Below are 115,343 nucleotides of genomic sequence, written 5' to 3'. Positions count from 1 at the left end.
TGGCAGATCGGGCGGTATTACGCCTCTCGTCCCGTTCAGCTGCGAGCGCTATTGGTCGGCCTGCAGATGTTGGAGACCGAGATCGTCTACGGCTTGACGCCGCTGCAGCGCGCCCTCCATAAGGTGGGCAACCGCCTGCCGGAAGAAATCGGCCGCATGTTCCAGACAGCGTCGGACAGTCTGAGAGATGAACGGGCTCCCAGCGTGGAAGAAGCGCTTCGGCTCGCGATCGAAACGCACTGGTCGCAGACCGCGCTGCGGAAGCAAGAACGGGATGTCTTGATCAGTCTGGGACAGGTGCTCGGCTCCTCCGACCGAACGGACCAAGAGAAGCATTTGCGACTGGCTGTCACCCATTTGCGCGGTCTGGAAGAAGAAGCGCGCGCAGAACAAAGCAGGTACGAAAAGATGTACAAAAGCCTCGGTTTCCTGTGCGGTCTGTTGGTCGTCATCCTGATGTTCTAAAGGCGAGGTGTTCACTGTGGATTTTGATTTGACACCTGTTTTTCAGATCGGAGCGGTGGGGTTCATCACAGCCATTCTGCACACGGTTCTGAAGCAGGCTGGCAAGGAGGACATAGCACACTGGGCGACCCTGGTGGGATTTATCATCGTCCTGTACATGGTTTCCCATTTTGTGGCCGACCTGTTTTCTGAGGTAAAACGCGTCTTCCTGTTCAATTAAGGAGGGGGAGACGATTGGAGATCGTACAAATTGTCGGACTGGGACTTGTGGCTACGATTCTCGCGCTGGTCATCAAGGAACAAAAACCGATGTTCGCCTACCTGCTGGCCGTCGCGAGCGGCGTTGTCATCTTCTACTTCCTGATCGGAAAGATCGCCGAAGTGATTCGGATTTTGGAGAGGCTGGCGGTGCAAGCCGACCTCAATCTGGTCTTTTTGGAGACGATCCTGAAAATCATCGGAATCGCCTATATCGCCGAATTTGGGGCGCAGATGACCAGAGACGCCGGACAAGGAGCCATCGCTTCCAAGATTGAACTGGCGGGAAAAGTATTGATCCTGGTCATGGCGGTTCCGATTATTCAAATCATTATCGAAACGGTCATTGACCTGTTGCCGGCTTAGGCGGAGGAGGGGTGTAAATGACTCGGGCGGGCTGGTCGCTTTTCCTCTTTCTTTTCCTTTCATTTCTGCCATTATCGTCGCTGACAGCTGCCGAGGCCACCGCTTCGCCGCCGATGGAGAGCTTGATCAAGCAGCAGGTGGACGATCTGCATGTGGACAGGGTGGAAAAATTCTGGGTGGACCTTCAACGGGAATACAAAGGCTATCTGCCCGACATCCAATCCCAAGGCTTTCTGCAGCTTATCATGCAGCAGGGGGAATTCAGCCTCACCGGATTTCTCAAGGGCATGGGCAAATACGTCTTTCATGAAATCCTGACCAATGGAAAGCTGCTCAGCTCGATTATCATCATCACGGTCTTCGCCATGATCCTGGAGACGATGCAAAACGCCTTCGAGCGAAACACGGTGACCACCGTCGCCTACTCCATTGCCTACCTGGTGCTGATGGTGCTGGCGATCAACAGCTTCCACGTGGCGATCAACTACGCGAGAGACGCGATTGCCGATATGTCCGACTTTATGCTGGCGATGATTCCGCTGGTGATCGCTCTGCTCGCCTCCGTGGGCAATCTGGCGTCCGCGACGATGTTTCACCCCTTGATTATCTTTCTGATCAACACCAGCGGAATCCTGATCTCCTACATCATTTTTCCCCTGCTGTTTCTGTCCGCGATGCTCTCCATCGCGAGCCTGTTCTCGGAGAGATACCAGGTGACGCAGCTGGCTACGCTGCTCAGAAATATCGCCATGGGGGCGCTGGGCTCTTTTCTGACGATTTTCCTCGCGATCATCTCGATTCAGGGGGCGACATCGGCGGTGACGGACGGCGTGACGCTGCGGACGGCCAAGTACATCACGGGCAATTTCATCCCGATTGTCGGCCGGATGTTTTCGGACGCGGCGGACACGGTTCTGAACGCCTCGCTGCTGGTCAAAAACGCGGTGGGACTGGCAGGCGTCCTGATCCTGCTCCTGCTCTGCGCGTTTCCGGCGTTGAAGATCCTCATTCTGGCGATGATCTACAATCTCTCCTCGGCAGCGCTGCAGCCGCTCGGCAACAGTCCGATTATCGCGGCTTTGGGGGCAATCGGGAAAAATCTGCTGTTTGTCTTCGCCGCTCTGGCGACGGTCGGACTGATGTTTTTCCTGGCCATCACCATCATTATTGCGGCGGGCAATATCTCGATGATGGTGCGGTAGGTGACGACATGAGTTGGCTGACACTTTGGCTGAAAAAAATCATTCTCTTGGTGCTTTTGGCCGCATTTCTCGACCTGATTCTGCCCAATACGAGCCTGCAGCGCTACGTCAAGATGGTCATGGGCCTGATTATCCTGATGACGATCATTTCGCCGGTATTTGCCCTGTTCCAGCTCTCCCAGGATGATTTGGCCCTGAAGCTGGACCGCTATCAGCAGGAGATGAATCGGCCCTCCGATACGGAGTGGAGGCGGATGGCGGAAAGACTGGCAGGACAGCAGGACAAACAGATCAGCGCCTACGTGGAAAGTCAGGTGGAGGCAGCGGTGCGAACCCAGCTCAAGCAGGATTTCGGGGTAGAGGCAGCGGACGTAAAAGTGGCTATCGGCGGCCAGGGAGCGGACGAGGCCGTTCTGAAGCGGATCGAAGTGTCCATCCGCTCTCCTGATCAAGCGGATTCGGGCGGGACGATCAGTCCGATCCAGCCGATCGCACCCGTCCACATCGAGGTGGGCGGCGCTGTAGCGGGAGAGCAGCAGGAGGATGTCCCGGCTTCCGCACAGAGCAGTGACGCGGATACAAGAAAGATGGCCAGGGAACTGGCGGCAGAGTGGGGACTGACAGAAGATCAGGTGATCGTGACGAAAGAGAGCGGCGGCTTTGAATAGCGCTGAGCAGGAGCTGTCCAAGCGAGGTGACCGAGGGTGTTGGGAAAGCTGAAACAGTTGCTTGAGAGCAATGGGGATAAAAAGAAGATGAAGCCGATTCACTACTTTATTGTCATCGCGGGGATCGGAATGGCGATCATGATTCTGACCGACTTTTTAAGCGTCGGGCGGGACCAGCCGCAGGGGTTTGGGCTCGGCAGCAATGAGGCGACCGGGCCGCCTGCAGGAGAGCAAACCGTGCCTGCGCTGGGAGGAGCTAGTCCTCCCGACCTGATCCGGGAGTACGAGAACATGTATGAGACCCAGCTAAAAGAGATCCTGACCAGCGTCGTCGGGGTGGGGGATGTGGAGGTGATGGTCAATCTGGATTCGACGCCCGAGCTGGTCGTGGAGAAAAACCGCAACATCCGCTCCTCGACCAACCAGGAGACGGACAAGGATCGTGCCACGCGAAACCAGAATGACCAGTCCCGCGATGAGCAGGTGGTCGTCGTACAGGGCGGCAAGCAGGACCAGCCCGTCGTCCTGAAAACCCTGAAGCCCAAGGTGCGAGGGGTCCTCGTCGTCGCCAAAGGGGCGGAAAACATTCAGGTGAAAGCGTGGATTACCGAAGCCGTCCAGAAAGTGCTGGATGTGCCTGCCTATAAAATTTCGATATTACCCAAAAAAGGTTAGGAGGTCGTGAAACATGATGCTTCGAAAGCAAACAGTGTGGTTGTTGACAATGCTCGCCGTGATGGTGGTCCTCTCCGGTTACTACCTCGTCAAGGGGCCGGAGAACCAAGTTCCCGCTCTGGGACAGGATCAGCTTCAGCTGGAGGACGGCTCGCTTTCTCAGGTGATCGTCGAAAGCAAAGAGACCGATATGCCAGCTCCCGATGCGGCAGCCGTGGAAGGCAAAGGCACCGAATCCGCCGGGCAAGAGCAGGAACCTGCCGCCAAGGAGACCGCGACGCTCACGGATACGCCGAGCGAGATCTTTACGGGATACAAAATGAAGCGGGAAGCCCAGACCCAGCAGCAAAAGGATGAGCAGCTGAGCATTATGGGCAGTCCGGATGCGACGCCGCAGGCTGTCGCGGAAGCAAAAGCGAAGTACGAGGAGCTCTCCAATCTGGAAAGCGCCACGATGGCAGCGGAAGAAATGCTGAAAGCCAGCGGGTACAAGGATGCCGTAATCTTCACGCAAAATGACAAAGTGACGGTCATCGTCCAAAAGGGCGAAGGCAGCTACGAGGAAGCCGTCAACATCATCTCCAATGTAAAACAGCACCTGAATGTGCCTGCAAACAATATCACCGTACAGTTCAAGGCATCTTGATCAGGTACTAAAGGGCACGGATAACGGGCATGCTGGTAAGGGTTTCCCCTCGTTTTTCACTGGAAATGAGGGGAAATCCTTTCTTGACGTTGCGGTGGTGACAAGCTACGATGAGTCTATGACCTCGTTACATACCGGTTATACGCCCTGGTAATCTTTCGACATGAAGGAGTGCTTAGTTGTGTTTAAAATTCATGAAATCCGTGAAATGATTAAGTTGATTGATCAGTCATCCATCGACGAGTTCAAACTGGAGATGGATGGAGCCAAATTAACCATGAAAAAGACGGGTACCGAGACTGTAGCTGTCACGCAGGCGGCAGCGCCGGCAGTCATCGCCGCACCCGTGGTACCGGCGGCCGCACCTGCTGCCGCGGCGCCTGTTGTTGAAGCGCCTGCCGTTCAGGCAGAAGCGCCAAAGGCTGCTCCTGTTGCAGTCGAGACAGACGAAAACCTGCACAAAATCGTGTCCCCGATGGTGGGAACCTTCTATCGCTGCCCAGAGCCGGGCAAGCCTGCCTACGTGCAGCCGGGCGACAAGGTGACCGCAAACAAAGTCGTCTGCATCGTCGAAGCGATGAAGCTGTTCAACGAGATCGAAGCCGAAGTAAACGGCGAGATCGTGAAAGTGCTGGTGGAAGACGGTCAGCTGGTAGAATACGGCCAGCCGCTGTTTTTGGTGAAGCCGGAATAAGGTGGGGGAGAGCGTAATGTTTCAAAAGGTATTGATTGCCAACCGGGGCGAAATCGCTGTGCGAGTCATTCGCGCTTGCCGCGAGCTGGGCATCCGTACAGTAGCTGTGTACTCCGAAGCGGACCGCGAAGCGCTTCATGTCAAAATGGCGGATGAAGCATACTGCATCGGGCCGACCGCCTCGAAGGAGAGCTATCTGAACATAGCCAACATCATGAGCGTGGCGACCAAAGTGGGCGCTGACGCAATCCATCCCGGCTACGGGTTCCTGGCAGAAAACGCAGACTTTGCCGAGATTTGCGCTGCCTGCAATATCACGTTCATCGGACCGGATCCGGAAGCGATCATCAAAATGGGCGACAAATCGACCGCCAAGGAAACGATGAAGGCGGCCGGCGTGCCTACCGTTCCCGGCACAGACGGGCTGGTGGAAGAGATCGCCGATGCGATCAAGACCGCAAATGAAATCGGCTATCCCGTCATGGTCAAAGCGACAGCTGGCGGCGGCGGCCGCGGCATGCGCGTAGCCGTCAATGACGAAGACCTGGAAAAGGCGATTCGCCAGGCGCAGAGCGAAGCCAAGACCGCATTCGGCAATCCCGGCGTCTACCTGGAGAAATTCGTAGAAGGGCCGCGCCATGTGGAGATCCAGATCATGGCTGACAAGCATGGAAATGTCGTCTACCTGGGCGAGCGCGACTGTTCGATTCAGCGCCGCCACCAAAAGCTGATCGAGGAAGCTCCCTCTCCGGCGCTCAGCGAAGAGCTGCGCAAAGAGATGGGTGAAGCCGCTGTCGCCGCAGCCAAGGCTGTGAACTACCACGGTGCAGGCACCGTTGAATTTTTGCTCGACAAGCACGGAAAGTTCTACTTTATGGAGATGAATACCCGGATTCAGGTGGAGCATCCCGTCACAGAGCTGGTGACCGGTTTTGACCTGATCAAGGAGCAGTTGACTGTCGCCGCAGGTTTGCCGCTCTCCTTTACGCAGGAAGAGATTCAGCTCGACGGCTGGGCGATTGAATGCCGGATCAATGCGGAAAACCCGGCTAAAAACTTTATGCCGTCACCGGGCAAAATTTCTACCTACCTGCCTCCGGGCGGATTTGGCGTGAGGGTGGACAGCGCTGCTTACACAGGCTACGTCATCCCGCCGTACTACGATTCGATGATCGCCAAGCTGATCGTCTGGGGCCAAGACCGCGATGAAGCGATTGCGCGCATGAAGCGGGCATTGGGCGAATTCGTCGTGGAAGGCATCAATACGACCATCCCGTTCCATCTGAAAGTCCTGGATCACGAGGTGTTCGTAAGCGGTCATTTTGACACCAAATTCCTGGAGACGTATGACCTGCGTCTGGGTGAATCGGAGGGCTAAGCCCATTTGTAAAAGTGGCAGCCGCTTGTTATAATGGGATACAAATCCATAGGGAGGTGCGAAACGTGGAAGAGTTTACACCGGATCTAGAGAGAACGGAGCTTGGCAAGGTACAGATCGCTCCCGAAGTCCTGGAAGTGATCGCCGGCATGGCTGCCTCTGAGGTTGAGGGCGTAGCCCATATGAGCGGCGGTTTCGTAGGTGAGATTGCAGAACGGCTCGGCCGTAAAAATATCGCTCGCGGCGTACGTGTGGAAGTGGGTTCCCGCGAAGCGGCAGTAGATGTATCGATCATCGTCAAATACGGACACCGAATCCCGGATGTCGCGCGAAATATTCAAGATAGTGTGCGAAATGCCATCGAGAGCATGACCGGCCTGTCGGTGGTGGAAGTGAACGTACATATTGTGGATGTTGAGCTGAAGAGCGAAGAAAAGGCGCCGGCAGTTGTGGAAGATTTCCATCGCGTGCGCTAGTCTGAGCACGACTGGATGCCCCCTATGCCTCAGGGGGCATTTTTCCTCATCATAGAGAAAAACAGCATCCTGGTTAGTCAGCGCCAAAGGAGAGATGCCTGTGAATTTGTTTGACCGCTTTATCCTGACGTTGTACAGCTTTGCCCTCATCGTCCTCTCGCTGGCTGTCATCGGCGCTTCGAGCGGATTGATCCCTTCCGCATACATACGCCCGTACCTGGAGCAGCTCCTCGGGCCTTTCAATCTGGCATACCTGATTACGGCCGTGATCTTCCTGATTGTCAGCTTGCGATTCTTCTTCAGCTCCTTCCGCACCTCCAAAAAAGCCAAGACGGAAAAAGGCATTCGCCAGCGCAGCGATCTGGGCGAAGTCAACATCACACTGCAGACGATCCAGACGATCGCAGAGCGTGCGGCGCGAAGAGTAAAGGGTGTGCGCGACCTGAAAACCGTGGTGCGTGCACTGGAGAGCGGCAATACGATTACGGTTCGCGTCTCGGTGGACGGTGAGACGCCGCTGCCGGAGATGACCCAGAATCTGCAGGCCAATATCAAAGAACAGGTGGAGAGCATTGCCGGCGTGGTGATCTCCGAGGTGGTCGTGGTGGTAACGGAAGTGGCCTCGCAAGAGAATTACACGGCTCGCAAACGAGTGGAATAGTAGGTGAAAGCCATGATATGGGAGTTGTTGTGGGAACACAAGGGGAAACTACTGGGTGTAGCCGCCGGACTTTTTTTCGGCATCATCTACCTCTTCGTCGGTTTTTGGGATACACTGGTGTTTGTCGTCTTTGTCAGCACCGGCTATTACATCGGACGCAAGCTGGATCACAAAGAGGACTTGCGGGAAATTCTCGATCGCATCCTGCCTGGAAAATTTCGTTGAAGGGGAGCAGGACCCCAATTCATTGAGTAGGTGAACGCATGAAACGGAGAACAGCACGAGAAAAAGCAGTGCAATGCCTGTTCCAGATCGACATGTCTAAAGTAGAGATGGAAGATGCATTGGCGCTGGTCATGGAAGACAGCGATGAGGACGCGGGGTTTCTCCGCCATCTGGTGCAGGGGACCTTGGAGCGTCTTTCGGAAATTGACGCCGAGATCGAAAAATATTTGCGCGGCTGGAAATTGGAGCGGATTGCCAATGTAGACCGGGCCATCCTCCGCCTGGCGTTTTTTGAGATCATGTTTGAAGAGGAGATTCCCGATAAAGTGGTGTTGAACGAGGCGATTGAGATCGCCAAGCTGTTTAGCGACGAACAATCGTACCGGTACATAAACGGCGTATTGTCCAGCTATTTGAAAGCGCGCGCGACCGCAAACGCGTAAAAGATGGGTGAATACAACATGAAGGTAATGTTGGGAATCGATACGAGCAATTACCGGACATCGTTGTGCCTGGCAACGGAAGACGGCCGGATTGTGGCAGAAGCGAAGCGCCTTCTTCGGGTAAAAGAAGGCAAGCGGGGCCTGCAGCAATCAGAAGCCGTCTTTCAGCATGTGATGAACCTGCCGGAGCTCAGCGACCAGATGGGGTGGACCGAGTACGACATCGCCGGTGTCTGTGCGAGCGAGAAGCCGCGTCCGGTGGAGGGGTCGTACATGCCGGTCTTCAAGGTCGGCGAAGGTTTGGCCAAATCGCTCTCCGCCTACATGAAGGTTCCCTGCTTTTTGACGACTCATCAGGAGGGACATATCGCGGCCGGGGAATACACGGCGGACAGACGGCCGGAAGCGGCTCGGTTTCTCGCCGTTCACCTGTCGGGCGGGACGAGTGAACTGCTCCTCTGTGAGCGGACCGAAGACGGCTACCGGATCGAAAAAGCCGGGGGCACCCTGGACCTCCACGCCGGGCAGCTGGTCGACCGGATCGGCGTGGCATTGGGCATGTCTTTTCCGGCGGGGCCGCAGCTGGAGGAGCTGGCCAGAGAATCTGGGGGAGAGTTTCGCGTCGCTTCATCGGTAAAGGGGCTTCAATTCAGTTTTTCGGGACCGGAGGCTGCCCTGCTGCGGGCAATTGAAACAAAAGAAGCTTCAGCAGCCGAGATTGCCCGCGCGACGGAGCAATGCATCGCCAGCACCCTGGAAAAGGTGCTGCGCCGGGCCGTGGAGGAGGGCCTGCCTCGCGAGATCCTGATCGTCGGCGGAGTAGCCGCCAATCAGTACATACGGGAGCGGCTCATCAAACGGCTGGAGCATCCGGCTGTCAAGGCCAGCTTATATTTTTGCGATCCTGTTTACTCAGGGGACAACGCTTACGGCGTGGCTATGCTCGGGTGGAAAAAGCTAAAGACGAACATTAAATGATTTCTCCCTCTTAAAAATTCGCCTTTACACATTCTCTTTGAATCGGTACACTTAGAGAAGGGATTCAAAAGAAGGAGGGCTTTCCGCCATGGCAGCTACGATTTTATACGGTACAGAAATCGCGAAGGACATCCGCGAACAACTGGCCAGTGAAGTGGAAGAACTGAAGCGCAAGGGAATTGTGCCTGGTTTGACGGTTATTTTGGTGGGAGAAGATCCCGCGTCGCACTCCTATGTGAGAGGAAAAGCGCGCGGTTGTGAAGAGGTGGGCATTCGTTCGGAAATTTTGCTTCGGGATGCCTCGATCAGCGAGGAAGAACTGCTGCAAATGATCGAAGAGCTTAATGAAAATCCGAACGTTCACGGCATTTTGGTTCAATTGCCGCTCCCCTCCCACATCTCGGAAAAGGCCGTGATCGGGGCGATTCGTTCGGAAAAAGACGTAGACGGTTTTCATCCTGTCAATGTCGGCAATATGATGATCGGCTATGATGCTCTGCTGCCTTGCACGGCACATGGCGTCGTGGAGATGATCAGGAAGACGGGGACGCCGATGGAAGGGAAGCATGCCGTCGTGATCGGCCGCAGCAATATCGTCGGCAAACCGGTCTCCTATCTTTTGCAGCGGGAAAATGCCACGGTGACCATGTGCCATTCCCGCACGGTCAATCTGCGCCACTACACCCGGCAGGCGGATATTCTGATCGTAGCGGCTGGCCGGGCCCATATGATCGGCAGCGAGGATGTCAAGCCGGGCGCGGTCGTCATCGACGTCGGTGTCAACCGCATCGAGTCCGGCAAGCTGGTGGGGGATGTTCGTTTCGATGAGGTCAAAGAGGTAGCCAGCTATCTCACCCCTGTACCGGGCGGAGTCGGTCCGATGACCATCACGATGCTGCTGAAGAATACGATCGAAGCGGCAAAAAATCTCGCGGCCCGCTAGAATCGTTTCACGGTCTCAACCATTACGAAACACTACGGGAGGTACGCATGACGAATCGGCAGATTTTTTCAGTCAGCGACCTGAACCGATGCATCAAACAGGTGCTGGAACAGGAACCGCGCATGCAAGATCTCTGGGTGCGCGGAGAAATATCCAACTATACGCACCATTCCAGCGGCCACATGTACTTCACCCTGAAGGACAGCCAGTCCCGGATCAAGGTGGTCATGTTCGCAGGATACAACCGTTTTCTTCGCTTTCTCCCCAAGGATGGAACCAAGGTGATCGTGCGCGGTTCCATTTCCGCGTATGAGCGGGACGGCGCCTACCAGCTCTATGCGCGGGAAATGCAGCCGGATGGGATCGGCTCGCTCTATTTGGCGTTTGAGCAGCTGAAAGCAAAGCTGGCGGCGGAAGGCCTGTTTGCGCCCGAGCGAAAGCGGCCGCTGCCGCAGTTCCCGAAGCGGGTGGGGGTCGTGACCTCCCCGACGGGGGCTGCCATCCGGGATATCTGCACCACCATTCGGCGCAGATATCCCCAAGCGGAAATCGTCCTGTCCCCGGCTGTCGTCCAGGGGACGGAAGCGCCTGCCTCGATTGTATCGGCGATCCGCATTCTGAACAGTCAGCCGGACATCGACGTGATGATCGTCGGCCGGGGCGGCGGCTCCATCGAGGAGCTGTGGGCATTTAATGAGGAGCAGGTAGCCCGTGCGATCGCTGCCTCGCCGATTCCGGTCATCTCCGCCGTCGGGCATGAGACGGATGTGACGATTGCCGACTTTGTCGCTGATGTTCGGGCGGCGACCCCGACCGCCGCGGCCGAATTGGCCGTCCCCCATTACCTGGAATGGGTGGAGCGGGTGAGAGTGCTGGAGACGCGGATGACCCGGGCGCTTGTCGGCCGGGTCCAAGCGGAGCGCAAACGGCTAACCGGATTTGTCCAATCCTACGCCATGCGCAGACCGAGACGGCGGCTCGAGGAAGCCGAGCAGCGGCTGGACGAGCTGTCCCTTCGCATGAAGCAAGCGATATGGCAGGTCATGAGAAGACGCACGGAACAGTATCAGCATCTCGCAGGCAGGATCAGGCGGTATCGGCTCACGGACCAGCTGGAGCGCCGCAGGCAGGCAGTCCAGGTGAGCCGCAAACGTCTGGACGAGAGGATGAGGGAGCGGCTGTACAAGAGCAAAATGGCGTTCGCCTCCTCCGTCGCCCAATTGGATGCGCTGAGTCCGCTCAAAGTGATGCAGCGCGGCTTTTCCCTCGTCTACGATGCTTCCGGTCAATTGGCCAAATCCGTGGAGCAAATTGCCCCAGGTGAGGAAGTCGTGATACGATTAACAGATGGCAGCGCCAGCGCGCACGTGGAACAGATATACCGGGAGGAGAAGCGAGATGGCACGAAAAAAGACTGAGCAGGAAGCGGACATCCAATTTGAAGAAGCGATGAAGCGGTTGGAAGAGGTCGTGCATCGCCTGGAGGAGGGGGAGGTTTCGCTGGAGGAATCTATCCAGCTCTACCAGGAGGGCGTCACTCTTTCCCGCATCTGCGGCCAAAAGCTGGACGCGATCGAAGCCAAGATCACCCAATTGATCGAAGAGGACGGGCAGTTCAAGCAGAAGCCGTTTCGCGTGGAGGGAGAAGCTTAAGATGTCGCCAACCCTTCATTCCTACTTGGAAGAAAAAACGCTCTACATAGAAAAACACCTGCAGGGCCTCTTGGAGCGGGAGGGCGTGCCCGGCTCCCTGTATGAGTCGATGGCGTACTCGCTGATGGCAGGGGGCAAGCGCTTGCGGCCGATGCTGGTCCTCGCCGTTCTGGAAGCGCTGGACAAGCCGCTTGAGAGAGGCATACCCTACGCAGCCGCCCTGGAAATGATCCATACCTATTCGCTGATTCACGATGATCTGCCGGCCATGGACGATGATGACCTGCGGCGCGGAAAGCCGACGAACCACAAGGTGTACGGCGAGGCGACCGCGATATTGGCTGGCGATGCTTTGCTGACGCGCGCATTCGGGCTGATCGCGGAGGCGTATTCCAATCATCCGGAGGTAAAGCCGGAAACCGTCGTCAGCCTGATTGCCGAGCTCGCCAAGCGGGCTGGTGCGAGAGGCATGGTAGGCGGACAGATGGCCGACATCGAAGGGGAGGGCAAACAGCTCTCGCTGGAGGAGCTGGAGTACATCCATCGGCATAAGACTGGAGATCTTTTGATTGCAGCATTGATCGGAGGCGGCTATTTGGCGGAAGCGACCGAGAGCCAGATGGCGGCGCTCGCCCGGTACGGCCGGATGATCGGACTTGCCTTTCAGATCCAGGATGACATCCTCAACGTAGAAGGAGACGCGGTCCAACTGGGAAAAGCAGTAGGGAGCGACGCCGATCGGAAAAAGGCAACGTATCCTTCCCTGCTCGGCATGGACGAGTCAAAGCAGCGGCTGCTTCAGCTCGTCTCCGACGCCAAAGGGGTCTTGCGGGACGTCGGTTTGGGGAATTCGGCCCTGATACCGCTGGCCGATTACGTCATCGAACGCAAAAAATAAAAGCTGCGGTAAAACAATACCGTGACGGGAGCCCAATGTTCGATTGGGCTCTCTATTTGTTTCGCGGAGAATGATGTGTATGATAAGGTTCGCATGATCTGGAAAGGGAAGGTGCCAGATGTCCAGTTTGTGGGAGATCAAAGAGACAGCGCAGGATATAGCCGAAGCCATCACGGCAGCGATCGGGATCGAAGTTTGAGATCATCGATGACCAACTGATCATCGTCGCAGGGTGGTCTTTAATTACAGCTATCACGGCACCGTGGATGAAGCTTTCATCACGTTAAAAGACGGCATCGCGGGGAGCCGCAGCGGAAACATCGGCCCCCAGGTGGATTGATCATGGTCGCGATGACGTATGGCGGGATATTGGAGACAACCAAAATTCTGGAGAGCATTGTGCGCGCAATCCTAAAGCTGGTGAAGACGACCGGCCACTTGATATCGACGACGGTGGGCACCAGTGTCGTGACAAATCTCCTGGCCTGCGGCGCTTTCATGTTCGCCACTCTAGGGGTTCACTCGCTGAGCTACGCACCTTTTGCCTTTTTCTGCTTTGCCAGCCCAATCATCGCCATCATTTACGGCCATTTTGGATGGAAAATCACGTATGTGGAGAAAACAGAAAGAACGCTGGGTGAGTCTGCCCATCAGGAGATGAAGCTAGAATCCGTTTGATTCTTAGCATGGTGCTTTTTGCAGACAAAATCATACGGTTTTCCATAAGGAGAAAGGAGCTGTCCCACACGTCTGAGATGACTGCGGGGCAGCTTCTTTTTATGTCAACCTGCACCTTTTTGCCAGGGAGTCACCTCCCCCGCAGATCGCTGGGGAGCTGATCCCGAATCAGATGAAAGTGGAGTTTTTACCAAGAAACCGTTATAATGAAGCAAGCTACAAGAAGCAGGTATCCGTATCAATTGGATTGCAGCATATTCAACAGACGGAGTACGAGTGGAAAGTGAGGAATCACAATGCTGCTTACGAGCATCAATCATCCTCAAGACCTGAAGAAATGCTCAATGCCGGAACTGTATGCGCTGGCAGAGGAGATCCGACAGTTCCTTGTGGAAAACTTGTCCAAAACGGGCGGTCATCTGGCACCGAATCTGGGTGTCGTGGAATTGACCCTCGCTTTGCATTATGTGTTTAACAGCCCTGAAGACAAGCTGATTTGGGACGTAGGACATCAAGCCTATGTACATAAAATTCTGACGGGCCGCCGCCATATGTTCCCGACCTTGCGCCAGTACAAAGGCTTGTGCGGTTTCCCGAAAATGTCTGAAAGCGAGCATGACGTATGGGAGACAGGCCATAGCAGCACCTCCTTGTCGGCCGCGATGGGGATGGCCGCCGCCCGCGACCTGAAAAAGGGGAAAAACCATGTCGTGGCCATCATTGGCGACGGGGCGTTGACAGGCGGCATGGCTTTGGAAGCGTTGAACCACATCGGTCACGAGGACAAGGACGTGATCGTGGTGCTCAATGACAATGAGATGTCGATCGCACCGAACGTAGGGGCGCTGCATAATTACCTCGGCAAGCTGCGCTCGACGACCAACTACCGCCGCGCCAAGGAAGAGCTGGAGCATCTGCTGAAGTCCATCCCTGCAGTGGGAGGCAAGCTGGCTCATCTGGCGGAGCGCTTTAAGGACAGCATGAAGTATTTGCTGGTTTCCGGCATCCTGTTTGAAGAGCTCGGCTTTACGTACATCGGTCCGATCGACGGGCACAACCTGGAGCTGATGCTGGACACGCTGAAGACAGCCAAGCAGACAAAGGGCCCAGTCCTGATCCACGCGATCACCAAAAAGGGAAAAGGCTATGCGCCGGCCGAGGCAGACTCGGTCAAATGGCACGGCATCGGCACGTACAAAATCGAGTCAGGAGACACGCCAAAATCCTCGCCGACGTACACCTCTGTTTTTGCCGACACGATGATCAAGCTGGCAGAAGAGGACGAGCGCATCGTAGCGATTACCCCGGCCATGCCGGCTGGATCGGGCCTCCTAAAATTTGGAGAGCGCTTTCCGGACCGCCTGTTCGACGTCGGGATCGCCGAGCAGCATGCCTGTACCTTTGCCGCCGGTTTGGCCACGCAAGGTCTGAAACCAGTCTATGCGGTGTACTCCACGTTTTTGCAGCGGGCATACGATCAGCTGATCCACGATGTTGCCCGGCAAAAGCTGAATGTCATCTTTGCGGTTGACCGCGCGGGACTCGTGGGCGCTGATGGCGAGACGCACCAAGGCGTCTACGATATCGCCTATATGCGTGCCATCCCAAACATGGTCATCATGGCGCCCAAGGATGAAAACGAACTACGCCACATGATGAAAACGGCAGTCGATTACGAGGATGGCCCCATTTCCTTCCGCTATCCGCGCCTAAGCGTCCGCGGCGTAAAGCTGGACGACGAGCTGGCGCCGCTTGCGATCGGCAAATCGGAAATCGTCAGGGAAGGCAGAGACGTGGCGATCCTCTCTTTTGGCCATGTCTTCGAAATCGCTGAGCAGGCTGTCGAGCTGCTGGCCCGCGAAGGGATTCACCCGATGCTGGTCAATGCGCGGTTCTGCAAGCCGCTGGACGTCGAGCTCTTGTCCCGCTTGGCACAGGAAGGCTACGATCTGGTCACCGTCGAGGAAGGTTCGGTGACAGGCGGCTTTGGCAGCGCGGTGATGGAGTTTTTGGCCGAAGCAGGCTATTACGATATCCGCGTGCAGTCTGTAGGCATCCCGGATTACTTCGTGGAGCACGGCAGCGTGAAAGAACAACGGCAGGAAGTCGGGCTTACGGCTGAGCAAATCGCTGTGCGTGTACGTTCGTTTTTGCCAGTGACGAAGGGCGTTGTGGAGGCATGAAAAAAGAACGGCTGGACGTTCTCCTCGTAGAGCGGGGATTGTATGAAACCAGAGAAAAAGCGAAAGCGGCCGTCATGGCGGGCCTGGTGCAGGTCGCAGGGGAACGCTGCGACAAACCGGGTACCAAATTCGGCGAAGACGTGGCCATCACGGTCAAAGGCGAGCTTCACCCTTACGTCAGCCGAGGCGGCCTCAAGCTGGAAAAGGCGTTGCGCGTCTTTTCCCTCGATCTGGACGGCAAGGTGATGATGGACATCGGTTCCTCGACAGGCGGCTTTACCGACTGCGCCCTGCAAAACGGGGCGCGCAAGGTGTACGCCATCGATGTCGGCTACAATCAGCTGGCCTGGTCGCTGCGCAAAGATGAACGCGTGGTCGTGATGGAGCGGACCAACTTCCGTCACATGGACCCGGACAGCTTTACAGACGAGCGGCCGGATGCGGCTACGATCGACGTCTCGTTTATTTCCCTGAAGCTGATTCTCCCGGTCTTGTACCGCTTCCTGCAGCCGGATGGCGACGTGATTGCGCTGGTGAAGCCGCAATTCGAGGCCGGCAAGGAAAACGTCGGGAAAAACGGGATTGTCCGCGATCCGCGCATTCACGAATCAGTCCTGATCGACATAGGACTCTTTGCCAAAGAGCTCGGCTTTTCCCTGGAAGGGCTGTCCTACTCGCCGATCACGGGAGGGGAAGGAAACATCGAGTTCCTGCTTCACGCAAAAAAGGCAGATGGAGGCTTCACTTCGGAGCAATGGCCAGAGCAGGTGAGCGAGATTGTCAGTCAGGCTCACGAGGAATTGAAGTGAAAACTGGGACAAAAAGCCTCGAATCTACGTGTCGAGGCTTTTTTTCTCATGCGATCAGGCTTTCTTCATGCATAAAAAGATGTATACTTGAATAATAAAGGATTTCCAACCAACGAGTTTGGGGGGGGCCATGTGAAAACGATAGGAATCGTAGGAAATAAAGGAAAACCGGAAGCGCGAATCGTCGCCAGAGAACTGGTCTATCTGTTGGAAGACAGAGGGGCCAGAGTTCTTCTGGACGAACAGATGGCCTCCTATGTAGACCGGGGAGATATCGGCACCAGCCTGGAGGAGATCGGCTCGGCAGCACAGCTTTTATGCGTATTGGGCGGTGACGGGACGCTGCTGGGCATTGCGCGCCGCCTGGCGGGGTGCTCCGTGCCGATCCTGGGGATCAATCTCGGCACCTTGGGCTTTCTTTCAGAAGCAGACCCGGATGATTTGCCGCACGCTGTAGACAAGCTGCTTTCCGGCCAATACTATCTGGAAGAGCGCACCATGCTGGATGCCGAACTGGTGCGCAACCAGAAGACACTCGCCCGCTACACGGCGATGAATGACATCGGGATTGCCAAAGGCTCGTTTTGCCGCATCATTCAATGCGCGGTCTATCTCGATGATAACTATGTGGCGACCTTCAGCGGTGACGGCGTCATCGTGTCCAGTCCGACCGGCTCGACCGCCTATTCGCTGTCGGCGGGCGGACCGATCGTAGCACCCAATGTAGAGATGCTGCTCTTGACCCCGGTAGCGCCTCATTCGTTGACGGCGCGGCCGATGGTGCTGTCCCCCCATCAAACGATCCGCATCGAGGTGGATGCGGTCCACCACGAGATGGGGCTGTCGATTGACGGCCAGTTTGGGTGCAGGCTGGAGGGCGGCGACCAGATTTTCATCCGCAAATCGCCGTTTGTGACACCGCTGATCAAATGGAAAAAAGGCGCCTTTTTTGAGACGATACGAACCAAATTACAAGGGGAATGGGAGTAATCGCATGAGCAAAGGACAACGACATATCCGGATTCGTGAAATTATCGGCAGTCATGAAGTGGAGACACAGGATGAACTGGTCGAGCGTCTGCGGGCAGCAGGCTTTAACGTGACGCAGGCGACCGTTTCCCGTGATATCAAGGAACTCCATTTGGTGAAAGTTCCGCTTCCCGACGGCCGGTACAAGTATTCAGTTCCTGTCGAACAAAAATTCAATCCAATTCAAAAGCTCCGGCGCATGCTGGTTGACTCGTTTGTAAGCATGGACCACGCCGACCATTTTATCCTGCTGAAGACCCTCTCCGGACATGCCAATGCGGTTGCGGAGCTGATCGACAATCTTCCCTGGGAAGAGATCATGGGTACGATCAGCGGCGATAATACGATCCTGATTATCTGCCGCTCCAAGGAAAACTCCGAAGAAGTAACCAAACGCCTCAGGGAAATGCTGTAAAGAGTGGGGGGATTGTATGCTACTGGAGCTTTCCATCCGCAATTTTGCGATTATCAAATCCGTCACGATCTCCTTTCAAAAAGGATTGAACATCTTGACGGGAGAAACGGGAGCAGGGAAATCGATCATCATCGATGCGCTGGGGCTCCTCCTGGGAGGCCGGGCTTCCTCGGACCTGGTCCGCTATGGGGAGTCGCGGGCCGAAGTGGAGGGGCTGTTTGAGCTGCCGCCCGGCCATCCGGCTTTTTCCGTCTGTGAGAGCTTCGGCGTACAGGCGGAGCAGGACGGGACGCTGCTCGTTCGGCGCGACATATCCAGTCAGGGAAAAAGCATCATCCGCATCAACGGCCAGCTGGTCACTCTGGCCATCCTGAGGGAATTGGGGCCGTGGCTGGTCACGGTGCACGGGCAGCATGACACGCATATGCTGATGCAAACCGACAAGCATATCCACTGGCTCGACTCGTACGGAGAGAGCCGCTTGGGTTCGGCCAAGCAAGAGTACGCCCAGTTGTACGCCAGCTACTCCAAGACCCGGCAGGATTTGGAGCGGATGTCTCGCAATGAGCGCGAGTTGGTCCAGCGGATCGATCTCTTGCAATATCAGCTGAATGAGATCGAAGCGGCTTCCCTGACGCCGGGCGAGGACGAAAAGCTCAGCCTGCAGCGCAAAAAGTGGATCAACATCGAGAAAATTTTCAGCGGCATCCAGGACGCCTACCGCTCGCTTCACGGGGACCAGCGCGGCCTGGATTGGCTGGGACATGCCATGAGCGAGCTGGAGCGGATCTCTTCTTATGAGGAGCAACTGCTGCCGGTGCTGGAGAATGTACAGAGCGCCTACTACCAGATCGAGGATGCCGTGCATCAGCTGCGGCAGCTGTCCGAGCGGCTGGATTTTGAGCCGGAACAATTGCAGGAAGTGGAGCGCAGGCTGGATCTGATTCAGAGCTTAAAACGGAAATACGGCAAAAATGTGGACGAGATCCTCGAATATGCGGCGACCATCCAGGATGAGCTGGATGAGATGCACCATTATGACGATCGTTTGCAGCAGCTGGAAAAAAGGCTGGCAGAACTGGCTGCAGATCTGGCGGTGGAAGCCGCCGAGCTGTCGATGATTCGCAAGAGCTGTGCGGAACAGCTGGCGGCGGAGATCGAGCAGCAGCTGCGGGAGCTTCATATGGAAAGAGCCCGCTTTGCCATCGACGTGCGGCAAGTGCCGGATGAGAACGGGGTCGACATCGAAGGAACCACCTGGCGAGTGGACGCCAACGGCATCGATACCGTCGAGTTCCTGATCTCGCCGAATCCGGGCGAGCCGCTGAGACCGCTGGCCAAGATTGCCTCGGGCGGCGAACTGTCCCGCGTCATGCTGGCGATCAAAACGATCCTGGCAGGTACGGACCAGGTCCAGACGATGATCTTCGATGAAGTGGACACCGGAGTGAGCGGCCGAGCCGCCCAGGCCATCGCGGAGAAGCTGGCCAGAGTGGCCCAGCAGCGCCAGGTCCTGTGCATCACCCACTTGCCGCAAGTGGCTTCCCTGGCTGATGCCCACTACCTCATCCAAAAAGAGATGAGCGAGCATGAGACGATGACCGTGGTCCACCGCTTGACGGACGAAGAGAGGGTCATCGAGCTGGCCCGCATGCTGGGCGGGGCACAGGTCACCGCCAAAACCGAAGAGCACGCGCGGGAAATGATCCTGCTGGGACGGCAGCGAAAAGCCGTTCCCTAGAGAAGCTGAGCGGCGTCACGCAAAGAGCTGTCACTTGATGTGGCAGCTTTTTTTCCTGCACCCGTGATACATTTTCCTAACATAATCCGAAACAGCGGAGGCAATAGTATAACTACACAAGGTGGAGGTGTTTCCGTAGGTGTAGGTAGGGAACGGTAGGAGTGATTGCTGGTGAACCGTCACAACAGAAGAAAATGGATGGGAAGTCTCCTTCTCCTGATCACGGCTTTTGTCGTGAGTTCCACCCCGTTCCACGACTTGTCTTCTTTTCCCCACGAATTACGCCTGATGGAAGGCTCCCTGAAGCAACTGCGTGTATCGATGCCTCTCATGGGAACGCTCGTCAACAGCAACCCGGATATCCTGAATGTCAATGGGACAGAGGCAAGGGAGGTTTCTGTTGATCTCAGCAAGCCTGTGTCGGTCGAACCGAAAAAGGCGGGAGAGGCCAATCTGCAGGTGAAATGGCGCAATATCCCGCTGAAAGCGGTCAAGGTAAACGTGCTGCCTGATTTGCGCGTGATCCCGGGCGGACAGTCCATCGGGGTCAAATTGCAGACGGCGGGTGTGCTTGTCGTTGGTCACCATCTGGTTGACACAGGAAAAGAAAAAGTCTCCCCCGGGGAACAAGCGGGTGTCCATGTCGGTGATAGTATTGTCAAAATGAACGACATGTACATCAATGACATGAACGATGTAAAAAAGATGGTGCGCGAAGCCAGTGAAAAACAGACAGCATTGCAGCTCCTGGTGGTCCGAGGCAAAGAAAAGCTGAATCTGACCCTGCGACCCGCCAAAGACAAAAAGGACGAGGAGTATCGGATGGGCCTGTACATTCGGGATTCGGCAGCAGGTGTAGGCACGCTCACCTTTTATGAACCGAATTCCAAGGCCTACGGAGCGCTGGGCCATGTCATTTCCGATGTGGATACAGGACAAGCGATCGTTGTCGGCGACGGGCAAATCGTACGGGCAAGTGTAACATCGATCGAAAAAGGACAAAGCGGAAATCCGGGAGAGAAATTTGCTCGTTTTTACAATGAAAGCGAAGTCTTGGGGAATATCACCAAAAACTCCCCGTTTGGCATCTTTGGCAAAATGAAGGAAGAGCCAAAGCGCAGCTTGTACACGGAGCCCATTCCGATCGCGCTGGCCGAACAGGTCAAAGAGGGACCGGCCAAAATCCTTACCGTGGTGGAAGGACAGAAGGTAGAAGAGTACTCCATTGAGATTGTGAATGTCGTCAAGCAGCATTTTCCCGCTACAAAGGGCATGATCATCAAGGTTACGGACAAGCGGCTCTTGGAGAAGACAGGCGGGATCGTGCAGGGAATGAGCGGCAGTCCGATTATCCAGGATGGAAAAATGGTTGGGGCGGTTACCCACGTGTTCGTCAATGATCCGACATCCGGCTACGGTTGCTATATCGAATGGATGCTGCAGGACGCTGGACTGGGAGTACGTCCGGGACAGACGTCCACACCGACTGCCGGACACGCAGCGTAAATGGACCGTCTCGCTCGTCAGGCGAGGCGGTTTTTCTCGTGCGCCACGCATGGCGACTAACTAGGCGGTGAAAGTCCGCTGTGGGGGCTGGTAGTGGCCAACCACTAGCCAAGAGCAAGGGTGTCCACCGTGAGGTGGAATCTGAAGGAAGCTGGAGGCAAAATCCCGGCCCGAGGAACACGAACATCATCAGGCATATGGAATGGGACAAGCTTGCGAGACAAAGCAAAGTCCAATACACTACACGGACATTCCGGTGTAAATGATGCGGGTATATGGGAGGAAAGTGAGTCGTCTTACCGTGGGAGGTCTCATGGACGTGAGAAGATGACATTCGAATCACGGTTGAAACAAGATTTATCATGAGAAGTCAGCAGACGCCATAGTACCTCGAGCAGTCGACGGCTTGAGGGAAGGGCTGAACCTTAGGAGGTGGTCGTCAATGAATGTTACCGAAACAGGAGATAAGGGCAGCCAACTTCCAACGGAAGGCTCACCGCAAAAGAATAGTGCGGAACACGAAGGATATGCGGGAGTGCACGTTCCTGAGAGGATAGCTGAAACCGACGACACCAACGCAAACGAGTCGAAGGAAAGGTTACTTGAGAAAATCATAAGCAGAGACAATTTGAACGAAGCGTTCAAAAGAGTCAAAGCGAATAAAGGTTCACACGGAATCGACGGGATGGGCGTAGATGAACTTCTACAATATCTCAAAGAAAACGGTGAAACCATCAAGGAACAAATCCTGGCGGGCAGATATCGCCCAAATCCCGTTCGAAGGGTAGAAATCCCAAAAGAGAACGGAAAGAAAAGAAACCTGGGCATCCCAACGGTGGTTGATCGAGTAATCCAGCAGGCAATTGCACAAATGCTCACGCCGATCTATGAGCAACAGTTCTCGGACAACAGCTTCGGGTTCCGACCCAAACGAAGTGCCCACCAAGCCATAAGGCGCAGCCAGCAATATATTCAGGAAGGCTACCGCTATGTTGTGGATATGGATCTAGAGAAATACTTTGACACCGTCAACCAAAGCAAGCTCATTGAAGTACTCTCAAGAACGATTAAGGACGGACGAGTCATTTCACTAATTCATAAATATCTTCGGGCAGGAGTTGTCGTGAAGCACAAGTTTGAGGAAACAGAAGTCGGCGTACCGCAGGGCGGGAATCTGAGTCCAATTCTCAGTAATATCATGCTGAATGAGTTGGACAAGGAGCTGGAGAAGAGAGGACACAAGTTTGTGCGATACGCAGATGATTTACTCATCTTCTGCAAGAGCAGACGAAGTGCCGAACGGACACTAACCAACATTCTCCCCTACATTGAAAAGAAGCTGTTCCTAAAAGTAAATCGGGAGAAAACCGTGGTGGACCTAGCCATTCGAGTGAAGTTTCTGGGATTCTCATTCTACAACCAACGAGGGCAAGTGAAAGTCCGCATCCATCCCAAATCCATCGCCAAAATGAAAACAAGAGTGAAGGAACTAACCGCAAGAAGCAATGGCATGGGAAATGAAGAGAGAGCCGAAAGGCTCAGACGCTATATCATGGGATGGGTCAACTACTTCAAGATTGCGGATATGAAGAACCTGCTCCAAACAACGGATGAATGGATGAGAAGAAGGATTCGAATGATCTACTGGAAACAATGGAAACGAATAAGGACAAAATTCGAAAAGCTGATCTCGTTTGGAATCCCAAAGTTCAAGGCATGGGAATACGCAAATACAAGAAAGAGCTACTGGAGAATCTCCAATAGCCCCATCCTCGCGAAAGCCCTCGATAACAACACCATTAAAGGCCTCGGATTTCTTTTCTTCTCAGATTATTATCGACAAGTGACTGCGTGAACTAAGGAACCGCCGTATACCGAACGGTACGTACGGTGGTGTGGGAGGTCGGCTACTCAACTAATGGGTAGCCCCCTACCCGATTTTTTGTGATGAAGGATGGGAATGCTTGTCGAAATATCGGAAAAATCATTCAATCTTTCGCCATTGGCAGGAATGACCTTCGGTTTGTCGAATAATTTTTGGAGTGAAAAGATGGTATGGGCATAAAAAGAGAGATGTTCGCTTCTTAGAATACTTCCACCTTTTTCCCAATCAGACCGTTGATCGTAAGGAGGAACGACTTTTGAGCAAGATCGAAGTGTTGTTGGCAGATGATAACCGAGAATTTGTGAGCCTGTTAGAAGAGTACATTAGCAGCCAGCACGATATGAATGTCATCGGTGTTGCGTATAACGGTAATGATGTCATTCGCTTACTCCAGGAACGCGTTCCCGATGTTTTGATTTTGGACATTATCATGCCTCATTTAGACGGTTTGGCCGTTTTGGAACAAATTCAATCCATGAGACTGTCTCCGCAACCCAAGATTATTATGCTGACAGCGTTTGGGCAGGAGGAGATCACCAAGAAAGCAGTGGAGCTGGGGGCGGCATACTACATTCTGAAGCCCTTTGACATGGAAGTTCTCGCCCAGCGCATCCGCCAAATGACGAGCAGCAAGCCGGCCAGCACCTACGTGTCTGCGGTCAAGCCGCAAAACCCCATGCAAATCCGCGGCCGCAATCTCGATGCGAGCATCACCAGCATTATTCATGAGATCGGCGTGCCGGCCCATATCAAGGGATATCTCTACCTGCGCGAAGCGATCACGATGGTGTACAACGATGTAGAGCTGCTCGGCTCCATCACCAAAGTACTGTATCCGGACATCGCGAAAAAATTCAACACCACGGCGAGCCGGGTAGAACGAGCCATTCGCCACGCCATCGAAGTGGCCTGGTCGCGCGGCAATCTCGATTCGATCTCCAGTCTGTTCGGCTACACGATTTCCAATACGAAAGCCAAGCCGACCAATTCGGAGTTTATTGCCATGGTGGCGGACAAGCTGCGGATCGAAGCCAAAATAAGTTGAAAGAACCGGGAATAGAGGATTTCATAGGGGAAGGCGTTTCGCGCTACGGGCGAAACGCCTTTTATTAATTTTCAGGAAACGGGGGCAGCTATCCCTTTCAAGCACGTTGAGGAGGACATATGCTAGCAGAGGGTCTAACCGCGACTATCCGGAAAGGAGGGGCATCATATCAAAATTTTATTGTCATCCTATTTTGAATTGCCAAGTATCAGCGGTGTGTGGAACTATATCGATCAACTGCAAAAAGGATTGAGAAGGAAGGGGCATGAAGTCGATTTTTTCGCCCGTCAACCCCAGTCCAGACATTATTATTTGTATGAACGCGACGCTGCGCTTCAATTGAAGCCGCTCAAGGGAATGGTTGCAAATCATGTGGAAAAAAGCTATGCGGAGAAAAAAATGGAGCTGGGTTCGTGGATAATTGAACGGGAGGCGGAGCGCTATACGTTTGAACTTGCCGCCAGTTACTTTAACCTTTCATCCTACGATATCCTTCACTGCAATGACATTATCTCCTCCATCGCCATGTCCCGAGTCAAACCTCCTGATACCCCCCTGATCACGACAATACATGGAAGTTTGCATCTTTCTTACAAGCAAGTTGGCTGGATTGACCATCCCCTGTCCCGCGCGTACAGCATCATGCAGGAACAATACGGGGCAACGGTCAGCGACAGGACCATCGTGCCATCGAAGTGGTTCAAAAACTATCTGCATCGAAAGTTCCGTATTCCCCTCGAACAATTGGTCGTCATCCATAACGGTTTTGATGTGGAATGCTTCCAAAGGCGGTTAGACTCCTGTCTGGTCAAAAATAGCGACCGGTTTTATCTCGGGTGCGTCGCGCGATTGTCCAGGGAAAAAGGACATCGCTATCTGCTGGAGGCCCTTGGCAAGTTAAAGCAGGAGCGGAGCGACTGGGAGTTGTGGCTGATTGGAGACGGGCCGATGAGATCGGAACTGGAGAGTCAAGCCGAGCAGCTCGGCATCCGAGACCATATCGTCTTTTGGGGGGATGTGCACGACGTCTCCGCGCTTCTTCAGCAACTCGATATTTTTGTCCTCGCCAGCCTCTACGAAACGCAGAGCTATGCCACGATGGAGGCGCAAATCGCAGGCAAAGCGGTGGTGGTAACCAATGCAGGAGGGATCGCGGAAGTCGTCAAGGATAAGATCACTGGTCTCGTCTCACCTGTCGCCAACAGCCATATGCTTTACGAAAACATCAGGGCCGTAATGGAGGACCCCTGGCTTCGCCGCAAATTAGGGGAGAACGCCAAAAGAGAAGGACGAGAGAGATGGAGTCTGGATCTGATGACCGACAAGATCCTGGAGGTTTACGAAGAGTGTTTCCGGCTTCGGGAGGCGGGAAGGGGAGGAATTCGATGAAAATTCTCCTGGCCACCTATTGGACTCTGCCGCATGTAGGGGGGCTGTCCGCCTATGTGTTTCAGCTCAAGCATGAACTGGAAAAAGCAAACCACCAAGTCGATTTGTTCGGCCACCATCCCTGCTTCCATTCATACTACGCTCCCGGAGGTACGTACAGGATCGAAAAGCAGCCTCTCCGCCATTCTGTAGAGCCGCTAGTGGCTTCGCTGCACGAGTGGTCCGGACTTGCAGGAGAACATTGGGTCAGGGAAACGGAGCTGGAGCGGTATAGCTATGAATTGGCTGCGGCCAGCTTGCCGCTTGCCAGCTATGATTTGATACACGCGCAGGACGTCCTGTCTGCGTATGCTTTCTCCAGAGTAAGACCTGCGCATGTCGGCCTCCTCTCAACCGTTCACGGCTGCTTTACCAAGGAAATGCATTTCTATGGACATATCGGCAACAGCGCCTCTCTCTCCTGGCAGTACTCTGAGCAGTTGGAGCGACTGGGAGCGGCAGCCGGTGACTTGATCATCGCCCCGACTGAGTGGCTGAAACAATATTTGATTCAGGAGTGCGGCGCCTGCGAAACCCGGGCGGTGCGCATACCTTATGGCATCGATCTGGCTGGCTTTTTCGGTGAGATGAACCGAGCGAGCGAGATGCCGAAGCCTGCTGGCAAAAAAGTAATCGCTTGTGTGGCACGCCTGCCCCGATTCAAGGGACATCTCGACTTGCTCCACACGCTGGCGGCCCTCAAAGAAGAGCGGAGCGATTGGCTCTGCTGGATCATCGGTGACGGGCCAATGGAGGAGGAGTTGCGAGCTACTGCGCGGCAGCTTGATCTCAAGGACCATGTGCTGTTTTTGGGGCCGCGCGGCGATGTGCCTTCATTGCTTAACCTTGCCGACATCTTCGTGCTTCCCAGTTGGCAGGATAATTTGCCGTTTGCGGTCATGGAGGCGCAATTGGCCGGAAAGCCCGTCGTGGTCTCTGATGTTGGCGGCATTCCGGAGATGGTGGAGAACGGTGAGAACGGTATCCTTATCCGGAAGGGTGACAGGCAGGAGTTGCTCGCCGCACTGAAGGGTCTGCTGGAGAAGCCCGATTGGGGAGAGCAACTGGGCCAAAAGGCGAAGAAATGGGGGATGGCGCAGTGGAGCATGGAGGGGATGATTCGGGAAACTCTGCAGATGTACCGGGCTGTCATCGGGAAAAAAACAAAGGAGGGATCCCCAATGTCAGAAAGCTCGTCCGTAAAAAGCTCAAAAAGAATGAATTCGCTCTTCCCCAGTTGGCGGAAAGAGAGGGATGACAATCGGCTTGATCCCCAAGTCTGGCGCCAAATCATGAACGCGCTGCCACCGGGTTACACCATTCCTGATCCCTACATCATGAAGCGCCTGCATGAATTTGCAGCCAAAAAAGGCTCTTTGTAAGGAGAGAGCAACATGCGGGTGCTGTTAACCACATTCTGGAACTTTCCGCATGTGGGGGGTGTCTGCCAGCACATCAGGACCCTCAAGCGGGAGTTGGAGCGGGTCGGACACCAGGTTCATATTTTTGCTCGCAACGAAGATGAGAGCGGATATCATCTGCTTCCACAAGGTCGGATTATCCATCGCGGACCGATCGACCGGTTAGCAAGAGAAAAGCTGACTCCGCTTCTTCGTGAACGCATGATCGGGATCGATCCGTACGTCATGGAACAAGAAGTGAACCGCTGCGCTTTTGAACTGGCCGCCTTGTCGATCGGCGTGGACCACTACGATGTGATCCACGCTCACGACATCATCTCGGCCAGAGCGATTGAGCGCATAAAGCCTCCGCATATCCCTCTGGTCGTATCCGTACACGGCTGCATTGCTACCGAGCATTTGACCTTGACCGGCTCCACACTTGCTCCCGGATCTGACATCTGGGAGTATATCCAGGCGCGCGAACAGATTGGGGTCAACGCCGGAGACCTGACGATCGTTCCCTCAAAATGGCTGCGGGACCTCCACCTGCGGGAATATCAGGTTCCGTCCGCCCGCCTGGAAGTGATCCCATATGGCTTGGATTGTTCGGTGTTTTACCGGCAGATGAAAAACAAGGCAGAGGTCACCCGTGAGCCAGGGAAACATGTGCTCATCTGCCCGGCTCGCCTGGATGTCGTCAAAGGCCATCAGGACCTGCTCGATGCCTTGTCTTTGTTGCAGCAGGAACGAAGCGACTGGGTCTGCTGGATCGTAGGCGATGGGTATTTACGCGAGTATCTGGAGGCGCAGCTTAAGAAGTTGAAACTGAGCGAGCATGTCCAGTTGTTGGGGAGCCGCGAGGATGTTCCTGCACTGTTGGCACAAGCCGATATTTTCGTATTGAGCAGCCGTCAGGACACACTCCCGATTGCGGTGATGGAAGCGCAGTTGGCCGGCTTGCCTGTCGTGGCGACAGACGCGGGCGGCATCCCGGAGATGGTGACGGATCAGGAGGACGGTCTTCTCTCGCCAGCAGGAGACAGCCGGTCTTTGTTCAAGAATTTACATGCGCTTCTCGCGGACCGGGAGCTGCGCAACCGAATGAGGAAGAATGCAAAACGGTGGGCAAGCGTCAAATGGTCAGCGGAAAAAATGGTCCAAAGTGTCGTCGCAGCTTACCGTTCCGCTATCCGTGCAAAAAAGGAACAACCTCACGCCACACTTGTTGCAGATGAGGGGACGATGATCCCGATTCCCGCCCATTACTCGCCAGTTGACCTTTATACGATCCAGCCGTTTCCACGAAAGAACCACCTCTTTTTGAAAAGGGGGAGGAAAATGTCCAGCGTCAAAATTGGAATACTGGGAAGCTGTGTCACGCGTGATATTTTCGAATATCTGCCCGCTCATTACTTTCAGATCGATCCCGTCTTTTCGCGCACATCCCTGATCAGTCTCATGACCCCGCCGATTCCGCTCTCTTATCAAGACATCAATCTGGCATCAGAGTGGCAAAAACGTATGGTGCTGTTTGATTTCCAAAAAAAGCTTTGGGAGGTACTGGCTACGCAGTCAGTCGATTTGTTGATCGTCGACTTTATCGACGAACGCTTTGACCTGTTGTTTCAGGATGGGAGCTACGTGACTCGTTCACATGAGCTGGCCGAATCGGGGATCGAATCGAGTGGGAAGTATCAGTTTCAATTAATCCCGCGCTTTGACCCCGTGACCAGACAGACCTGGAAATGGTTCTGCGAGATGTTTATCTACAAGCTGGAGCATTATCTCCCGCCGGAAAAGATCATCCTGCACATGGCGCCATGGATGACGCACTACCGAAGCGGGAGTGAAGTATTGCCTTTTGAATACCCTGAATGGATTGCCTCCAATAATACTGAGCTGGAAGAGTATTATCAGCATTTTACGCGGATCTGGAAGGGAGTCCATACCCTTGACTTGCGGGGGAAAGGTTTCGTATCTGATGCCAATCACCGTTGGGGGTTGCAACCGTATCATTATGAAGATGCGTACTATCGAGCGGCAGGCGAACAGATCATGCGGATTGCGGGTCTGTTATGAAACGAGTGAGGGGGGATGCGAATGCGATTAAACGAGCTGAAAAGGAGTTACCATACGATCATTTCCTTGGGAAGTAACTGCTTGCCTGCCTATCATCTTAGGCGTTGCGAATTGAGATCCTTTTCCGGACCGCTCGATTGGATGATCTCGGATTCTCTCGATACGGTTGCGACCCTCCTGGAAAACCGATTCAGCGGATTTATGGAACTCGAGAACTTGCGCGTGGAAGGAATTGATGCGGACCAAAAGAATTTTCTCGTTCGGGACATCAGATACAATATTGTGGCTGCCCATCATTTCCCAACCCAAGCCAATCAATGGCATCAACTTACTACCTATCCGTTTTTCGCAGAACAGCTAAAACGCAGAATCGACCGTCTGTACCAGATATTTGCAGAGCGGATTCCGTATTATTTATCCGGGTTAACGGGTCGGCGGCAGAAGCAGCCAGGCTCTCAGGCGTTTTGGAGCGTATAGTCCGGGGGGATCATCGCATCCTGCTCATTGGTTTTCATGAAGGTTCTGACATCGTCGAGTGCGAGTGTGGACTAGAAAAAGTTTGTATGGTTTCCGTGCCGCCGCTGAACGGTCCGTGGCATCTGAGCAACCCCGTATGGGATGGCTTGTTATCAGGCATTACGATAAGCGCATAATTGGCTGAGTGAAGAGCAGGCAAAAGGCTGTCTTTTTCGGAAAACGTGCGAAAAAAAGGCAGCCAATTTTTCATTCCGCCCACTCCTCTGTTGAACCTCGGGAAAATACATGTAAAATAAAAACAGGACTTTTACAAAGGCAGGTGTTGACCCTGAACATCATCGATGAAATTTTGGAGCATAATCGGAACTTTGTCGCCAATAAGGAATATGAAAAGTTTCAGACAACCAAATTCCCAGACAAGCGTTTGGTGGTGCTGTCCTGCATGGATACCCGTCTGGAAGAACTGCTGCCAAAATCAATGAACTTGCGCAACGGCGATTTCAAGCATGTCAAAAGTGCGGGGGCCGTCGTTTCTCACCCGTTCGGCAGTATCATGCGGAGTATTTTGGTGGCTATTTATGAGTTGAACGCAGAGGAAGTCGTCGTGGTGGGGCACTATGATTGCGGCATGAGTGCGATCAATGCGGATAGCATCATGTCCAAAATGAAGCAAAAAGGAATCCCCGAAGAGACCTTTCATATCATCAAAAATTCCGGGATTCGACTAGACTCCTGGCTCCGCGGCTTCGATTGCGTCCAGGACAGCGTGAAAGCCAGTGTGGAAGTGATTAAAAATCACCCGTTGCTGCCTGCTCATGTCCCTGTTCACGGCCTGTTGATTGATCCGGTTACAGGCAAGCTGGATCGCGTGGTAAACGGATATGAGCTGGCAGACGCGGTTGAATAGCTCGCGGCCAGCGGTTTCACGCCGAGCGTTTCTCCGCAAAGGAATTCGCTTATTATTCGGCACGCTGGGTCTCGGAGCGCTGACGGCGGGGTATGCTTACGGCCTGGAGAGACATTGGCTTCAGGTCGCAAGCCGCACCGTTGGAATACCCGGGCTGCCCCCAGAGTGGCAGGGCGTGCGGATTGTTCATTTTAGCGATCTGCATCTGGGCCACTATTTCGGGATCAACGAATTGGAACAGGTCGCACACAGCATCGATCAGGAGCGTCCCGATCTGATCTGCTTTACCGGCGACCTGGTCGACGAAGGCACCTCCTTGCTGCCAGAGGCGGTTCCCGTGCTTCGGCAGATGCAGGCGCCGCTTGGCAAATTCGCTGTGCTGGGCAACCACGACTGGCGCTATGGCAAAGACGTGATCATTCGCCAGGCGTGGCTGGATGCCGGATTCCAGGTGCTGATGAATGAGAATGCCGCGATTGCGAAGCAGGGCAGCACGCTTTATATCGCGGGCCTGGATGATGTTTTGTACGGGGTGCCGGACCCGGCAGCTGCCCTCCGTGGCGTGCCGGAAGAGGGCAAGGTGATTTTGCTCGTGCATGAGCCGGACTTCGCGGACGAAGCGGCCAAGCATCCCTTTGTCCTGCAGCTCTCCGGCCACAGTCACGGCGGCCAGGTCCGGCTGCCGGTACTGGGTCATCTGGTTGTGCCGCCGATGGGACGAAAATACGTGCATGGCCTCCACCATGTCGGCGACCGCGGCATGCCCGTCTATACCAGTCGGGGAATTGGAACGACGATACTGCCGGTTCGATTCTTCTGCAGGCCGGAGATTACGGTGCTGACTCTCGAAGCGCTCACCGAACATTAATAACTTTTGATAATCCACTGGACGAAGGCCATGAAAGCCTCGTCCTCTTTTTTTCCGTGCAAATAGGCGATTAGGGTCGGGCGGGTAAACTGCCCGTCCGCTACGTCCCGGGCAGCCAGTCTGCCAGCGGCGACTTCCCCCTGGATGATGCGCTCGGGAAGCATGGTGACCCCCAGTCTCTGCTGAACCATTTTGATTACCGCGCCAAAGCTGTCCAGTTCCATAATCACATGGGGGAATACGCCCTGTCTGGCGAGAAAACGGTCGACGCGCTGGCGAAAGGGGGCGGCATGGTTGCCAAAGGCGATGACGGGTTCGCTGCCCCACTGCCCGAAGCCGGGAAAGTTTGTCGCCCAGGGGTGGTCGGGGGAGGTGACGAGAAGGACCCGATCACTGGGCAAAAACTCTTGATGAATATGGGGATGGTATACCTCATGCCCGAGAAAAGCAAGATCGGCCGCACCCGTCAGGACAGATGAGATCGATTCCTCGTACAGCGTGGAACGGACATAGCAGGTAAAATGCGGGTGTTCTTTTCGATACTCGCCGAGCAAGCGGGGAAGTTCATAGGCGGCAAACGCTTTGCCTGCCACAATATTGAGTGCTTGCCGCTCCTGCCGTCGAGAGGAAAAGTCGCGCATCTGCTCGACGATGGCAGCGGCAACTGGCAATAGCCTTCTCCCTTCGCCGGTCAGACTGACGCCCGTACTCGTACGGATGAACAGGGGGGAGCCTACCTGTCTCTCCAACTGTTTGAGACGGTGCGTAACCGTGGACTGGGCCAGGAAGAGTGCGGACGCGGCCCGGTTGAGCGAGCCATGCTGGGCGATTGCCAGGAAGACTTCAAGACTGCTTAGATCCATGGCCCTTCTCCTTTCACGAATGGTTATCGATTTCCTCAATAACAGGTTATCAGTATTCTATAACAAAGAGGATAGATTTGGGAATATGATAGAAACAGGAGGTGGACGTGACATGAATGGAAAGGACGAGATCAAACAGAAGGTGCAGGAGCAGTTTGGCAAGCACGCCAACGCGTATGTGAACAGCGAGACCCATGCCAAAGGAGAGGATCTGCCGCTCCTGATCGAGTGGCTGCAGCCCCGGCCGGATTGGGTGGTGCTGGATATTGCGACGGGCGGTGGCCATGTGGCCAAGACGCTGGCCCCGCACTGCCGGCAGGTAGTGGCGACCGATTTGACCATACCGATGCTGGAAGCGGCGAGGGAGGCGCATCTCGCGGAGGGCATCCACCAGATTATGTACGTCGCGGCCGACGCCGAGAAGCTGCCTTTCCTGGGTGGATCATTTGACGCCGTCTGTTGCCGGATCGCGGCCCATCATTTCCCGGATCCGGCGGCATTTGTCCAAGAGGTGGCGCGGGTGCTCCGTCCGGGGGGACTGTTTCTCCTCATCGATAATGTCGTGCCCGACGCCGATGCAAATCCACAGGCAGAGGAGATCGGCCAGTTTCTCAACCGTTTCGAGGCACTGCGCGACCCCAGCCATGTCCGCTGTCTTTCGCCGTCCGCGTGGAAGGAACTGCTGGAAGCGGCTGCTCTCCAGGTAAAACAGGAGAGGCTGCGAAAAAAGCGGTTCGCCTTTTCCCCGTGGGTGAAGCGAATGGCGGAGAGCCGGGAGCAGGAGGAGGCGGTGGAGCGCATGCTTCTGCAGGCTGCGGAGCCGATTCGCGCCTACATGAATGTGACCACGGAGGACGGACGAGTGGTGGCCCACCAGATCGATGAATGGATGGTTGTAAGCCAAAAGCAAGCCATAAAGGATATGGAGATAGGATGAGAAAAGCATGATGCATGCATGGATGGGACTTGACCACGTACAATTGGCCGCGCCAGTAGGCTGCGAGGAGGAAGCCCGCCGCTTTTTCAGCGGAATATTGGGCATGACGGAAGTGCCCAAGCCGGAAGCGCTGCGAAAGCGCGGCGGTGTGTGGTTCCAATGCGGACCGCAAACGATTCACATCGGCGTGGAAGAGCCGTTTGCGCCCGCGAGAAAGGCGCATCCGGCCTTTCTCGTACGAGGAATCGGCGCGTTGAAGAAGCGTTTGGCCGATGCGGGCGTGACTGTGAAAGAAGGGGAGGAGATACCGGGCGTGGTTCGCTTCTTTACCGAGGACCCCTTTGGCAATCGGCTGGAGTTCATGGAGGTGCTCTGATGGGTATCGACTTTCATTCCTATGACAATCGGCGTTCCTACGCCTCCCGCAAGGCGGATGCCGACTGGCTGTCCGCGATCCGGGAACTGGTAAATCCGGCGGGATTGACCGTCGTCGACGCCGGCTGCGGCGGAGGTATCTACACAGAGGCGTGGGCAGAGCTGGGCGCAAGGCGTGTCATCGGCGTCGATTTTTCCGAGGCGATGCTGGCGATGGCGCGGGAAAACACGTCCCATCGCGAGGAGATCGTCTATGTCTGTGCAGATGCCACGCAGACAGGACTGCCCGCGGAGAGCGCCGACCTCGTATTTGCCCGTGCGCTGGTTCATCATTTGCAAAGCCCGCAGGACTTTCTGGCGGAGGCGTATCGTCTGCTCGTCCCCGGAGGCATCTGCCTCGTGCAAAACAGAACGATGGAGGATGTGTCGCTGCCCGGCTCTCCAGATCACCTGCGCGGGTATTTCTTCGAAGCGTTCCCGCGCCTCTTGCACGTCGAGGAAAATAGACGGCCGCGAGAAAAAGAGCTGCGGACACAGATGGAACAAACGGGCTTTGGCCAGGTCCGGACGGTGCGGCTGTGGGAGGTCCGAAAAACCTATGCCGCCTGGGAGGAACTGGAGGCCGATTTGCTCAGCCGCACGGGACGGTCGCTGCTCCATGAGCTGAGCGATGCCGAACTTAGGGAGCTCACCGCTTACGTGAAAGAGAGTGGACGGCGGGCAGCCGATCCGCGAGCAGGACCGCTGGACTCTTTGGATGGGCGTAAAAGGGAACGTGGCAGAATTGTGAAATCGTCTGTCACAATTCCTGATTCGACTTGTATCCCTCTGGGGTATTCTATATAATGAAGGTGCTATCTTCATGTACGCTGTATTTTTCCAAAGGAGTTGTGTTTGTTCATGAAAATGAATCTGTTTGATTTTCTCATGTTCGTCTTCACTTTTCTGATCGCACTCGGCGTTATCCGTTCCATTCGCGTCAAAAACAAATTCGCCATTGCATTTGGCTTGGTGTCTTTGGCTGTATTCCTGTTTGCAGATGGCTTGATCATCTACTACGCAACCAAAGGTGTATAATTCCGTCGGTACATAGGCAAAGAGACTGTGCGCAAGCGTACGGTCTCTTTTTCATTTTCCGCCCCTTTTTGCATGGGAACGGGTAATTTTTAGCATACTAGGGATGGAGGTGGGATAGGTGGGCAAAGAGGCTTGGCCTTGCAGTTTATCGTACATCGCAAAAATCGCGGCAGACCGGAAGACAAAAAATCTGTGCGCGCGTCTTCAACCGTTTCAGGTCGCGGTCTTGGATCATGCGGACATGGATGAAATGGCTGCCCTGTCGCTCTTGCAGGCAAGTGTGAGAGCGGTGATAAACTTATCCCCCTTTATGACCGGCACCTATCCCGCCGAAGGAGCCAAACGGCTTCTGGAGGCGGGAATCCCTCTGTACGAGTGCACCGAAAGAGATGCGGGCCTGATTGATGAGGTGGACGGCAAGCTGGGCATCGTCCGAAAAAATGAGCTCTGGATCCAATCGGAGCAAGGATGGAAGCGGCGGGCCGGCTTGCTTCGGGTGAGCGCCAAGGAGATCGGCAGGCGCTGGCAAGAGGCGACCGAGCGGCTTGACGAGGTGCTGTCCGCTTTCATCGACAATACACTGACCTACGCCAGTGCTGAGAAGGAGTGGTTCCTGCGCCCCCTGGAAAAGCCGCAGCTGCTCACGCGGATGGCGGACCGCCATGTCGTGGTGGTCGTCAGAGGGAAGCATTATCGCGAGGATTTGCGCATGCTCTCCACGTACATACGTGATTATCGGCCCGTCCTGATCGCTGTGGACGGCGGGGCGGACGCCCTCTTGGAAAACGGCTACCTGCCTGATCTGATCGTAGGCGATATGGACAGCATCTCCGATCAGGCCCTATGCAGCGGGGCCGAAGTGATTGTGCATGCTTTTCCCGATGGCCGCGCGCCCGGGCGCGAACGCGTCGAAAAGCTGGGAGTCCGTTATCAGCTGTTGGCCGCGCCCGGCACTAGCGAGGATATCGCCATGCTGCTCGCTTACGAGGAAAAGGCAAAACTGATCGTGACGATCGGGACGCACTCCACGATGATTGATTTTCTCGAAAAAGGTAGGAAAGGGATGGCCAGCACGCTGCTGGTCAGGACCAAGATCGGCTCCAGACTGATTGATGCCAAAGGCGTGAGCCAGCTGTACAAGCCGCGCTGGTCCTGGAATTGGACGGGCTGGTTGCTCGCTGCCACGCTGGTCCCGATTCTCGCCGCCCTCTCCGTTCATCCGGTGGCTCGCCATGCGATGCAGCTGTGGTGGATGCAATGGAGCAACTGGGCCTATTAGGAGGGTAGTCATGATTCCATTTCGTCACCATCTGATTTCGCTGGCAGCAGTTTTTCTCAGTCTGGGTATCGGGATCCTGCTCGGCGGCATGACAGGACAATCGTGGTTTTCTTTTAATGAACAAGAATGGCTCAGCCAGATGGAGAAAAGGTATCACCAGGCGCTTAAAAGCAATCAGGAGCTCAAGCAGCAAATCAACCGCCTGCTTGCGGAGATGGAGAAAAACAACACCGAAGCGGCCCATCTGATGGCCGTACGCTATGCCGATGCGATGCAGGGCAAGAGAATATACGTCTGGCACGAGGCGGAGGCGCCCGTCGCTCCGCTGCGCAAGCTGCTGGAGCGGACAGGCCTGGAGCTTGTCCCCTACAAGGGGGGCGGCACGGCAATCGACGGTCCGCTTCTCGCTTTTGGCGGGGCCAGACCGGCCTGGTTGGATGAGCTGCCGGAGGAGGTGCGCTGGCTGCATCTGGACCAGCTGCCGCAAACCTTTTCACAGCAATGGGAGCTCTTGGATCGGTTGCAAAAAATGCTGACGGAGATGAAAACAGAGCGTGAAAAAAGTTAGTGTCATCATCCCCGCTTACAATGAGGCTGACTGGATCGTGCCGACGCTACAGGCTGTGCGGGAGAGGCTCGTCTGCGATGAGTTGATCGTCGTGGATGACGGCAGCAGTGACCAGACGGCAGCACTGGCCGCGAAGTACGCAGACCAGGTCCTGCAGCATCCGGTGAACCGCGGGAAGGGAGAGGCCTTGCAGACCGGCTGGCGCCATTCCAGCGGCGAAGTGCTTCTGTTCCTCGACGGGGATCTCCGGGAGAGCGCGGGCCTGGCAGACGCCCTGCTGTCTCCCGTGCTGAATGAAGCGTATGACATGGCGATCGCCGTCTTGCCGCCGCCGCCGCGCAAGGTGGGCCTCGGTTTGGCAAAAGGGCTGGCAAAGCAAGGGATTCGCGCATTGACCGGCTTTGCCCCTGAGGCTCCCTTATCCGGCCAGAGGGCGCTGACCCGGAAACTGTTGGAGCGGATCGGCCGCCTGGAGCCGGACTTCGGCATCGAGGTGGGCCTCACCATCGAAGCGCTGCGGGCAGGCGGCCGCCTGATCGAAGTCCCGGTCCCCTTTACGCATCGGCATACGGGAAATGACCTGTCCGGCTACAGGCACCGCGGCAAAGAACTCTTGGCGATCGGCCGGGCGCTGGGCAGAAAATGGTGGGAGGGAGCACAGTGGAACCGAAATTGATGGGCGTTTGGGTCCTGGGAGTGGCAGGGCCTTTTCTGTTTCATCGCTGCTTTTTTCACCGATTTTTGGAAAAAATGTATAATGCGCAGATCGTTCGCGCCAATTACCGGGGAGAGCAGGTGGTGACGGCTGGAGGCTTGCTGCTGGCCGCCTCTGCAGCGCTTGTCCAGTGCGTGCTGCTGGGCTTCGGATATGCGTCCCGGTGGAGCGGCGAGGTGCTGGGGCTTGGGCTGCTTTTGCTGACGGGCTCGCTTTCCCTGGCTGTCTTCGGCTGGGTGGACGATCGCTCTTCGGACAAGCAGCCCAAAGGCTTTCGCGGACATGTAGGAACGCTCCTCAGCGAGCGCAGACTGACGAGCGGCATGTGGAAAGTGCTCGGGGGCGGGGGAACTGCGCTGATCATCAGCAGCCAGCTTCAGCCGGATGTGCCGGGCATGATCGTCGGGGCGGGCCTCCTGGCGCTCTCGTCCAATCTGCTGAACCTCTTTGACGTCAGGCCGGGTCGGGCGCTGAAAGTATTCTGGATGCTGGTTGCCGTCCCGGCGGTGAGCCTGATCGTCGGGGCGGCTCCTGCCGGCCTCTGGCACTGGCTGCTGCCCGTCATCACGGCCACGCTGCTTCTCTTTCCCCATGACGCCAAGGCCCGCCTGATGCTGGGGGATACCGGCGCCAATTACCTCGGGTTCGTCGCCGGCTTTGCCCTCGTCGTCTCGCTGTCGTTTTCTTGGCAGATTGTCGTGCTGCTGCTCTTTGCAGGTCTTCACCTCTTGTCCGAGTTCGTCTCCTTCTCGCGGCTGATCGCGCGCGTGGGCTGGCTGAACCGCTTGGACGAGTGGGGCAGGCCGATGGAGGGCAAATAAAAAAACCGGGAATCCTCCCGGTTTTGTGACGCTTGTGCTCCTGTATGCAGAGAGCGCATGCGAATGCTATTCCTCTTCAGGCTCGCGCTTCATAAAACGGGGCTGGACACGGTTTCTTTTGCGGTCGTGATGCAGGATGAACCCGGCGATAAAGAGTACCGGCACGATAAACAGCAAAATGCCGAAGAGCAGTTTCCCCCAGAGAAATGGAGTCTCAGGCCCGATGGAATAGAAAAAGGCGTCTCGGATCAGCTTGATTCCATACATCGCGATCAGCGCCGGAATCACCATGATCATCAGGGCAACCAGTTTCTGACCGATCAAGGGTGTTTCTCCCCTTTCCATCATGCTACTTCCCCATCATAAAGGATGGGCCGCTCCTTGTCCAATGGAACATCTGCCTGTCCATTAGGTCCCGCTTGCGTTACAATGGTATCAGTTTGATCATACGAAAGAGGGATACCAGGCATGCACAAGCTGCTCATCGTCGGAGCGGGCAAGGGAGGGACGACGCTCCTGCAAATGCTCAGCCATATGGAGCGAATGAACATCGTCGCCGTCATCGATGCGCGCGAGGACGCGCCCGGTATACGCTTGGCCCGTTCCCTCGGCATTGAAGTGGGGACCGATTTTCGCCCGTATCTGTCGTCCGATATTGACGTGATTCTGGAGGCCACCGGAGATCCAGCCGCCTATGAAGAAATTCTCCGCTTGAAACAGGAGAAAACGGTGCTGATCCCGGGTACGTTTACAGCGATTATCATGAAGCTGATTCGCGAGCGGGATGAGCTGATCGCCGCGTTGACGCAAAACCACCGCGAGCGGGAAATCATGCTCAATTCCACGCATGACGCGATTATCGCGGTGAACAGGCAGGGCATAATTACCCTGTTCAACAAAGCCGCCGAGCGGCTGATGGGCATCGGGGCAGAAGAAGTGTTGGGCACGCCCGTCGCGGAGCGAATACCCAATACACGTTTACATATTGTATTAGAGACAGGACAGCCAGAGCTGAACCAGGAGCAAATCCTGCCGAACCAGACGCGCATCATCACCAACCGGGTGCCGGTGAGGGACGAGCACGGGGAAGTGGCAGGCGTCGTGGCGATTTTCCGCGATATTACCGACATCATGGCGCTGGCAGAGGAAGTGACGGATCTCAAGGAACTGAAAAGCATGCTGCAGGCGATCATCGACTCCTCCGATGAAGCGATCTCCGTCGTCGATGCCAAGGGAAACGGACTTTTGATCAACCCGGCCTATACGAGGATCACCGGCCTGACCCGCGAAGACGTCATTGGAAAGCCGGCGACGGTGGACATCTCGGAGGGGGACAGCATGCACATGCAGGTCCTGCAGACCAAAAAGCCGGTGCGCGGCGTACATATGAAGCTAGGCTCCAAAAGAAAAGACGTCGTTGTCAATGTGGCTCCTGTCATGGTAGACGGGGAGTTGAAGGGCAGCGTCGGAGTGATCCACGACGTGACCGAGATCAAGCGGCTGACCGAAGAACTGGAAAAAGCCCATCGCATCATCCGCAAGCTGGAGGCGAAATACAGCTTCGCGGACATTATCGGCTTCAGCGATCCGATGAAGGCTGCCCTCGAACAAGCACAGAGCGCGGCCCAGACGCCGGCGACCGTCCTCTTGCGCGGGGAGTCGGGGACGGGCAAGGAGCTGTTTGCCCACGCGATCCACAATGCCAGCAGCCGCCGCTACAAGCAGTTCGTCCGCGTCAATTGCGCCGCCATCTCCGAAAGCCTGCTGGAGAGCGAACTGTTCGGCTACGAGGAAGGAGCGTTTACCGGAGCCAAGCGCGGCGGAAAGCGCGGCTTGTTTGAGGAAGCCAGCGGCGGGACGATTTTTCTCGACGAGATCGGCGAGCTGTCGATGAGCATGCAGGTAAAGCTCCTGCGGGTGCTGCAGGAGCGGGAAGTCGTGCGCGTCGGCGGAACGAAGCCGGTGGAGATCGACGTCCGGGTGATCGCCGCCACACATGTCAATCTGGAATCGGCGATCCAGTCCGGGCGGTTTCGCGAAGACCTCTACTACCGGCTTCACGTCGTGCCGATCTATATCCCGCCGCTCCGCCAGCGCCTGGAAGACATTCACCCGCTGGCGCTGCACCTGATACGCAAATACAACCAGGAGTACGGCAGAAATGTGGAAGGCATCGCGGAGGGTACGCTCCAGCTGCTCTACGCCTACGATTGGCCGGGCAATGTGCGCGAGCTGGAGAATGTGCTGGGACGGGCGATGATCCTGAAGCGCTTGTCGGAGCGGGTGATCCAGCCGGAGGATTTGCCCCCGCTGGAACGAAAAAGCAGCCGGATGGCTTCGCTGCCCTCAGAGACGCCGTCGGCAGGCGCCGGGAAGACGCTGAAAGAAGCGATGGACGAAGCAGAGAGGGTTCATATTTTGCGCGAACTGGCGGCCGTCAAGGGAAATCGGACATTGGCGGCGAAGCGCTTGGGAATCTCGATTCGCAGCTTGTACTACAAGCTGGACAAGTACGGCCTTTCGGACGAGCAATCCTAAACTGCAATTTTTTGCATGCAAATCATTGCTCGATCATGCAAAAATATGCACAATAGGAAGAGGCAAAAAAAGGAACGTGCAGAAAAATAAAGCGCTTTCATAGATTCGTTTTTCTGGCACGGTAATTGCAAGAATATGGGGATGGCTGGGATCATCTCCGATTGTGGAGCCTCAGGTTAACAGCACGACATTGCGCAAACGAACAATTTAGGGAGGTTTCTTCATGAACATCTTTGAGTACATGCAAAATTACGATTACGAGCAGCTTGTATTTTGCCAGGACGAGAATTCGGGACTAAAAGCGATCATCTGCATACATGACACGACATTGGGACCTGCTTTGGGCGGGACCCGCATGTGGCCGTACAAAACCGAGGAAGAAGCCATCGTGGACGTGCTTCGTCTGGCTCGCGGCATGACCTATAAAAACGCCGGCGCCGGGCTGAACATCGGCGGAGGCAAAGCCGTCATTATCGGTGATCCGCGCAAAGACAAGAGCGAGGAGCTGTTCCGCGCATTTGGCCGCTACATTCAAGGGCTGAACGGACGCTACATCACGGCAGAGGACGTTGGCACTACCGTGGCTGACATGGATATGATTCATCTGGAAACCGACTATGTGACCGGTGTCTCCCCGGCGTTTGGCTCCAGCGGCAATCCCTCGCCGGTAACCGCCTACGGCGTGTACAGAGGGATGAAGGCAGCGGCGAAGCTGGCTTACGGCAGCGATGACCTGTCCGGCCGCGTGGTCGCCGTCCAGGGTGTGGGCAATGTGGCTTACAATCTCTGCCGCCATCTGCATGAAGAGGGAGCGCATCTGATCGTCACCGATATCAATGAAGAAAACGTCAATCGCGCCGTCAATGATTTCGGTGCCAAAGCCGTAAGCGTCGATGAGATCTTCGGCGTGGAATGCGACATTTTCTCGCCTTGCGCGCTGGGCGCCATCATCAACGACGACACCATCCCGCTGCTGAAGGCAAAAGTGATCGCCGGTGCGGCCAACAATCAATTGAAAGAAGAAAGACATGGCGATAAAATTCATGAGATGGGCCTCATCTACGCGCCCGATTACATCATCAACGCAGGCGGCGTCATCAACGTAGCGGATGAGCTGCAAGGCTACAATCGCGAGCGCGCGCTGAAAAAGGTAGAGACGATTTACGACAACATTCTGAAGGTGTTTGAAATCGCCGAACGCGATGGCGTTCCTTCCTATAAAGCGGCAGACCGCATGGCGGAAGAGCGGATCGCCAGCGTGGCCCGCTCCCGCAGCACCTTTTTGCAAAACGGCAAGTCGGTATTGAACCGCTAGGAAACAAGAGGCTCGGAAGGACTGCTCCATCCCCGCACCGCCTCACGCGAGCGGGCGGGGATGGGCAGCTGCCTTCGGCTTGCACCATCAGACAGGCATTCACACAGGCATCATACATAGAAGCTGCGGCATTGATCGCATACGTGCCACAGATTTGTTCCATACATAATCGTAAGTCCGTGAAGCATACACGCTACTTTTGCACGCATCACACACGCTTGCAGCTCGCCACCAGGTCAGCAGAGGGGGAAGAAATATGTCGCAGGAATTTGATCTCGTCGTATTGGGAGGAGGGACAGGCGGCTATGTCGCCGCAATCCGTGCTTCGCAACTGGGAATGAAGGTAGCCGTCGTCGAAAAAGCAAAGATGGGCGGCACCTGCCTGCATCGGGGATGCATTCCTTCCAAGGCGCTTCTCCGCAGCGCGGAGGTGTTTGCCACGCTCAAAGAGGGGGACAAGTACGGCGTAACCGCCGAAAACATCGGCCTTGACTTCTCCAAAGTGCAGTCGCGAAAAGATGGCATCGTGGATCAGTTGCATAAAGGGATCCACTACCTGATGAAAAAAGGCAATATTACCGTAATCGAAGGGTTTGGCCGGGTGATGGGGCCCTCCATTTTCTCTCCGCAGGCGGGAGCCGTGCGCGTCGAGACGCCGAGCGGCGAACAGGAGATGCTGGTGCCTCGCTTCCTTCTCCTCGCTACCGGATCGAGACCGCGCACCCTGCCGGGCCTTGCGATCGATGGCGAGTACGTCATGACGAGCGATGAGGCGCTCCAGCTGGAGCAGCTGCCCGCTTCGGTGATCATCGTCGGCGGTGGGGTCATCGGCATCGAGTGGGCATCGATGCTCAGCGACTTCGGTGTTTCGGTTACCGTCGTGGAGTACGCGGACCGAATTCTGCCGACTGAGGATGAAGAGATCAGCAAGGAGATGGCTCGTTTACTGAAAAAACGGAAGATATCCATCGTGACCGGAGCCAAGGTACTGCCCGAAACATGGGAAAAGGCTGACGGAAAAGTGACCATTCAGGCCGAGACCTCCAGCGGCGTGCAAAGCTACACAGCCGAAAAGCTGCTCGTCTCCGTCGGCCGTCAGGCGAACGTGGAAAACCTCGGTCTGGAAGCGACAGAGATTCGCGTGGAGCAGGGCGTCATCCGCGTCAATCAATACTATCAGACTGCCGAATCCCACATCTACGCGATCGGGGATGTGATCGGCGGCCTCCAGCTCGCCCACGTCGCCTCCCACGAAGGAATTCTCGCTGTCGAGCACATGGCCGGTCTGCCGGTAGAGCCGCTGGACTACAACAAGGTGCCGAAGTGCATATACGGCCGCCCCGAGATCGCCGGTGTCGGGCTGACGGAGGCGGAGGCACGCAGGCAAGGCTTTGACGTAAAAGTGGGCAAATTCAGTTTCAAGCCGCTCGGCAAAGCGCTGGTTTACGGCGAAAACGACGGCTTTGTCAAAATCGTGGCCGACGCGAAGACAAACGATCTTTTGGGCGTCCACATGATCGGTCCGCATGTGACAGACATGATCTCGGAAGCGGGTCTGGCAAAAGTCCTGGACGCGACGCCGTGGGAGATCGGCCAGACGATCCACCCCCATCCGACTTTGTCGGAGGCGATCATGGAAGCGGCTTTGGCTGTAGACGGAAAAGCGATACACAGCTAGCAAAAATGACAAGGAGGGTATCCGATAATGACAAGCAAACGGCATGAAGAAGTAGGCTTGACGGACGCACAGGTACTCGACATGTATTATTACATGCTGCTGGCGCGCAAAATTGACGAGCGCCAATGGCTGTTGAATCGGGCGGGCAAAGTGCCGTTCGTCATCTCCTGCCAGGGACAGGAGGCGGCACAAGTAGGCGCAGCCTTTGCTCTGGAAGTAGGGAAAGATTATCTCTGTCCCTATTACCGCGACCTCGGCCTGGTGCTGGTGTTTGGCCAGACCGCTCGCGACTGCATGCTCTCTGCATTTGCGAAGGCAGAGGACCCGAACAGCGGCGGCAGGCAGATGCCCGGTCATTTCGGCGGGAAAAAGTGGAACATCCTGACTGGTTCCAGTCCCGTTACCACCCAGGTGCCCCATGCTGTAGGCATTGCGCTGGCTGGCAAGATGCAGAACAAGGACCACGTCGTGTACGCATCCTTCGGGGAAGGGTCCAGCAATCAGGGCGACTTCCACGAGGGCGCCAACTTTGCCGGCGTGCATAAGCTGCCCGTCATCTTTTTCTGTGAAAACAACAAATACGCCATCTCTGTGCCGCTGAAAAAGCAGCTGGCCTGCGAAAGCGTCGCAGACCGTGCAATCGGTTACGGATTTCCCGGGATCAGCGTGGATGGCAATGATCCGATCGAGGTGTACCGCGTGATGAAGGAAGCGGTGGAGCGGGCCCGCTCCGGTCAAGGTCCTACGCTGATCGAGGCGGTGATGTACCGGTTGGTTCCCCACTCCAGCGACGACGATGACCGCACGTACCGTTCCCGCGAAGAAGTAGAGGAAGCCAAGAAAAAGGATCCGATTCTGTTATTTGGCAACTATCTGAAAGAGGTCGGTCTCCTCGATGACGCCAAGGAACAGGAGTACCTGGCCCGCGTCCAAAACGAGGTGGATGAGGCGACGGAGTACGCCGAGCAGGCGCCTTATCCGACACCAGAATCTACGCTGACCCACGTTTACGGGGAATAGGGGGGAATCCAAATGGCAGTCATCTCGTATATTGATGCGATCACCATGGCGATGCGCGAAGAAATGCGCCGCGATTCCAATGTGTTTGTACTGGGAGAAGACGTCGGCGTGCGGGGCGGCGTTTTCCGGGCCACGCTCGGCCTGATTGAAGAGTTCGGCGAAGAACGGGTGATCGATACGCCGCTTGCCGAATCCGCCATCGTCGGCGTAGGGATTGGTGCGGCGGCATACGGCATGCGTCCCATCGCTGAGATTCAATTTGCCGATTTTATCATGCCGGCCGTCAATCAGATCGTAAGTGAAGCGGCGAAAATGCGGTATCGCTCCAACGGCGACTGGACCTGCCCGATCACCATTCGCGCACCTTATGGCGGAGGGGTCCACGGCGCGCTCTACCACTCGCAATCGGTGGAAGCGATGTTTACCAATGTGCCTGGACTCAAAGTGGTGGCGCCGTCTACGCCCTACGATGCGAAAGGCTTGCTCAAGGCAGCCATCCGCGATAACGACCCGGTCCTGTTTTTCGAGCACAAGCGCTGCTACCGCCTGATTAAAGGCGAAGTGCCCGAGGAAGACTACGTGCTGCCGATCGGCAAAGCGGACGTGAAGCGGGAAGGTACCGACATCACCGTCATCTCCTACGGATTGACGCTGCATTTTGCCCTGCAGGCAGCCGAAAAGCTGGCGCAGGAAGGCATCAGCGCCCATATCCTCGACCTGCGGACGCTCTATCCGCTCGACAAGGAAGCGATCGTGGAGGCGGCATCCAAAACCGGCAAGGTCCTGATCGTACACGAGGACAACAAAGAGGGCGGCGTCGGCGGCGAGGTCGCTGCCATCATCGCCGAACATTGCCTGTTTGACCTGGATGCGCCGATCAGACGTCTGTGCGGACCGGACGTACCTGCCATGCCGTACAGTCCGCCGATGGAAAAGTTCTTTATGCTGAATCCGGACAAGGTGCTGGAAGCGATGCGGGACCTGGCCCACTTTTAATACCGAGGAGGACCATCGAACATGGCGACAAAAGTGCTAATGCCCCAATTGGGAGAAAGCGTGACAGAAGGCACCATTACCAAATGGCTGGTGAAAGTGGGCGATGTGGTGGCCAAGTACGACCCGCTCGCCGAAGTGTCTACGGACAAAGTAAATGCGGAAGTGCCCTCCACAGTAGCCGGACGGGTGACGGAGATCGTCGTGCCTGAGGGAGAGACGGTTGCGGTCGGCACCTTGATTCTTTATATCGAAGAGAGCGGCGAGCAAGCTGGCGGCGCAGTCTCGGGAGCCGCTCCGGGCGAAGGGACAGCGGCAGCCGAGGCGAAGCCCGCGCAGACGGCGGCAGCCCAGGCTGATGCGACTCCGACAGCAGCGGGTGCCCAAACGGGTCACACCGCCGCAAGCGACACGGCGTCGGCCCCTGAACTGGCGCAGCCTCAGGGTCAAAAGCAGCGCTATTCGCCCGCGGTGATGCGGCTGGCGCAAGAGCATGGAATCGATCTCTCCCGTGTACGGGGAACCGGCATGGAGGGACGGGTGACGCGCAAGGATATTCAGGCGATCATCGACGCGGGCGCCCAGGAAGCGGCTCCGGCTCCAGCTGCCGTGCCGGCTGAGAGCACGCGTACTGAAGATTCGGCTGCCGGCGCACCTGCTAGGCAGCCTGCCGCAGCAGCCGCGACAGCCAGTGTCAAGGCCGACATACCGGTCGGCGCGGGCGACCAGATCATTCCGGTCACCCCGATTCGCCGCACGATCGCCAATCGCATGGTGCAGAGCAAGCACGAAGCGCCGCACGCTTGGACGATGGTAGAGGTAGACGTCACCCGGCTGGTAGATTTCCGCAATCAGGTGAAAGACTCGTTCAAGCAAAAAGAAGGCGTCAACTTGACCTTCCTGCCTTTCTTTATCAAGGCCGTCGTGGAAGCGCTGAAAGAGTACCCGATCCTCAATTCCACCTGGGCGGGGGATCAGATTATCGTCAAGAAAAACATCAATATCTCCATCGCGGTAGCGACAGAGGATGCCCTGTACGTGCCGGTGATCAAGGATGCCGACCAGAAATCGATTTTCGGCATTGCCAAATCCATTGAAGAGCTGGCCGCCAAGACGCGGGCAGGCAAGCTGACGGTGGACGACATGACCGGCGGCACCTTTACCGTGAACAACACCGGTTCCTTTGGCTCGGTCCTCTCCATGCCGATTATCAATTCGCCGCAGGCCGCGATTCTGAGTGTCGAATCGATTGTCAAACGACCCGTGGTGATCGACGATATGATCGCCATCCGGTCAATGGTAAACCTCTGCCTCTCGCTGGACCATCGCGTGCTGGACGGCCTCGTCTGCGGCCGTTTTCTCCAAAGCGTCAAACAAAAACTGGAAGCGATCGGACCCGACACCAAGCTATACTGACAGCTGTTCAAGCCAGATGATCCCGTTATTTCGGGGCGTCTGGCTTTTTTAACGGCGGATCAGGCCTGACGCAGCCAAGTATTTTTAAGAAAAGGATATCTCCCTTGTAACCTTTTGCTGACCTATGTCGTCATAGTAGATGGAGCGGATGGTTTTTCCATATTTATTTCGATAGATTCCCTCTAATTCGTAAATATGGTAAACTAATAGCATTCTACAAAAAATTCTTTGATCGATTTAAAGAGAAGTATGGGAGGAAGAACATGGAGAAGAGCAAAAAGGTACTTCCGATAATGTTGGCGACAGCGTTGGCAGCGACTCCTTTTGTCGTCGCACCCCAATCTGCAAGCGCGATCAGTTCGATCTCGATTGATGCGGATAATGATGAAACGGATGAAGACAGCGAATACACCATTGAGTTTGATCTGGATGCGGATCTAAAACGGGGAGACAAAATTTATGTAAAATTCCCCAAAGACTTTGATATCGATACGGACATCGGCAAAAGCGACATCGAAGCGGATTTTAAAGTCAAAAGCGTCAGTGCAAAGGGCAATGAAATCAGCATCACGATCGACGAAAACCTGTATGATGGCGACCAGGTTTCTTTTGATATCCTCGACGGCATCACCAACCCGTCTAAAAAAGGTACATATTCGATCGAGATCAGCACGACGGAAGAATCCAAGAAGTCAGCTTCGGTCAAAATTTACGATGGCAGCAGCAGCGGCAGCGGCAAAGCCAGCTCCGATGATTACTCCGTCGACATCACCGACACCACGGAAAAGAAAGAGACGCAGTACGAGATCGGCCCGATCAAGCTGGATGACAAGCTGACCAAAGGCGACTGGATCACGGTCACTTTCCCGAGCTCCAGCATGCTGCCCTCGAAAATCTCTACCAACGATGTCGATCTGAATAAATACTCTCCCGATCAGGTGCGCATCTCCGGCAAAACCGTCGAGCTGAAAGTACCGTCCAAAGCGGACGGAGACAAAGAGCTGACGCTGAAGTTTTACAAGAGCGCGGGGATTACCAACCCTTCTGCGGGAAATGATTACACCATCGAAGTAGAGTGGGAAAATGAAACCTACGAATCCGAGGAATTTGACATCAAGAAGTCCGGTTCTTCTTCCAGCTCTTCGACGGGCAGTGATTTCACGGTCAGCCTGTCCGACAGTTCGGCCGGAGCGCGTTCCAGCTACAGCTTTGAAGCCGACTTTGGCAAAACGGAGCTGGAAGCGGACAGCACGGTGATTATCGAATTCCCGTCTGCTGAAATGATTCCGGGCTATCTGGATCCGCAGGACTTCACAATCAATGGAAAAGCGGCGAAGCGAGTCGGCTTCTCCGGCAGCAAGGTATCGCTGACGACACCGTCCAACTTCTCTTCAAGCAAGACGGTGAAGATCGATGTGGCCCATACTGCCTGGATCACCAATCCAAAGACGCCGGGAGACTACACGATCAAGCTGACGGTAGACGGCAAAACAGCGACATCCAAATCCTTCCGCATCGGCGGGACGGGAACAGTCGTACCGGCGCCGACCGCTCCGACACCGAGCACCAATCCGGGCACAACGGTACCGGTCAATAACAGCACGGCGACGATTGGCCTCACCAATACGGCTGTCAACGGACAAACAGGCGTCAACATCGCGATCAGGGCAGTAGGCGCTCCGCTGGTGAAGCAGCGTGACTTCATCGAAGTGGTATTCCCGGTCGGATACAAAGTACCGGCGTACATCGCTCCGGCGAATGTATCGGTAAACGGCGCGGCTGCCAGCTTTGTCGCTGTGCGCGGACAAAACGTGCTGGTCTATCCGAATCAGGACATCCCGGCAGGCGCAGGGGCGAATATCGTGATCACTCCTGCCGCCAACATCGTCAACCCGGCTGCGAAAAACACGTACAGCATCAGCGTCTTCAGCTCGGAGGAAAAAGGCTTGCTGTTTGCTCGCGCAGTGGGCGTAGGGGTACCGCAACCGGTCCAAACTCCTGCTCCGGCACCTGCACCTGCGCCGGCACCAGCTCCGCAGAAGCCCCAGGTAGCCGTACCGACAAACGCGGCTCTGTTTAAACTGAATACCAACCAGTTCACGCTGCACGGCAAAACCTACCCGATGCAGGAAGCGCCATTCCTGGCAAACGGAAACACAACCATGGTTCCTGCGCAATTCTTTAAAGAAGCGCTGGCGATCACCACGTTCTGGAACAATGACGTCGTCACGATCTCCAGCGGCGGCAAAGTGATCCGTCTGACGGTAGGATCCAACAAGGCGAGAGTCGGCTCTCAGGAAGTGACGCTCCCGTCCGCAGTCGTCCTCAAAAACGGCATGCCGATGATTCCGGTTCGCTTTGTGACCGACAATCTGGGCTACTCGGTTGGTTGGGACGCGAGCACATCCAGCGTCTACGTCTACAAATAAACAAAAAGACAACCCCCTTCCTGTTCGGGAGGGGGTTGATTTATTCCGTTCGCGAGCGGACTTGGCAGACCTCTCGCACATCTACCATTGAAAGAAGAACATCGGGACGACCAGAGATACGACCAGAATCAGGATCAATATTTTGGCAAAAGTTGACTGGTGACGCATGAATACCCTCCTACATCAAACAATTTAAAAATTTTCGGCAGGAAAAGTCGAAATTGTGACGATATTGTGTTACTCCCTGTGCTAGAATTATTCGAAGGGAGAATCATAACCTCCCCTTCGTTATTACCATCGAAAACGAGGTGTCCACAGGTGACTACTAAAGATTGTACCGAACTGTACCGGAAGTGGCAACAGGAGCTAAACGAGCGACTGGCCAAGTCGCCCGAAAGAAAAAAGCAGTTTGCCACCTCGTCTGATATCGTGGTGGATCCATTGTATACGCCGGACAACATCGATCAGCACTACATGGATAACATCGGGTTTCCCGGTCAGTACCCGTATACGCGAGGCGTCCAGCCCAATATGTACCGCGGCAGACTGTGGACCATGCGGCAATACGCCGGCTTCGGTTCCGCCGAAGAGACGAACAAGCGCTTTCGCTATTTATTGGAGCAGGGGCAGACGGGATTAAGCGTTGCCTTTGACCTCCCCACACAGATCGGCTACGATTCCGACGATCCGATGGCTGCGGGAGAAGTGGGCAAGGTGGGCGTGGCGATTGATTCGCTGGAGGATATGGAGGTTCTCCTGGAAGGCATCCCGCTTGACAAGGTCAGCACTTCCATGACGATCAACGCACCGGCTTCGGTGCTGCTCGCCATGTACATCGCGGTGGGCGAAAAACAGGGCGTGCCAGCAGCAAAGCTATCGGGCACCATCCAGAATGACATTTTGAAAGAATACATCGCACGGGGCACCTATATTTTTCCGCCGAAGCCCTCGATGCGCTTGATAACAGATATCTTCGCCTACTGCGCGGAGCATGTGCCGAAGTGGAATACCATTTCCATCAGCGGCTACCACATTCGTGAAGCCGGCTCGACGGCTGTGCAGGAAGTGGCGTTTACGATTGCCGACGGCATTGCCTACGTGGAAGCCGCGCTCAAAGCGGGACTGGACATCGATCAGTTTGCACCGCAATTATCCTTTTTCTTCAATGGGCATAATCACTTTTTCGAAGAGATCGCCAAGTTCCGGGCGGCCAGACGGATGTGGGCGCGCTTGATGAAGGAGAGATACGGGGCGAAAAATCCGAAGTCCTGGCAGTTCCGCGTGCATACGCAGACCGGCGGTTCGACCCTGACGGCACAGCAGCCCGACAATAACATCGTACGGGTGACTCTGCAGGCGTTGGCTGCAGTCTTGGGCGGCACACAAAGCCTGCACACCAATTCGCGCGACGAAGCGCTTGCCCTGCCGACCGAGGAATCGGCCCGGATCGCGCTGCGCACCCAACAGATCATCGCCTTTGAAAGCGGGGTTACCGACACGGTAGATCCGCTGGCCGGCTCTTATTTCGTAGAGTACCTGACGGATCAGGTAGAGGCCAAGGCGTTGGAATACCTGGAGAAAATCGAACAGCTGGGCGGAGCGGTCGCCGCAGTCGAAGCAGGCTACATGCAGCGGGAAATTCATAAGCAAGCCTATGAGACACAGCGCAAAATCGAATCCGGCGAGGAAAAAGTGGTCGGGATGAACTGCTTCCAGCTGGAACATGAGCCCCAGCCGGAGCTGCTTCGCGTCGATCCGACGCTCGGACGCAAACAGAAGGAACGGCTCGACGCGCTCAGAGCCAAGCGCAATAATCAGGCGGTTGAACAAACGCTCGCTCAGTTGCGAGCGGCGGCGGAAGGAACAGAAAACTTGATGCCCTCGATTCTGGAATGTGTGCGCAATTATGCGACCATCGGTGAAATTTGCGGCGTATTGCGCGACGTTTTCGGAGAGTATCGGGCTGTCTAATCGGAAAAGCAGGAAGGTTCAAGTGACAAGGGGGAGCTAACGATGGAACAAAGGATACGCGTACTGGTGGCAAAACCCGGCCTCGACGGACATGATCGCGGCGCGCTGGTCGTGGCACAGGCGCTGCGTGACGAAGGGATGGAAGTGGTCTACACCGGCCTGCGCCAGACGCCGGCCCAGATCGCAGCGGCCGCGATTCAGGAGGATGTAGACTGTATCGGTCTTTCTTGTCTCTCCGGCGCGCATAACGAGCTTTTTCCGGAAGTCGTCCGCCTGCTGCGGGAGCAGGGGGCAGATGACATCCTGATCGTAGGGGGGGGCGTGATTCCTCAGGAGGACATTCCTTTCCTGAAAGAACAGGGGATAGCGGAGGTGTTCACGCCAGGCACGCCGACGCGCGTGACCGCCGATTACATTCGGGCGCATGTGAAGCGGAAGCGGATGACGCTGCAGACGGCTCCCAGCAAAATCGCCCACATCGGGATCGCTGTCAAAAGTCTCGAGGCGGCCCTGCCCTTTTACACACAGCAGCTCGGTCTGCCGCTGATCGGCACGGAAGAGGTGGAGAGCGAGCAGGTGCGGATTGCTTTCCTGCAAATCGGCGAGAGCCGCATCGAGCTGCTGGAGCCTGCCAGTGCGGACAGTCCGATCGCCAAATTTATCGAGAAGCGCGGCGAGGGCATTCATCATATCGCTTTCGATGTAGACCATATCGAAGACCGCCTGCAGCAATTAAAGGAGAACGGCATTCCGCTCATCCATGAGACACCCAAGCCAGGTGCGCACGGGGCCAGCATCGCCTTCCTGCACCCGAAGGCAGCGGGCGGGGTCTTGTTTGAGCTGTGCCAGTATCCCCAGGCAGAAGGAAGCAAGGAGGAGTCCGGGCATGAGTGAGGCCATGTACGAAAAAATCGACCAGCTGTACGAGCGCAAACGGGTCGTGGAAATGGGCGGAGGAGACGAACGGATCGCCGCTCAGCACAATCGGGGAAAGCTGACCGCGCGTGAACGCATTTCTCTCTTGCTCGACCCCGACAGTTTTGTCGAGCTGCAGCCTTTCGTCAAACACCGGGCCACCCATTTTGGGATGGACAAACTGGAGGCGCCAGGCGAGGGTGTCGTCACCGGCTACGGCAAGATCAATGGGCGTCTCGTCTACATCTTCGCCCAGGACTTCACCGTTTTTGGCGGCGCTCTGGGTGAAATGCACGCCAAAAAAATCGCCAACATCATGGACCTGGCAGCCAAAAATGGCGCACCTGTCATCGGCCTGAACGATTCCGGCGGCGCCCGCATCCAGGAGGGTGTGGTCTCGCTGGACGGCTACGGGCATATTTTCTACCGCAACTCCATCTATTCCGGAGTCATTCCGCAAATTTCCGTCATCCTGGGACCGTGTGCCGGAGGGGCTGTCTATTCGCCTGCGATTACCGACTTTGTGTTCATGGTGGAGAAGACGTCGCAGATGTTTATCACCGGTCCGAAGGTGATCGAAACGGTGACAGGCGAGAAAATCTCCAGCGAGGACCTCGGCGGCGCTTCCGTACACTCGGCGATCAGCGGCAATGCCCATTTTACGGCGGCGACCGAGGAAGAGGTGCTGGAGCAAGTGCGCCATCTGCTGAGCTTTCTCCCGCAGAACAACCGGGAAGAGCCGCCGCGGAAAGAGTATCGCGGCGAAGACGGCGATTGGCTGGAAGAATTGATCGAGCTGGTCCCGGTTGCGGGCACCAAGGTGTACGACGTCAAAAAAGTACTGGAAAAGATCGTCGATGACGGCGAATTCCTGGAGATCCAGCCGGATTTCGCCCGCAATATTGTGGTCGGCTACGGCCGGATCAACGGACAGAGCGTAGGGCTGATCGCCAACCAGCCAAAGGTGATGGCCGGGGGCTTGGATATCGATTCCTCCGACAAGCTGGCCCGCTTTATCCGCACCTGCGACTGCTACAATATTCCACTGGTCACCTTTGTCGACGTGACCGGCTTCTTCCCGGGCATCAATCAGGAGCATGGCGGAATTATCCGTCACGGCGCCAAGATTTTGTATGCCTACTCGGAAGCGACTGTACCGAAAATCACCGTCATCACGCGCAAGGCGTACGGAGGGGCTTATGTGGCGCTGAACTCCAAGGCGATCGGGGCAGACGTGGTGTACGCTTGGCCCAATGCCGAAATCGCCGTAATGGGACCGGAGGGGGCAGCCAATGTGATTTTCGCCCGCGACATCGAACAAAGCGAGGACCCCGTCGCCACCCGTCAGGCCAAAATTGCCGAATACCGCGAGCGCTTCGCCAATCCCTATGTGGCAGCGGAAAACGGCATGGTCGATGATGTCATCGATCCGCGGGAGACCCGCAAATATTTGAAGCTGTCTCTGGAGATGCTGAAAAATAAAGTGGAGCAGCGCCCCTACAAAAAGCACGGAAACATCCCGCTCTGATTCGAAGCGAAAAAAGAGAGCAGTGGACATGGTGGAAAAAATTTTTTTGCTGTATACTGAACCATGTAGTCACTTGCAGGAAAAATGCCCCGCAGTCATGCAGCAGACTACGGGGTTTTCTGTAGCCGTGCGCGGTTGGTTGTTTTTTCCATACATACGGGTGCGAAGCATCGCGCAAGTCCGGCTGCAGCCAACATGCTTGGCAAACAGCCAAGATTACTGAGGAGGAGTCGTCGTGATCAATCAGGAGCGTTTGTTGAACGAGTTTTTGGAGCTCGTCCAGATCGACAGCGAAACCAAAAACGAAGCACAGATTAACAAGGTACTGAAAGACAAACTGATCGAAATGGGCTTTACGGTGGAAGAAGACGATGCCGCAGCCAAGACCGGACATGGCGGCAATAATCTGGTCGCTACGCTCGAAGGGAATGCCAAGGGACCGGCGATCCTTTTCAGCAGCCATATGGACACGGTCGTGCCCGGCAATGGCGTGAAACCACAGGTGCGCGACGGATACGTCTATTCCGACGGCACCACGATTCTCGGTGCAGACGATAAAGCAGGGATCGCTGCTATCTTTGAAGCCATTCGCACCGTAAAAGAGCAAAATCTGCCGCATTCGACGATCCAGGTCGTGCTGACGGTGGGCGAGGAGTCGGGTCTGGTCGGATCGCGCGCCATGGACGCCAGCCTGCTGAAGGCAGAAATGGGATTCATCCTCGATTCCGACGGTCCCGTCGGCCAGATTACGACGGCGGGTGCCGGACAGTATCGGATTGTTACGCGCATCCACGGAAAAGCGGCTCACGCCGGCGTGAATCCGGAGGACGGCATCAGTGCTATCACGATCGCGAGCAAAGCCATCTCCCGCATGAAGCTGGGACGGATCGACGAGGATACGACCGCCAATATCGGCCGCTTCGAGGGCGGCAAGGCCTACAATATCGTAACGGACTACGTGGAAGTCTGGTCCGAAGCGCGGAGCCTGGTCATGGACAAACTGGAAGCGCAGGTCAAGAGCATGACGACTGCCTTTGAAGAAGCTGCTGCCGAAATGGGCGGACGCTGCGAGAATGACGTCATCTTTATGTATCACGGCTATAAATACAATGAAGAAACGCCTGTCGTGAAAAAGGCGATTGGTGCCGTGAAGCGCATCGGCCGCAACCCCGAGCTGGTTTCGAGCGGCGGAGGAAGCGACGGAAACGTATTCAACGGCTACGGCGTGCCCAGCGTAAACTTCGCGATCGGGTATGAAGAAATCCACACCAAAAATGAGCGGATGCCGATCGAAGAGTTGAACAAGGCCGCTGAGCTGGTGCTCGCGGTGATCGCTGAAGTTCTGGAATAACGAAAACCGAAGGAAAAACGTGAGGAAAAACGGGCAGAACCGGTCTCCGCTAGGGGGAGCCGGTTCTTTTTTGGCATTCATGCCCATAATTTAACTATGTTCGGACTTCCAGCCAAACAGGAGGGCCGATTATCTGAAAGGATGACAGGCAAGGTCGAAGACACGGTCCAGGTTCATGTTCCCGCCGAAGCGCGAGCATAGCCTGACAGCAAAGGAGGGGGATGCAGTGCTTCGCCTGGAATCAGGAATTGTCCAAAGAGTGATCAAACAAAAGCCGGGGATGCAGCTGGTGGAAGTGCTGCTGACCAGCAGCGGTCATCTCGGGCAGGCCATCTCCTACTCCGCGGAGAAGTATGCGGCAGGGGATGAACTTTTGCTGAACACAACCGCCGTCCGGCTTTCGCTGGGGACGGGCGGGTATCATATCGTCGTGGGAAAAATACTGGCGGACGGCGCGGCGGATCTGTATCCGAGCAGTTGGGGACATATCATGAAAATGCGCTATTCGCCGTGGCAGATGGCGGTCGACGCGGTCGAGGAGCAGAACAGTCCCTATCACTCCCTGTTCACGGACGAGCAGGCTTCCCTGGAAGGCACACCGGTTCTGATCGGTGAGCTGCACAGCTTGCTGCCGACAGTGGCAGGCGCCATCCGTGAGGCTGCTCCGTCGTGGCGCATCGTCTATGTCATGCCGGATGGGGCTTCCCTGCCGATCGGGCTCAGCCAGCAGGTGGCCCATCTCAAATCGCAGGGGCTCGTCAGCAGTACGGTTACGACCGGACATGCATGGGGGGGAGACTGGGAAAGCGTCAATATATACAACGGACTTTTAGCCGCGCGCCTGACAGCAAAAGCGGATATCATCGTCTGCCTGCTTGGTCCCGGCGTAGCGGGTACCGGCACACCTCTGGGCTTTTCGGGCATGCAATTGGCAGAAGTTATCCATGCAGTCAGCCTGCTTGGCGGCATCCCTTTTTTTATTCCCCGGGTCAGTTTTTCCGACACGCGAGAGCGCCATCGGGGGGTTAGCCACCACACCCTGACGCTGCTGCGCAAATTTACGCTTCGCCCTGTGCTCATGCCCGTACCGATATGGGGAGATGAGCGCGACGATCGCATCGCCTCGCAGTTGACAGAGATTCACAAGCAGGCGGGCCATATTCTCTTGCGCCGAGCAGCCCCTTCGCAGGCACAGCTGGAGAAGCTGGAAGGCTTGTACGATTTGCAGCTGTCCACGATGGGCAGGAGCTGGCGCGAAGACCCTGCGCCCTTCCAAGCGGCGATTCTGGCTGCAGAGCTCGCAGTGAAGAGTGCGGGAGCGGCGGTCAGCGGCGGCCGGAGCGGGTTCGCCGAGCCAGATACTCTTGCAGCGTTAGCTCTTTTTTTGACCAGGAACGGAGAGTAGCACGTATTTCCCATACTTTTCCGACCATGCGCAGCTGCTTTTCGTCGACATAGGTTTTCATCCGCAATCTCCTCCGATACAATATGGGTGGACAAGTCATTTGCTCCCAGCATATGGCGGGGCGGTCTTCTTTAGAACCAGCCACTACAGGAAAAAGGGTGATCATGATGAAACATACAGAGCACCTCTACGAAAAAACCATCTCCAGCCAAACGATCTACGAAGGGAAAGTCGTCAAGCTGAAAGTGGATGAAGTCCTTTTGCCCAACGGCAAAACAGCCAAGCGGGAAATCGTCAATCACCAGGGAGCGGTCGCTGTCATGGCTTTGACGGACGAGGGCAAGCTCATCGCTGTGCGCCAGTTTCGCAAGCCGCTGGAGCGGGAGATCGTCGAACTGCCGGCAGGCAAGCTGGAGCCGGGGGAAGAGCCGCTTGCTTGCGCCATCCGCGAGCTGAAGGAAGAGACGGGTTACGAGGCGGAGAGCTTTACCCACCTCAGCTCCTTTTACACGTCGCCGGGATTTGCGGATGAGTTGCTGCATCTCTATCTCGCGACCGGACTCAGAAAAGGGGAGGCGCAGTTGGATGAGGATGAATTCGTGGACGTGGTGGAATTGACGCTCGAAGAGGCACAAGAGCTGCACCGCCTCGGGGAGATTCGCGATGCCAAGACAGTCGTGGCGCTGTATGCCTGGGAAAGCCGGAAGCTGCATGGACAAAAATAACGGCAGCATGGCGGAATACTTCTGTGATATGCATATCCACGTGGGCGGCACGCTGAGCGGGAAGCCCGTAAAAATCACCGCTTCCCGCTCCATGACCCTGACCCGCATTCTGGAGGAGGCTTCCGAGCGAAAAGGGATGGATATGATCGGGATTATCGATGCCCATTCGCCAGAGGTGCAGGAGGAGCTGCGGGGATTGATTCAGCGGGGCGAAGCCGAGGAGCATCCGATGGGCGGCGTGATGTACAAACAGACGATGCTGATTCTCGGATGCGAAGTGGAGATTAAGGAGGAGGGCAGAGGGGAAGCCCATTTTCTCTGCTATCTGCCCGATTTGGAGAAAATGAGCATGCTGACGGGCTGGCTGGCGCAGCGCTGCAAAAATGTGACGCTCAGCTCCCAGCGAATCCGCACCCATCTCAGGGAGCTGCAGAATGTCATGGCAGAGTGGGACGGCGTCATCGTCCCGGCCCATATTTTTACCCCGCATAAAGGCTTGTACGGGAGCTGCACTGATTCGCTGGCAGAGGTGGCCGACCCGGCCCTGATCCCCGCCGTCGAGCTGGGGCTGAGCGCCAATACCGAGATGGCGGATCGGCTGCAAGAGTTGCATGACAAAACGTTTTTGACCAATTCGGACGCCCACTCGCTGGCCAATATCGGGAGAGAGTACCAGCGGATGGCGATGAAGGACCGGTCGTTTGCGGAGTGGCGGCTGGCGCTTGAGCGCAAGGAAGGCAGAGGGGTGCGGATCAACTACGGCCTGCACCCGCAATTGGGCAAGTACCACCAGACAGCTTGCCAGTCCTGCCAGTCGCTTCTGCCCGCGGATCCGGAGGGGCGCTGCCCGCAGTGCGGATTTAAAAGAGTCGTGCGCGGCGTGTCCAGCCGGATCGAGCAGCTCGCCGACGCGCCGCCGGGCATTCATCCACCGTTTCGGCCGCCCTATGTCGAGCAGGTCCCGCTTGAATTCATCCCGGGAGTAGGACCCAAGCTGAAGGAGAAACTGTATCAGCATTTCGGCACGGAGATGTCCATCCTGCATCGGACCTCATTCGATGAGCTGGCCCATGTCACGGGGGAGCGTGTCGCGGAGCTGATCGTCCAAGCCAGAGAGGGACGTCTCGCGATGAAGGCCGGAGGGGCCGGAACGTACGGAAAGATTATCGCTTCGCCGCGGGACAAGGCATAGTCGTCCTGCCGACCGCATAGGCTGTAGAGTAATCGGGATTGCGGGAGGCGAGCTGTCGTGCGGACGCGAATTGGACAAACAATCCAGGTATATGCGAAAGAACATCAGTCCCTGTACTGGTTTACGATTGTGCTCTTTACCATGGGCATTATTTTCGGCGCAGTGATCGTCAATTCACTGCCGCTCTCGCAAAGAGAAGATTTGTTTGGCTTCCTCCAGTTTTTCTTTAGCAGCCTGGGGGAAAAGGGCATACCCGAGCCGTCTTCTCACTTCCAGCAGTCCTTTGGCCATTATGCCAAAACGGTCGGCATCATGTGGGTATTGGGCTTGTCGATTATCGGCCTGCCGATGATTCTGCTTTTGCTCTTTTTAAAAGGAGTGGTGGTCGGTTTCACCGTCGGCTTTCTGGTGACCCAGCTGCAGTGGAAGGGCGTGACCTTTGCGATGATGGGCGTGCTGCCGCAAAATTTGCTGGTCGTCCCCGCGCTGATCATCGTAGGCGTGAGCGGCATCTCCTTTTCCCTGCGGCTGATCAAAACCAGGCTGCTCAGCAAACGGGACGTCATCCTGCCTCATTTCGTCGGCTATTCCGTGCTGGTGATCTCGATGCTGGCGGTACTGACCATCGCTGCTCTGTTTGAGAGCTTCGTATCGCCAAAGCTGATGCAGATGGTTCTTAATCGATAATAATTCTCAGATAAGAACATATGTATTTGACTTATGCGATGCCCCTCTACTATAATAGGAGCAGGTTTCATGTGAGCGGGAGGGGCAATCATGTTGGATGAAAAGTTAGAGAAAATCAAGCAGCAACTTCATTCCCAAAACTACAAACTGACGCCACAGCGTGAAGCCACTGTTCGCGTTTTGCTGGAGCATGAAGAAGACCATCTCAGCGCGGAGGATGTCTATCTGTTGGTGAAGGACAAAGCGCCCGAGATTGGCCTCGCTACCGTTTACCGTACACTCGAGCTGCTCAGCGAGCTCAAGATCATACACAAAATGAACTTTGGAGACGGCGTAGCCCGCTACGACCTTCGTGACGATAATTCGGAATACCACCATCACCACTTGATTTGTAACAACTGCGGCACAGTGGATGAGATTTTTGAAGATCTCCTGGTGACAGCCGAAGAAAAGGTAAAGAATGTTTACAACTTTTACATTACCGACCATCGTCTCGTCTTTTACGGCATCTGCAGCCGCTGTATCGACAAGGTAAACGTAGATGATTTCAAGTAAAAAACTTCTCTTTCATCAGGGGAAGTTTTTTTGTTTGCCCGTTATTACCATGGGCGGCACAGACATTCCCGGCGGCGCGGTCTTTTCGCTCATGAATCCCCCGCTTGGAGGCATCCTATAAGCAGCAGCCATGATCTCTCTGGACAAGTACGGGTTTGAATGCTGCCGCGGACAGGCGCATATATATAGAAGGAATGCTAGCGGGAAGGATGTAGAGCGATGCGGATACCGTTACGTCGCCTGATGGAGATATTGCGTTTTTTCCTTCTGTTCGTTACCTGCACCCTCATCTCTTATGGAATCATCACTCTCCTGACCGCCAAGCTGTGGTCGGGCAATCCGTACAAAGAGCCAAACGGCAATGCCGTCAAAGTCGTCAAGCTGATCAACAGCCCTGCCCCGCAGGATTTGGACGGGTACATGGCCCGGCTCCAGCTCTTTTATTTGACAGGAGAATAATGGTTTTCTCCCACCCAAAAAAGAGGACTTTTCCTCTTGGTGTGGAAAGCAATATGTGATACTTTTCACCTGAAGGGGACAACTTCATGGACATGTTGATCGATCAGTTTATCCATTTTCTTTCTGTCGAGAAGGGGCTGTCACCCAATACCCTGGAATCCTATCAGCGCGATATGATTGCCTACACCTCCTATCTTCAGGAGCAGGGCGTGACGCGGATCGAGGATTCGACGCGCACCCAAATTATCGGGTATTTGATGAGCTTGCAGGAAAAGGGCAGGGCTACCGCCACTCTCTCCCGCAATATGGCCTCCATTCGGGCCTTTTATCAATTTCTCGTGCGTGACAAATACATAGAGAAAGATCCGTCGATTCATCTGGAAACGCCCAAAATCGAAAAAAGGCTGCCAAAGGTTTTATCGGTGGAAGAAGTGGAGCGACTGCTCGACAGTCCGCCCGTGAATCATCCCGCAGGTTTGCGCGACAAGGCGATGCTGGAGTTGTTGTATGCAACGGGTATCCGCGTGTCCGAACTGGTGAATCTGAATGTCATGGATGTCAATCTCGATATGGGATTCGTCAAATGCATGGGCAAAGGGTCCAAGGAGCGGATCATCCCGCTCGGGTCAGTCGCGATCCAGATGGTGCGCCACTACCTGCAGGCCGGCCGCCCGCGCCTGGTAAAAGAACCGGGGGAGACCGCGCTGTTCCTGAACCATCTGGGCAAGAGAATCACGCGGCAGGGGTTCTGGAAAATCATCAAGCGGTACGGCTTGAAAGCCAATGTTAAGACGGAGATTACCCCGCATACGCTGCGCCATTCTTTTGCCACGCACCTGTTGGAAAACGGGGCCGATCTTCGCTCCGTCCAGGAAATGCTGGGCCATGCAGACATCTCCACGACGCAGATTTACACGCATGTCACCCGGACGCGCATTAAGGATATTTATGCAAAAACACACCCGAGAGCCTAGTCTCTCTTTTTTTCCTCGTCAGACGTCTGACGACTTGACCATGAAAGGCCGCAAACGCAGCACTCAATACCTTTATTTTTTGTAGGAGGCGGTTTTTTTGCCACGTTTTCAAAGAGTTTTTCTAATCGTGATGGACAGTGTCGGGATCGGTGAATTGCCGGATGCAGCCCGTTTTCAGGATGAAGGCGCACATACGCTCGGCCATATCGCGGAGCGGGTGAAAGGCTTTCAACTGCCCCATATGCAAGCGCTGGGACTGGGGAATATCGCTCCGCTTGCAAATGTACCGCCTGCAGCCGAACCGCAGGCTCACTATGGCAAGATGAAAGAAATATCGATCGGCAAGGATACCACGACCGGACACTGGGAGATCATGGGTCTGCACGTCTCAACGCCGTTTCGCACTTATCCGGACGGGTTTCCGGCTGCATTGATCCAGGAGTTTGAACAGCGGATCGGGCGCAAGGTTCTGGGGAACAAGGTCGCATCCGGCACCGGCATCCTGGATGAGCTGGGCGAAGAGCATATGCGGACAGGCGATGTCATCGTCTACACATCGGCAGACAGCGTCTTTCAAGTCGCCGCCCATGAGGAAGTCGTTCCGCTGGAGGAGTTGTACCGCATCTGCGAGATCGCCCGGGAGCTGACACTCCGCGATGAGTTCGCCGTCACCCGCGTGATCGCACGCCCGTTTATCGGAGAGCCCGGCCATTTCGTACGCACAGCCAATCGCCATGATTACTCCGTCAAGCCCTTTGCGCCGACGGTGATGAACCGCCTGCAGGATGCAGGCCTGGCCTCGATCGCGATCGGGAAAATCAGCGATATCTATGCGGATGAAGGCGTAACCAGAGCGATCCGGACGCAGGACAACATGGACGGCGTGGACCAGCTGTTGGGCACGATGAAGGAATCCTTTACGGGGCTCAGCTTTGTCAATCTGGTCGATTTCGATGCCAAATTTGGCCATCGCCGCGATCCGGAAGGGTACGGCCAGGCCTTGATGGAATTCGATGCCCGCATACCGGAGCTGCTCGCAGCCCTGCGTGAGGATGACCTGCTGATCATTACGGCAGACCACGGAAATGACCCCGTCCATCACGGCACCGATCACACGCGAGAGTACGTGCCGCTGCTTGCGTATCACAAGCGGATCAGGAGCGGAGCGGATTTGGGCGTTCGCGGCACATTTGCCGATCTGGGCGCGACGATTGCCGACAACTTTGGCGTGCCGCTGCCGGAGATCGGCGAGAGCTTTTTGTCCAGCCTGTAAGAAAGACGGAAGGAAAGAAGAGTACGATATTGAGAGGAGCAAAAAACATGTCTACATTTCAAGAAGCAGTACGTTATATTGAGCCAAAATTAACGGAAAAACCAACGATCGGCCTGGTCTTGGGCTCGGGTCTGGGGGTGCTCGCGGACGAGATTGAAAATCCGGTGATCATTCCTTACCACGAAATACCGGGCTTCACCGTATCCACCGTCGTTGGGCATAAAGGGCAGCTGGTCATCGGAGGGCTGCAGGGCAAACAAGTCGTCGCGATGCAGGGGCGCTTCCATTACTACGAAGGCCATGGCCTCGATGCGGTTGTCTTTCCGATCCGCGTCATGAAGCAGCTGGGCGTAGAGACGATCATCGTCACCAATGCGGCTGGAGGCATCAATGAGAGCTATGAGCCTGGCGATCTGATGCTCATCGCCGATCATCTCAATATGACATTCCGCAATCCGCTCATCGGGCCGAATGACGACGAGCTGGGAGCGCGTTTCCCTGACATGTCGGAAGCCTATTCCAAGGCGCTGCGCGCGGTGGCAAAAGAGGTAGCGGCGGAGCAGGGCATTCGTCTGCGCGAAGGGATCTACGTCGGCCTCCTGGGTCCGTCTTATGAGACGCCTGCGGAAATCCGCATGCTCCGCATGCTGGGCGGAGATGCCGTCGGGATGTCTACCGTGCCGGAAGTGATCGCAGCCAAACATATGCGGATGAATGTACTCGGCATCTCCTGCATCAGCAACATGGCCGCAGGGATTCTGGAGCAGCCGTTGTCGCATGAAGAAGTCATGGAGACGACGGAAAAGGTAAAGACGCAGTTCCTGGCTTTGGTAAACGGAATCGTCGCAAAGCTCTAAAGCTGGTTGGGAAGGGTATGTTGTTTGATGCGCATGCCCTTCTTGTTTCCACACGAAAGCGTTTTGACGCGGTGAGACGTGCGGCCAGATACGATGAGACTTCAGTCTCACGCGATGAAATGCGGTTCCGCGAGATAAAGATAGCCGATGAGGTGAACGATCATGCGCATGGTGGATATCATCGCAAAAAAAAGAGACGGTCATGACCTGACCACAGAAGAGATTCAATTTCTCGTCACGGGATATACGGACGGGAGCATCCCGGATTATCAGATGTCGGCCTGGGCGATGGCGGTTCTGCTGCGCGGCATGACTCCGCGCGAGACAGGGGATTTGACGCTGGCGATGGCCGCCTCGGGGGAGCAGCTGGACCTGTCTTCCCTGCCGGGGATCAAGGTAGATAAGCACAGCACGGGGGGAGTGGGCGACAAAACCACGCTGGTAGTGGCGCCGCTGGTGGCTGCCGCCGGAATCCCTGTGGCCAAAATGTCCGGCAGAGGATTGGGCTATTCGGGAGGAACGATTGACAAGCTGGAGTCTTTTTCCGGCTTTCAGGTAGAACGCAGCCGGGAGCAGTTTCTAAGGCAAGTACAGGAGATCGGCGTATCGGTCATCGGCCAGTCGGGCAACCTGACGCCGGCGGATAAAAAACTGTACGCCCTCCGGGACGTAACCGCTACGGTGGAAGCCGTTCCGCTGATCGCCAGCTCGATCATGTCCAAGAAAATTGCAGCCGGCGCGGATGCGATCCTGCTGGACGTAAAAGTTGGCAGCGGCGCTTTCATGAAGACCTTGGAACAGGCGGAGACGCTCGCGACCGCCATGGTCCAGATCGGCAAACAGGTAGGCAGGAAAACGGTTGCCGTCATCAGCGACATGGACCAACCGCTCGGGTACGCTGTGGGCAATGCGCTGGAAGTGCAAGAGGCGATCGAGACCCTGGCAGGCAGGGGACCTCGCGATCTGACCGAGCTGGCGCTGTCGATCGGAGCCCATATGCTCGTACTGGGCGAGCTGGTCACCGATGTGGAGGAGGGCCGCGCGCGTCTGGAGGAGATCATCCGGACAGGGCAGGCGGTGGAGAAACTGGCGCAGATGGTCGAAGCGCAGGGAGGCAGCAGGGAGGACGTCTACGATCCGTCTCGCCTGCCGTCCGCTTCTTTGTCGCTGGAGATCAAAGCAGCACAGGACGGCTATATTGCCGCCATTGACGCAGAGACGGTGGGGCATGCCTCTGTCCTGCTGGGAGCGGGCAGATTGACCAAGGAGATGCCGATCGATTTGGCTGTTGGCATCGTTCTCGCGAAAAAGCGGGGGGAAAAGGTGCGGGCCGGGGAGGTTCTGGCTACGATCTACGCCAATGACGATCATCTGCTGCAGCAGGCTGCAAGGGAGCTGGCAGGAGCGTATACATACAGCGCCGAAGCTGCAATGGACCAGCCATTAATTTACAAAACGATAGTAGAGTAGAATAGGTTTTTTGTAAAATGACAACGTCGGGCGTACTGTCCGGCGTTAGCCGGGTATAAAATTTAGAATAGTCGGTTACTGAATATTGTGAACGAAAAAGACGGACAGGATTTGCAAAATCAAAACGAGGGAAGGTTTGCAAAACGCAGGCCAGACGGGGCAGAAAGGGCAGAAAATCGGACAAAATTTGACTTTCTCGATAAATTTTTATTGATTAATCAACTGATTTACGGTTCAATAGTAGGATAGAACCCTAATGTAATTGTTAAAATTAAATTTATTGTTCGGATTCACTTTATAATATTTTATAATTCTACAAGTCAAATTTCGTTGACACCGCTACCAATTCAGATTATGTTTATTGTGACAGGCAATATGTTTAAGATTTTTGCGAATATCGTAAAAAACTGATGGAGGTTCTTTAAAAATCGTATTTATGAAAAAGCTGGACCATGTTGATATGCAGATCTTGCAAATCCTCCAAGAGGATGGAAGAAGGGCTTACACAGAAATTGCCCATCAACTTGGCTTGAGCGAAGGGACCATCCGATCGCGCATTACCCGCCTGTTACAAGATGGAGTGTTTCAATTTGTCATTCACCCCGACCCGGAGAAATTGGGCCTTCACGTACAGGCGATCATCGGATTGACGACCAAGCTCGGGCTGCAAAACAGCGTGGCCGAGGAATTGAGCAAGTTTCCTGAGGTCCGATTTGTGGGTGCATTTAGCGGTAAGCACGACTTGATCATTCAGGCGTGTTTCCATAATAACGATGAATTGATCACTTTCGTCAACGAACGACTCTCACAATGTGAAGGGATTCTGGCGGCCGATGTGTCGCTGGAGCTAAAGCAGTACAAAGACTCCTTCTCATTCGTTCGTGATGAAGATGTGGCCATATGATGAAAGGAGCTGGTAATCCGAGGAAAAAGAGCCCCGGTTTTTTCGTTGCATCACGTTTTAAATTTTCAGAAAACATACAAAAGAGAGACAGAAAAGAAGACAATGACATTGGGGGTTATTGCGTTGAAAAAGAACGTGTTTGCTCTTGTCAGTTCTGTAGCAGTTTTAGGTGCAGCCTTGGCTGGTTGCGCAGGCGGCCAACAGGCTACCACCGATCCGAAGCCTGCTGAAGGCACCACGGGTCAACAACCTGCAGCGCCTGCGGAGAAAAAGCCGCAAGTATTGAAGCTCAATCTTCACTCCGAGCCACCGACTGCAGACCCGGGAATCTCTGAGGATACGACATCGGCTGCGATTATCCGCGCTACCTTCGACGGTCTCACCCGCGTAGATGCGAGCCAGCAGCCAGTCATGTCAGTAGCTGAAAGCTATGAGCTTTCCGAAGATATGCTCACCTATACGTTTAAACTGAAGGACACCAAATGGGCAAATGGAGAGCCTGTAACGGCACACGACTTTGAATACGCCTGGAAGCGCGCACTCGATCCAAACACAGCTTCCAACTATGCGTACCAACTGTACTATGTAAAAAATGGGGAAGCCTTCAACAAAGGCACCGCCAGCCGCGATGACGTCGGTGTTAAGGCACTCGACGACAAGACACTGGAAGTAAAGCTGGAAAACCCGACGCCCTTCTTCCTGGAGCTGACCGCCTTCCCGACCTATTTCCCGGTCAACAAAAAGCTGGTTGAGTCCAATCCGAAATGGGCGGCAGAAGCTAGCACCCACATGGGTAACGGTCCGTTCAAGATGGAAACGTGGGAACATAAGAGCAAGCTCGTGCTCGTTAAAAACGAAAATTACTGGGACAAAGATACGGTTAAATTGGATCGCATCGAGTTTGCTATGGTAGAAGACGAGAACACCGAGCTGTCCATGTTTGAAAACGGCGAGATTGACTGGGCAGGATCGCCGACAAGCTCTCTGCCTACGGACGCCATTCCGGCTCTGAAAGAGCAGAAGAAGATCACGACCCAAGCCATCGCGGGTACCTACTGGTACAAGTTCAACACCGAAAAGCCGCCGTTTAACAACGTGAAGATCCGCAAAGCGTTCGCGTACTCTATCGACAGACAGTCCCTGATTGACAATATCCTGCAAACTGGCCAACTTCCTGCTATGGGTGCCGTACCGCCATCCATGGCGCTGAAACCTGACGGCTTCTTCAAGGACAATGACGTAGAGACAGCAAAGAAACTGCTTGACGAGGGAATGAAGGAGCTGGGCATTACCAAGCTGCCTCCGATCACCCTGTCCTACAATACTTCTGAGGCCCACCAAAAGATCGCGGCTGCGATCCAGGACCAGTGGAAGAAAAACCTTGGCGTTGAAGTAAAGCTGGAAAACAAGGAATGGAAAGTCTACCTCGAAGACATGCACCAGGGGAACTACCAGATAGGACGTTTGGGTTGGCTGGGTGACTTTAACGACCCGATCAACTTCCTTGAAATGTACAAGGACAAGGATGGCGGAAACAACGATACGCGTTGGGAGCATCCGAAGTTCAAGGAACTGTTGAACCAATCCGCCACCGAGCCGGATCCGGCGAAACGGAAGCAAATCCTGCTGGAAGCAGAAACCATCCTCATGGACGAAATGCCTGTCGCTCCCATCTACTTCTACACCAACTCTTGGGTACAGAAGGAAAATGTCAAAGGCGTCGTAATCGGCGGCTTGGGCGATGTGGACTGGAAGTGGGCTTCGGTAGAGTAATCTGCTGTTCCAAAGAGGCGTAAAGGAAATCGGTTTGCAGAGATAAGGTATATGGACGAACCATATACCTTATCTTATGCCGACCGTTCCGATATACGGCATCATATCATGCCGAACACAAACACAGATAGAGAAAAGAAACTGCAAGAGATTCGAATATTGGGGAATTTACACTGTCGATTTTTGCACTGTTCCAGCCGCAGAAGCAGTGTAAAAATGGGACGTGAAGCAAAAAAACACAGGGGGGTAAGTTTGTTGATCCGTTATCTAGGTAAGCGTATCATTTTTATGATTCTCTCGCTTTTCTTGATCGTAACGGCCACCTTCTTCATTATGAAAGCGGTGCCGGGCGGTCCTTTTACTTCGGAAAAGAACGTTCCAGATGAAATCCGAGCTGCACTGGAAGCCAAATACAAATTGAATCTGCCGCTGCATGAACAGTACCTCGACTATTTGATCGGCGTGATCAAATGGGATTTGGGACCTTCGTTCGCGGAAAAATCTTCAACTGTTAACGACATGATCAATCGCGGTTTCCCTGTATCTGCCCACTTGGGATTGCAAGCCCTGCTGCTGGCGGTCTTCGGCGGAATTATTCTGGGGGTCATTGCCGCATTGAGGCATAATAAATGGCAGGACTACTTGGCCATGTTGATTGCGGTTCTTGGCCTGTCTGTCCCCGGATTTATTTTGGCATCATTTTATCAATATTTCTTTGCGATCAAATGGGGGCTCTTTCCCATTGCAAAGTGGGAAGGTTTTGAATATACCGTATTGCCTTCCTTAGCACTAGCCGCAATGCCTATCGCCTTCATTGCCCGGCTGACGCGCTCCAATATGCTGGAGGTCATGGGGCAGGATTACATCAAGACGGCGAAAGCCAAGGGATTAAATACATTTACGATTACTGTGAAACACGCCATCCGCAACGCGCTTCTGCCTGTCATTACTTATCTGGGGCCGCTTCTGGCGAACATTCTGACGGGGGCTTTCGTAATCGAAAGAATCTTCGGTATCCCTGGTCTTGGACGCGAATTCGTCATCTCCATTACGAACCGCGACTACACCGTTATCATGGGAACCACGGTATTCTACTCGATTATCCTGGTCGTGAGCGTTCTGCTTGTAGACATCGCCTATACACTGGTTGACCCGCGGATCAAGTTAAGTGATACAGGAAAGGAGTAATGTGAGATGCAACTGACGAAAGAGCATTTTGAGCCCATTGCGGTAGACCTCAAACAAGCCGAAAGCATCAAGCGTCCAAGCCTCTCCTTCTGGGCAGATGTATGGCGCCGCTTGAAGATGAATAAAGTAGCGATGGCTTCCCTGGTGTTTATTTTGATCTTGGTCGCTTGTGCGATTTTTATTCCGATCTTCAGTTCCAATGACTATTATACGACGGACCTGGCTGGGAAGAACAAGAAACCGTCCGCCGAACATTGGTTTGGGACCGATGATTTGGGGCGCGACGTATTCGTCCGCGTATGGTACGGTGCCCGCATTTCTTTGGAAGTCGGATTTGCCGCAGCCTTTATCGACCTGATCATTGGCGTGATTTGGGGCGGTCTGGCAGGATTCTACGGTGGCAGAATCGATGAGATCATGATGCGTATCGCTGACATTTTGTACGCGATTCCGTACTTGCTCGTGGTAATTTTGCTCATGGTTGTCTTAGAGCCCGGTGTCGGGACGATCATTATCGCGCTGACGATTACCGGCTGGATCGGGATGGCGCGGATTGTCCGGGGACAGATTCTTCAGCTGAAAGCGCAGGAATTCGTCCTGGCGGCTCGCTCGCTCGGCGCCGACAACAACCGCCTGATCTTCAAGCACCTGATTCCGAACTCGCTGGGTCCGATTATCGTTACATTGAGCTTGACCGTTCCGACTGCGATTTTTGCCGAGTCCTTCCTCTCCTTTATCGGTCTTGGGGTATCCGCTCCGGTAGCATCGTGGGGGACGATGTCCAACGAAGGCTTGTCGGCCATGAAGTATTATCCGTGGCGATTGATGTTCCCGGCTCTGTTCATCTCGATTACGATGTTGGCATTTAACTTGCTCGGTGACGGTCTGCGTGACGCCGTAGACCCGCGCCTGCGGAAATAGGAGGGATCACAGACATGGATGAACGCATTCTCGAAGTCAATGACCTGCACGTCTCCTTCCACACGTACGCGGGAGAAGTCAAAGCCGTGCGAGGCGTCAACTTTTACGTAAAACGGGGAGAGGCCGTCGCGATTGTGGGAGAGTCCGGGTGCGGCAAATCTGTGACCGCGCAGTCGCTGATGAAGCTGATCCCGATGCCTCCGGGCGAAATCAAACAAGGGGAGATTCTCTTTAACGGCGAGAATCTTGTCAATAAAAGCAATAAGGAAATGGAAGCGATTCGGGGGAAAGAGATCGGCATGATCTTCCAGGACCCGATGACCTCTCTCAACCCGACCCTGACGATCGGGAACCAGATTATCGAAGGTTTGGTCAAGCACCAAAAAATGACCCGTGCCCAGGCACGCAATCGCGCCATCGAACTGTTGACCATGGTCGGCATTCCGCAGCCGGAAAAACGCGTGGATCAGTATCCGCACGAGTTCTCCGGCGGGATGCGCCAGCGGGCCATGATTGCGATCGCGCTGGCTTGCAATCCGCAGCTTTTGATCGCGGACGAACCGACGACGGCTTTGGACGTGACAATTCAGGCGCAAATCCTGGACCTGATGAAAGAACTGCAGAAAAAAACCGGCACGTCGATCATCCTGATTACGCATGACCTGGGTGTCGTCGCCGAGATGTGCGACCGCGTCATCGTCATGTACGCAGGGAAAGTGATCGAGACCGGTACGGTTGACGACATCTTCTACAATCCACAGCATCCATACACCAAAGGCTTGCTGCGTTCTGTTCCTCGTCTCGACTTGAACCGTGACGAACCGCTTACACCGATCTTTGGCACACCTCCGGACTTGCTGCGTCCGCCGGCCGGCTGCGGCTTTACGGCTCGCTGTGAATCCGCGATGCGTGTATGCCAGGAGTACGATCCGGAATTGAGCGAGATCAGCTCTACCCAACGTGCGGCTTGCTGGCTGCAACATCCCCTGGCTCAGAATCGGGCAAGATCGTAAGGAGGAGGGAAACTAGTGGATAATCGTGATACTTTGTTAGAAGTTCGCAACCTGAAAAAGTTCTTCAAGATTGGCGACAATACCTTGAAGGCTGTCAACGATATTTCCTTTGAAATCAAACGCGGCGAAACACTGGGTGTCGTAGGTGAGTCCGGTTGTGGCAAATCCACAGCCGGCCGTACCCTGCTCCGTCTTTACGAACCGACAGCGGGAGACGTCCTGTTTGAAGGCAAAAGCATCATGAAGCTGAACAATCAGGAAATGAAAGCCATGCGCCGCAACATGCAGATGATCTTCCAGGACCCGTATGCGTCCCTGAACCCGCGGATGACCGTCGGCGATATCATCGGCGAAGCGCTGGATATTCACGGCCTCGCGACAGGTCAGAAGCGAAAAGAGCGGATCCAAGAGCTGCTCTCTCTTGTCAGCCTGAATCCGGAGCATATGAACCGCTTCCCGCACGAGTTTTCCGGCGGACAGCGCCAGCGGATCGGGATTGCCCGCGCATTGGCCGTCGAACCGAAATTCATCGTGTGTGACGAGCCGATTTCCGCTCTGGACGTATCCGTACAGGCGCAGGTCGTAAACCTGCTGGAGCAGCTCCAGGAGAAAATGGGTCTGACTTACATGTTCATCGCCCATGACCTGTCCATGGTGAAATACATCTCGGACCGTGTCGCCGTGATGTATCTCGGAAAAATGGTAGAACTCGCAGACAGTGACAAGCTGTACGAAAAACCGCTTCATCCCTATACACAGGCTCTTCTCTCGGCGATTCCGATTCCGGACCCGGAAGTGGAGCGCAAGCGTGAGCGTATCGTTTTACAAGGGGACGTCCCAAGCCCGATGAATCCACCGAGCGGTTGCCATTTCCGGACGCGCTGCCCGAAAGCGATGCCGGAGTGCGCTGCTGCCGAACCAGTTTGGAAAGAAGTGGAGCCTGGCCATTTCGCTGCCTGCCATTTATACAACTAGATGTTCAGACGGGATTCCCTGGATTAAGGGGAACCCTGTTCTTTCCAGACGTGAGATTTATTGGCCTCCGCGAATGGATGGGGTTCATTCATTGTTCCCTGTATATTTACGGAGGCTTTTTCATGAGGAAGATATCAGACATAGGGGGTATTTTCATGCGGAGAATCCGATTGCCTCGGTTTGGCCAAAAGGATCAATCAGCACCGCGTACGCTCTCACGGGCAGCAGATTTCATTACCCGGAATCTGCAGGGGTCCCTGGCAAAAAAGATGATTGCCTTTGGTATTATTCTCGTCATTATCATTATTGGTGCCCTGCAATACATAGCACTCTCGTTTTCGAAGAATACCCTCATCGGGATTACCTCCAGTCAGGCAAAAATGCTGGCCGAACAATATGCAGGCAGCATGGAAGACTGGATTGAAGATGTGAAGGCCAGTTCGCTGGAAACCGCCTCGAAAAGAGTGATGACCACGGAACTGGAGCCGTTGATCATGGAACAATTCAGGCTCCTGCGGCAATCCCATAAGGAAGTGTCCAAGGTTTATCTGGTTGATTCAAATACAGGGAATTCGATCTTCTCCCTGACGGGGAAAAATGAAATTGATTTTAAACAAAAACAATACATGCAGCAAGCGCTCTCTGCCAAGGGGCCTGTTTTCTCGGACGAAGAGGTAGAGCTGGGCACGGAGCGGAGCTTTATCTATCTGGCGACCCCGATCGGGGAGAAGAATGAGGATACCTCCCGCATCTTGATCGTCGGTTTTCAAATCGACCCGCTCCTGAACAAGACGGCTGAAATTCCCTTTATGCAAAATGGACATGCCTTTATCGTGCGCCCGGATGGATTGGTCGTCGCCCATAAAGATCCGGCGCAGAATAACCAGCTGTCTCTGGCAGAAAATCGGGATTACGCCGATCTGTTGGAACTGGTCAACACGCACCAAAGTCAGAGCCTAGAGTATGAAGCCGACGGGGTCAACTCGTTTGCGGCGCTTGCCCCCATCCCCTCCCTCGGCTGGAGCCTCGTGCTGACGACCGCTTCGTCGGAGGTTTACGGCGCACTGAGTGGCATGGGATATACGTTTGCACTGATCAGCATACCGATCATCGTGCTCGCCGCCTGGTCGATCTGGTGGTTTGCCATGCGGATTCGCAAATCCCTGCTCGCGATTGCACGGGACATGGAGAAAATCGGTTCCGGCCACTTTGATGTCCGTGTTGAGGTGAAAGGAAGGGACGAGCTGGCCCTGGTCGGCCAAAAGATGAACGAAATGGCGACGGAGCTGCGCAAGCTGGTCGCTCACGTCCAGGGACAGGCGAACCGGCTCCATACGGCGGCGGAGGAACTGAATCTGTCCGCCCAGCAAAACACCGGGGCGATCCACTCGATCACCGAGAATATCTCGATGATTTCCGAGCGGGTGTCGCAACAAACGCGCGAGGTCCTCGCTGCTGCGACGACGGTCTCCGAAATATCGCAGGGGGTCGAGCAGGTAGCAGTCGCCGCCGAAGCGACGACTCGCGCAACTTCCAGCACCTTTGAGCGGGCGCAGGACGGCATGAAACTGGTGAAAAATGTGATTACCACGGTTCGGCAGGCGACAGGAGAAGTGGAGCGGACAGCCGAACAGATGCACGGTCTGCGGGAGCGGGCCAGACAGATCACAAGCATCGTGGAGATGATCAGCAGCATTGCCTCCCAGACGAATCTGCTGGCTCTGAATGCCGCCATCGAAGCAGCCAGAGCGGGAGATGCCGGACGCGGATTTTCCGTCGTCGCCAGCGAGGTGCGAAAGTTGGCAGAGGAGAGCAGCTCCTTCTCTGAGCGGATCGCCTCGATTGCCCACTCGATTAATGACGAGGCGATGGACATGAGCAAGCATATGGACGATATCGTCGCGATGGTCAGTTCGGGACTCCAGTCCGTGGAAACCGTCGGGACCGCGTTCCAGCACATCGTCGCCGATATTCAGTCAGCCGCGGAGCAGAGCGAGTCCATGTCCGCCGCGTCAGAGGAGATGGCCGCGGGCAACCAGGTCGTCACTTCCTCGATGCAACGCCTGTCGGCAGTATCGGATGAGATCAACCAATCGCTGGGCGGGGTCGTCACGACGGTGGATGAGCAGCTTCACGCCATCGCCCGCATCAGCGACAACGTAGAAGAGCTGAAGCAGCTGGCCGACGAGCTGGCTGAAAATGTCAGGAAATTTGTCATTTAAGCTATGCACGCATGACTCCCTTCTGAAAAGAGGGGAGTTTTTTCGTTGTGAATATTTTCCTTTGCAGATGGTCAGAATAGAGACATGAATGGAGGGAAGAGTTTGCTATGAAAAGGAGTCTGCATCTGAGCCTATGCTTCATCTTATGTGTTGCGTTCTTTTCTCCGATCGGAGTCGCGGCGAAGGAGAAAGCGCCAGCCAAGGATGGGCTGATGAACTTCGCGCCGCACGCCACTTCCGCCATCCTGATGGAAGCGGATACGGGGACAGTCTTGTTTGAAAAAAACGCGTACGAGAAGCTGCCTCCTGCTAGTATTACCAAAGTCATGACGCTTTTGCTCATCATGGAGGCGCTGGATCGCGGAGAGATCAAGCTGACGGACAAAGTTCGCACCAGCGAACGGGCTGCCTCGATGGGCGGCTCTCAGATTTTTCTCCAGCCCGGTGAAGAGATGACCGTCGAGGACATGGTGAAGGGGATCGCGATCGCCTCAGGCAATGATGCCTCCGTCGCGATGGCCGAGCATCTCGCAGGCACTGAAGAAGCGTTTGTCGCCAAAATGAATGAGCGCGCCAAACAGCTCGGGATGAAGCAGACGCATTTCGTCAACTCAAATGGATTGCCCGCACCTGGACATGTCACCTCTGCTATGGATATCGCCATCATGTCGCGAGAACTTTTGAAGCATGAACAGATCACCAAGTATACAGGAATTTATCAGGATTATTTGCGCAAGGAAACCGCCAATCCCTTTTGGCTGGTCAACACCAATCGGCTGGTCCGCTTTTACGAGGGCGTCGACGGATTGAAGACCGGCTATACCGGTGAAGCCAAATACTGTCTGACCGCGACAGCCAAACGAAACAACATGCGGGTCATCGCCGTGGTGATGGGTGAACCGGATACCAAGACGAGAAATGCAGAAATCTCCACTCTGTTTAATTACGCCTTTGCTCATTATCAAGTAGCCCCCCTGTACAAAAAAGGGGAAACCGTACAGGCATTGACAGTCGACAAAGGAATGCAGCCGCAGGTAAACGCCATTACGCCGCATTCGGTCAGCCTCTTGATGAAGCGGGGCGAGTCGGCGGAGCAGTATGAGCGCGAAGTCGTGTTGAAGCCGAGCGTGGACGCGCCTTTGGACAAAAACGAGGTCATCGGACATATCTTTATCCGGACGAAAGACGGCAAGGAAGTGAACCGCGTCGATCTCTATCCGGAACAAACGGTGGAAAAGGCAGGCATGTGGCAGATTCTCAAGCGAACAACGAGAAGTGTTTTGATCCCTTATTGACAGACAGCGAGAACGCGAAAAGAATCGAGTCGCCTCGAATTGTATCATGTGGCCGCTCGATTTTTTTGTTCTTTTGTCGCCTGGCAGGAAATGGATAGAAGGAGAAAGAAGAGAGAGGGTACTACGGGATGAAGGAGTGTATCAGCCATGAGTTTACGCATCAGCATGGAGACCAAGCAAGATGTCCTGGTCGTCCGTTTGCAAGGCGAACTTGACCATCATACAGCAGAGGAATTGCGCGCAAAAGTCGATCAATTGCTGCGCCAATCATCCATACGACACATCGTGCTCAGCCTGGCCGATCTGGCTTTTATGGACAGTTCTGGGATCGGTGTCATCCTCGGACGCTACAAGCAGATTTCGGCGCGTTCCGGTGAAATGGTCGTTTGTTCGATCAATCCGACCATCTACCGGATCTTCGAAATGTCAGGCTTGTTCAAAGTGATCAAGTTTCGTGAGAACGAAGCGGAAGCACTTCATATTCTGGGGGTGGCGTAGTGATGGCACAGCGCAATTACATGAGTGTATCGTTTGCTGCGCTCAGTCAAAATGAAGCATTTGCCCGTGTGGCAGTAGCTTCGTTCATCTCTCAGCTGGATGTCTCCGTGGAGGAGATGGAGGAGATCAAGACGGTCGTATCGGAGGCCGTCACCAATTCGATCATTCATGGCTACGATGAAAATCCGGAGGGGATCGTCCGCATCACCGTCAAGATTGAGGACAATGTCGTGGAACTGATCGTGGAAGACGAGGGCAAAGGGATCGAAGACGTCGATCAGGCAATGCAGCCGCTCTATACGAGTAAGCCGGAGTTGGAGCGATCGGGCATGGGCTTTACCATCATGGAAAATTTCATGGACTCGCTTGAAGTGGCAACTGCTGTCGGGAAAGGGACGACCGTCCGCCTGACAAAAAGCCTTTCTTTTGCCAAAGCATTACAAAATTAGGAGCAGTGCCTATGGGTGCCGATATCAAAAACGCCAGTCAGCCGTTTCTTACCAATGAGCAAGTGAAAGAACTGATCTCCCTGAGCCAGAGCGGGGACGCGCAAGCGCGCGAGACGCTCGTGAACAGCAATATTCGGCTGGTGTGGTCAGTGGTTCAGCGTTTTATTAACCGGGGCTACGAAGCCGACGACCTGTTTCAGATCGGGTGCATCGGGCTTTTGAAAGCCGTGGACAAATTTGACCTGAATTATGATGTAAAGTTCTCCACCTATGCTGTGCCGATGATCATCGGGGAGATCCAGCGATTTTTGCGCGATGATGGTACAGTTAAGGTAAGTCGCTCCCTGAAGGAAACGGCCAACCGGGTGAGACGGACAAAGGACGAGCTGTACAAGCAGTTCGGACGGGCTCCTACGATTTCAGAAGTAGCCGAAGCCGTAGGCATATCTCCCGAGGAAGTTGTGTTTGCCCAAGAGGCGAGCCGCACGCCATCGTCCATTCATGAGACCGTGTTTGAAAATGACGGCGATCCGATCACCCTGATCGATCAGATCGCAGACGAAAGCGTCAGCAAGTGGTTTGATAAAATTGCGCTGAAGGATGCCATCAGCCGACTGACCGAGAGGGAGCAGCTCATCGTATATCTCCGCTACTACAAAGATCAGACGCAGTCTGAAGTGGCGGAGCGATTGGGAATCTCTCAGGTGCAGGTGTCAAGGCTGGAAAAAAGGATTCTGCAAACGATCAAAGACCAGATTGAGCAATAGCTCTCTGGTCTTTTTTCGTGGAACGGGCCTGTACCGAAGGAAGCGCGTTCCTATGCGTAGCGACTTTGCGGAGCCTCGCATGGTAACGTGCTTCCTCTCACTACGGCCGCGTGATACGGTATATCGGGTGCATGGCTTGTTCATAGAAGAGCATACTAGCGGGTACACTGCGGTTATCAGAAAGGAGGAGGATCGGATGAGCGAGCCGTTGTTTATCAAGCTGCGCAAACGCCTGGCGGTCAAACCGGAGTCGATCATCACGCTGGGGGACATCTGTCAGCTTTTCTGGGACGGCAGGCGCGAGGAGGCGCTGGCGCGCATGCCTGTCTATCAGGTAAAACCGTCAGACGGCAATCTCATCATTATCGATATTATGCAGGTCATCAAACAGATTCGCCGCGTGTACCCGGAAGCGGCTTTGGAGGTGCAGGGGTCCGCGCACATCATCGTGGAAGTGATGAATCCTCGCAAAAAAGCTAGTCTTCTGCTGGTAGCGATGGTATGGGTCCTGCTCTTTGTCGGCGCGGGCCTGGCGATCATGAATTTCCATACGGATGTGAGCATGCCGCAGGTACATCAGCGGATTTATTCCTTGATTACCGGTCAGAAGAGCAAGCAGCCCCTCTGGCTCCAAATTCCCTATTCCTTCGGGATCGGTTTGGGAATGATCCTGTTTTTTAACCACATCTTTCAGAAGCGAATCAACGAGGAACCCAGTCCACTCGAAGTTGAGCTGTTTTTGTATCAACAAAACCTCGATCAATACTACATTCAGCATGAAAACCAGGAGAACGAACGAACCAAGCCATGAGCGTTTGGCAGCCCATTCTGCTGATCGTCATTGGACTGGGGGGAGGGCTCGCTGTAGGCAGCGGGTTTGTCGCGTTTATCACCGTCTTGGATATTATTCCCCGCTTGACGCAGCTCACGAATGCCCATCGATTTATTCGCTCATTTGAATGGGCGCTAGTGAGCGGCGCGCTGCTTTTTACGCTCGCCGACTTTTTTCAGTGGAGCGCCGGCATGCCCCGTTTTGCGGCTTCCGTCTTTGGCCTGTTCGCCGGTATATTCGTGGGAACGCTGGCGGCTGGCTTGACCGAGGCGCTCAACGTCTTTCCGATTCTGGCCAAACGCCTCGGCATGGATTCCCGGTTGATTCTGCTTTTGATGGCGATGGTGCTGGGCAAGATCGTCGGTTCTTTGCTGCAGTGGTGGCTCGGCCTTTAGCTAGATGCTCTGGAAAATTGATCCATTCATAGAAAAAGGAAGAGGCAGACAAGATAGGGATATGTGCACAGACTGGCGAGATGAAAGCGGAGGGGGCTTACCAGATGGCAACAAAAACGAAGTCGAATGGTTCCAAACAGATGACACAGCAGCTCTATAAACAGCATGCGGCCAAGTACCAGCCCAAGCGCAATGTGCTGCTCAACTCAGTCCGCGCGTTTTGGGTGGGCGGGACGATCTGCCTGCTCGGTCAGGCCCTGCAAAACATGTATATTCACTTCTTTGGTTTTACGGAGAAAACGGCCAGCAATCCTACCGTTGCGACGCTCATTTTTATCGCCATCCTGCTGACGGGCCTCGGCGTGTATGACAATATTGGCCAATACGCCGGCGCCGGCTCCGCCGTTCCGGTCACGGGCTTTGCCAATTCGATCGCCTCTGCCGCGATCGAGCATCGGAGCGAAGGTTTCGTGCTGGGCGTAGGCGGCAACATGTTCAAGCTGGCCGGCTCCGTCATCGTATTTGGTGTGGTCGCCGCCTTCATCGCCGGCCTCATCAAAACGCTATGGAACATGATGATGTGAGGGGAACATACATGAGCAATCAATCGGGTGCTTTTCGGGTAGGGAGACAGACCTGGCTTTTTCCGAACGATGTCCGCATTCTGGCCACGGCGACAGCAGTCGGGCCAAAAGAGGGACAAGGTCCGCTTGGCAGCATGTTTGATCAGGTGTACGACGATCTTTACTGCGGTCAGGATTCCTGGGAGAATGCCGAACGGCAATTGATGCAGGACGCCGTGTCGATCGCCCTGCAGAAGGCGCAACTGACAGGAGCGGAGATTGATGTTTTCTTTGCCGGAGACCTGTTGAGCCAGAACATCACGACCAGCTTTGCCGCTGAAAAGCTGGCCATCCCGCTGATGGGCATGTACGGCGCCTGCTCCACCTCCATGCTCACATTGGCCAATGCGGCTGCCTTGGTGAACGCGGGCTATGCGAAAAAAGCAATTGCAGCATGCAGCAGTCACAATGCCACGGCCGAACGTCAATTTCGCTACCCGACGGAGTACGGTGGACAGAAGCCGCCCTCTGCGCAATGGACAGTCACAGGAGCAGGCGCAGCGGTCGTCGGGACCGGAGGGAAGGGGCCGCGCATCACGTATGCCACGATGGGAAAAGTCGTCGACATGGGGATTAAGGATCCGTTTGATATGGGATCGGCCATGGCGCCGGCTGCGGCTGCCACGCTGCAAACGCATTTCGCCGACACGAAACGGCGGCCGGATGACTATGACTTGATCGTCACGGGAGATTTGGCGGCCGTCGGATTCCCGATCCTCAAAGATTTGATGAAGCGGGACGGGTACGATCTGGACGGGGTGTACAACGATTGCGGGCTGATGGTCTATTCGCCGGATCAGGACGTCTTTGCGGGCGGGAGCGGCTGTGCCAGCAGCGCCGTAGTGACGTATAGCCAGATCGTGGACCAGTTGAACAAAGGTGTGCTGAAAAAAGCTTTGGTGTGTGCAACAGGAGCGCTCTTGAGCCCAGTCAGTTACCAGCAGGGCAATTCAATCCCCTGTATCGCCCACGCTGTCTCACTGGAAGGAGGTGTGGCATGATGGAATATCTGATCGCCTTTGTGGTTGGCGGACTCATCTGCGTCATTGGCCAACTGCTGCTGGACATAGGCAAGATGACGCCGGCCCATGTGATGAGCACCCTCGTCGTAGCCGGGGTCGCTCTCGATTTTCTCGGCGTTTACGACAAGTTCATTGACTTTGCCGGTGCCGGTGCGACGGTGCCGATTACCAGCTTCGGCCACTCCCTCTATCACGGAGCGATGCAGGAAGCGGAACAGCACGGCTTGATCGGAATCGTCACGGGGATCTTTGAAGTGACGAGTGCGGGAATCTCCGCGGCGATCGCCTTTGGCTTTTTGGCGGCACTCGTATTCAAGCCAAAGGGTTGACCCTGATTCGATGGGGGAAGGTGAAAGCAGCATGCCTGATCAGCGGCGAAAGGTGATTTTGATCACGGACGGGGATCATGTCGCGCAGAGGGTCGTTGAAACCGTCGCCAGACAAATCGGAGGGCGCTCCATTTCGTTATCGGCAGGCAACCCGACGCCGCTCTCCGGCCCTCAGATGGTGGAGCTGATCAAGATGACGCCGGAGGATCCCGTCCTGCTGATGTTTGACGACAACGGCGACCGCGGTCATGGCCGCGGGGAGCAGGCGATGGAATATGTGGTGAAACATCCCGATATCGAAGTGCTGGGCGCCATTGCAGTCGCGTCAAATACGAAATGGGTAAACGGGGCCACCGTCAAGGTTTCCGTGGACAACCAGGGCCGCATTGTCGAAGAAGCCGTGGACAAAGACGGTTTTGCGGAGACGGATCTGGAAAATCGCATCTATGGCGACACGGTGGATATTCTGAATCGGCTTCAGGTCCCACATGTGATCGGGATCGGCGATATCGGCAAAATGCAGGGAAGGGACAGCCTGCGGAAAGGTTGCCCCATCACCTTGGCTGCAGTGAAATGGATACTGGAAAGGAGCGGGTTCGATGGCCGTAAAGCAAGCGGAGGAAAAAAGACTGATCGTCGAAAACCTGGATGAAAACAAAACGTACCTGAACGACATGCTCGGGATTGGGGTCAATTTTGACATCGGGCTTCACGAATTTTCGGTGGGACGGACGCGGCTTCTCCTGTATTACATCAACGGATTTGCGAATGACAATATCGTGACCCAGGTTCGGCGTGATCTGAACGACCTGCGGGAGAGAGATATGCCCGCAGATGTATTCGAGCACTTGTATCACAAATATATTCCTTATTATCAAATGACCAAGATCGAGACCGCCAACGAGTTTATCGACAAGCTGCTCGTCGGTCAGGTGGGGCTGATCATCGAAGGTGCCAAAAGCGCCATTCTCATGGATGCCAAAATCCTGCCGACCCGCACGCCGGAGGAGCCGGACACGGAGAGGATCGTTCGCGGAGCTCATGACGGCTTTACAGAAACCCTGGTCATCAACACGGTTCTTACCCGGAGACGGATCCGTGACGAGCGCTTGCGATTTGAAATTATCCAAGTCGGCAAAAGGACAAAGACCGACGTCGCCATCGCCTACATAAAGGATGTGGCAAATAAAGAGCTGATCGAAAAGCTGCGGGATCGCCTGCAAAGAATCGATATCGACGGCATCCCGATGGCCGAAAAGACGGTCGAAGAGTTTATTATCGGCAAGACCTTCAACCCCTTTCCGCTCGTCCGCTATACGGAGCGTCCTGACGTGGCGGCCGTCCATCTCTTGGAGGGTCATGTGCTGATCTACGTGGATACCTCTCCCAGCGTCATGATTACACCGGCTACCTACTTTCACCACGTACAGCATGCGGAAGAATACCGGCAGACTCCTGTCGTCGGTGCCTACCTGCGCTGGGTCCGTTTCTTCGGGATCTTCGCATCCGTCTTCCTCTTGCCGGTATGGCTGCTTCTGGCGATGAACAAATGGATGATCCCGGAGGCGCTCGATTTTATCGGGATCAAGAAAACGGGCAGCATTCCGCTCTTGGCCCAGTTTTTGATGGCGGAAGTCGGTCTGGATTTGATGCGGATGGCTGCGATTCATACGCCTTCGCCCTTGTCAATTGCCATGGGCCTTTTGGCGGCGATCTTGGTGGGGGAGGTGGCGATCAATGTGGGCCTGTTTGCGCCGGAAGTCATCCTGTACCTGGCCGTGGCTGCCGTCGGGATGTACGCCACTCCAAGCTACGAGCTCAGTCTCGCCAATCGGCTGGTGCGACTTTTTCTCATCCTGATGGTCGGCTTCTTCTCCACGACGGGATTGATGATCGGCTTGCTCGTCGTCCTGGTCGGCTTGGCGGCCACTCGCTCTCTCGATACCCCCTATCTCTGGCCGTTTATTCCGTTTAACTTCAAGGGATTCAAGGATATTTTGATTCGGATGGCGGTTCCGATGAAGAACAATCGGCCGAGCATTGTCCGCTCCACCAATTCGTCAAAGCAATAAAATATTCTGACAACGGAGACTGCACCCATTGTCAAATGCGCTTTATTGTAGTAAATTGATTCTTGAGATTTTTTTTGGTAGACGTGGCAACTGTTTTCCTGCAGTTGCCTTTCCTATAGTAGGATAGAGAGAACATTCATTTACTCAGCAGCCGATTGGAGAGGATATGGGGATGTATTTACACGGAACGAGTCGCGTCAACGAACAGGGACATTTGGAGATTGGTGGCTGTGATGTTACGAAACTGGCGGCGGAATTTGGAACGCCTCTGTACGTCTATGATGAAGCGTTGATCCGCAGCAAGTGCCGCGCTTTTGTCGACGCATTTCGGGCATCGGGCTTTTCGTTTCAGGTTGCTTATGCGAGCAAGGCATTTTGTACGATGGCGATGTGCAAGCTGGTCGAAGAAGAGGGGCTTTCCCTCGATGTGGTCTCCGGGGGGGAATTGTACACAGCCCTGCAAGCAGGCTTCCCCGTTGAGCGGATCCACTTCCACGGCAACAATAAATCGCTGGAAGAAATCTTGATGGCACTGGATGCAAAAATCGGCTGTTTTGTCGTAGACAATTTCTATGAGCTGTCGCTCCTCGCCGAGCTGGGCCGGGAAAGACAGGAAAAGATCGCGGTGCTGCTGCGGGTAACACCCGGGGTGGAGGCACATACGCATGAGTATATTTCCACCGGACAGCAGGACTCCAAGTTTGGCTTTGACGTCATCAGCGGGCAGGCTTTGCAGGCCATTCGCCAGGCAGAGACGAGCGAATGGCTGGAGCTGCTGGGTGTGCACAGTCATATCGGCTCACAAATTTTTGAAGCAGAGGGCTTCCTGATCGCGATCGGTCGTTTGGCCGAGCTGTTGGACGAGGCCAGGAAAGAAGTCGGCTTTGTATCCAAGGTGCTGAATGTAGGGGGCGGCTTCGGTATCCGCTATGTGGAGGGTGATACTCCCATGCCGCCGGAGCATTACGTCCAAGCGATCACAAAGGCCGTGCGCGAGGAATTCCAGACGCGCGAGCTGCCGCTGCCGGAGCTGTGGATCGAGCCGGGCCGCAGCATCGTGGGCGATGCCGGCACCACCCTTTACCATATTGGTTCGCAAAAAGAGATCCCGCAAATTCGCAAGTACATCGCGGTCAATGGCGGGATGACGGACAATTTGCGGCCGGCCCTCTATCAAGCGAGATACGAGGCGGCGATCGCCAACCGCATGAACGACAAGGATACGGAAACCGTCTCGGTCGCGGGCAAATGCTGCGAGTCGGGAGATATGCTCATCCACGACATTGCCCTGCCGGAAGCGAAGCCTGGCGACATCTTGGCCGTCAGCAGCACCGGCGCGTACGGATACGCCATGTCCAACAATTACAACCGCATCCCTCGTCCGGCCGTCGTCTTTGTGCATGAAGGCACAGCGGAGCTGGTCGTCAAACGGGAATCCTTTGCGGACATGGTCAGCCATGACCTGCTGCCCAAGGGCTCCAAAGTGATGCGGTAATTGAAAAACAGAATCGCTATTCTGATGAGGCAGGCCTTCTCCTTTGCGGGGAGGCCTGCCTTTTCCGATGCGACCCATGCCTTCGGTTCCACGGGTTCTGATCGTTCTGACCTTTATCATTTGTTCACCATCTCTTTACAAGAGCTTAAGAGTCTCTTGTCATAATGGGGAAGTGAGGAGGCTAGATCCATCATGTGGTCGAATTGGGCAAAGGGGCTCCGACGACGTTTCTCTATCTTTTCGCTGGACGGCCGCAGTACCGTCACGTCACTGATTGGGCAGGAGGTTCGCGGAGGCGCGACGGTCGTCCTGTTTTATGCGGACATCGTGCGGATGACCGAGATCGAAAATCGTTACGGAGATATGATAGCGAAAAGAGTGCTCCACATCTTTGAGAGGATTCTGCCTGGTGTCTGTCGAGATGTTCTGGAGATAAAAGGGCGGGTTCTGGCGATTCAGAGAATGTGGGGCGATGATTTTGCAATTTATGTATCATTTCCTCGCGGCACATACGAGGAAGAATGCCGTTTGCTTTCCATCAGTTTTCAGGAACAGACGGAAATGCAGTTAAATCGCCAAGTCAGCTTTGTCAACCGAGAGGATTTGCACGTCCATATCGGCTATTCGATTTTTCCCGGTCAGGACGTGGTCAAGGAAATGTATACGTCTGTCAAGCATGCCGTGCATATGGCCAAATACGGCATCACTTCTGAAAAATATACCTATGTGACACAATATCATCGTCTTTTGCAGCAAGAAGAGATTCACATGCATTTTATGCCGATCGTCGATTTGCGGGATGGCAATCCGCTCGGCTGGGAGGCGCTCGCCCGGGGACCGGAAAACACGCCGTTTTTCTCGCCATCCATGCTATTCGAGTACGCGGAAGAGACGGATACCGTCTTTCGTCTGGAGCATATCTGCCGGAAGCGGGCCCTGGAGTATTTGCGCTATCTCAGGCCGGAACAGAAGCTGTTTATTAACCTCGATCCCCGCGCGATCGACGATCCGTATCTCTTGCGCGGCGAATTGCTGAAAGTTCTGGAGCAAACCGGGCTTAATCCCCATAATGTGGTGCTGGAAATTACCGAGCGACACGCGATTACGAACTACACAGTTTTTCGCAAGATCATCGAAGAATACCGGAAAAAGGGGTATCTGGTCGCGGTCGATGATGCCGGGGCAGGGTATTCCAGTTTGGAATCGATTACGGAGATCTATCCTGACTTTATCAAGCTGGACATGTCGCTGATTCGCAACATCGACGTAGATCCGATCAAACAGGCCTTGTTGGAGACGTTTGTCCAATTTGCCGAGAAAGTGAAATGCAAGATCATTGCCGAAGGAATCGAGACGGAGAGAGAACTCGAAACCTTGATGGAGCTGGGCGTCTCCTTTGGCCAGGGCTATTATTTGGGCCGGCCGGCAAAGGGCCTGACCCAAATCCCCGGCAAGGCGATGAATTTCCTCCGCGGCATCCAGGAGAAGATCATGAAGACAAACAGAGACCCCTTTCTGTTTGCTCCCGGCATCACCGATGTCCTGACCAAGACGATCTGTGTGGAAAAGCAGGCAAAGGTTCGGGAGGTTCACCAGATTTTCGAACAGAACAAACGAATCGAAAGCGTGATTGTGCTGGAGGCTGGCAAACCGATCGGACTTGTCATGCGCTTTCAGCTCTATCAGGTGCTGGGCGGACAGTACGGGATCGCACTCTATTACGAGCGTCCGGTCTGGCAGATCATGAACACCAATCCGCTGACGGCCAAGAAGGACGATCTAATCGATGAAGTAGCGAAGCGAGCCATGGCCCGAGACTCCTACCATCTCTACGATGTCGTGATTATTACGGGGGATGAGGGGGAGTATCTCGGCATTATCACCGTACAGAGTCTGCTGGACAAGATGGCCTCGATTAAGTTGGAGATGGCGACGCTGGCCAATCCGCTCACCGGCCTTCCCGGCAATATCCAGATCGAACGGGAGCTGCACGCCCGCATCAAAAGGCGTGAGCAGCAGGTCGTCATCTATTGCGATCTCGACAGGTTCAAGTGGTTCAATGACCAGTACGGCTTCGAAGTAGGGGACCAGATCATCGTCCGTACGGCAAAGCTGTTGCATGAAGCTGTACAGCGCTACGGCAACCCGTCTGACTTTCTCGGCCACATCGGCGGCGATGATTTTATCGTCATCACCACCCCGGAGTGCGCAAATGCGATGACGACGTTCATCATTCATGTGTTTTCATCTTATTTCATCGATATTTATCAAAAACGGAACATCTCAGACGGGGCAGCGTTATCGATGTCCATGGCTGGCGTCATGCTGGTCAACGGCCGTTTTTCCGGCGTGGAAGACCTTGCGCAGCAGGCGGCATGCCTCAAGGGGGTGGCCAAAAATATGCCGGGGACCGTCTTCGTATCGGACAGGATCGAGGAGCAGACGGAGCTGGCGGAAGGAATGGCCCCCGGCATGTAGCTTCTCTGCGCTTTGCATGCGGATCAACTGTTTTCCTTTTTCGTCCGTTTCGCGTATAATCGAAGGCGTACATAATCACTTGTTCGAAAGGGGTCCCTACATAATGAGCAAATACGCTACGATTGAACTGGAAAATGGCGGTACCGTCAAGCTGGAGCTGTTTGAAAACGAAGCGCCGGGCACGGTAGGCAACTTTGAAAAACTGATCAAAGAAGGCTATTACAACGGTTTGACGTTCCACCGCGTGATCCCTGGCTTCGTCGCGCAAGGCGGCTGCCCATACGGCACGGGAACCGGCGGTCCTGGCTACACCATTAAATGCGAAACCGCGGGCAACCCGCATAAGCACGTTCGCGGCGCTCTTTCCATGGCCCATGCCGGAAAAGATACAGGCGGCAGCCAATTCTTCATCTGCTACGATGCGTTCCCACATCTGGACGGCGTGCATACCGTTTTTGGACAAGTCGTCGAGGGCATGGAGCATGTGGACAAAATCAAACAAGGCGACAAAATGAAAGAAGTAAAAATCTCCGAATAAGAACGCGCCGATTGTAACGAAAACCCGCGAATCCGTTTTGCGGGTTTTTCTTTATGGAAACATGCGATTGGTCCAAACCGGAACCGACACGGGTACACCGATTTTCCCCGCTTCACAAGTTCTAGGCGCAGGGAGCTCAAAGCCCTGATCCCACACGGGGCTTGATTCCCTCTCCTCCGCGGTCAGACAGGCTTGTAAGCCCGGCGCTCTGCTGGTATGCTAGAAGATAGCCTTTTTACGGAGGAGAACGGAATGGACTTTGGGAATTTGTTTCACTTTGAATGGGAGACCGTGCCCTTTCGCCTGATCGCATTTGTGATCGCCTTTACCTTGCATGAATGGGCACATGCCTTTGTCGCCTGGAAACTCGGGGACGACACCGCGAGACAAATGGGGCGGCTTACGCTAAACCCTGTTCCGCACATCGATCCCTTCGGATTGATACTGATCTTGTTCGGTCCGTTTGGCTGGGCCAAGCCCGTACCGTTCAATCCAGTCAACTTTCGCGGCAACAAGCGGTTGGGGATCGTCTACGTAGCAGCGGCGGGACCGCTCGTGAACTTTATTTTGGCCGTCGTTTTCATGGTCATTTACGTCGTGGTGATGAAATCCGGTGTTCTGCTGGACATGAGCGACAAAATGAGCCTTGCCATCCGTTTGACGCTCGCCAACTGTGTGGTCATCAACTGTGCGCTGTTCGTGTTTAACCTGCTGCCGATCCACCCGCTCGACGGGTCCAAAATCGTCCGGTTTTTATCGCCGCGCCGGTGGGACAGCTTCTTTTACAAATGGGAGATTTACGGCCCATGGCTGTTGCTGCTGTTAATCTTCTTGCCTGCAATCAGGGGGCTCATCCTGGGAGTTCCGCTGGAATTAGCCATCACGAGCGTGGAAGAGATTGCTTTTTCAATATTAGCGCTGTTCTAGTCAAGAAACGAGGGAGAAGTCGTGTCGTACAGCATCAAACTGGATTCCTTTGAAGGGCCGCTTGACCTCCTCCTGCATCTGATCGACAAGGCGGAAGTGGATATATACGACATCCCCATCGCGGAGATCACCGAGCAGTACCTGGCCACCATCGACACGATGCAAGAGCTGCAGCTCGACGTCGCCAGCGAATTCGTCGTAATGGCGGCGACGCTCTTGTCGATCAAGAGCAAGCTGCTGTTGCCGCGAAAAGAAGAGCAGGTCTTTCAAACGCATTTGGATATGGACGTCGAAGAAGTGGATCCGCGGGAAGAGCTGATTCAGCGACTGCTGGAGTACAAGCGCTACAAGATGCTGGCGGAAACCTTGCGGGAGATGGAAATCGGACGCAACCAGGTATTCACGCGCCCGGCGGAAAATCTCGCTCCTTATGTGCGCGAGGAAGAAAATACCGTGAAAGACGTCTCCTTGTACGACCTGCTCCATGCGCTGGAAAAGCTGGTCAAACGGGTCTCGCAGACAGATCCGGTGGCAAAGGTATCGAGAGATGAAATCTCGATCAAGGAGCGCATGGGGGAGATTCGCCAGCTGGTGAAAGCCGGCGGGGGAATGGTCCGATTCTTTCAACTGTTTTCGGAAAACCCGACGCGGACGGAGATCGTCACGACCTTCCTGGCACTCTTGGAACTGATGAAGTCCAAGCAGGTTACCTGTGTGCAAAACAAGCTGTTTCATGACATCATGATCTGTGAAAGTTCAGAGAAAGGGGCCCTTGGTTGATGGATTACGACAAGCTGAAAGGCGTCATCGAAGGCTTGCTGTTTATCTCCGGCGATGAGGGCATCGACGCCAAGCAAATCAGTGAGATTCTGGAGATCCCCGAAGACGAGGTCGTCGATTTGATCGAGGATATGAAAGCGGATTTTCGCCGTGCCGGCAGGGGAGTGCAGATCGTAGAGGTGGCAAAAGCCTATCAGCTGACCACGCTCCCGGAGCACGTCCCTTATTTTGAGCGGCTCGCGACCTCGCCCAGCCAATCGACGCTGTCCCAGGCCGCCTTGGAGACGCTAGCGATTATCGCCTACCGTCAGCCCATCACGCGCTCGGAGATTGAGGAGATACGCGGGGTCAAGTGCGAAAAGGCGTTGAACACGCTGCTCTCCAAATTGTTGATTCGAGAGGCGGGCAGAGCGGAGGGCGTGGGGCGGCCGATCCTGTATGCGACCACAAAAGAATTTTTGGAGCATTTCGGCTTGCGAGAACTGAGCGACTTGCCGGAGCCTCCCGTCAATCTCAACATTGAGGAAGCACGGGCAGAAGCGGCGGCTCTCTTTGGCAGCACAGAGCCACCTGAAAACGACTAGCGCGGACCGGACAGATTCGGTACTAACGAATGTCTCGTCCCCATATACTGGTACAAACTGCCGGTAACGCAAAATGGGGAGGACGTTATGAACGTACGGAAAGTTCTGTCCGTCGTGCTCGTCGTTTTTCTTTTTTTTCCGCTGCTGATTCCACCAGCGGGAACCGTCTCTGCCGCAGCCGCAGCCCCCGGAATCTCTGCGGAAGCTGCAGCGCTGATCGACGTAGCCAGCGGACGTATCCTGTATTCCAAAAATGGTTCAAAGAAAATGCGAATCGCCAGTTTGACCAAGACGATGACCGCCATCGTGGCCATCGAAAACGGCCGGATGGAGGAGGTCGTCCGCGTCCCGAAGGAAGCTGTCGGCGTAGAGGGATCCTCGATTTATTTGAAAGAGGGGGAAAAGCTGACGCTGGAAGAACTGCTCTACGGACTGATGCTCCGCTCCGGAAATGATGCAGCGGTGGCCGTCGCCCATCATGTGGGGGGATCGGTTCCCGGCTTTGTCTACCTGATGAACGAAAAAGCGGCGATGCTGGGGATGGCCCATACCCACTTCACCAATCCGCATGGGCTGGATGACAGCAATATGCACTATTCTACCGCAGAAGACATGGCCAAGTTGTCTGCGTATGCCTTAAAAAATCCGCTGTTCCGGCAGATTGTTTCCACCAAAGTAAAAAACATCTCCTGGGAGGGAGAAGCGTACGATCGAAGACTGCAAAACAAAAACAAGCTGCTCCACCTGTATCAAGGCGCGGACGGCGTAAAAACCGGGTACACCAAGCTGGCCAAGAGATGTCTGGCTTCTTCCGCGACCCGGGACGGACGGCAGCTGGCCACGATTACGCTGAATGCGCCGGACGACTGGAATGATTCGATGGCGCTGATGGACTGGGGCTTTCAACAATTTTCCCCGGTCACCCTCGTGAAAAAGGGGGAGGCGATCGAAACCGTGCAGTCGCCCAGAGGCGATGTACTCAAACTGGCGGCGATGAACGATTGGGTCTATCCGCTCCGCAAAGGGGAGGACGGACAGATCAGGAAAGAAGTGATCCTGCAGGAGAAGCGAATCACGCAGGAGCTGGCGGGAAGCCATGTCGGATTCTTGCGCATCACCTTGGGAGAGCGGGTGATCGGAAAGGTGCCGATCACCGTTCAAGACGATACGCCCACGATGGCAAGCAAAGGAGAGCCTCGTTCCTTCTGGCAGCGGATTTGGGAGATCATGGCAGGGGGGATGTGGAGTGCTTAATGTCATCTGGCTCGCGCTGATCGTGATCAGCATCGTGGTCGCCGCCTTCACAGGACGGATCGAAGCGGTAAATCAGGCAGCTTTTGAAGGAGCCAAGACAGGGGTGACCGTATGCTTTGGCTTGCTCAGTGTGCTTGCCTTTTGGATGGGTATGATGAAGATCGCGGAAAAGGCCGGGCTCATGGAAGGACTGGCCCGCTTGCTTTCGCCGATCATCGGACGGCTGTTTCCCGACGTCCCCAAAGGCCATCCGGCGTTGGGCTACATTCTCTCTAACATGAGCGCCAACCTCCTCGGGCTGGGCAATGCGGCCACGCCGATGGGGCTGAAGGCGATGGAGGAGCTGCAAAAGCTGAATCCTGACAAGCAAAAAGCGACACCGGCGATGTGTACCCTGCTTGCGATCAATACGGCCGGCATTACCTTAATTCCGACGACGATGATCGCGATTCGGATGCAGTACGGCTCCGCCAATCCGGTGGACATCGTCGGGACGACCCTGCTCGCCTCCTTTGGCGCCACACTCGTCGCACTGATACTCGACCGTCTGTACCGTGCCCGTCATGATCGCAAAACTAGATAGGGGGCGTCCGCATGTATCAATGGGTTTCCCTGCTCTCCCTATGGGCCATTCCGGTGATGATCGCCTTCATCTTGGTTTACGGCTGGAGCCGCCGTGTACCCGTTTATGAGACCTTTGTCGAAGGAGCAAAAGGCGGACTTGTGACGACGATCCGGATATTGCCCCATCTGGTTGCGATGATGGTGGCCGTGACGATGTTTCGCGAGTCAGGAGCGCTGGGCTGGCTGCTCTCTCTGTTGGCGCCGCTTCTCGCGGTGTTTCATATCCCGGAGGAAATCGTCCCGCTCGCGCTCCTGCGGCCGATTACCGGCACGGGATCGCTGGCCGTCGCAACCGATATGATTGCCCAGTACGGGCCGGATTCCTTTTTGGGGAGACTGGCTGCTACCATGCAGGGCAGCACGGATACGACGCTGTATGTGTTGACGGTCTACTTCGGAGCGGTGGGAATTCGCAATTCCTCGTACGCGCTCCGCGTAGGGCTGTGGTCCGATCTGGCCGGAGTCATTTTTTCTTTGCTGATCGTATCCTATGTGTTTTCGTAAAAAAGATATTGGAAGAATCGGGCTGCCTGTGCGTAATGCAGGCAGCTTTTTTCTTTTGCAGCGCTTGATTTGATGGCAGTGCGATGAGAGTTTCTGTGGTAACATATGGAAAAGGAAAGAGCGGAGGGAGACGGGATGAAACGACTGTTTCTCTGCTGTCTGATCGCGGTCATGGGTGTCATCAACGCCGCAGGTGCAAATAGCCCCGCCCTAGAGCTGGCGGAGGTGTCTGCCGAGATCGTCACCGACAAGTCGATCAGCGGACAGACGGGGATCGTGGTGAACAACGTCGTCGTCAGACATGTAACCCCGACGGTCATCGCCTACGATATCAAAGTCAAAAACAGCAGCAATCGAAAGATCGGCGACGAAAAGAACCCGGTGAGGTTCAAAATTCAACCGGGCGAAGAGCTCCTGGAAGCCCTGAAGAAGACTGTCGGCGATAACGTGCTCGATCGCGACAAGATGAACGGCGGTTATCAGGGCGATGCGGAAATACTGCCGGGCGGTACATCTCGCTACATGATTTTTTCCGAACTCGGAACTCTTGAAAAATTGGAAAACCATCAACACCTGCGCCTCTTGACCGAAGCGCAACTGGATGAGCTGCGTGAAAAGAGGTTTGATGCCGCATTGATTCTCTACATCGGGGAGGAGGAAATCGGCCGATTTGATCTGCGTCCCCATTCTCATGGCTTGCCGCCGGAGATCCACCGGACGCTGGAGCAGGAGTTGGGAGCGAAGTTCGTCATTCCCGCATGGGAGGGCTATCAAGTCAAGTTCGCTGCGATCGAATATTCTCCCGTCGCCCAGGGAAAAGCGGTCGGCAATCGGCGCGCCGCCGTGATCGTCTATACAGACCGCAAAGGCCCTCTCATGAACCTTATTTCATTACGTTTCACATGAGCGACACCTTTTCCGAAGAGGACACCGTGTCGTTCATCCGTCAAATTCTTGCCGGGCAAAAATAACATCTCGATAAGACTAAGAGCCGCTCCCACTTCGGAGGGCTTTTATTTTTTGGGGGGAAAGTAGAGGCTTTCATCCGGCAAAAGATAAACTTCCGTCTCGTGTAAGTTTTTCCGCTGTTCTTGTCCACACTGGTAAGAACGGGTATGATGTTGGAGAGGTGATTCGACATGGAACGGTTGCAGAAGGTACTGGCTAACGCAGGAGTTGCCTCCAGACGGCATTGCGAGGAACTGATCCTTCAGGGCAAGGTGCAGGTAAATGGTCAAGTGGTAAAAGAACTGGGGACGAAAGTCGATCCAGACACGGACAAAATCAAGGTAAACGGCAAGTTGATTCATATGGAGAGAAAAATATACGTCTTGCTGCACAAGCCGACGGGCTACATCACCAGCGTCTCCGATCCGCGGGGCAGACCTGTCGTCGTCGATCTCCTGCGAGGGATCAAAGAGAGAGTATACCCTGTCGGCCGGCTCGATTACGATACGTCCGGGCTGCTGCTTTTGACCAATGACGGAGAATTGGCGCATATGCTGGCCCATCCGTCCTATGAGATGGACAAGGTCTACCGGGCTTGGGTAAAAGGCGTTCCGTCGCGGGAAAAGATCAGCCAACTCGCCAGCGGAGTCAAGCTGGAGGACGGGATGACCGCTCCCGGACAGGCCAGACTGCTCAAGGCAGCTCCGGCCAATGACCGCGCTTTGCTGGAGCTGGTGATTCACGAGGGACGAAATCGCCAGGTTCGCCGCATGTGCGAAGCGATCGGACATCCGGTAATCAAGCTGGAGCGTACGCAGGTGGGCTTTTTGACATTGGAGGGGCTGGAGCCCGGCCAGTACAGGCCCTTGACGACCGCGGAGATCGAGCGGCTGCGGCGCGGATTGACCAAAGGCCGCAAAAAATGATTCAAAATCTGTTCAAAACTTATGGGCTGTCGCAAATAAAAAGCAAGGCTATAATAGAGGGGATAGCAGGAAGGACGGGATTGTATCCGTTTTCCCAAAAGATGTAGATGGGAGCCAGGGCACTATGAACAAAAACAACCGTACATACATCAGGGTGGCGATCCTGGGTGTTTTGCTGGCGGCGCTTGTCTTTGCCGTCTATTCCAGTTTTGTGAAGGATCCTCATGCGGTAAAAGTCGGTAAGGAAGCCCCCAACTTCAGTCTGGAGCAGTTGAACGGCCCGCCGATCGCGTTGTCGGACTTGCGGGGCAAAGGCGTGGTGCTCAATTTCTGGGGCAGCTGGTGCGAGCCGTGTAAAAAAGAGATGCCCGATCTGCAGCAGCAGTATGAAGCCTACAAGGATAAAGGTCTGGTGGTCATCGGGATCAATATTGGCGAATCCCCGGTAGCGGTGGAGCCGTTTGTCAAGCAATTCGGACTGACATTTCCAATTCTCTTGGACAGACAGTCCCAAATCACCAAGCTCTATCGAATTGGGCCCATCCCCAGCACGTATTTCATCGATGCGGACGGGAAGGTAAAGGAGATTTTTATCGGGCCGCTTAACGAAAATTCGATTTCAGAAAAAGTGGCAAATATCTTGCCTAAGTGAGGAGCAATATGGACCAGATAAAATGTGAATGCGGTCATGCCAATCCAGTCGGCACTCTGCTCTGTGAATCATGCGGCAGACCGCTGGAAGTGGAGATCAAAGGCGAGGCTTCTTTCCCGGATATGCGCTACGAGGGAATGGCCCGCCGTTCTCAAACGTATACGCGCACCATTGTCGACAGAGTGTGGAATTACTTTTCATCCGTTAAAGTCGCCATTGGCATCATTGTCGTCATCTTGATCGCTTCGGCAGTAGGCACGATCTTTCCCCAGCAGCAGTACATTCCGGTTCCCGTCCCCACCGAAGCGGACGTGGCCAGATTCTACACCGACACCTACGGCAAGCTGGGTACGATTTTCTACACACTGGGCTTTCACAACATGTACTCATCCTGGTGGTTTGTCTCGCTGCTCGTCGCTCTCGGGACATCGCTGGTCATCTGCAGCTTGGACAGGGTGGTTCCCCTTTACCGGGCCCTGAGCAAGCCGCGGGTCAATCAGCACAGCTCCTTTCTCAAAGGGCAAAGAGTCTACGGCGAGACCGAACTGACAGAGGGGCAGGATGCGGAGGCGCTGACGGCTGCCACGGCGGCCGCACTCAAAAAGAAAGGCTATCGCATCTTTCAAAGCGGACACGCCATCCTGGCGGAGAAAGGCCGTTTCAGCCGCTGGGGGCCGTACATCAACCATATCGGGCTGATCATTTTTCTGCTCGGCGTCTTAATGCGCAACATCCCCGGCTTTTATCTGGATGAATTCGTCTGGGTAAGGGAGGGGCAGACCATCGCGATCCCGGATACTCCCTATTACGTCAAAAATGTGGAGTACAAGACCGAGTACTGGTCAGAAGAAGAAATGGCGCAAAAATTGAATTTGAATGGCGGCGTCATTCCGAAAAACTATCAGACGGACGCGATCCTGTACCTGAACAAGAACGCCGATCTGCCCGGCGCCACACCCGATCTGGTCGAGATCAAGAGGGGCCCGATCGTCGTCAACCATCCGATGGAGCATGAGGGTCTTGCACTCTATCAATCCGGCTTTCAGGAAATGCAGCTGGGTGCGATGAACTTTGTCCTGATTGACAAGCAAAATGGGAGAAAAGAGGTCGCCCCTTTCAAGCTGGACCTCTACGATGTTCCGCCTGAGCAGGAAATTGCCGAAGGCGTCAAGGTTCGTGTCATCGATTACTTCCCGGACTTCATCATGGGAAGCGACGGGAAACCGTCCACGCAGACCAATCTGCCGAAAAATCCGATGATCGTGCTGGAGATCACGTCTGAAGCGGATCAAATCAAGGAAAAACTGGTATACGTCAGCGGAACCGTGATTACGGAAAGAGAGGATTCCCGTTACACGCTCGATTTTAACATGCCGGATCTGATTGATATCAGCGGTCTGATGGTGAGAAAAGATAAAGCGGTTCCCCTGATCTATTTTGGTTCCTTTGTCTTCATGGTCGGCGTGGCGATGGGATTCTTCTGGCAGCACCGCCGCATCTGGCTCCAATTGCACGGCACAAGAGTGCTGTTGGCGGGACATACCAACAAGAACTGGTATGGATTAAGGCGTGAAGTGGAAGCGATGATCCAGGAGATCAAGCTGCCGATCACCTTAGCAGAGAAACCAAAAGCTTAAGTCGGCTTTGAGGAGGTTTTAGACGTGCAGCTTATTCCGTTAAGTGATGTCATGCTCGATATTGCCTTTGTGCTGTACGTGCTGGCGTCGATCGTGTTCGTCGTCGCCTTGACCGGAAAGAACTGGGCGGGACGCGATCCCAAGCAACATGAAGAAAAGTACGGACGGATTGCCTACTGGCTGGCGCTGGTCGGCTTTCTGGCCCAGACGGGCTACGTCGTGTTCCGCTGGATCGCCGGCGGACACAGCCCGACGAGCAACATGTTTGAATTTATGGCGTTCCTGGATTACTGCATCATCCTGGCTTACTTGATTATCTACCGGATTTACAGATTGACGGTGATCGGCGCATTCGTTCTGCCGCTCGGGGTCGTCATGCTTGGTTACTCGTATGTCTTCCCCAAGGAAGTCACCCCGCTGATTCCCGCGCTGCAAAGCTATTGGCTGCATATCCACGTGACCACGGCAGCGCTCGGGGAAGGAATTCTGGCCGTAGGTTTTGCGGCAGGCTTGATGTATCTGGTCCGCACCGTGCCGCAGGATGTCGTGACGAAAAGCACGCGCTGGCTGGAGGTTGTACTCGCCGTCGTTCTGATGCTGGTCGGCTTTATCGCGATGGAATCTACGTTTTCCCGACTGGATCAAAAAACGGTGTTCCAATTGCCAACAGAACAATTGAATAATCAGGCACAAATGGAGAAAATGAAGGTAGAGTATACACTGCCGGCGATCGTCGCTCCGCAGGACGCCACGCTGATCCAGGCTGGCCCGATGAACCCCTGGTTTACCGCCCCCGCGTGGATGGAAGGGAAGGATGCGGCTCGCAAGCTGAACACCATGATCTGGTCGGTCATCTCCGGTCTGGTGTTGTACGGCATCTTGCGGCTGATCCTGCGCAAGCGGCTGGCGGCGGCGATGCAGCCGGGGCTGAGGGATATCGATCCCGAATTGATCGATGAGATCAGCTACCGCGCGATCAGCATCGGCTACCCCGTCTTTACCCTGGGCGCCTTGATTTTCGCGATGATCTGGGCGGAAGAGGCGTGGGGACGCTTCTGGGGATGGGATCCGAAAGAAGTATGGGCGCTCATCGTCTGGCTTTTCTACAGCGCTTATCTTCATCTTCGTCTCTCCCGCGGATGGATCGGGGCCAAATCGGCTTGGATGTCCGTCATCGGCTTTGTCATCATCTTGATCACCCTGGTCGTCGTCAACCTGGTCATTGCCGGTCTGCATTCATACGCAGGGGTGTAGGAAACAAGAATGTCGCTTTCGCAAACATGGCTTCGCAAAGAAATTTGGCGAAGCCTTCGTTTCACTTTCGTCGGTAGGGAGCATGCCATCCATACCTGGCGACGGGAAAGCTGGATGCCAGTCTGTCGTTTGGCCTATCGTCCGAGTGAAGTCAGTGAAAACAAAGTGAGCCACGAGGTGATCTTATGGAGAAAACAGCGAGGATTCTGGTAGTTGATGACGAGGAGCGCATCCGCCGTCTGCTCCGCATGTATCTGGAGCGGGAGTCTTTCATGATTGACGAGGCAGATAACGGCGAGCAGGCACTGGAAATGGCCATGACGGCCGATTATGACATCATTTTGCTGGACCTGATGCTGCCTGGAATGGACGGCATCGAGGTCTGTCAAAAAATCAGGGAGCGCAAAGCGACGCCGATTATCATGCTTACGGCAAAAGGGGAAGAGACGAACCGGGTGCACGGATTTGAAGCCGGAGTGGATGATTATGTGATCAAACCGTTCAGCCCCCGCGAAGTCGTCTATCGGGTAAAGGCGATCCTGCGCCGCGCTTCGGCGACCGCCTACCTGAAAACCGAGACTTTTAACAGCCATTCGGTTCTGGTCTTTCCGGAGCTGACCATCGATCACGATGCCCACAAAGTGATTGCCAGCGGCCAGGAAGTGAGCCTGACGCCAAAAGAATACGAACTTCTGCACTATCTGGCGCTCTCGCCCGACAAGGTGTTTACCCGCGAGGAATTGCTGAAGGATGTGTGGCATTATGAATTCTTTGGCGATCTGCGGACGGTGGACACGCATATCAAGCGCCTGCGCGAAAAGCTGAACCGTGTATCGCCTGCAGCGGCGCAGATGATCGCCACGGTATGGGGAGTCGGGTACAAGCTAGAGGTGCCCAAGTAACGTGGACATTCTTCGCAGCGTAGTAGGAAAACTATGGATGACGATCATTGCGCTCTTCGCTTTGGTCTTAACGCTCTTCAGCCTGATGATCGTGGAGTCATTTGACAGCTTCTACTTCCAGCGGCAGACCAAGACTTTGCAAAACGTCGCGGAAGGTCTCTCGCAGACGCTGTCTGCGTATCCGGACAAAACAGCGGCTTTGGCCATGGCGTCCAGCTTTAGTGCCGTTCACCGCACCGGCCTGATCATGGTTGATGAAAACGGTGAGCAGATTGGGCAGAGTGAAGGGGCGGGAATCTCCTTCGTCCCCACGGAACAATTGCTGAAAGCTCCCGAGCTGCAGCTGTCCGAGGCGCTTCGCGGGAAGCACCTCGCTCCGGCACGGATTTTCTTCACGCATCAGCCCAACAATCAAAATGGCACGATTCAATTGCTGGCAATCGCCGTGCCGATCGAGCTGTCGCCGGATAAACAGGGTGCGATCGTCATGTACCAGGCGATTGAAGATTTCGACGATACCGTGAAGGAAGTACGCAAGCTGATCTTTGTCGTCGGGGTGGTCGGCTTTATTTCCACGACCGTCTTCGCCTTCTTCCTGTCGTCGCGGATTACGTATCCACTGCGGCAGATGAAGGAGACGGCCCATCGGATCGCAGAGGGTGATTTTCATGCGGAAATCCCGATACGCACGACAGACGAGATCGGGGAATTGGCTGCCTCCTTCAACAGCATGGCCAGCCACCTCAACCAACTGGTCGTCGCCCTCTCCAAAGAGAAGGAACAGCTCTCCAGCGTGCTGCGAAGCATGGTGGACGGAGTCATCATGATCGACGAACAGGGAAAGGTAGCTGTGACCAACCCGCCGGCTGAACACTTCCTGCGCGATTGGACGTACGAACATCCGGACGAGCCCATCCCCTTGTTTTCGTTCTATCAGCAGGTGGTGCGAACCGGGATGGAAGTCACAGACGAGATTCCGGCCCAGGGACGCATCTGGTCGCTGGTGATGATCCCGCTAACTGACCGGGAACAGATCCGCGGCGCCGTCGCCGTCCTTCGCGAGATTACCAGGGAGCGCAAACTGGATAAGATGCGGAATGACTTTGTGGCCAACGTTTCCCACGAGCTGCGCACGCCGCTGTCCATGCTGCAGGGCTACAGCGAAGCCATCGTCGACGATATTGCCGCCACTCCCGAGGAGCATAAGGAGCTGGCCCAAATCATCTACGATGAATCGGTGCGCATGACCAAGCTGGTCAATGAGCTGCTCAGCCTTGCCCGGATGGAGGCAGGCCATGTGGAGGTATCGCTGGAAACCGTCGAGGTGCGCCCGTATCTGGAGCGGATTCAGCGCAAGTTCGTGAATCTGGCCAGGGAACAGGATATTCATTTCCTGCTGGAATTCAATACGACGGTAGAAAAGGCCTGGATCGATCCAGACCGGATGGAGCAGGTTCTGACGAATCTGATCGACAATGCCATTCGCCATACGAACGAGGGCGGTACGGTTGTATTGCGGGCGCGCGGCGAACAGACGCTCCTCCTGGAAGTGAGCGATACGGGAACAGGAATTCCACAGGAAGATCTGCCGTTTGTCTTTGAACGCTTTTACAAAGCGGATAAGGCCCGTACCCGCGGAAAAGCGGGAGGGACAGGACTTGGCCTGGCCATCGCCAAAAACATCGTAGAGGCCCATGGAGGAACCATTGGTGTACAGAGCAAGCTAGGCGAGGGGACTACCTTTACCATTGCCTTGCCTGATAAACATAAACAGAAAACATAGAGGGGCGAGAGAAATGATCAAAACCATACTGTTTGATGTCGATGGAGTGATGCTGAGCGAGGAGCGTTATTTTGACGCGTCCGCGCTGACTGTCTGGGAGATGCTTCACAGCCCGCAATACCTGGGCCTTTCTTCCGAAACATTTGCACCTGCGCCAAAGGAAGAGGATATCCGCCGCATTCGCCAACTGGTTTTTGCAGACGATGAGGTGCTGAACTTCATCAAATCACGCGGGATCAACTCCAACTGGGATATGGTCTATCTGGCGGTGTCGTATCAGATCATCCGCCTGTGCGGCCATTTAAAATCGGTCTTGGGGCAGCAGGTTACCGATCTGCTGACGGGACAGATCAACCGCGCGGCCTTGGCCCGCCTGTCGGAATGGGCCAAGGAACACGCGCCTGACTTCACGATCGAGTACGCCAAGTTTACCGCCGATTTCTCCCGGGGGAATGCGCAAAAGGCGGAGATGCTGCTCTACCTGAACCAGATCGCTCAAGAGCGCTGCGGCATCGTGACCAATATCTTCTCCCGCAACAGCGACCTGTGGAAAATTTGCCAGGAGACCTTCCAGGAATGGTATCTGGGGGATGAGCGCGTCTCTGCCTCGATCGGCCGCGAGACCTTGCAGCCTGGCAAGAAAGGCTTTTTGAACGATGAGATCCCGATCGTCAGCCCGGCTGAGATGATCCAGGTGTTCCGTACCCTGAAGGAAAAGGGCTATACGCTCGGGATCGGCACCGGACGTCCCACGATCGAGACGCATGTGCCGCTGGAGGCATTGGGGATCTTGGAATGGTTCGACCCTAACCGCGTCGTGACGGCGAGCCATGTATTGGAGGCCGAAGAGCAGTCGCCTGCCCACGCGCCGCTGTCCAAGCCGCATCCCTTTTCCTATGTAAAAGGCCTGCTCGGTTTGGATACGCCGAACAGCGATGTGCTTCGTTTGGAGCTGCCTATCTCCAATGGGGATGAGGTATTGGTCGTAGGGGATTCGCTGGCGGACCTCTTGGCGGCCAGATCGATGGGTTGCCGCTTTGCCGCCACGCTCACTGGATTATCCGGTCAAGAAGCGCGGAGCAAGTTTGAAGAGGAGAAAGCCGATTACATTTTGGATGATGTGCGCGGCATTCTCTCGATCCTGGAATAAAGGAAAAGAAGAGCCGGCCATCGGAGAGAATGGCCGGCTTTGTTTTACATAGAAGGGTTGATAAGTTTTGGGGAACCAGAGGCTTCCCCATTTTTTGTGGATGTTAAAACCGGGGCATGGCGAGAAAAAGCGTGTTTTCCTGCGGCGCGACTCGCGGAGGCTTGCCGCTGCGGAGCGGACAATCATCATCCGTGAAGGCGATGAACGTCGCGCGATCAGGAGAAAGAAAGCCGCACCCCGCATGGATCGAGCAGAGTCGTAGCCTCGACGGGAGAGGGAAAGCCGCTCATATCCACCTCTGTGAGCATCGCTGCCGGCCCTTTCTGGAGGCGAATGCCGGGAATCTCCTCGCCGAACAATATGCGCAGGTCCTCCAGCAATCCTTCCTGGGGGAGCTGTAGGGTCATTTGGCGGATTGCCGCCGCGGAATCGCTTGCCAGGTAGCTTCGATCCGTTTGCAGTTCGATCTCAAACTGGTAAGGCGTCGCGAGAAAGGTCCGCTTCGGGTTATGCTCGACGGACCAGCCCAGCCGCTTGGCCCGGTCGCATATCTCTTCGTGCTCCGACGGGGAGACGAGAAAACCGATATGATCAAATTGAATTTTTTTACCGTGACCAAATGTAACGTTGATCATGCCTTTGCGCATTTCGATAATCCGAAATAAGATCGCCTGCCCCCGAAAGTCCTCCCATGTCAACGGCGGCGAAAAGTCTTGAAAACTTCCCTCGCTTTTTCCGATTCGTTGATAGGTTTGAAAGCCAGCCTCTTGATAAAATCGCTCCATCTCCTCGACATCGGGAGTCCAGAAGTGATAGTGGAACAGCATCAGAAACCTCCGATTTCTCATCATTTTCCCACAGTATACATGAAAATGGGGATTTCTGTAAGAGAAGAGCAAGAAAAAACCGGCTCTATCTGAACCGGTTATGGCAAGGCTGTCTTTTGCTACGTCTGTTCCTTCCAGCTCAAAGTCTCCAGAAAGCGGAAGCGAAAGGCCTGGAGGAGAAAAGAGAGCCGGGCATCGTGCCGGACGATCACTTCATAGGTGCCGTCCTCGTGGCTGTAAAACAAGGCATCGGTGTAATCCCTGTTCTCTTCAAACAAGCTGCGTATTTGCTTCAGACGGTTGCGCATCTCCTCGGTCTTCAGTGCGAAGGTGAAGGTGACATCCGTTTCGTTTTGATTTTCCCGAATCTCGATCAGGCGCGAATCATAGGTGTAGTGGACCAAGCGGGTTCCTCCTCATCAGAAAAAGTAGCGCAGAAAGATATAAAGATGAGACAACACGATCGACATGATCATCAGCGGAAAGGCGATTTTCAAAAAGCCCACGAAGCTGATGGGATGGCCTTCTTTGGCCGCAAGTCCGGCGACGATAACGTTGGCGCTGGCACCGATCAGTGTCCCGTTTCCGCCCAGACACGCTCCCAGAGCCAGGCTCCACCAGAGCGGCTCCAGATTGGTGATGCCGAGCGCGCCCATCTCCTTGATCATCGGGATCATCGTCGCGACGAAGGGAATATTGTCCACAAAGGCGGAGGCAATCGCGCTCATCCAGAGGATCAAAAAGGAGGTCTTCATCGCATCGCCGCCCGTCAGATCGATGGCTCCTTTGGCCAGTTTGGCGATGACGCCTGTCTCCACCAGTCCGGACACGAGCACAAACAGACCGACGAAGAAAAAGATCGTGGTCCATTCTACCTTGCTGATCGCTTCTTCCAGATAGTGTTCGCCGGTGATCAAGAGCAGCAGAAAAGCGCCTGTCAGGGCGATCGTGGCCGATTCCAGATGGAGCGCGCCATGCAGCATAAAGCCGATAATCGTGAGCGCCAGCACGGTCAGCGATTTTTTCAACAGTTTGGCGTCGGTGATCTCATCCTGCTCGCGAAGACTCATGATTTTTTGCTGCAATTCGGGGGTGGTTTTCAGCTCTTTCCGGTAGATCAGCGTAAAACAGAAGATGGTGGCAATCATGATAATGACAACGGCGGGAGCCAGATTGGTCAGAAAAGACATGAAGTCCAGTTCCGGCACGGCGCTGCCAATCATGATGTTGGGCGGATCTCCGATCAGGGTTGCCGTGCCGCCTACATTGGAAGCGATAATTTCCGATATGAGATAGGGAACGGGGTTGACTTGCAGCTGTCTGGCGATGCTGAAGGTGACCGGAACAATCAAAAGAACCGTCGTCACATTGTCGAGAAAAGCGGAGGCCGAGGCGGTGATGATACTCAGATAAATCAGAATCCGAAGCGGATCGCCATGGGCGGCTTTGGCTGCACGGATGGCCATGTACTTGAAGACGCCGGTCTGCGCAGTAATGGCGACCAGAATCATCATGCCGATTAACAAGCCTAGGGTGTTGAAATCGATGTGGTGGATCGCTTGCTCCTGATTGATCACGCCGAGCAAAATCATCAGGATTCCGCCAAACATGGCTACGATTGTCCGATGCAGTTTTTCGCTGATGATAAAAGCATAGGTTACGAGGAAGATGCCAATTGCGACGATTGCCTGTGATGCCATAAAAATCTCCTCTCACTAAACAAAAGTTAATAAAGTAGGAAAATTATCTGGTATTATTATAACCATATTTTTGAACACGTAAAGGCCTGGTCTTTGGATAAGACCAGGCCTTGGTATGTTACAGTTCGATTTGGGTCACACTTTTTACTTCCGGCAATTCGCCCATGGTATCGAGGAGCTCTGCTGTAATCGGCTTGTCGACCGAGAGCATCATGATCGCCTCTCCGCCGACATCGCGGCGTCCTACCTGCATCGTCGCGATATTGACCCCGTTTTCACCCAAAATCGATCCGACTCGGCCGATGACGCCCGGCCGGTCATTATGGTGAATGTAGAGGAGATAGCCTTCCGGAGCGACGTCGATGGCAAACTCGTCGATCTTGACGATGCGCGCGCCGTAGCCGTTCAGCCGCGTTCCCGCTACCGTCCGGGTCTGCTGGGTCGTCTTCAGCGTGACTGTCAGCAGGTTGGTAAAGCCGCGGTTTTGCGCGGATTTTTTCTCCGTGACGGTGATATCGCGAGACTTGGCCAAGAGGGGAGCGTTCACGAAGTTCACTTCTTCTCCCAAATGGAAGGACAAGACGCCTTTGACCACGGTTCTTGTCAGCGGAGCCGTTTCGACATCAGTCAGTTCACCGCTGTAGGTGATCGAGATTTCCTGTACGGATCCCACTGTGACTTGCGCCAGGAAATGGCCCAGTCTCTCTCCGAGCGTAAAGTAAGGCTCGATGCGCTCCATCACATGAGGCGGAATGGATGGCAGATTGACCGCATTGCGGAACGGTTCGCCGCGCAGCACCTTGAGGATTTCGCCCGATACATCGACGGCGACGTTCTCCTGTGCTTCTACCGTAGAGGCGCCCAGGTGGGGCGTGACGACGACCTGCGGCAGGCCGATCAGCGGATTGTCCACCGGCGGCTCCACTTCAAATACGTCGAGGGCCGCACCCGCTACTTTGCCCGTCAGGATCGCTTCATAGAGCGCTTTTTCGTCGATGATGCCGCCGCGGGCACAGTTGATCACGCGCACGCCAGTCTTCATCTTGGCAAATTCTCTGCTGCTAATCAGATAGCGTGTTTCTTTTGTCAGCGGCGTATGCACGGTGATGAAGTCCGCCTGGCGGCAAATCTCATCCACGGTGGCGTTGGTCACGCCCAGCTTTTGGGCGCGCTCTTCGGTGAGGAACGGATCGTAGGCCAGCACCGTCATGCCGAATACCTTCGCACGCTTGGCCACTTCGGTTCCGATGCGGCCCATGCCGATGACCCCGAGCACTTTATTGTTCAACTCCACGCCCTGAAAGCTCTTTCTGTCCCAGGTCCCGTCGGCCAGCTTCCGGTAGGCCTGCGGAATATTGCGGGCGACGGACATCAGCATGGCAAAGGAATGCTCAGCAGTCGAGATGGTATTTCCGTCCGGTGCATTGATGACGACGATTCCCGCTTCCGTCGCTGCATTCACATCGATATTGTCGACCCCGACACCTGCGCGGCCGACGGCTTTCAACCGTTTGCCCGCAGCCAGCACCTCAGCGGTTACCTGTGTTTGGCTGCGCACCATCAGGGCGTCATAGTCCCCGATGACGGCCAGCAGGTCCGAGGGGGAGAGGTTCGTATTTTTGACGACTTCCACGTCGGGCGCCTCAAGCAGTTGTTTGATTCCGTATTCGCTAACTTGGTCTGTAATCAGTACTTTATACATGAGCGAGTAGCACCTCCTGGGCAGCTTTTACACCGGCTCCCAATTCTACGGGAGCGCCGATTTGTTGAAGCGACATTTCAATCGCCGCGATCACCTGCAAGACGTCGAGCGGTTCGCAATAGCCCATGTGGCCAATGCGGAAAATTTTCCCTTTCAGATGCTGCTGGCCGCCGGCGATCACGATATTGTGCTGGGTACGCAGAACTTTGCGCAGCTGCTCTGCGTCAAACGTCTCCGGGTGGCAAGAAGTCACCGTGCTTGCGGCGAACTCATCGGAAGCCATCAGCGGAATCTGGAGCGCTCTCATCGCGGCCCTGGTCATATCGCGCATGATCTCGTGCCGCTTGATGATCGCCGCCAGGCCTTCCTCCTCCAGCATCTTGCACACTTCATCCAGGCCGAAGATGAGGGAGACTGCGGGCGTATACGGCGTCGTTTTCTCTGCCAGGCTTTTCCGGTACGCCTTGAGATCGAGATAAAAAGCGAGCGGCTTTTTGCTGTCGATCACATCCCATGCCCGTTTGCTGGCTGCCAGAAAGGCGAGTCCCGTCGGGAGCATAAACGCTTTTTGCGATCCCGTCACAACGATGTCCACACCCCATGCGTCCATCTCGCAGGAGACCGCGCCGAGGCAGCTGACGGCATCGACGATAAAGAGGGCATTCGACTTCTGCCGGACTACTTGGGCCAGTTCGCGGATCGGATTCTCCACACCCGTGGACGTTTCGCAATAGGTTGCGAACACGGCTTGCACCTGCGGCTTATCCGCGAGAAACGCATCCAGCTTGTCGGGGGTGACGGCTTCGCCCCAAGGCACATCCAGGCGGTGGACGACGATGCCGTATCTTTCGCAGATTTTGGCGAAGCGCTCGCCGAATGCGCCGCTGACCAGGACAGCGGCTTCCTCGCCGGGCTGAAGCGTGTTGACGACACTCATCTCCAGTGCGCTCGTTCCGCTGCCCGCGAGGATCATCACGTCGCCCGATGTGCCAAAATAGGGGCGCAGACGCTCAGCGGTCCGTGCAAACAATTCGGAAAATTGGCCGCTTCGATGCCCGATCATCGGTTGGTTCATCGCTTGCTGGACGCGCGGCGGAATCGGGGTAGGGCCGGGGATGCGCAAAATCATTTTGTCTGTAAACATGGTTATCTCTCCTCCTTTGATTCAACCCTTTTCCTTATGGTCAAAGGAAAATAATAAAAGCCTCCCGTTCTCACACTGACTCCAATTTCGGAGACAGGTGAGGGACGAGAGGCTTTGCTTCGCGGTGCCACCCTCATTCGTTCTTCTTTTCGCAAAGAAGAACCTTTCCAGGTACAAGACCTGCAGAGATAACGGATCTACCGTTCGCGCCTACTGGGAAGGCCAGTGGCCTCGGTTCAGCGCAACAACTCGGAAGTGCTTATCCAGGCAGGGAACCACCGATTCGCAGCAACCATCGGCTCTCTGAGGGTTTCCCATGCAAGGCATCTCTTCGTCAACGTTGTTCAACTATTCATGCTCGCTTTGATTTGTATCTACGATAACATGCTAGTGAAGGAGCGTCAAGCACAAAAAAAGAGAAAAAATGAACAAACACTTTCAAAAACTATTTATTGTTCGTGAAATGACTATGTTTGATCGAGGTATAGCGGGTTGAAAAGATCAAAACACGAACGTTAAGCAATTGGTTTCTTATATTCTGGAAAATCCCATGAAAAATGTTCGGATTTTGCTTGTTCTTTTCGGTGGAGGCTTACTGCGTCTTGCTTGGTTTGGCCCAGATCAGATGAATGCAACCAGCCCAGTAGTGCTCAGACTTCACCAGGACGAGGTCAGAGCGATCCACGATCTTCATCATATCGCGATTGTGGTGGCAGCCTTCTATCCGGTAGATGAGCGGATCCAACGCTTTTTGCGCGCAAGCTAGTAAAAAGTTGGAGCTCAATCCATGCTCCATGAGCAGGATGTTTCCGTCTTTGCGGCACCAGCGGTTGAACTGGTTCAATACCGCAAGCGGATCCTCATAGCTGCAGAGCGACAGGGTAGAGACGATCGTGTCAAATGAGTCGGGAGCAAGTGACAGGCGATCCATGTCGGATTCCAGAAAGGTGGCAGGAATGCCAAACTCTCGCGCCGCTTGTTTTGCTTTGCGCAGCATTTCCGGGCTAAAATCGACAGTCGTTACGTTATCCACCAACTCCCTGTCGTAAAACGGGAAATTGGCTCCGGCTCCCACTGCGGCCTCCAATACGTTTCTCCGTGCCTCCCGGAGCAGGCGGCGGCGCCAATGCCCCAGCGTGTAGGCTCGCCGATTGCGTTCGTACATGGCGGCCTGCTGGCTGAATTTCTTGATTTGATCGGCTTTGTTCAAGGCCATCCCTCCCGTCCATGCTCCGATCGGGTCCGACCGAAAACGAAGTCTGCGCCCCCTCAGCCTATCATAGACGAGGGAGCGCCGATTGGAAAGCGGTTAGTTTTCTCGCCAGTCCAGCTTGCGCAGGGCGATGCTGATCGCGATGATCAGCCAGAGACAGAGCGCGCCGATGAGAATCCAGAAGGTGGTGTCGTACTGCTGGTGAAGCACTCCGCTCAGCACCAATGCGGCTTGACCGGTGGGGAACAGAAACGAGGTCACCTTCATGAAAAAGGGCAGCATCTCATAAGGGAGCAGTACAGGGCTGAAGAAAATGACCAGCAGGTAGGGCAGGTAAGAAAGTACGGCGAAATGGGCCATGGTCTTTGCGTAGCTGCCGATGGTCGAGCCGACGATGGTCAGGCTGCTGGCGGCCAGCAGGGCCAGCGGGATGCACATGACCAATTTTTGCGCCGGAATATCGAGCAGGAAGTAACCGAGGACGAGAGAGCTGGTGAGTGCAGGGATGGCAAAAATGATGGATTCTACAAAAGTAGCAGCGATAAACGCGGTCTTTTTCACGGACAGACTGGCGTAATAGTCCAGTTCTCCTTCCACTTTCATGAGCGCCGTCCGCTGAATGGCAAAGCTGACGCTCCCGAAACAGACCGACATGACGATGTTGCCGGCGAGCAGCCATAACGCTTCTTCACCCGTGCCTACATAGCTTCTGAGAATCCAGAGAAAGCCGGTTGGCAAGGCCAGGCCGATCAAGACGAGAAAAGGAGCGGCAGAACGGTAATCGGTGATGAGCAGACTGAGCAGCAGGCGAAACTGCTGAAACCAAGGCAGTTGGCTTTGGGTCTGCGATACCGGTGCATAGTTCGTGGCGACTGGATTAACCTGCAATGCGGTCACCTCCACTCAATTCAAAATAAATATCCTCGAGATTGGACGTCACGATGCGGAAATCCTCCAGATTTTGCAGGTGGGGGAGCAAATCTGCGATGGCACTCTCGACCTGGTCTTGTTCGAGCAGCAGGAGGAAGCGTTGCTGTCCCAGATGCTGTACATTCGGAAACGCTTGGAGGAAGGAGAGGTTGTCTGTATCTGGGCGCGTCACCATTTCCAGCCGAATTTGTCGGGAGATCCTGGCTTTCAATTCTGCCGGCGTCCCCTCGGCCAAAATCCGTCCAGACCTCATAATCGTCACCCGATCCAGTGTCTGCTCCGCTTCCACTACGTTGTGCGTAACCAGGATCACCGTGCTGCCTGTACGGGCGGTTTCCCTGATTCGGTTCCATACTACGCGGCGGATCTCGGGGTCGAGATCGTTCGTGGGTTCGTCCAGGATCACGATGGGACGATTGCCAATCAGCGTAACGGCTGTGGCGACCAAACGGCGCAAGCCACCGGAGAGAATCTGCATCTTTTTCTCCAAATGGTCCTTTAAGCCGAATTCTTCAATAAACCGTTCGGCTTCACGCTTGGCATCGGCCGGGGGCAGACCGCGCAGCCGCCCTGTGGTTTCGATGACTTCTCGGGGCTTTGTCTGGGCGGGCAGCCAAATATTTTGCGGTTGGAGAGCGACCCAGTTGCTTGCGGTCTGCGGATCTTTCAGCAAATCATGCCCAAACAGGTGGATCGTGCCGCTAGTCGGTTTGAGCATGCCGGCTAATTGGCGGACCAAGGTACTTTTTCCTGCTCCATTGGGCCCTAACAGTCCAAAGACCTCACCGCGGCGAATGGTGAGCGAGATGCCGTCGTTTGCCGGCGTTTTCGCAGAGGGGTAGGATTTGACCAAGTCTCTGATTTCGTACGCAATCTCTGACACAGAATCACCTCAGTTCAGGATTTTCGTAGAAACTTGCATCAGTTGCCAAACATGGTTGCTTTCTGCTATCCTCAGTTGTCTGGTGTAGGAGCATCGTTTTTCCTGGGCGCGTGGGTTCTGGGGGAGAGTAGTGGGGTGTTGGGCGAAATCTAAGACGAAGGAACTAATTTCCATTTCGGCAAAGGATTCTAGAGCTAGGGTGCGCGAATAGTTTTTTTAAATCCCCTCCTGATAAGTATTGAAAAGGTAAAGCAGGACTGTAATCTAACCAAATTATGTATATTATGCCAATGCATGTCAACGCCTTTTTTGAACAACCCTGCCTCGAATGAGTAATTACTATTGTAAAGTGTGGATTTAACAAATTTAACAGAAAATTGAAATTGTAGTATATGTTTACAATTTTCTTTTGCTGTAATACTATGACTTCAGAATCGAACACATCCTCGTGAATCCTCTTACCTACCTCATGGAAGCGTACACCCTGTGAAAAGTAATCTCTTCGCGCCACTTCTAAAAAAGCTTGGTACTTCGCAAAGTGAATTCCAGTACAGGAGTTGATGTCTGCCCAAACACGACTGTGCTTGAATGAAAACGTACCGTTGTCCAACCTTTCGACCTCTATTTTTAAAATGCTCGTACCCAGATACATCCTCTATAACTTCCAATCGTTCTGGTCACCTCAACTTCCCATGATTCCGATCGCCACAACCTCCGTACTGCCGACGAAACAGTTGCGGTGTCTTTACGCTGGCTCTTGCCTTTGGAGCACAGTTGTTTCCGCAGTGGGTTCAGCATGTCCTTAAAAGCGAAGACTATATTCCGAATCTTCAAACAATGGTTCAACCACGATTGGCTTGTTTTCTTCTTGCGATCCCAAATGCCATATTATTACACTTCATACATTAATGCCCATATAAGGGAGCGAAAAATCAATGGTGAGGAGATGGGGCTATGAAAGTAGGGAAACATGACGAAGGCAAACTTCGCCGCGAGAACGGGAGATCGGCCAGAGAGATCCAGTCCTTTTTGTTATCCAGAATTGCAGGTCATCTCAAACTGAATGAAGCCGAATTGGATCCTGACACGCCCTTCGTGAATTTGGGGGTAGACTCCGTCTTTACAGTGGAATTGTCAGGAGAGCTGGAAGACTTGGTCGGCTTTGATCTTTCTCCGACTTTGTTGTACGATCATCCGTCTGTTGCGGCTGTAGCGAGATATCTCGCAGCCGATGCCACCAGAGGGAGTGACGATCCTGCTGAGAAACGAAGGGAAACGAGCTCGCGGGAACCAATCGCGGTGGTGGGAATCGGTTGCCGGTTTCCAGGAGCGCAGAATAAGGCGGAATTCTGGGAAATGCTTAGCGAGGGACGCGACGCCATCCGTGAGGTCCCCGCTGACAGATGGGATATCGATGCATACTACGATCCGAATCCGCAGACTCCGGGAAAAATGAACTCTCGCTGGGGCGGATTTTTGGATCGCGTCGATCTGTTTGACAACCAGTTCTTTGGGATTGCGCCGCGAGAGGCGGCCAGAATGGACCCGCAGCAGCGGTTATTGCTGGAAATCAGCTGGGAAGCGCTGGAGGATGCCGGTCTGGTGCCCGCCGATCTGGAAGGGGAGAGGGTAGGCGTATTTATCGGCATCTCCCACAGTGACTACGGCCAGATGCAGTTGAGTGATCCGGACCGGAGCCATGCGTATGCCGGGACGGGAAGCGCCCTCAGCATCGCGGCGAATCGGCTCTCCTACCTGTACGGCTTCCGCGGTCCGAGCATGGCCATCGACACCGCCTGTTCATCCTCTCTGGTCTCTGTCTATACAGCCTGTCAGAGCATTTGGAATCAGGATTGCACGATGGCGTTAGCCGGTGGCGTCAATTTGATTCTGACCCCATCCCTCTCTGTTAACTTTGCGAAAACCGGCTTCATCGCTCCCGATGGACGATGCAAGACGTTTGACTCCCAGGCCAATGGCTATGTGCGGGGAGAAGGAGCTGGCATCGTCATTCTAAAGCCGCTGTCACAGGCTCTCGCAGACGGTGATGTGATCTATGCGACCGTGAGAGGGGGCGCCATCAACAACGACGGTCGGACCAATGGGCTGATGGCTCCGAGCGGCGAGGCACAGGAGGCATTGCTGCGGGAAGCATGCCGGCGTTCTGCGATCTCCCCAGGTGAGATTACCTACGTGGAAGCACATGGGACAGGCACGCTATTGGGTGATCCGATCGAGGTGAATACACTGGGAAGCGTGCTGGCCGAAGGGAGAGAGGAGGGCAGCTTATGTACCATCGGTTCCGTCAAGACCAATATCGGACATCTGGAAGCGGCTGTCGGCATCGCCAGCTTTATCAAAGTGGCTCTGATCTTGAAAAACCGCAAGATTCCGCCAAGCCTCCATGTGAAGGAGTTAAATCCCCATATCGCTTTTGACAAACTGCCGGTGCGAGTGCCGCGCGCTCTGGAACCCATCCCTGAGTCCGCTGCGCCCTTGATCGCCGGTGTGAGCTCCTTCGGATTTGGCGGCACCAATGCGCATGTGATTTTACGAGAGTATGCAGGTGTTCGCGAGGAAAAGACGCAAACCGATCATGTGCTGGCTGCCGATCATCTGCTCCTGCTCTCCGCTGACAGTGAGAAATCGCTGCAACGGCTCGCCGGCTCTTACGCGAGCTTCCTGTCCGCGGCAGGCGACGAGATTTCTTTGAAGGATCTCTGCTATTCTGCCAACGTCCGCAGAGGAAAGCATAAACATCGCCTCAGTGTCCGGGGAGAGACGAAAGAAGCCATCACCGCAAAAATTCAGGCGTGGGCAGAGGGGGGAGCGCTGCCAGGAGTGAGCTTCGGGAAAAAAGATGTCCGCATGCCCAAACTGGCCTTTCTGTTTCCGAGCGAGTGGTCATTCTCTGTGTCCGCCATTCGCCAGCTTTACCAGCGGGATTCGGCATTTCGGGATGTTTTGGATCGCTGCGATGACCTGATTCAGAAAAAAACAAATCAATCCGTCTGGCAATCGCTCTTGGATCAGAAGACAGGAGATGCCATATCGCCCCTCGCCCATTTTGCTCTCCAAGCCGCCCTCTTTAGCCTGGTGCAATCATGGGGGATACAAAGTGATGCCGCTTCAGGCGTGGGGATAGGCGAAGTCGCAGCCGCCTATGCGGAAGGCAGAATCAGCCTGGGGGAAGCAGTCGGGATTGCAGCAGCGCATGAGTCGAACCTCTCCAGCGAACGAACAGATGACATGGCCCAACGCCTGGGAACCGATGATTCCTGCGTGGCGCTGTTCTTTGGCCCGGAAAGTCAGGCGGAAACCGCGTTATCGGCAGCATTTCCCCGCGGGACCCAGGAGAACGAAGTCCACCTCCTTTCCCTGGAAAAGGATGCAGAGGGGCTTCTCAGCGGCCTGGCAAGAATATTTGGCGATCTGTTCACCCTCGGCTATGATCTTGATGCCAAGCGGCTCTATCCACACGGGACCTTTGTCCAGCTGCCCCTGTACCCATGGGAGCGGCGGCGGTTCTGGCTGGATGCGGAGGCAGCGGAAGAGGGGAATTACGAGCTGGAAAACGAGCTGAAGAGCGGGTTTGTGGCTGTATCGGCCGCCTTGGAAGAAAAAACAGAGGATTCGCCTCCGGGCATGTCTGAAACGGTTAAGGAGTATTACCGCTCCCTCGCATATGAGAGAAAGCCGTACGAGGATTTCCTCAGTTTTGCGCCGTTTGCGCAGGTAGATCCTGATTTTTCCTGGATATTGACGATGGCCGATCCCGAACGCCACCCGGAAAACCGGAAAAAAATGCTGCAAGCCTGGGATGAGATGAGACAAGTTCTCTTCCAACATGTTGATTATTCCTCTGTGCGCCATGTGGTGGAGATCGGCAGCGGGTATGGGACAGACCTGATTCGCCTGGCGGAAAAGCATCCACATCTGCAATTGCACGGCTGCAACATCTCTACAGAACAGATCGAGATCGCCGCGGATCGGGTGAAGACTTTAGGATTGCAGGATCAAATTCGTTTTTACCGGCGCGATGTGGCTGCCGAGAAGCTGCCGGACCGCTACGAGATGGCCTTTGGCGTGCAGGTGATGCACCACATTTTGGACAAGGAAGCGGCCTTTGCCAATCTCTCCGCTCATCTGAAAAATGGCGGGATCCTTGTATTGGCGGAGATTATCTCCAATTCGACGCAACCGATTAAGCATCCGGAATCCTCTGCTTATTTTGTGACCAAAGAAGAATGGGCAGATGTTCTGGCCAAAAATTGTTTGCAAATCGTTTCTTTTATTGACAGCAGCGCAGAAATTGGAAACTTCTTATACGACCAGAACTTTCAGCAGCATTTGGAAGAGGTTTGCCAGCGTCGTGGGGATCTGGTCAAGCAGCATATGGAAGGGCCGCATCTCCTCGGAGAATTGCTCCGCAGAAATGTCGTTCTGTACTCCTTGCTGACGGTGCAAAAAACGCCGTACTTGTCCGCAGAGACGCTGCGCAAACAGAATCTTCGCATCCTGAATGAACCGATGCCTTACTCCCAGCTGGGCCTATCCTCGACAGGAGAGAGGGGAGCTGCCGCAGCTGCACCGGTTACCGCTGGCACCTCCGGGAAAGTCTCTGGCCCCTCTGTTCGCGCCAAGGCTCAGGAAACTGCCGGAGCTGCCGCAGAAGCAAACCATGTAGAAGAGGAAGCGTTTGACCTCGTAGCATACCTTTGCAGGGAAGCAGAACTGGTTCTGGAAATGGGCGAGGCCACGCTGGACCCCCACCAATCCCTGCATGAGCTCGGACTGGATTCGATTATGGCGCTCGATCTCAAGCAGCGCATCGAAACCAAGCTGGGAATCGTCCTGCCAATGGCCGACCTGCTGCAAGGCGTAAGCGTGGCGGCCCTCGCTGCCAAAATCACGGAGCAGCTGCAGCAGAAGGCGCCGGCTCTCACGGTGATGGAAGCGCATGATTTGGAGAAGATGGCGAAGCAGGCAGAAAATCTGGAAGACCTGCTGGCCTCCATCCACGACTTGCCGGAAGAAAAAATAAACGCCCTGCTGAAGCTGTATCAAAAATCCTGAGGAGGCGAAGAAGTTGCATATGGATCCGATGACCGTCGAAGAGAAGCGTCAATTGCTCGCGAAGCTCTTGTGGGAATCAGCCCGCGAAGCCGAAGAAAATTTGCCGCTCAGCTACGGACAGCAGGCGCTCTGGTTCCTCTATCAGCTGGAGCCGGAGAACCCCGCCTATAACATCCATTTCGCCGGGCGGATCACTGCGGGAGCGGATCCAGAAGAATTGCGACGTGCTTTTCAAACGATCGTAGACCGTCATGCTGTCCTGCGTTCGACGTATGCCCTGGTGGACGGAGTTCCGCTGCAAACCATTCATGAAAACGTGGAATTGCCGTTTGAGGTGATCGATGCGACCGATCAGGAATGGGAGGCCCTCAGGGAGTGTTTGCTGGAGGAATACCGCCGTCCGTTTGATCTGGAGCGAGGACCCGTCCTTCGCCTGAAGCTATACCGTAGGGCGGCTGAGGAATATATCATGCTGCTGACCATCCACCATATTGCGGTCGACTACTGGTCACTCGTCGTCATCCTGGACGAGCTTAGCACACTGCTGCCGGCGGCAGAGCAGGAAGAAGCGAAAACCGCTGTCCCTGCGGTTCCCTACAAAGAGTACGTCCGCTGGCAAAAAGCCAAAATCTCCGGTCCAGAAGGAGAGCGCTTATGGACTTTTTGGCAGGAAGCGCTGCCTGGCGGAATCAAAACAGTGGAGCTTCCGGTGACATCAAAAACGCCCAACCAGAAGCATGATGGCGCTACCTATCTGTTCCAACTGGATGCTGAGCTGGTGGCAGGACTGAAGGCCCTGAGCAAATCGACCGGAGTGACGCTGTATACGATCCTGTTGACGGCATTCCAGATTCTGCTCGGCAGATACAGCGGTCAAAACGAGGTGATCGTCGGTTCGCCAACCTCAGGCCGCAGCCAAACCCAATTTGAGAGTGTGGTCGGCTACTTCGTCAATCTGGTGCTGCTCCGCGCAGATTTTCGCGATAATCCCACCTTTGCGGATTTGCTGGCCCGGATGCGTAAGACCGTCATCGAAGCGATCGATCATCAGGACTTTCCGTTTCCCCTGCTGGTGGAAAGGCTGTCGCCAAACCGGGAGGCAAGCCGCTCCACGCCGATTCGGGCGGTATTCGCCCTGCAGAAAGCGCCGCGGCTGGAGGAGCAGGGAATGTCAGCCTTTATGATGGGCAATCCGGACGCCAGACTGCAATTGGGCAAACTGGTCATCGAGCCGATCGACCTCCCGCAGCAGGAGGGGCAGTTCGACTTGAATTTGCATATGGACGCCCAGACGCTGACGGGGGCTCTTCAATACAGACCCAGCATATTTGACCGGTCGACCATCGCGCAGATGGCCAAGCATTTGCAGGTCCTGCTCGGAGCCATCGTCTGCAATCCGGATGCGCGGATCTCGGAGCTGCCGATTTTGACGGAAGAGGAGCGTCAGCAATTTGCACAGTGGAATGACACGGCGACGCCGTATCCAGAAGATGTGAGCATTCACCAGTTATTTGAAAGCCAGGCAGCAAAAAGGCCGGAAGCAGTCGCCCTGCTGTACCGGGATGAACAGCTGACGTACCGGGAGTTGAACGAGTGGGCTAACCAAATCGCTCACAGTCTGATCGAAGCCGGAATCAAGCCTGGTGATCGGGTCGGAATCAAGATGGAGCGGTCGATGAAGATGGT

The 115,343-nt window shown here is 54.9% G+C and carries 110 protein-coding genes and 1 other annotated feature (2 of these 111 only partly in view); of the genes, 99 read left to right on the top strand and 11 right to left on the bottom strand.

Translation table 11 applies throughout. The features are described from left to right. From spoIIIAB to JD108_RS13080, 33 genes are all read left to right on the top strand, one after another. Positions 1-465, top strand: the 3' portion of a protein-coding gene (spoIIIAB, locus tag JD108_RS13240; RefSeq protein WP_198826535.1) for a stage III sporulation protein SpoIIIAB. 54 nt of this gene lie to the left of the window's left edge; 465 of the gene's 519 nt are visible here — the last part of the coding sequence; its start codon lies beyond the left edge, outside the window; the stop codon is at positions 463-465. A gap of 16 nt (positions 466-481) precedes the next feature. Beyond that, the gene (gene spoIIIAC, locus JD108_RS13235) at positions 482-685 is read left to right on the top strand and encodes a stage III sporulation protein AC (protein ID WP_198826534.1); all 204 of its coding nucleotides are present in this window, start codon (positions 482-484) and stop codon (positions 683-685) included. A 14-nt stretch (positions 686-699) separates the two neighbouring features. Then, complete coding sequence (gene spoIIIAD / locus JD108_RS13230) at positions 700-1,089, top strand: stage III sporulation protein AD (protein WP_198826533.1); 390 nt, start codon at positions 700-702, stop codon at positions 1,087-1,089. A gap of 17 nt (positions 1,090-1,106) precedes the next feature. Next, on the top strand, positions 1,107-2,291 hold the full coding sequence (gene spoIIIAE, locus JD108_RS13225; protein WP_198826532.1) for a stage III sporulation protein AE: 1,185 nt from the start codon (positions 1,107-1,109) through the stop codon (positions 2,289-2,291). A gap of 8 nt (positions 2,292-2,299) precedes the next feature. Beyond that, positions 2,300-2,959 (top strand): stage III sporulation protein AF, encoded by a 660-nt coding sequence (gene spoIIIAF / locus JD108_RS13220; protein WP_198826531.1) that lies wholly within the window; start codon positions 2,300-2,302, stop codon positions 2,957-2,959. A gap of 36 nt (positions 2,960-2,995) precedes the next feature. Continuing rightward, positions 2,996-3,634 carry a stage III sporulation protein AG gene (spoIIIAG, locus tag JD108_RS13215; protein ID WP_228728139.1) on the top strand — a complete coding sequence of 213 codons (639 nt, stop codon included), beginning with the start codon at positions 2,996-2,998 and terminating at the stop codon, positions 3,632-3,634. Between the two features lie 13 nt (positions 3,635-3,647). Next, a complete protein-coding gene (locus JD108_RS13210; protein ID WP_198826530.1) occupies positions 3,648-4,280 on the top strand; it encodes a SpoIIIAH-like family protein in 633 nt (210 codons plus the stop codon). 181 nt (positions 4,281-4,461) lie between these two features. Further along, positions 4,462-4,974 (top strand): acetyl-CoA carboxylase biotin carboxyl carrier protein, encoded by a 513-nt coding sequence (gene accB, locus JD108_RS13205; RefSeq protein WP_407649329.1) that lies wholly within the window; start codon positions 4,462-4,464, stop codon positions 4,972-4,974. A 16-nt stretch (positions 4,975-4,990) separates the two neighbouring features. Beyond that, positions 4,991-6,352: an acetyl-CoA carboxylase biotin carboxylase subunit gene (accC, locus tag JD108_RS13200; protein WP_198826528.1), complete on the top strand. Its 1,362-nt coding sequence runs from the start codon at positions 4,991-4,993 to the stop codon at positions 6,350-6,352. A 65-nt stretch (positions 6,353-6,417) separates the two neighbouring features. Continuing rightward, a complete protein-coding gene (locus JD108_RS13195) occupies positions 6,418-6,828 on the top strand; it encodes an Asp23/Gls24 family envelope stress response protein (RefSeq protein ID WP_198826527.1) in 411 nt (136 codons plus the stop codon). Positions 6,829-6,928: 100 nt separating this feature from the next. Next, positions 6,929-7,489: an alkaline shock response membrane anchor protein AmaP gene (gene amaP / locus JD108_RS13190; protein ID WP_198826526.1), complete on the top strand. Its 561-nt coding sequence runs from the start codon at positions 6,929-6,931 to the stop codon at positions 7,487-7,489. A gap of 12 nt (positions 7,490-7,501) precedes the next feature. Then, positions 7,502-7,714, top strand: coding sequence for a DUF2273 domain-containing protein (locus tag JD108_RS13185; protein WP_198830115.1), 213 nt, complete (start codon positions 7,502-7,504; stop codon positions 7,712-7,714). Positions 7,715-7,752: 38 nt separating this feature from the next. Then, positions 7,753-8,157: a transcription antitermination factor NusB gene (nusB, locus tag JD108_RS13180; protein ID WP_198826525.1), complete on the top strand. Its 405-nt coding sequence runs from the start codon at positions 7,753-7,755 to the stop codon at positions 8,155-8,157. An 18-nt stretch (positions 8,158-8,175) separates the two neighbouring features. Further along, a complete protein-coding gene (locus tag JD108_RS13175; RefSeq protein WP_198826524.1) occupies positions 8,176-9,135 on the top strand; it encodes a Kae1-like domain-containing protein in 960 nt (319 codons plus the stop codon). An 88-nt stretch (positions 9,136-9,223) separates the two neighbouring features. Next, positions 9,224-10,078: a bifunctional methylenetetrahydrofolate dehydrogenase/methenyltetrahydrofolate cyclohydrolase FolD gene (gene folD, locus JD108_RS13170; protein ID WP_198826523.1), complete on the top strand. Its 855-nt coding sequence runs from the start codon at positions 9,224-9,226 to the stop codon at positions 10,076-10,078. 47 nt (positions 10,079-10,125) lie between these two features. After that, the gene (gene xseA, locus JD108_RS13165; RefSeq protein ID WP_198826522.1) at positions 10,126-11,496 is read left to right on the top strand and encodes an exodeoxyribonuclease VII large subunit; all 1,371 of its coding nucleotides are present in this window, start codon (positions 10,126-10,128) and stop codon (positions 11,494-11,496) included. Further along, on the top strand, positions 11,477-11,731 hold the full coding sequence (locus JD108_RS13160) for an exodeoxyribonuclease VII small subunit (protein WP_198826521.1): 255 nt from the start codon (positions 11,477-11,479) through the stop codon (positions 11,729-11,731). Before xseA ends, JD108_RS13160 begins: the two co-directional genes overlap by 20 nt. 1 nt (position 11,732) lies before the next feature. After that, positions 11,733-12,629: a polyprenyl synthetase family protein gene (locus JD108_RS13155; protein WP_198826520.1), complete on the top strand. Its 897-nt coding sequence runs from the start codon at positions 11,733-11,735 to the stop codon at positions 12,627-12,629. Between the two features lie 342 nt (positions 12,630-12,971). After that, the gene (locus JD108_RS13150; protein ID WP_198826519.1) at positions 12,972-13,307 is read left to right on the top strand and encodes a Na+/H+ antiporter NhaC family protein; all 336 of its coding nucleotides are present in this window, start codon (positions 12,972-12,974) and stop codon (positions 13,305-13,307) included. Positions 13,308-13,603: 296 nt separating this feature from the next. Beyond that, complete coding sequence (gene dxs / locus JD108_RS13145; RefSeq protein WP_198826518.1) at positions 13,604-15,490, top strand: 1-deoxy-D-xylulose-5-phosphate synthase; 1,887 nt, start codon at positions 13,604-13,606, stop codon at positions 15,488-15,490. Further along, entirely contained in the window at positions 15,487-16,299 is an 813-nt protein-coding gene (locus JD108_RS13140) for a TlyA family RNA methyltransferase (RefSeq protein WP_198826517.1), read from the top strand. The genes dxs and JD108_RS13140 overlap by 4 nt, the downstream gene beginning before the upstream one ends. A gap of 132 nt (positions 16,300-16,431) precedes the next feature. Further along, positions 16,432-17,289 carry an NAD(+)/NADH kinase gene (locus tag JD108_RS13135; protein WP_198826516.1) on the top strand — a complete coding sequence of 286 codons (858 nt, stop codon included), beginning with the start codon at positions 16,432-16,434 and terminating at the stop codon, positions 17,287-17,289. Positions 17,290-17,293: 4 nt separating this feature from the next. After that, positions 17,294-17,743 (top strand): transcriptional regulator AhrC/ArgR, encoded by a 450-nt coding sequence (gene ahrC, locus JD108_RS13130; protein ID WP_198826515.1) that lies wholly within the window; start codon positions 17,294-17,296, stop codon positions 17,741-17,743. A gap of 16 nt (positions 17,744-17,759) precedes the next feature. After that, on the top strand, positions 17,760-19,484 hold the full coding sequence (gene recN, locus JD108_RS13125) for a DNA repair protein RecN (RefSeq protein ID WP_198826514.1): 1,725 nt from the start codon (positions 17,760-17,762) through the stop codon (positions 19,482-19,484). A 171-nt stretch (positions 19,485-19,655) separates the two neighbouring features. Next, positions 19,656-20,990 carry a SpoIVB peptidase gene (spoIVB, locus tag JD108_RS13120; RefSeq protein WP_198826513.1) on the top strand — a complete coding sequence of 445 codons (1,335 nt, stop codon included), beginning with the start codon at positions 19,656-19,658 and terminating at the stop codon, positions 20,988-20,990. A gap of 442 nt (positions 20,991-21,432) precedes the next feature. Then, on the top strand, positions 21,433-22,845 hold the full coding sequence (ltrA, locus tag JD108_RS13115; RefSeq protein WP_198826346.1) for a group II intron reverse transcriptase/maturase: 1,413 nt from the start codon (positions 21,433-21,435) through the stop codon (positions 22,843-22,845). 286 nt (positions 22,846-23,131) lie between these two features. Then, positions 23,132-23,920: a sporulation transcription factor Spo0A gene (spo0A, locus tag JD108_RS13110; RefSeq protein WP_198826512.1), complete on the top strand. Its 789-nt coding sequence runs from the start codon at positions 23,132-23,134 to the stop codon at positions 23,918-23,920. A 216-nt stretch (positions 23,921-24,136) separates the two neighbouring features. After that, positions 24,137-25,309 (top strand): glycosyltransferase family 4 protein, encoded by a 1,173-nt coding sequence (locus JD108_RS13105; RefSeq protein WP_198826511.1) that lies wholly within the window; start codon positions 24,137-24,139, stop codon positions 25,307-25,309. Next, entirely contained in the window at positions 25,306-26,730 is a 1,425-nt protein-coding gene (locus tag JD108_RS13100) for a glycosyltransferase family 4 protein (RefSeq protein ID WP_198826510.1), read from the top strand. Before JD108_RS13105 ends, JD108_RS13100 begins: the two co-directional genes overlap by 4 nt. 12 nt (positions 26,731-26,742) lie before the next feature. Further along, positions 26,743-28,830, top strand: a complete 2,088-nt coding sequence (locus JD108_RS13095; protein ID WP_198826509.1) for a DUF6270 domain-containing protein — start codon at positions 26,743-26,745, stop codon at positions 28,828-28,830. A gap of 15 nt (positions 28,831-28,845) precedes the next feature. Next, positions 28,846-29,307 carry a DUF1796 family putative cysteine peptidase gene (locus tag JD108_RS13090; protein WP_323958375.1) on the top strand — a complete coding sequence of 154 codons (462 nt, stop codon included), beginning with the start codon at positions 28,846-28,848 and terminating at the stop codon, positions 29,305-29,307. Positions 29,308-29,635: 328 nt separating this feature from the next. Further along, positions 29,636-30,214: a beta-class carbonic anhydrase gene (locus JD108_RS13085; protein ID WP_198830114.1), complete on the top strand. Its 579-nt coding sequence runs from the start codon at positions 29,636-29,638 to the stop codon at positions 30,212-30,214. Then, positions 30,189-31,082 (top strand): metallophosphoesterase, encoded by an 894-nt coding sequence (locus JD108_RS13080; protein WP_198826507.1) that lies wholly within the window; start codon positions 30,189-30,191, stop codon positions 31,080-31,082. The genes JD108_RS13085 and JD108_RS13080 overlap by 26 nt, the downstream gene beginning before the upstream one ends. Here JD108_RS13080 and JD108_RS13075 read toward each other — a convergent pair. Further along, positions 31,079-31,945 carry a LysR family transcriptional regulator gene (locus tag JD108_RS13075; RefSeq protein ID WP_198826506.1) on the bottom strand — a complete coding sequence of 289 codons (867 nt, stop codon included), beginning with the start codon at positions 31,943-31,945 and terminating at the stop codon, positions 31,079-31,081. The genes JD108_RS13080 and JD108_RS13075 overlap by 4 nt on opposite strands. A gap of 112 nt (positions 31,946-32,057) precedes the next feature. Here JD108_RS13075 and JD108_RS13070 point away from each other — a divergent pair, with 112 nt between their 5' ends. From JD108_RS13070 to JD108_RS13035, 8 genes are all read left to right on the top strand, one after another. Beyond that, entirely contained in the window at positions 32,058-32,882 is an 825-nt protein-coding gene (locus JD108_RS13070; RefSeq protein ID WP_198826505.1) for a class I SAM-dependent methyltransferase, read from the top strand. A 7-nt stretch (positions 32,883-32,889) separates the two neighbouring features. Next, positions 32,890-33,258, top strand: coding sequence for a VOC family protein (locus JD108_RS13065; RefSeq protein ID WP_198826504.1), 369 nt, complete (start codon positions 32,890-32,892; stop codon positions 33,256-33,258). After that, positions 33,258-34,103, top strand: coding sequence for a class I SAM-dependent methyltransferase (locus JD108_RS13060; RefSeq protein ID WP_228728138.1), 846 nt, complete (start codon positions 33,258-33,260; stop codon positions 34,101-34,103). The genes JD108_RS13065 and JD108_RS13060 overlap by 1 nt, the downstream gene beginning before the upstream one ends. Before the next feature lie 54 nt (positions 34,104-34,157). Then, a complete protein-coding gene (locus JD108_RS13055) occupies positions 34,158-34,334 on the top strand; it encodes a DUF2759 family protein (protein ID WP_198826503.1) in 177 nt (58 codons plus the stop codon). A 118-nt stretch (positions 34,335-34,452) separates the two neighbouring features. Next, positions 34,453-35,613 carry a putative cytokinetic ring protein SteA gene (gene steA / locus JD108_RS13050; protein WP_198826502.1) on the top strand — a complete coding sequence of 387 codons (1,161 nt, stop codon included), beginning with the start codon at positions 34,453-34,455 and terminating at the stop codon, positions 35,611-35,613. A 10-nt stretch (positions 35,614-35,623) separates the two neighbouring features. After that, entirely contained in the window at positions 35,624-36,181 is a 558-nt protein-coding gene (locus JD108_RS13045) for a copper transporter (RefSeq protein ID WP_198826501.1), read from the top strand. Beyond that, positions 36,168-36,857 carry a glycosyltransferase family 2 protein gene (locus tag JD108_RS13040; protein ID WP_198826500.1) on the top strand — a complete coding sequence of 230 codons (690 nt, stop codon included), beginning with the start codon at positions 36,168-36,170 and terminating at the stop codon, positions 36,855-36,857. Before JD108_RS13045 ends, JD108_RS13040 begins: the two co-directional genes overlap by 14 nt. Continuing rightward, positions 36,842-37,717 carry a UDP-N-acetylmuramyl pentapeptide phosphotransferase gene (locus JD108_RS13035; protein WP_198826499.1) on the top strand — a complete coding sequence of 292 codons (876 nt, stop codon included), beginning with the start codon at positions 36,842-36,844 and terminating at the stop codon, positions 37,715-37,717. The genes JD108_RS13040 and JD108_RS13035 overlap by 16 nt, the downstream gene beginning before the upstream one ends. Before the next feature lie 66 nt (positions 37,718-37,783). Here JD108_RS13035 and JD108_RS13030 read toward each other — a convergent pair whose 3' ends face one another. Then, entirely contained in the window at positions 37,784-38,062 is a 279-nt protein-coding gene (locus JD108_RS13030) for a DUF2627 domain-containing protein (RefSeq protein WP_198830113.1), read from the bottom strand. A 123-nt stretch (positions 38,063-38,185) separates the two neighbouring features. On the opposite strand from JD108_RS13030, the gene JD108_RS13025 reads away from it, so the two are divergent. From JD108_RS13025 to JD108_RS12970, 12 genes are all read left to right on the top strand, one after another. Beyond that, positions 38,186-40,255 carry a sigma 54-interacting transcriptional regulator gene (locus JD108_RS13025; RefSeq protein WP_198826498.1) on the top strand — a complete coding sequence of 690 codons (2,070 nt, stop codon included), beginning with the start codon at positions 38,186-38,188 and terminating at the stop codon, positions 40,253-40,255. 223 nt (positions 40,256-40,478) lie between these two features. Beyond that, on the top strand, positions 40,479-41,570 hold the full coding sequence (locus tag JD108_RS13020; RefSeq protein WP_198826497.1) for a Glu/Leu/Phe/Val dehydrogenase: 1,092 nt from the start codon (positions 40,479-40,481) through the stop codon (positions 41,568-41,570). Between the two features lie 256 nt (positions 41,571-41,826). After that, complete coding sequence (lpdA, locus tag JD108_RS13015) at positions 41,827-43,248, top strand: dihydrolipoyl dehydrogenase (protein ID WP_198826496.1); 1,422 nt, start codon at positions 41,827-41,829, stop codon at positions 43,246-43,248. Positions 43,249-43,275: 27 nt separating this feature from the next. Then, a complete protein-coding gene (locus JD108_RS13010; RefSeq protein WP_198826495.1) occupies positions 43,276-44,268 on the top strand; it encodes a thiamine pyrophosphate-dependent dehydrogenase E1 component subunit alpha in 993 nt (330 codons plus the stop codon). Between the two features lie 12 nt (positions 44,269-44,280). Continuing rightward, entirely contained in the window at positions 44,281-45,264 is a 984-nt protein-coding gene (locus JD108_RS13005) for an alpha-ketoacid dehydrogenase subunit beta (RefSeq protein ID WP_198826494.1), read from the top strand. Positions 45,265-45,285: 21 nt separating this feature from the next. Further along, entirely contained in the window at positions 45,286-46,677 is a 1,392-nt protein-coding gene (locus JD108_RS13000) for a dihydrolipoamide acetyltransferase family protein (protein ID WP_198826493.1), read from the top strand. 263 nt (positions 46,678-46,940) lie between these two features. Next, complete coding sequence (locus tag JD108_RS12995) at positions 46,941-49,106, top strand: copper amine oxidase N-terminal domain-containing protein (protein WP_198826492.1); 2,166 nt, start codon at positions 46,941-46,943, stop codon at positions 49,104-49,106. A gap of 318 nt (positions 49,107-49,424) precedes the next feature. Continuing rightward, positions 49,425-51,077 (top strand): acyl-CoA mutase large subunit family protein, encoded by a 1,653-nt coding sequence (locus tag JD108_RS12990; RefSeq protein WP_198826491.1) that lies wholly within the window; start codon positions 49,425-49,427, stop codon positions 51,075-51,077. Positions 51,078-51,119: 42 nt separating this feature from the next. Continuing rightward, positions 51,120-51,971 carry a methylmalonyl-CoA epimerase gene (mce, locus tag JD108_RS12985; protein ID WP_198826490.1) on the top strand — a complete coding sequence of 284 codons (852 nt, stop codon included), beginning with the start codon at positions 51,120-51,122 and terminating at the stop codon, positions 51,969-51,971. Then, positions 51,964-53,520: an acyl-CoA carboxylase subunit beta gene (locus JD108_RS12980; RefSeq protein WP_198826489.1), complete on the top strand. Its 1,557-nt coding sequence runs from the start codon at positions 51,964-51,966 to the stop codon at positions 53,518-53,520. The genes mce and JD108_RS12980 overlap by 8 nt, the downstream gene beginning before the upstream one ends. 235 nt (positions 53,521-53,755) lie before the next feature. Beyond that, positions 53,756-54,871: a M20/M25/M40 family metallo-hydrolase gene (locus tag JD108_RS12975; RefSeq protein WP_198826488.1), complete on the top strand. Its 1,116-nt coding sequence runs from the start codon at positions 53,756-53,758 to the stop codon at positions 54,869-54,871. A 226-nt stretch (positions 54,872-55,097) separates the two neighbouring features. Further along, positions 55,098-56,276, top strand: coding sequence for a DUF3866 family protein (locus JD108_RS12970; protein ID WP_198826487.1), 1,179 nt, complete (start codon positions 55,098-55,100; stop codon positions 56,274-56,276). Here JD108_RS12970 and mciZ read toward each other — a convergent pair. Continuing rightward, a complete protein-coding gene (gene mciZ, locus JD108_RS22695; RefSeq protein ID WP_323958374.1) occupies positions 56,197-56,376 on the bottom strand; it encodes a Z-ring formation inhibitor MciZ in 180 nt (59 codons plus the stop codon). The two genes, JD108_RS12970 and mciZ, sit on opposite strands and share 80 nt — an antisense overlap. A gap of 67 nt (positions 56,377-56,443) precedes the next feature. On the opposite strand from mciZ, the gene JD108_RS12965 reads away from it, so the two are divergent. From JD108_RS12965 to JD108_RS12750, 44 genes are all read left to right on the top strand, one after another. Beyond that, a complete protein-coding gene (locus JD108_RS12965; protein ID WP_198830111.1) occupies positions 56,444-57,001 on the top strand; it encodes an NUDIX domain-containing protein in 558 nt (185 codons plus the stop codon). Further along, positions 56,988-58,193, top strand: coding sequence for an endonuclease Q family protein (locus JD108_RS12960; protein WP_228728136.1), 1,206 nt, complete (start codon positions 56,988-56,990; stop codon positions 58,191-58,193). Before JD108_RS12965 ends, JD108_RS12960 begins: the two co-directional genes overlap by 14 nt. A 57-nt stretch (positions 58,194-58,250) precedes the next feature. Further along, positions 58,251-58,880, top strand: coding sequence for a stage II sporulation protein M (gene spoIIM, locus JD108_RS12955; RefSeq protein ID WP_198826486.1), 630 nt, complete (start codon positions 58,251-58,253; stop codon positions 58,878-58,880). A 90-nt stretch (positions 58,881-58,970) separates the two neighbouring features. Beyond that, positions 58,971-59,435 (top strand): ferric iron uptake transcriptional regulator, encoded by a 465-nt coding sequence (gene fur / locus JD108_RS12950; RefSeq protein WP_323958373.1) that lies wholly within the window; start codon positions 58,971-58,973, stop codon positions 59,433-59,435. 219 nt (positions 59,436-59,654) lie between these two features. Next, positions 59,655-59,894 (top strand): DUF4227 family protein, encoded by a 240-nt coding sequence (locus JD108_RS12945; RefSeq protein WP_198826485.1) that lies wholly within the window; start codon positions 59,655-59,657, stop codon positions 59,892-59,894. A gap of 86 nt (positions 59,895-59,980) precedes the next feature. Beyond that, a complete protein-coding gene (gene xerD, locus JD108_RS12940; protein ID WP_198826484.1) occupies positions 59,981-60,868 on the top strand; it encodes a site-specific tyrosine recombinase XerD in 888 nt (295 codons plus the stop codon). Between the two features lie 97 nt (positions 60,869-60,965). After that, a complete protein-coding gene (deoB, locus tag JD108_RS12935; RefSeq protein WP_198826483.1) occupies positions 60,966-62,141 on the top strand; it encodes a phosphopentomutase in 1,176 nt (391 codons plus the stop codon). A gap of 47 nt (positions 62,142-62,188) precedes the next feature. Next, complete coding sequence (locus JD108_RS12930; RefSeq protein WP_198826482.1) at positions 62,189-62,998, top strand: purine-nucleoside phosphorylase; 810 nt, start codon at positions 62,189-62,191, stop codon at positions 62,996-62,998. Positions 62,999-63,160: 162 nt separating this feature from the next. Continuing rightward, complete coding sequence (locus JD108_RS12925) at positions 63,161-64,468, top strand: pyrimidine-nucleoside phosphorylase (protein ID WP_198826481.1); 1,308 nt, start codon at positions 63,161-63,163, stop codon at positions 64,466-64,468. 436 nt (positions 64,469-64,904) lie between these two features. Continuing rightward, the gene (locus JD108_RS12920; RefSeq protein WP_198826480.1) at positions 64,905-65,372 is read left to right on the top strand and encodes an Lrp/AsnC family transcriptional regulator; all 468 of its coding nucleotides are present in this window, start codon (positions 64,905-64,907) and stop codon (positions 65,370-65,372) included. A 123-nt stretch (positions 65,373-65,495) separates the two neighbouring features. Then, the gene (locus JD108_RS12915; RefSeq protein WP_198826479.1) at positions 65,496-67,145 is read left to right on the top strand and encodes a peptide ABC transporter substrate-binding protein; all 1,650 of its coding nucleotides are present in this window, start codon (positions 65,496-65,498) and stop codon (positions 67,143-67,145) included. A gap of 255 nt (positions 67,146-67,400) precedes the next feature. Next, on the top strand, positions 67,401-68,333 hold the full coding sequence (locus JD108_RS12910) for an ABC transporter permease (protein ID WP_198826478.1): 933 nt from the start codon (positions 67,401-67,403) through the stop codon (positions 68,331-68,333). Positions 68,334-68,339: 6 nt separating this feature from the next. Beyond that, complete coding sequence (locus JD108_RS12905; RefSeq protein ID WP_198826477.1) at positions 68,340-69,254, top strand: ABC transporter permease; 915 nt, start codon at positions 68,340-68,342, stop codon at positions 69,252-69,254. 14 nt (positions 69,255-69,268) lie between these two features. Then, positions 69,269-70,267, top strand: a complete 999-nt coding sequence (locus tag JD108_RS12900) for an ABC transporter ATP-binding protein (protein ID WP_198826476.1) — start codon at positions 69,269-69,271, stop codon at positions 70,265-70,267. 15 nt (positions 70,268-70,282) lie between these two features. Continuing rightward, a complete protein-coding gene (locus JD108_RS12895) occupies positions 70,283-71,242 on the top strand; it encodes an ABC transporter ATP-binding protein (RefSeq protein ID WP_198826475.1) in 960 nt (319 codons plus the stop codon). A gap of 155 nt (positions 71,243-71,397) precedes the next feature. After that, a complete protein-coding gene (locus JD108_RS12890) occupies positions 71,398-73,464 on the top strand; it encodes a methyl-accepting chemotaxis protein (RefSeq protein WP_198826474.1) in 2,067 nt (688 codons plus the stop codon). A 107-nt stretch (positions 73,465-73,571) separates the two neighbouring features. After that, the gene (locus tag JD108_RS12885; RefSeq protein ID WP_198826473.1) at positions 73,572-74,759 is read left to right on the top strand and encodes a D-alanyl-D-alanine carboxypeptidase family protein; all 1,188 of its coding nucleotides are present in this window, start codon (positions 73,572-73,574) and stop codon (positions 74,757-74,759) included. Positions 74,760-74,906: 147 nt separating this feature from the next. Beyond that, positions 74,907-75,257, top strand: a complete 351-nt coding sequence (spoIIAA, locus tag JD108_RS12880; RefSeq protein WP_198826472.1) for an anti-sigma F factor antagonist — start codon at positions 74,907-74,909, stop codon at positions 75,255-75,257. Positions 75,258-75,259: 2 nt separating this feature from the next. Next, on the top strand, positions 75,260-75,706 hold the full coding sequence (gene spoIIAB / locus JD108_RS12875) for an anti-sigma F factor (protein ID WP_198826471.1): 447 nt from the start codon (positions 75,260-75,262) through the stop codon (positions 75,704-75,706). Between the two features lie 11 nt (positions 75,707-75,717). Next, a complete protein-coding gene (gene sigF / locus JD108_RS12870) occupies positions 75,718-76,473 on the top strand; it encodes an RNA polymerase sporulation sigma factor SigF (RefSeq protein WP_198826470.1) in 756 nt (251 codons plus the stop codon). A gap of 196 nt (positions 76,474-76,669) precedes the next feature. Continuing rightward, on the top strand, positions 76,670-77,284 hold the full coding sequence (locus tag JD108_RS12865; protein ID WP_198826469.1) for a stage V sporulation protein AA: 615 nt from the start codon (positions 76,670-76,672) through the stop codon (positions 77,282-77,284). Continuing rightward, entirely contained in the window at positions 77,281-77,700 is a 420-nt protein-coding gene (locus tag JD108_RS12860) for a stage V sporulation protein AB (RefSeq protein ID WP_198826468.1), read from the top strand. Before JD108_RS12865 ends, JD108_RS12860 begins: the two co-directional genes overlap by 4 nt. A 104-nt stretch (positions 77,701-77,804) precedes the next feature. Further along, positions 77,805-78,284, top strand: a complete 480-nt coding sequence (spoVAC, locus tag JD108_RS12855) for a stage V sporulation protein AC (RefSeq protein ID WP_198826467.1) — start codon at positions 77,805-77,807, stop codon at positions 78,282-78,284. 11 nt (positions 78,285-78,295) lie between these two features. After that, positions 78,296-79,324, top strand: coding sequence for a stage V sporulation protein AD (gene spoVAD / locus JD108_RS12850; protein ID WP_198826466.1), 1,029 nt, complete (start codon positions 78,296-78,298; stop codon positions 79,322-79,324). Further along, on the top strand, positions 79,324-79,674 hold the full coding sequence (spoVAE, locus tag JD108_RS12845) for a stage V sporulation protein AE (RefSeq protein ID WP_198830109.1): 351 nt from the start codon (positions 79,324-79,326) through the stop codon (positions 79,672-79,674). Before spoVAD ends, spoVAE begins: the two co-directional genes overlap by 1 nt. Positions 79,675-79,705: 31 nt before the next feature. Then, the gene (locus JD108_RS12840) at positions 79,706-80,326 is read left to right on the top strand and encodes a stage V sporulation protein SpoVABEA (RefSeq protein WP_198826465.1); all 621 of its coding nucleotides are present in this window, start codon (positions 79,706-79,708) and stop codon (positions 80,324-80,326) included. Next, a complete protein-coding gene (locus JD108_RS12835; RefSeq protein WP_198826464.1) occupies positions 80,274-81,746 on the top strand; it encodes a spore germination protein in 1,473 nt (490 codons plus the stop codon). The genes JD108_RS12840 and JD108_RS12835 overlap by 53 nt, the downstream gene beginning before the upstream one ends. Before the next feature lie 172 nt (positions 81,747-81,918). Continuing rightward, a complete protein-coding gene (lysA, locus tag JD108_RS12830; RefSeq protein WP_198826463.1) occupies positions 81,919-83,241 on the top strand; it encodes a diaminopimelate decarboxylase in 1,323 nt (440 codons plus the stop codon). 192 nt (positions 83,242-83,433) lie between these two features. Then, positions 83,434-85,719, top strand: coding sequence for a GGDEF domain-containing protein (locus JD108_RS12825; RefSeq protein ID WP_198826462.1), 2,286 nt, complete (start codon positions 83,434-83,436; stop codon positions 85,717-85,719). Between the two features lie 103 nt (positions 85,720-85,822). Then, positions 85,823-86,257 (top strand): peptidylprolyl isomerase, encoded by a 435-nt coding sequence (locus JD108_RS12820; RefSeq protein ID WP_198826461.1) that lies wholly within the window; start codon positions 85,823-85,825, stop codon positions 86,255-86,257. 252 nt (positions 86,258-86,509) lie between these two features. Beyond that, entirely contained in the window at positions 86,510-87,184 is a 675-nt protein-coding gene (locus tag JD108_RS12815; protein ID WP_198826460.1) for a site-2 protease family protein, read from the top strand. 21 nt (positions 87,185-87,205) lie between these two features. Further along, on the top strand, positions 87,206-87,964 hold the full coding sequence (locus tag JD108_RS12810) for a segregation/condensation protein A (RefSeq protein ID WP_198826459.1): 759 nt from the start codon (positions 87,206-87,208) through the stop codon (positions 87,962-87,964). Next, positions 87,964-88,548, top strand: coding sequence for an SMC-Scp complex subunit ScpB (scpB, locus tag JD108_RS12805; RefSeq protein WP_198826458.1), 585 nt, complete (start codon positions 87,964-87,966; stop codon positions 88,546-88,548). The genes JD108_RS12810 and scpB overlap by 1 nt, the downstream gene beginning before the upstream one ends. Positions 88,549-88,635: 87 nt before the next feature. Further along, positions 88,636-89,802 carry a D-alanyl-D-alanine carboxypeptidase family protein gene (locus JD108_RS12800; protein WP_198826457.1) on the top strand — a complete coding sequence of 389 codons (1,167 nt, stop codon included), beginning with the start codon at positions 88,636-88,638 and terminating at the stop codon, positions 89,800-89,802. After that, complete coding sequence (locus tag JD108_RS12795; protein ID WP_198826456.1) at positions 89,795-90,385, top strand: nucleoside recognition domain-containing protein; 591 nt, start codon at positions 89,795-89,797, stop codon at positions 90,383-90,385. Before JD108_RS12800 ends, JD108_RS12795 begins: the two co-directional genes overlap by 8 nt. 11 nt (positions 90,386-90,396) lie before the next feature. Continuing rightward, positions 90,397-90,930 carry a spore maturation protein gene (locus tag JD108_RS12790; protein ID WP_198826455.1) on the top strand — a complete coding sequence of 178 codons (534 nt, stop codon included), beginning with the start codon at positions 90,397-90,399 and terminating at the stop codon, positions 90,928-90,930. Positions 90,931-91,065: 135 nt separating this feature from the next. Further along, positions 91,066-91,836, top strand: coding sequence for a hypothetical protein (locus tag JD108_RS12785; RefSeq protein ID WP_198826454.1), 771 nt, complete (start codon positions 91,066-91,068; stop codon positions 91,834-91,836). A 233-nt stretch (positions 91,837-92,069) separates the two neighbouring features. Then, positions 92,070-92,804, top strand: a complete 735-nt coding sequence (locus JD108_RS12780; RefSeq protein WP_198826453.1) for a pseudouridine synthase — start codon at positions 92,070-92,072, stop codon at positions 92,802-92,804. Between the two features lie 124 nt (positions 92,805-92,928). Further along, a complete protein-coding gene (resA, locus tag JD108_RS12775; protein ID WP_198826452.1) occupies positions 92,929-93,456 on the top strand; it encodes a thiol-disulfide oxidoreductase ResA in 528 nt (175 codons plus the stop codon). Positions 93,457-93,464: 8 nt separating this feature from the next. After that, positions 93,465-95,093 (top strand): cytochrome c biogenesis protein ResB, encoded by a 1,629-nt coding sequence (resB, locus tag JD108_RS12770; protein WP_198826451.1) that lies wholly within the window; start codon positions 93,465-93,467, stop codon positions 95,091-95,093. 24 nt (positions 95,094-95,117) lie between these two features. Further along, positions 95,118-96,347, top strand: coding sequence for a cytochrome c biogenesis protein CcsA (ccsA, locus tag JD108_RS12765; RefSeq protein WP_323958371.1), 1,230 nt, complete (start codon positions 95,118-95,120; stop codon positions 96,345-96,347). Positions 96,348-96,532: 185 nt separating this feature from the next. Then, the gene (locus JD108_RS12760) at positions 96,533-97,249 is read left to right on the top strand and encodes a response regulator transcription factor (RefSeq protein WP_198826450.1); all 717 of its coding nucleotides are present in this window, start codon (positions 96,533-96,535) and stop codon (positions 97,247-97,249) included. Between the two features lie 37 nt (positions 97,250-97,286). After that, the gene (locus tag JD108_RS12755; protein ID WP_407649323.1) at positions 97,287-99,032 is read left to right on the top strand and encodes an ATP-binding protein; all 1,746 of its coding nucleotides are present in this window, start codon (positions 97,287-97,289) and stop codon (positions 99,030-99,032) included. Between the two features lie 13 nt (positions 99,033-99,045). Next, positions 99,046-100,182, top strand: a complete 1,137-nt coding sequence (locus JD108_RS12750) for an HAD family hydrolase (RefSeq protein WP_198826448.1) — start codon at positions 99,046-99,048, stop codon at positions 100,180-100,182. Between the two features lie 215 nt (positions 100,183-100,397). Here the strand turns inward: JD108_RS12750 and JD108_RS12745 are convergent, their stop codons facing one another. From JD108_RS12745 to JD108_RS12710, 8 genes are all read right to left on the bottom strand, one after another. Further along, entirely contained in the window at positions 100,398-101,009 is a 612-nt protein-coding gene (locus JD108_RS12745; protein ID WP_198826447.1) for a hypothetical protein, read from the bottom strand. 119 nt (positions 101,010-101,128) lie between these two features. Beyond that, positions 101,129-101,413: a hypothetical protein gene (locus JD108_RS12740; protein ID WP_198826446.1), complete on the bottom strand. Its 285-nt coding sequence runs from the start codon at positions 101,411-101,413 to the stop codon at positions 101,129-101,131. A 15-nt stretch (positions 101,414-101,428) separates the two neighbouring features. Beyond that, the gene (locus JD108_RS12735; protein WP_198826445.1) at positions 101,429-102,709 is read right to left on the bottom strand and encodes an ArsB/NhaD family transporter; all 1,281 of its coding nucleotides are present in this window, start codon (positions 102,707-102,709) and stop codon (positions 101,429-101,431) included. Between the two features lie 118 nt (positions 102,710-102,827). Beyond that, positions 102,828-104,411: a phosphoglycerate dehydrogenase gene (gene serA / locus JD108_RS12730; protein WP_198826444.1), complete on the bottom strand. Its 1,584-nt coding sequence runs from the start codon at positions 104,409-104,411 to the stop codon at positions 102,828-102,830. After that, positions 104,404-105,555, bottom strand: coding sequence for a pyridoxal-phosphate-dependent aminotransferase family protein (locus tag JD108_RS12725; protein WP_198826443.1), 1,152 nt, complete (start codon positions 105,553-105,555; stop codon positions 104,404-104,406). Before JD108_RS12725 ends, serA begins: the two co-directional genes overlap by 8 nt. Before the next feature lie 97 nt (positions 105,556-105,652). After that, positions 105,653-105,902, bottom strand: a binding site (T-box leader). Between the two features lie 245 nt (positions 105,903-106,147). Beyond that, positions 106,148-106,765 carry a class I SAM-dependent methyltransferase gene (locus JD108_RS12720; RefSeq protein ID WP_198826442.1) on the bottom strand — a complete coding sequence of 206 codons (618 nt, stop codon included), beginning with the start codon at positions 106,763-106,765 and terminating at the stop codon, positions 106,148-106,150. 99 nt (positions 106,766-106,864) lie between these two features. Continuing rightward, entirely contained in the window at positions 106,865-107,656 is a 792-nt protein-coding gene (locus JD108_RS12715; RefSeq protein WP_198826441.1) for an ABC transporter permease, read from the bottom strand. After that, a complete protein-coding gene (locus JD108_RS12710; RefSeq protein WP_198826440.1) occupies positions 107,646-108,581 on the bottom strand; it encodes an ABC transporter ATP-binding protein in 936 nt (311 codons plus the stop codon). Before JD108_RS12710 ends, JD108_RS12715 begins: the two co-directional genes overlap by 11 nt. 954 nt (positions 108,582-109,535) lie before the next feature. On the opposite strand from JD108_RS12710, the gene JD108_RS12705 reads away from it, so the two are divergent. Both JD108_RS12705 and JD108_RS12700 read left to right on the top strand, forming a co-directional pair. Next, positions 109,536-113,657 carry a type I polyketide synthase gene (locus tag JD108_RS12705; RefSeq protein ID WP_198826439.1) on the top strand — a complete coding sequence of 1,374 codons (4,122 nt, stop codon included), beginning with the start codon at positions 109,536-109,538 and terminating at the stop codon, positions 113,655-113,657. Positions 113,658-113,676: 19 nt separating this feature from the next. Then, on the top strand, positions 113,677-115,343 hold the 5' portion of the coding sequence (locus JD108_RS12700) for a non-ribosomal peptide synthetase (protein WP_228728434.1). The gene runs 1,642 nt beyond the window's last position; only the first 1,667 of its 3,309 coding nucleotides appear in the window; it begins with the start codon at positions 113,677-113,679; the stop codon falls past the right edge of the window.

This window comes from Brevibacillus composti (genome assembly GCF_016406105.1).
Taxonomy (GTDB): Bacteria; Bacillota; Bacilli; order Brevibacillales; family Brevibacillaceae; genus Brevibacillus; species Brevibacillus composti.
Note: the sequence above shows the minus strand (reverse complement) of the source record. Positions and strands in the feature narration are given on the sequence as shown.

Bases quoted from the DNA above. Each gene is read 5' to 3' on its own strand.
- spoIIIAE (WP_198826532.1), top strand. From the start codon at position 1,107: ATGACTCGGGCGGGCTGGTCGCTTTTCCTCTTTCTTTTCCTTTCATTT.
- spoIIIAF (WP_198826531.1), top strand. From the start codon at position 2,300: ATGAGTTGGCTGACACTTTGGCTGAAAAAAATCATTCTCTTGGTGCTT.
- JD108_RS13210 (WP_198826530.1), top strand. From the start codon at position 3,648: ATGATGCTTCGAAAGCAAACAGTGTGGTTGTTGACAATGCTCGCCGTG.
- accC (WP_198826528.1), top strand. From the start codon at position 4,991: ATGTTTCAAAAGGTATTGATTGCCAACCGGGGCGAAATCGCTGTGCGA.
- JD108_RS13185 (WP_198830115.1), top strand. From the start codon at position 7,502: ATGATATGGGAGTTGTTGTGGGAACACAAGGGGAAACTACTGGGTGTA.
- nusB (WP_198826525.1), top strand. From the start codon at position 7,753: ATGAAACGGAGAACAGCACGAGAAAAAGCAGTGCAATGCCTGTTCCAG.
- JD108_RS13175 (WP_198826524.1), top strand. From the start codon at position 8,176: ATGAAGGTAATGTTGGGAATCGATACGAGCAATTACCGGACATCGTTG.
- folD (WP_198826523.1), top strand. From the start codon at position 9,224: ATGGCAGCTACGATTTTATACGGTACAGAAATCGCGAAGGACATCCGC.
- xseA (WP_198826522.1), top strand. From the start codon at position 10,126: ATGACGAATCGGCAGATTTTTTCAGTCAGCGACCTGAACCGATGCATC.
- JD108_RS13160 (WP_198826521.1), top strand. From the start codon at position 11,477: ATGGCACGAAAAAAGACTGAGCAGGAAGCGGACATCCAATTTGAAGAA.
- JD108_RS13155 (WP_198826520.1), top strand. From the start codon at position 11,733: ATGTCGCCAACCCTTCATTCCTACTTGGAAGAAAAAACGCTCTACATA.
- JD108_RS13150 (WP_198826519.1), top strand. From the start codon at position 12,972: ATGGTCGCGATGACGTATGGCGGGATATTGGAGACAACCAAAATTCTG.
- dxs (WP_198826518.1), top strand. From the start codon at position 13,604: ATGCTGCTTACGAGCATCAATCATCCTCAAGACCTGAAGAAATGCTCA.
- JD108_RS13140 (WP_198826517.1), top strand. From the start codon at position 15,487: ATGAAAAAAGAACGGCTGGACGTTCTCCTCGTAGAGCGGGGATTGTAT.
- ahrC (WP_198826515.1), top strand. From the start codon at position 17,294: ATGAGCAAAGGACAACGACATATCCGGATTCGTGAAATTATCGGCAGT.
- recN (WP_198826514.1), top strand. From the start codon at position 17,760: ATGCTACTGGAGCTTTCCATCCGCAATTTTGCGATTATCAAATCCGTC.
- ltrA (WP_198826346.1), top strand. From the start codon at position 21,433: ATGAATGTTACCGAAACAGGAGATAAGGGCAGCCAACTTCCAACGGAA.
- JD108_RS13100 (WP_198826510.1), top strand. From the start codon at position 25,306: ATGAAAATTCTCCTGGCCACCTATTGGACTCTGCCGCATGTAGGGGGG.
- JD108_RS13095 (WP_198826509.1), top strand. From the start codon at position 26,743: ATGCGGGTGCTGTTAACCACATTCTGGAACTTTCCGCATGTGGGGGGT.
- JD108_RS13090 (WP_323958375.1), top strand. From the start codon at position 28,846: ATGCGAATGCGATTAAACGAGCTGAAAAGGAGTTACCATACGATCATT.
- JD108_RS13080 (WP_198826507.1), top strand. From the start codon at position 30,189: ATGAGCTGGCAGACGCGGTTGAATAGCTCGCGGCCAGCGGTTTCACGC.
- JD108_RS13075 (WP_198826506.1), bottom strand. From the start codon at position 31,945: ATGGATCTAAGCAGTCTTGAAGTCTTCCTGGCAATCGCCCAGCATGGC.
- JD108_RS13070 (WP_198826505.1), top strand. From the start codon at position 32,058: ATGAATGGAAAGGACGAGATCAAACAGAAGGTGCAGGAGCAGTTTGGC.
- JD108_RS13065 (WP_198826504.1), top strand. From the start codon at position 32,890: ATGATGCATGCATGGATGGGACTTGACCACGTACAATTGGCCGCGCCA.
- JD108_RS13060 (WP_228728138.1), top strand. From the start codon at position 33,258: ATGGGTATCGACTTTCATTCCTATGACAATCGGCGTTCCTACGCCTCC.
- JD108_RS13055 (WP_198826503.1), top strand. From the start codon at position 34,158: ATGAAAATGAATCTGTTTGATTTTCTCATGTTCGTCTTCACTTTTCTG.
- JD108_RS13045 (WP_198826501.1), top strand. From the start codon at position 35,624: ATGATTCCATTTCGTCACCATCTGATTTCGCTGGCAGCAGTTTTTCTC.
- JD108_RS13030 (WP_198830113.1), bottom strand. From the start codon at position 38,062: ATGGAAAGGGGAGAAACACCCTTGATCGGTCAGAAACTGGTTGCCCTG.
- JD108_RS13025 (WP_198826498.1), top strand. From the start codon at position 38,186: ATGCACAAGCTGCTCATCGTCGGAGCGGGCAAGGGAGGGACGACGCTC.
- JD108_RS13020 (WP_198826497.1), top strand. From the start codon at position 40,479: ATGAACATCTTTGAGTACATGCAAAATTACGATTACGAGCAGCTTGTA.
- lpdA (WP_198826496.1), top strand. From the start codon at position 41,827: ATGTCGCAGGAATTTGATCTCGTCGTATTGGGAGGAGGGACAGGCGGC.
- JD108_RS13010 (WP_198826495.1), top strand. From the start codon at position 43,276: ATGACAAGCAAACGGCATGAAGAAGTAGGCTTGACGGACGCACAGGTA.
- JD108_RS13005 (WP_198826494.1), top strand. From the start codon at position 44,281: ATGGCAGTCATCTCGTATATTGATGCGATCACCATGGCGATGCGCGAA.
- JD108_RS13000 (WP_198826493.1), top strand. From the start codon at position 45,286: ATGGCGACAAAAGTGCTAATGCCCCAATTGGGAGAAAGCGTGACAGAA.
- JD108_RS12995 (WP_198826492.1), top strand. From the start codon at position 46,941: ATGGAGAAGAGCAAAAAGGTACTTCCGATAATGTTGGCGACAGCGTTG.
- mce (WP_198826490.1), top strand. From the start codon at position 51,120: ATGGAACAAAGGATACGCGTACTGGTGGCAAAACCCGGCCTCGACGGA.
- JD108_RS12980 (WP_198826489.1), top strand. From the start codon at position 51,964: ATGAGTGAGGCCATGTACGAAAAAATCGACCAGCTGTACGAGCGCAAA.
- mciZ (WP_323958374.1), bottom strand. From the start codon at position 56,376: ATGACTTGTCCACCCATATTGTATCGGAGGAGATTGCGGATGAAAACC.
- JD108_RS12965 (WP_198830111.1), top strand. From the start codon at position 56,444: ATGAAACATACAGAGCACCTCTACGAAAAAACCATCTCCAGCCAAACG.
- JD108_RS12960 (WP_228728136.1), top strand. From the start codon at position 56,988: ATGGACAAAAATAACGGCAGCATGGCGGAATACTTCTGTGATATGCAT.
- fur (WP_323958373.1), top strand. From the start codon at position 58,971: ATGTTGGATGAAAAGTTAGAGAAAATCAAGCAGCAACTTCATTCCCAA.
- JD108_RS12945 (WP_198826485.1), top strand. From the start codon at position 59,655: ATGCGGATACCGTTACGTCGCCTGATGGAGATATTGCGTTTTTTCCTT.
- xerD (WP_198826484.1), top strand. From the start codon at position 59,981: ATGGACATGTTGATCGATCAGTTTATCCATTTTCTTTCTGTCGAGAAG.
- JD108_RS12930 (WP_198826482.1), top strand. From the start codon at position 62,189: ATGTCTACATTTCAAGAAGCAGTACGTTATATTGAGCCAAAATTAACG.
- JD108_RS12925 (WP_198826481.1), top strand. From the start codon at position 63,161: ATGCGCATGGTGGATATCATCGCAAAAAAAAGAGACGGTCATGACCTG.
- JD108_RS12920 (WP_198826480.1), top strand. From the start codon at position 64,905: ATGAAAAAGCTGGACCATGTTGATATGCAGATCTTGCAAATCCTCCAA.
- JD108_RS12905 (WP_198826477.1), top strand. From the start codon at position 68,340: ATGCAACTGACGAAAGAGCATTTTGAGCCCATTGCGGTAGACCTCAAA.
- JD108_RS12900 (WP_198826476.1), top strand. From the start codon at position 69,269: ATGGATGAACGCATTCTCGAAGTCAATGACCTGCACGTCTCCTTCCAC.
- JD108_RS12890 (WP_198826474.1), top strand. From the start codon at position 71,398: ATGCGGAGAATCCGATTGCCTCGGTTTGGCCAAAAGGATCAATCAGCA.
- JD108_RS12885 (WP_198826473.1), top strand. From the start codon at position 73,572: ATGAAAAGGAGTCTGCATCTGAGCCTATGCTTCATCTTATGTGTTGCG.
- spoIIAA (WP_198826472.1), top strand. From the start codon at position 74,907: ATGAGTTTACGCATCAGCATGGAGACCAAGCAAGATGTCCTGGTCGTC.
- spoIIAB (WP_198826471.1), top strand. From the start codon at position 75,260: ATGGCACAGCGCAATTACATGAGTGTATCGTTTGCTGCGCTCAGTCAA.
- sigF (WP_198826470.1), top strand. From the start codon at position 75,718: ATGGGTGCCGATATCAAAAACGCCAGTCAGCCGTTTCTTACCAATGAG.
- JD108_RS12865 (WP_198826469.1), top strand. From the start codon at position 76,670: ATGAGCGAGCCGTTGTTTATCAAGCTGCGCAAACGCCTGGCGGTCAAA.
- JD108_RS12860 (WP_198826468.1), top strand. From the start codon at position 77,281: ATGAGCGTTTGGCAGCCCATTCTGCTGATCGTCATTGGACTGGGGGGA.
- spoVAC (WP_198826467.1), top strand. From the start codon at position 77,805: ATGGCAACAAAAACGAAGTCGAATGGTTCCAAACAGATGACACAGCAG.
- spoVAD (WP_198826466.1), top strand. From the start codon at position 78,296: ATGAGCAATCAATCGGGTGCTTTTCGGGTAGGGAGACAGACCTGGCTT.
- spoVAE (WP_198830109.1), top strand. From the start codon at position 79,324: ATGGAATATCTGATCGCCTTTGTGGTTGGCGGACTCATCTGCGTCATT.
- JD108_RS12840 (WP_198826465.1), top strand. From the start codon at position 79,706: ATGCCTGATCAGCGGCGAAAGGTGATTTTGATCACGGACGGGGATCAT.
- JD108_RS12835 (WP_198826464.1), top strand. From the start codon at position 80,274: ATGGCCGTAAAGCAAGCGGAGGAAAAAAGACTGATCGTCGAAAACCTG.
- lysA (WP_198826463.1), top strand. From the start codon at position 81,919: ATGTATTTACACGGAACGAGTCGCGTCAACGAACAGGGACATTTGGAG.
- JD108_RS12825 (WP_198826462.1), top strand. From the start codon at position 83,434: ATGTGGTCGAATTGGGCAAAGGGGCTCCGACGACGTTTCTCTATCTTT.
- JD108_RS12820 (WP_198826461.1), top strand. From the start codon at position 85,823: ATGAGCAAATACGCTACGATTGAACTGGAAAATGGCGGTACCGTCAAG.
- JD108_RS12815 (WP_198826460.1), top strand. From the start codon at position 86,510: ATGGACTTTGGGAATTTGTTTCACTTTGAATGGGAGACCGTGCCCTTT.
- scpB (WP_198826458.1), top strand. From the start codon at position 87,964: ATGGATTACGACAAGCTGAAAGGCGTCATCGAAGGCTTGCTGTTTATC.
- JD108_RS12800 (WP_198826457.1), top strand. From the start codon at position 88,636: ATGAACGTACGGAAAGTTCTGTCCGTCGTGCTCGTCGTTTTTCTTTTT.
- JD108_RS12790 (WP_198826455.1), top strand. From the start codon at position 90,397: ATGTATCAATGGGTTTCCCTGCTCTCCCTATGGGCCATTCCGGTGATG.
- JD108_RS12785 (WP_198826454.1), top strand. From the start codon at position 91,066: ATGAAACGACTGTTTCTCTGCTGTCTGATCGCGGTCATGGGTGTCATC.
- JD108_RS12780 (WP_198826453.1), top strand. From the start codon at position 92,070: ATGGAACGGTTGCAGAAGGTACTGGCTAACGCAGGAGTTGCCTCCAGA.
- resA (WP_198826452.1), top strand. From the start codon at position 92,929: ATGAACAAAAACAACCGTACATACATCAGGGTGGCGATCCTGGGTGTT.
- resB (WP_198826451.1), top strand. From the start codon at position 93,465: ATGGACCAGATAAAATGTGAATGCGGTCATGCCAATCCAGTCGGCACT.
- JD108_RS12760 (WP_198826450.1), top strand. From the start codon at position 96,533: ATGGAGAAAACAGCGAGGATTCTGGTAGTTGATGACGAGGAGCGCATC.
- JD108_RS12755 (WP_407649323.1), top strand. From the start codon at position 97,287: ATGACGATCATTGCGCTCTTCGCTTTGGTCTTAACGCTCTTCAGCCTG.
- JD108_RS12750 (WP_198826448.1), top strand. From the start codon at position 99,046: ATGATCAAAACCATACTGTTTGATGTCGATGGAGTGATGCTGAGCGAG.
- JD108_RS12745 (WP_198826447.1), bottom strand. From the start codon at position 101,009: ATGCTGTTCCACTATCACTTCTGGACTCCCGATGTCGAGGAGATGGAG.
- JD108_RS12735 (WP_198826445.1), bottom strand. From the start codon at position 102,709: ATGGCATCACAGGCAATCGTCGCAATTGGCATCTTCCTCGTAACCTAT.
- serA (WP_198826444.1), bottom strand. From the start codon at position 104,411: ATGTATAAAGTACTGATTACAGACCAAGTTAGCGAATACGGAATCAAA.
- JD108_RS12725 (WP_198826443.1), bottom strand. From the start codon at position 105,555: ATGTTTACAGACAAAATGATTTTGCGCATCCCCGGCCCTACCCCGATT.
- JD108_RS12705 (WP_198826439.1), top strand. From the start codon at position 109,536: ATGAAAGTAGGGAAACATGACGAAGGCAAACTTCGCCGCGAGAACGGG.